83 protein-coding genes (1 of these 83 running past the window's edge) are annotated in these 81,412 nt (G+C 66.8%); 52 read left to right on the forward strand and 31 right to left on the reverse strand.

Annotation, left to right across the window (positions count from 1 at the left end; all coding sequences use genetic code 11):
* The 10 genes from H0X95_RS21315 to H0X95_RS21360 form a co-directional block, all read left to right on the forward strand.
* Positions 1-412 carry the 3' end of a baseplate J/gp47 family protein gene (locus H0X95_RS21315; protein WP_196446201.1) on the forward strand. Its footprint begins 770 nt before the window's first position, so the window shows 412 of its 1,182 coding nt (coding positions 771-1,182); its start codon lies beyond the left edge, outside the window; its stop codon occupies positions 410-412.
* Entirely contained in the window at positions 412-1,074 is a 663-nt protein-coding gene (locus H0X95_RS21320) for a DUF2612 domain-containing protein (protein ID WP_196446202.1), read from the forward strand. Before H0X95_RS21315 ends, H0X95_RS21320 begins: the two co-directional genes overlap by 1 nt.
* A 62-nt stretch (positions 1,075-1,136) precedes the next feature.
* Complete coding sequence (locus H0X95_RS21325) at positions 1,137-2,810, forward strand: hypothetical protein (protein WP_196446203.1); 1,674 nt, start codon at positions 1,137-1,139, stop codon at positions 2,808-2,810.
* A 51-nt stretch (positions 2,811-2,861) separates the two neighbouring features.
* On the forward strand, positions 2,862-3,866 hold the full coding sequence (locus H0X95_RS21330) for a class I SAM-dependent methyltransferase (protein ID WP_196446204.1): 1,005 nt from the start codon (positions 2,862-2,864) through the stop codon (positions 3,864-3,866).
* 71 nt (positions 3,867-3,937) lie between these two features.
* Positions 3,938-4,336: a tail fiber assembly protein gene (locus H0X95_RS21335; RefSeq protein ID WP_196446205.1), complete on the forward strand. Its 399-nt coding sequence runs from the start codon at positions 3,938-3,940 to the stop codon at positions 4,334-4,336.
* A gap of 63 nt (positions 4,337-4,399) precedes the next feature.
* A complete protein-coding gene (locus H0X95_RS21340) occupies positions 4,400-4,582 on the forward strand; it encodes a hypothetical protein (RefSeq protein WP_006495243.1) in 183 nt (60 codons plus the stop codon).
* Positions 4,575-5,072, forward strand: coding sequence for a lysozyme (locus H0X95_RS21345; RefSeq protein WP_196446206.1), 498 nt, complete (start codon positions 4,575-4,577; stop codon positions 5,070-5,072). The genes H0X95_RS21340 and H0X95_RS21345 overlap by 8 nt, the downstream gene beginning before the upstream one ends.
* Positions 5,069-5,617 carry a hypothetical protein gene (locus tag H0X95_RS21350; RefSeq protein ID WP_196446207.1) on the forward strand — a complete coding sequence of 183 codons (549 nt, stop codon included), beginning with the start codon at positions 5,069-5,071 and terminating at the stop codon, positions 5,615-5,617. The genes H0X95_RS21345 and H0X95_RS21350 overlap by 4 nt, the downstream gene beginning before the upstream one ends.
* Positions 5,614-6,090 (forward strand): DUF2514 family protein, encoded by a 477-nt coding sequence (locus H0X95_RS21355; RefSeq protein WP_196446208.1) that lies wholly within the window; start codon positions 5,614-5,616, stop codon positions 6,088-6,090. Before H0X95_RS21350 ends, H0X95_RS21355 begins: the two co-directional genes overlap by 4 nt.
* A gap of 38 nt (positions 6,091-6,128) precedes the next feature.
* Entirely contained in the window at positions 6,129-6,329 is a 201-nt protein-coding gene (locus H0X95_RS21360) for a hypothetical protein (protein WP_196446209.1), read from the forward strand.
* 28 nt (positions 6,330-6,357) lie between these two features.
* Here the strand turns inward: H0X95_RS21360 and H0X95_RS21365 are convergent, their stop codons facing one another.
* Positions 6,358-6,747, reverse strand: coding sequence for a hypothetical protein (locus H0X95_RS21365; protein WP_196446210.1), 390 nt, complete (start codon positions 6,745-6,747; stop codon positions 6,358-6,360).
* A 124-nt stretch (positions 6,748-6,871) separates the two neighbouring features.
* Here H0X95_RS21365 and H0X95_RS21370 point away from each other — a divergent pair, with 124 nt between their 5' ends.
* Positions 6,872-7,087 (forward strand): hypothetical protein, encoded by a 216-nt coding sequence (locus tag H0X95_RS21370; RefSeq protein WP_034174105.1) that lies wholly within the window; start codon positions 6,872-6,874, stop codon positions 7,085-7,087.
* A 14-nt stretch (positions 7,088-7,101) separates the two neighbouring features.
* Here the strand turns inward: H0X95_RS21370 and H0X95_RS21375 are convergent, their stop codons facing one another.
* On the reverse strand, positions 7,102-7,593 hold the full coding sequence (locus tag H0X95_RS21375) for a hypothetical protein (RefSeq protein WP_196446211.1): 492 nt from the start codon (positions 7,591-7,593) through the stop codon (positions 7,102-7,104).
* 52 nt (positions 7,594-7,645) lie between these two features.
* Here H0X95_RS21375 and H0X95_RS21380 point away from each other — a divergent pair, with 52 nt between their 5' ends.
* Positions 7,646-8,341, forward strand: coding sequence for an SOS response-associated peptidase family protein (locus H0X95_RS21380; protein WP_196446212.1), 696 nt, complete (start codon positions 7,646-7,648; stop codon positions 8,339-8,341).
* Here H0X95_RS21380 and H0X95_RS21385 read toward each other — a convergent pair.
* Positions 8,318-9,616, reverse strand: a complete 1,299-nt coding sequence (locus H0X95_RS21385; RefSeq protein ID WP_196446213.1) for a PIN domain-containing protein — start codon at positions 9,614-9,616, stop codon at positions 8,318-8,320. The genes H0X95_RS21380 and H0X95_RS21385 overlap by 24 nt on opposite strands.
* Before the next feature lie 53 nt (positions 9,617-9,669).
* Complete coding sequence (locus H0X95_RS21390) at positions 9,670-11,301, reverse strand: recombinase family protein (protein WP_196446214.1); 1,632 nt, start codon at positions 11,299-11,301, stop codon at positions 9,670-9,672.
* Positions 11,302-11,315: 14 nt separating this feature from the next.
* On the opposite strand from H0X95_RS21390, the gene rimO reads away from it, so the two are divergent.
* The 4 genes from rimO (at position 11,316) to H0X95_RS21410 (ending at position 15,584) form a co-directional block, all read left to right on the forward strand.
* Positions 11,316-12,701 carry a 30S ribosomal protein S12 methylthiotransferase RimO gene (rimO, locus tag H0X95_RS21395; RefSeq protein WP_196446215.1) on the forward strand — a complete coding sequence of 462 codons (1,386 nt, stop codon included), beginning with the start codon at positions 11,316-11,318 and terminating at the stop codon, positions 12,699-12,701.
* A gap of 3 nt (positions 12,702-12,704) precedes the next feature.
* Positions 12,705-13,631 (forward strand): sugar kinase, encoded by a 927-nt coding sequence (locus H0X95_RS21400; RefSeq protein WP_006485268.1) that lies wholly within the window; start codon positions 12,705-12,707, stop codon positions 13,629-13,631.
* 118 nt (positions 13,632-13,749) lie between these two features.
* Positions 13,750-14,289 (forward strand): hypothetical protein, encoded by a 540-nt coding sequence (locus H0X95_RS21405; protein ID WP_048986474.1) that lies wholly within the window; start codon positions 13,750-13,752, stop codon positions 14,287-14,289.
* Between the two features lie 113 nt (positions 14,290-14,402).
* On the forward strand, positions 14,403-15,584 hold the full coding sequence (locus H0X95_RS21410) for a cystathionine beta-lyase (RefSeq protein ID WP_006497182.1): 1,182 nt from the start codon (positions 14,403-14,405) through the stop codon (positions 15,582-15,584).
* Between the two features lie 87 nt (positions 15,585-15,671).
* Here the strand turns inward: H0X95_RS21410 and serB are convergent, their stop codons facing one another.
* On the reverse strand, positions 15,672-16,517 hold the full coding sequence (gene serB, locus H0X95_RS21415) for a phosphoserine phosphatase SerB (protein WP_012492650.1): 846 nt from the start codon (positions 16,515-16,517) through the stop codon (positions 15,672-15,674).
* A 166-nt stretch (positions 16,518-16,683) separates the two neighbouring features.
* A complete protein-coding gene (locus H0X95_RS21420) occupies positions 16,684-17,622 on the reverse strand; it encodes a LysR family transcriptional regulator (RefSeq protein WP_006485262.1) in 939 nt (312 codons plus the stop codon).
* A 124-nt stretch (positions 17,623-17,746) separates the two neighbouring features.
* Between H0X95_RS21420 and H0X95_RS21425 the strand changes: the two genes are divergently transcribed.
* The 3 genes from H0X95_RS21425 (at position 17,747) to H0X95_RS21435 (ending at position 20,165) form a co-directional block, all read left to right on the forward strand.
* A complete protein-coding gene (locus H0X95_RS21425) occupies positions 17,747-18,763 on the forward strand; it encodes a zinc-binding alcohol dehydrogenase family protein (RefSeq protein WP_034201719.1) in 1,017 nt (338 codons plus the stop codon).
* 158 nt (positions 18,764-18,921) lie between these two features.
* Entirely contained in the window at positions 18,922-19,473 is a 552-nt protein-coding gene (locus tag H0X95_RS21430; protein WP_034178470.1) for a DUF6013 family protein, read from the forward strand.
* A gap of 218 nt (positions 19,474-19,691) precedes the next feature.
* Positions 19,692-20,165 carry a PliI family lysozyme inhibitor of I-type lysozyme gene (locus H0X95_RS21435; RefSeq protein ID WP_034201720.1) on the forward strand — a complete coding sequence of 158 codons (474 nt, stop codon included), beginning with the start codon at positions 19,692-19,694 and terminating at the stop codon, positions 20,163-20,165.
* Between the two features lie 36 nt (positions 20,166-20,201).
* On the opposite strand, the gene H0X95_RS21440 is transcribed toward H0X95_RS21435, so the two are convergent.
* Both H0X95_RS21440 and H0X95_RS21445 read right to left on the reverse strand, forming a co-directional pair.
* The gene (locus H0X95_RS21440; protein WP_006485250.1) at positions 20,202-21,005 is read right to left on the reverse strand and encodes an ABC transporter permease; all 804 of its coding nucleotides are present in this window, start codon (positions 21,003-21,005) and stop codon (positions 20,202-20,204) included.
* Entirely contained in the window at positions 21,002-21,703 is a 702-nt protein-coding gene (locus H0X95_RS21445; protein ID WP_059723812.1) for an ABC transporter ATP-binding protein, read from the reverse strand. The genes H0X95_RS21440 and H0X95_RS21445 overlap by 4 nt, the downstream gene beginning before the upstream one ends.
* Positions 21,704-21,855: 152 nt before the next feature.
* On the opposite strand from H0X95_RS21445, the gene H0X95_RS21450 reads away from it, so the two are divergent.
* Positions 21,856-24,180: an AsmA family protein gene (locus H0X95_RS21450; RefSeq protein ID WP_059723811.1), complete on the forward strand. Its 2,325-nt coding sequence runs from the start codon at positions 21,856-21,858 to the stop codon at positions 24,178-24,180.
* A 93-nt stretch (positions 24,181-24,273) separates the two neighbouring features.
* Here the strand turns inward: H0X95_RS21450 and H0X95_RS21455 are convergent, their stop codons facing one another.
* Entirely contained in the window at positions 24,274-24,726 is a 453-nt protein-coding gene (locus H0X95_RS21455) for a lipocalin-like domain-containing protein (protein WP_034201722.1), read from the reverse strand.
* Positions 24,727-24,894: 168 nt separating this feature from the next.
* Here H0X95_RS21455 and H0X95_RS21460 point away from each other — a divergent pair, with 168 nt between their 5' ends.
* The 6 genes from H0X95_RS21460 (at position 24,895) to H0X95_RS21485 (ending at position 31,628) form a co-directional block, all read left to right on the forward strand.
* A complete protein-coding gene (locus H0X95_RS21460; RefSeq protein ID WP_006485248.1) occupies positions 24,895-26,487 on the forward strand; it encodes an ABC-F family ATPase in 1,593 nt (530 codons plus the stop codon).
* Between the two features lie 232 nt (positions 26,488-26,719).
* The gene (locus H0X95_RS21465; RefSeq protein WP_059723809.1) at positions 26,720-27,469 is read left to right on the forward strand and encodes an FkbM family methyltransferase; all 750 of its coding nucleotides are present in this window, start codon (positions 26,720-26,722) and stop codon (positions 27,467-27,469) included.
* Positions 27,470-28,468, forward strand: a complete 999-nt coding sequence (locus H0X95_RS21470) for a phosphotransferase enzyme family protein (protein ID WP_058901505.1) — start codon at positions 27,470-27,472, stop codon at positions 28,466-28,468.
* Position 28,469: 1 nt separating this feature from the next.
* The gene (locus H0X95_RS21475; RefSeq protein ID WP_058901504.1) at positions 28,470-29,348 is read left to right on the forward strand and encodes a 4Fe-4S cluster-binding domain-containing protein; all 879 of its coding nucleotides are present in this window, start codon (positions 28,470-28,472) and stop codon (positions 29,346-29,348) included.
* Positions 29,345-30,412: an asparagine synthase-related protein gene (locus H0X95_RS21480; protein WP_059723807.1), complete on the forward strand. Its 1,068-nt coding sequence runs from the start codon at positions 29,345-29,347 to the stop codon at positions 30,410-30,412. Before H0X95_RS21475 ends, H0X95_RS21480 begins: the two co-directional genes overlap by 4 nt.
* 7 nt (positions 30,413-30,419) lie before the next feature.
* Positions 30,420-31,628 (forward strand): glycosyltransferase, encoded by a 1,209-nt coding sequence (locus H0X95_RS21485; protein ID WP_059723805.1) that lies wholly within the window; start codon positions 30,420-30,422, stop codon positions 31,626-31,628.
* Here the strand turns inward: H0X95_RS21485 and H0X95_RS21490 are convergent.
* A complete protein-coding gene (locus H0X95_RS21490; RefSeq protein WP_043205648.1) occupies positions 31,585-32,274 on the reverse strand; it encodes a cephalosporin hydroxylase family protein in 690 nt (229 codons plus the stop codon). The genes H0X95_RS21485 and H0X95_RS21490 overlap by 44 nt on opposite strands.
* 25 nt (positions 32,275-32,299) lie before the next feature.
* Between H0X95_RS21490 and H0X95_RS21495 the strand changes: the two genes are divergently transcribed.
* On the forward strand, positions 32,300-33,277 hold the full coding sequence (locus tag H0X95_RS21495) for a phosphotransferase (protein ID WP_059723803.1): 978 nt from the start codon (positions 32,300-32,302) through the stop codon (positions 33,275-33,277).
* Here the strand turns inward: H0X95_RS21495 and H0X95_RS21500 are convergent.
* Positions 33,274-33,870 carry a polysaccharide deacetylase family protein gene (locus tag H0X95_RS21500; protein ID WP_006485231.1) on the reverse strand — a complete coding sequence of 199 codons (597 nt, stop codon included), beginning with the start codon at positions 33,868-33,870 and terminating at the stop codon, positions 33,274-33,276. The genes H0X95_RS21495 and H0X95_RS21500 overlap by 4 nt on opposite strands.
* A gap of 16 nt (positions 33,871-33,886) precedes the next feature.
* Positions 33,887-34,450, reverse strand: a complete 564-nt coding sequence (locus tag H0X95_RS21505) for a hypothetical protein (protein ID WP_006485230.1) — start codon at positions 34,448-34,450, stop codon at positions 33,887-33,889.
* A 239-nt stretch (positions 34,451-34,689) separates the two neighbouring features.
* Between H0X95_RS21505 and H0X95_RS21510 the strand changes: the two genes are divergently transcribed.
* Positions 34,690-35,178, forward strand: coding sequence for a DUF2501 domain-containing protein (locus H0X95_RS21510; RefSeq protein ID WP_006493163.1), 489 nt, complete (start codon positions 34,690-34,692; stop codon positions 35,176-35,178).
* 151 nt (positions 35,179-35,329) lie between these two features.
* Here H0X95_RS21510 and H0X95_RS21515 read toward each other — a convergent pair whose 3' ends face one another.
* Positions 35,330-35,695, reverse strand: a complete 366-nt coding sequence (locus H0X95_RS21515) for a hypothetical protein (RefSeq protein ID WP_006488152.1) — start codon at positions 35,693-35,695, stop codon at positions 35,330-35,332.
* A gap of 284 nt (positions 35,696-35,979) precedes the next feature.
* On the opposite strand from H0X95_RS21515, the gene H0X95_RS21520 reads away from it, so the two are divergent.
* The 3 genes from H0X95_RS21520 to H0X95_RS21530 all read left to right on the forward strand — a co-directional run bounded on the left by H0X95_RS21520 (position 35,980) and on the right by H0X95_RS21530 (position 39,434).
* Positions 35,980-37,416 carry an aldehyde dehydrogenase family protein gene (locus H0X95_RS21520; RefSeq protein WP_059723802.1) on the forward strand — a complete coding sequence of 479 codons (1,437 nt, stop codon included), beginning with the start codon at positions 35,980-35,982 and terminating at the stop codon, positions 37,414-37,416.
* Positions 37,417-37,539: 123 nt separating this feature from the next.
* Entirely contained in the window at positions 37,540-38,730 is a 1,191-nt protein-coding gene (locus H0X95_RS21525) for an NAD(P)H-dependent flavin oxidoreductase (RefSeq protein ID WP_006488150.1), read from the forward strand.
* Positions 38,731-38,795: 65 nt separating this feature from the next.
* Positions 38,796-39,434, forward strand: a complete 639-nt coding sequence (locus H0X95_RS21530) for an OmpW/AlkL family protein (RefSeq protein WP_006488120.1) — start codon at positions 38,796-38,798, stop codon at positions 39,432-39,434.
* 60 nt (positions 39,435-39,494) lie between these two features.
* Here the strand turns inward: H0X95_RS21530 and H0X95_RS21535 are convergent, their stop codons facing one another.
* The 4 genes from H0X95_RS21535 to H0X95_RS21550 all read right to left on the reverse strand — a co-directional run bounded on the left by H0X95_RS21535 (position 39,495) and on the right by H0X95_RS21550 (position 44,285).
* On the reverse strand, positions 39,495-41,939 hold the full coding sequence (locus tag H0X95_RS21535; protein WP_125333290.1) for a fimbria/pilus outer membrane usher protein: 2,445 nt from the start codon (positions 41,937-41,939) through the stop codon (positions 39,495-39,497).
* A gap of 28 nt (positions 41,940-41,967) precedes the next feature.
* Positions 41,968-42,705, reverse strand: coding sequence for a fimbria/pilus chaperone family protein (locus H0X95_RS21540; protein ID WP_006488154.1), 738 nt, complete (start codon positions 42,703-42,705; stop codon positions 41,968-41,970).
* A gap of 114 nt (positions 42,706-42,819) precedes the next feature.
* Positions 42,820-43,461, reverse strand: a complete 642-nt coding sequence (locus H0X95_RS21545; protein WP_227746350.1) for a DUF1120 domain-containing protein — start codon at positions 43,459-43,461, stop codon at positions 42,820-42,822.
* A 620-nt stretch (positions 43,462-44,081) separates the two neighbouring features.
* Positions 44,082-44,285, reverse strand: coding sequence for a DUF1289 domain-containing protein (locus tag H0X95_RS21550; protein ID WP_006493160.1), 204 nt, complete (start codon positions 44,283-44,285; stop codon positions 44,082-44,084).
* Positions 44,286-44,704: 419 nt separating this feature from the next.
* On the opposite strand from H0X95_RS21550, the gene H0X95_RS21555 reads away from it, so the two are divergent.
* The 4 genes from H0X95_RS21555 (at position 44,705) to H0X95_RS21570 (ending at position 48,787) form a co-directional block, all read left to right on the forward strand.
* Positions 44,705-45,799 carry a polyamine ABC transporter substrate-binding protein gene (locus H0X95_RS21555; protein WP_006497200.1) on the forward strand — a complete coding sequence of 365 codons (1,095 nt, stop codon included), beginning with the start codon at positions 44,705-44,707 and terminating at the stop codon, positions 45,797-45,799.
* An 86-nt stretch (positions 45,800-45,885) separates the two neighbouring features.
* Positions 45,886-47,046 (forward strand): ABC transporter ATP-binding protein, encoded by a 1,161-nt coding sequence (locus H0X95_RS21560; protein WP_006488129.1) that lies wholly within the window; start codon positions 45,886-45,888, stop codon positions 47,044-47,046.
* Entirely contained in the window at positions 47,043-47,969 is a 927-nt protein-coding gene (locus tag H0X95_RS21565) for an ABC transporter permease subunit (protein ID WP_059723800.1), read from the forward strand. Before H0X95_RS21560 ends, H0X95_RS21565 begins: the two co-directional genes overlap by 4 nt.
* Positions 47,966-48,787, forward strand: a complete 822-nt coding sequence (locus tag H0X95_RS21570; RefSeq protein ID WP_006497202.1) for an ABC transporter permease subunit — start codon at positions 47,966-47,968, stop codon at positions 48,785-48,787. The genes H0X95_RS21565 and H0X95_RS21570 overlap by 4 nt, the downstream gene beginning before the upstream one ends.
* 92 nt (positions 48,788-48,879) lie before the next feature.
* Here the strand turns inward: H0X95_RS21570 and H0X95_RS21575 are convergent, their stop codons facing one another.
* The 3 genes from H0X95_RS21575 to H0X95_RS21585 are packed head-to-tail and all read right to left on the reverse strand — an operon-like array spanning position 48,880 to position 52,288.
* The gene (locus H0X95_RS21575; protein WP_059723798.1) at positions 48,880-49,686 is read right to left on the reverse strand and encodes a sulfite exporter TauE/SafE family protein; all 807 of its coding nucleotides are present in this window, start codon (positions 49,684-49,686) and stop codon (positions 48,880-48,882) included.
* A gap of 18 nt (positions 49,687-49,704) precedes the next feature.
* Positions 49,705-51,375: a bifunctional protein tyrosine phosphatase family protein/NAD(P)/FAD-dependent oxidoreductase gene (locus tag H0X95_RS21580; RefSeq protein ID WP_058901495.1), complete on the reverse strand. Its 1,671-nt coding sequence runs from the start codon at positions 51,373-51,375 to the stop codon at positions 49,705-49,707.
* Positions 51,376-51,403: 28 nt separating this feature from the next.
* Positions 51,404-52,288 (reverse strand): MBL fold metallo-hydrolase, encoded by an 885-nt coding sequence (locus tag H0X95_RS21585; RefSeq protein ID WP_006497205.1) that lies wholly within the window; start codon positions 52,286-52,288, stop codon positions 51,404-51,406.
* Positions 52,289-52,541: 253 nt separating this feature from the next.
* Here H0X95_RS21585 and H0X95_RS21590 point away from each other — a divergent pair, with 253 nt between their 5' ends.
* The 4 genes from H0X95_RS21590 to H0X95_RS21605 all read left to right on the forward strand — a co-directional run bounded on the left by H0X95_RS21590 (position 52,542) and on the right by H0X95_RS21605 (position 55,621).
* Positions 52,542-53,924: a sigma-54 interaction domain-containing protein gene (locus H0X95_RS21590; RefSeq protein ID WP_059723797.1), complete on the forward strand. Its 1,383-nt coding sequence runs from the start codon at positions 52,542-52,544 to the stop codon at positions 53,922-53,924.
* Positions 53,925-54,154: 230 nt separating this feature from the next.
* Positions 54,155-54,715 (forward strand): DUF2975 domain-containing protein, encoded by a 561-nt coding sequence (locus H0X95_RS21595; RefSeq protein ID WP_006488126.1) that lies wholly within the window; start codon positions 54,155-54,157, stop codon positions 54,713-54,715.
* A gap of 8 nt (positions 54,716-54,723) precedes the next feature.
* Positions 54,724-54,948, forward strand: coding sequence for a helix-turn-helix domain-containing protein (locus H0X95_RS21600; RefSeq protein WP_006488139.1), 225 nt, complete (start codon positions 54,724-54,726; stop codon positions 54,946-54,948).
* Positions 54,949-55,018: 70 nt separating this feature from the next.
* Positions 55,019-55,621: a hypothetical protein gene (locus tag H0X95_RS21605; protein ID WP_227746351.1), complete on the forward strand. Its 603-nt coding sequence runs from the start codon at positions 55,019-55,021 to the stop codon at positions 55,619-55,621.
* Between the two features lie 48 nt (positions 55,622-55,669).
* Here the strand turns inward: H0X95_RS21605 and H0X95_RS21610 are convergent, their stop codons facing one another.
* The 4 genes from H0X95_RS21610 to H0X95_RS21625 all read right to left on the reverse strand — a co-directional run bounded on the left by H0X95_RS21610 (position 55,670) and on the right by H0X95_RS21625 (position 62,643).
* Positions 55,670-56,698: a MerR family transcriptional regulator gene (locus H0X95_RS21610; RefSeq protein WP_006497208.1), complete on the reverse strand. Its 1,029-nt coding sequence runs from the start codon at positions 56,696-56,698 to the stop codon at positions 55,670-55,672.
* Between the two features lie 124 nt (positions 56,699-56,822).
* On the reverse strand, positions 56,823-58,388 hold the full coding sequence (locus H0X95_RS21615) for an efflux transporter outer membrane subunit (protein ID WP_059723793.1): 1,566 nt from the start codon (positions 58,386-58,388) through the stop codon (positions 56,823-56,825).
* Between the two features lie 2 nt (positions 58,389-58,390).
* A complete protein-coding gene (locus H0X95_RS21620) occupies positions 58,391-61,537 on the reverse strand; it encodes an efflux RND transporter permease subunit (RefSeq protein ID WP_059723791.1) in 3,147 nt (1,048 codons plus the stop codon).
* A complete protein-coding gene (locus H0X95_RS21625; RefSeq protein ID WP_059723789.1) occupies positions 61,534-62,643 on the reverse strand; it encodes an efflux RND transporter periplasmic adaptor subunit in 1,110 nt (369 codons plus the stop codon). Before H0X95_RS21625 ends, H0X95_RS21620 begins: the two co-directional genes overlap by 4 nt.
* Before the next feature lie 189 nt (positions 62,644-62,832).
* On the opposite strand from H0X95_RS21625, the gene H0X95_RS21630 reads away from it, so the two are divergent.
* Complete coding sequence (locus tag H0X95_RS21630; protein ID WP_006491184.1) at positions 62,833-63,453, forward strand: TetR/AcrR family transcriptional regulator; 621 nt, start codon at positions 62,833-62,835, stop codon at positions 63,451-63,453.
* A 36-nt stretch (positions 63,454-63,489) separates the two neighbouring features.
* Here the strand turns inward: H0X95_RS21630 and H0X95_RS21635 are convergent, their stop codons facing one another.
* Complete coding sequence (locus H0X95_RS21635) at positions 63,490-65,223, reverse strand: ClcB-like voltage-gated chloride channel protein (protein WP_006491181.1); 1,734 nt, start codon at positions 65,221-65,223, stop codon at positions 63,490-63,492.
* A 103-nt stretch (positions 65,224-65,326) separates the two neighbouring features.
* A complete protein-coding gene (locus H0X95_RS21640) occupies positions 65,327-66,403 on the reverse strand; it encodes a YeiH family protein (protein WP_034201738.1) in 1,077 nt (358 codons plus the stop codon).
* A gap of 112 nt (positions 66,404-66,515) precedes the next feature.
* Here H0X95_RS21640 and H0X95_RS21645 point away from each other — a divergent pair, with 112 nt between their 5' ends.
* The 8 genes from H0X95_RS21645 (at position 66,516) to H0X95_RS21680 (ending at position 74,319) form a co-directional block, all read left to right on the forward strand.
* The gene (locus tag H0X95_RS21645; protein ID WP_059723788.1) at positions 66,516-67,409 is read left to right on the forward strand and encodes a LysR family transcriptional regulator; all 894 of its coding nucleotides are present in this window, start codon (positions 66,516-66,518) and stop codon (positions 67,407-67,409) included.
* Positions 67,410-67,570: 161 nt separating this feature from the next.
* Positions 67,571-68,335 carry a sugar phosphate isomerase/epimerase family protein gene (locus H0X95_RS21650; protein ID WP_006491175.1) on the forward strand — a complete coding sequence of 255 codons (765 nt, stop codon included), beginning with the start codon at positions 67,571-67,573 and terminating at the stop codon, positions 68,333-68,335.
* Positions 68,336-68,363: 28 nt separating this feature from the next.
* A complete protein-coding gene (locus H0X95_RS21655) occupies positions 68,364-69,356 on the forward strand; it encodes a sugar kinase (RefSeq protein ID WP_006491178.1) in 993 nt (330 codons plus the stop codon).
* A gap of 115 nt (positions 69,357-69,471) precedes the next feature.
* Positions 69,472-70,752 (forward strand): MFS transporter, encoded by a 1,281-nt coding sequence (locus H0X95_RS21660; protein ID WP_059723786.1) that lies wholly within the window; start codon positions 69,472-69,474, stop codon positions 70,750-70,752.
* Between the two features lie 4 nt (positions 70,753-70,756).
* Complete coding sequence (locus H0X95_RS21665; protein ID WP_006497216.1) at positions 70,757-71,722, forward strand: bifunctional glyoxylate/hydroxypyruvate reductase B; 966 nt, start codon at positions 70,757-70,759, stop codon at positions 71,720-71,722.
* Between the two features lie 332 nt (positions 71,723-72,054).
* Positions 72,055-73,098, forward strand: coding sequence for a LacI family DNA-binding transcriptional regulator (locus H0X95_RS21670; protein ID WP_006491185.1), 1,044 nt, complete (start codon positions 72,055-72,057; stop codon positions 73,096-73,098).
* Positions 73,099-73,153: 55 nt separating this feature from the next.
* A complete protein-coding gene (locus H0X95_RS21675) occupies positions 73,154-73,942 on the forward strand; it encodes a YhfC family intramembrane metalloprotease (protein ID WP_059723784.1) in 789 nt (262 codons plus the stop codon).
* A 14-nt stretch (positions 73,943-73,956) separates the two neighbouring features.
* Complete coding sequence (locus H0X95_RS21680; protein WP_006491177.1) at positions 73,957-74,319, forward strand: DUF3022 domain-containing protein; 363 nt, start codon at positions 73,957-73,959, stop codon at positions 74,317-74,319.
* A gap of 33 nt (positions 74,320-74,352) precedes the next feature.
* On the opposite strand, the gene H0X95_RS21685 is transcribed toward H0X95_RS21680, so the two are convergent.
* Positions 74,353-74,784, reverse strand: coding sequence for a PGDYG domain-containing protein (locus tag H0X95_RS21685; protein WP_034201742.1), 432 nt, complete (start codon positions 74,782-74,784; stop codon positions 74,353-74,355).
* 135 nt (positions 74,785-74,919) lie between these two features.
* On the reverse strand, positions 74,920-75,483 hold the full coding sequence (locus H0X95_RS21690; protein ID WP_006493179.1) for a Spy/CpxP family protein refolding chaperone: 564 nt from the start codon (positions 75,481-75,483) through the stop codon (positions 74,920-74,922).
* Between the two features lie 250 nt (positions 75,484-75,733).
* Between H0X95_RS21690 and H0X95_RS21695 the strand changes: the two genes are divergently transcribed.
* Together H0X95_RS21695 and H0X95_RS21700 are read left to right on the forward strand one after the other, a co-directional pair.
* Entirely contained in the window at positions 75,734-76,198 is a 465-nt protein-coding gene (locus H0X95_RS21695; protein WP_006481526.1) for an Lrp/AsnC family transcriptional regulator, read from the forward strand.
* 497 nt (positions 76,199-76,695) lie between these two features.
* Positions 76,696-77,796 (forward strand): saccharopine dehydrogenase family protein, encoded by a 1,101-nt coding sequence (locus tag H0X95_RS21700; RefSeq protein ID WP_034181371.1) that lies wholly within the window; start codon positions 76,696-76,698, stop codon positions 77,794-77,796.
* Positions 77,797-77,912: 116 nt separating this feature from the next.
* Here the strand turns inward: H0X95_RS21700 and H0X95_RS21705 are convergent, their stop codons facing one another.
* Complete coding sequence (locus tag H0X95_RS21705; RefSeq protein ID WP_027807097.1) at positions 77,913-78,530, reverse strand: AAA family ATPase; 618 nt, start codon at positions 78,528-78,530, stop codon at positions 77,913-77,915.
* Complete coding sequence (cydX, locus tag H0X95_RS21710) at positions 78,527-78,673, reverse strand: cytochrome bd-I oxidase subunit CydX (RefSeq protein WP_006481521.1); 147 nt, start codon at positions 78,671-78,673, stop codon at positions 78,527-78,529. Before cydX ends, H0X95_RS21705 begins: the two co-directional genes overlap by 4 nt.
* A gap of 200 nt (positions 78,674-78,873) precedes the next feature.
* Here cydX and corA point away from each other — a divergent pair, with 200 nt between their 5' ends.
* Complete coding sequence (gene corA / locus H0X95_RS21715) at positions 78,874-79,851, forward strand: magnesium/cobalt transporter CorA (RefSeq protein ID WP_006475972.1); 978 nt, start codon at positions 78,874-78,876, stop codon at positions 79,849-79,851.
* Positions 79,852-79,858: 7 nt separating this feature from the next.
* Here corA and H0X95_RS21720 read toward each other — a convergent pair whose 3' ends face one another.
* Positions 79,859-80,152, reverse strand: coding sequence for a YciI-like protein (locus H0X95_RS21720; RefSeq protein ID WP_006481522.1), 294 nt, complete (start codon positions 80,150-80,152; stop codon positions 79,859-79,861).
* 460 nt (positions 80,153-80,612) lie between these two features.
* Here H0X95_RS21720 and H0X95_RS21725 point away from each other — a divergent pair, with 460 nt between their 5' ends.
* Complete coding sequence (locus tag H0X95_RS21725; protein ID WP_059723782.1) at positions 80,613-81,101, forward strand: aminoacyl-tRNA deacylase; 489 nt, start codon at positions 80,613-80,615, stop codon at positions 81,099-81,101.
* The last annotated feature ends 311 nt before the right edge of the window (positions 81,102-81,412 follow it).

Genomic DNA, 81,412 nt, shown 5'->3' on the forward strand with positions numbered 1-81,412 from the left:
GATCGCAGCGAAGAAGACGCCAGGCGCTGGAACGTTCGGCACGACGTCGATCGTCGTCACGGACATCTACGGCCGACCGATCACGATCAACTTCTTCCGGCCGGTTGGTGCGCCGACTGGCGCCACCGTCACGATCAAAGCGCTCACCGGCTACACCAGCCAGGCGGGCCAGCAGATTCAGCGGGCTGTGTCGGACTACATCAACGGCGTGCAGATCGGCGGCGGCCTATCTGGCAGCGTCGAATGGGGGGACGCCCTGACCGCAGCGAACAGCGTCGGCGGTGGGGTGACGTTCAAGCTGTCTGGCCTGACGCTCACTGGGCCGCGTGGCGCCGGCACGCCGGATGTCGCGCTGCTGTTCAATGAGGCGGCGTCGTGCACGCCGGCGAACGTGACGCTGGTGGTGACCTGATGGCTGACCAGACCGAATACACCGCGCTGATCACGTCCGAGCACAGCGACAAACCGCGGTTCATGGCGGTGGTGTCGACACTGGTGCAGCCGCTCGTCGACCAGATGAACCTGATCGATAGCATGCCCGGGAAATTCGACTTGGACGTCGCAGTGGGTGACCAGCTCGACACGATCGGCGTGTGGGTCGGCGTGTCGCGGAAGATCCGCACGCCGCTGACGGGCATCTATTTCTCGTTCGACATCGCGGGCCTTGGCTTCGACCAAGGCACGTGGAAGGGGCCGTTCGATCCGGATACGGGGCTCACGGTGCTCGACGACGACACGTACCGGCTCGTCATCCGCGCGAAGATCGGCGCGAACCACTGGGACGGGACGCTCGAACAGAGCGCGGCGATCCTGAACAGCATCTTCGACACGGACACGCACGTGTTCATCGAGGACCACCAGGACATGTCGATGACGATCGGCATTGCGGGAAAGGTTCCGCCGGCGACGTTCCTTGCACTGCTTTCCGGCGGATACATCCCGCTGAAACCTGAGGGTGTTCGGGTCAATTACACGATCGTCACGACCATCGACGGATCCCCCCTGTTCGGATTCGACATGAGCAATCAGCTCGTGGCCGGGTTCGACGTCGGAGCCTGGAGCAGGCCCGTCTAACCGCCAATCACATTTGTCTGCAAGCCACCTTCGGGTGGCTTTTTTTTATGCTCGGAGCATTGATGGCAACGAACGACTTTCTCGTGTTTGGTGGGGGCAGCTCGCCGAACGTCATCGACCAGGCGACTTACGCAGCGCTCGCGGCGCGCCTGTCGGGATTTCAGTCTGGCACTGCGCTGTCGGCGCAGCTCAACAAGGTGTGGCGTCAGAGCTCGATCATGGCCGCCGTGCTTGCGCAGTTCACTGCGAACTTTTCCGGTCAAAACGCCGTCGACGACGGCACCACGGCGACGCTGTTGGCGAACCTTCAGGCAGCGATCAACGCGGCGGGGATCACGGCCCCGCAGTTCGATAACAGCACCTCAATCGCGACGACGGCGTGGTATTGGAACCAGATTGCGGCAGGAGTCAGTTCGGCAGGAAAGGTCAACGGCGTCAACAATCCTAACCTGCTGTTCAACGGGTCGGGAGAATTCGGTACCGCCGGTTGGGCGATGGCACCCGGGCCGGCGTTTTCGCAGCAGGTAGATCAGACGGGGGGCATCGGGACATTCTTTGCAAACACGGCCGCCATGACTAACGCAGGTGGTTACATCGGCTCGCCACTGGCGCAGGTTGGTCCGAACGTCGCCGTCACGTACTCGGTCGATGTGGCGAATTTCGCAACAGCTGGGAGTTTGGTTCTGACGCTTGCGGCGTACAACGCGAGCGGTGGATTTATCTCCAACGTAGCAAGTCAGACGGTGGCAAACGGAACACCGTTGCAACGCTATGCATTGACTGGAACTACCCCGGCAGGTACGTCGAATGTGCAAGCCTACTGGACGTATGTGGGCATTTCCGCTTCTGCGTTCGGCATCGTGATTCGTCGGATCAAGATCGAGCAAGGTTCACTGCCTTCCTTATACTCGCAAGAGGCGAGCGTCGCAGCGATCGGAACTTCGGCGCTCGCGCCGGCCCGCGTTCGCCTCACGCAGAACACGAACTTTTACGTCAACGCTTCGACGGGGAGCGATAGCAACAACGGCACGACGTCGACGAGCGCATGGGCGACGCTTCAGAAAGCCTGGAACACCATCCAGAGCAATTACGACGTCGCGGGATTCGTCGCGACTGTGAACGTCGCTGCTGGAAGCTACGCGCCAGTGGCAGGGATCGGGGCTGTTGTCGGGAGCATTTCAGCATCCTCGGTGCAGTTCGTTGCCACTGGCGCGGCGACCATTACCAATACGAGCGGTGTAGCCTGCTTCTATGCGACGGGAGGTGCGCAATTCACGTACTCGGGACCGTGGACGCTGATCAACAACAATTCTGGTGCGTCGACCGCTCAGTCGAGCGGCGCTGGCTCTATCTTGATCCAAGGTGCTGGTGTAACGCACGGTGCGTCCGCAGGCTCTCACATGCTTGCTAATGCATACGGCCAAATTCAGGCGACCGGCAATTACACGGTGTCAGGTTCGAGCGGCTCACATCTTAACGCAGCGAACGCGGGGGCTCTCGGTATCAATTCCGGAGTCACCGTCACGCTGTCTGGGACGCCCGCATTTAGTACGGCCTTCGCTCAGGCGAACGGTTTGTCTCAGATCAACGCCGGTTCCGTCACCTTCAGCGGCTCAGCAACTGGTAGCCGCTACATCTCGCAATCGAACAGCATGGTGAACTCGAACAGCGGAGGTGCGAGCTACTTTCCAGGAAATGCTGCAGGCTCCACAAACACGGGCGGCATTTACATCTGATGATTTATACTCCCACGGATCAAACCGGGATAGATTCGGGGGAGAACGAAGATGCAAACGAGGGTAGTGTTTCTTGATGGCGCGTCGCGCTATCTCGAACAGGGCATGGCGGAGGTTCAAGGATGGCTCACGCCATGCTCAGCTTCAATCATCGCACATCTGTCCGCGCATCAACTGCGCATGGGGCTGAGCGGAAATGTCGCCGAGATCGGTGTGCATCATGGGAAGCTATTCATCCTGTTAGCAAATCTGATCGCCCCAGACGAAGCCGCATATGCTGTCGACATCTTCGACGACCAACACAAGAACGTTGATCGGTCGGGGAAGGGTGACCGAGTAATTTTCGAAGAGAATGTCCGCAAGTTCGCGACGCATGCGAAGGTCATCGTCATCCAGGAATCCAGTCTGGATCTCGAAGGGACGGACTTCACGTCGACATCGTTTCGCATGATCTCAGTTGATGGAGGTCATACCGGGCCCATCACTTGCAGCGACCTGCACTTGTCTGAGAAGCGGCTCGTCGATGGCGGAATCGTCGTGCTCGATGATATTCTGAACCCTGATTGGACTGGCGTTATTACCGGCCTCGTGAAGTACTTCAGCGAGGGCGGGAAGCTTGTTCCGTTCGCACTGTCTGCGAACAAACTCTATCTTGCTACGGGCAAGAGAGAAGCGGCCGCATATGCGTCTAACCTACGCGCGTCATTCCCGATGGCGCTGTCGAAACGCTCCGTCGAATTCTTCGGGTTTACTGTCGACGTATTCAATGAACATCCGTACTACGACCGCAGCGGTCAAGCTGGGCTGCGGAAGCGCGTAGACGATATGCATCGTGAGGTCGTCGCAATCCAACGGATGAATTTGCAGGCCGCTGACGAGGTGTCTAAGGCCCATGCTCTCGTTGGCGCAGCCGGCCGAGAGCTCGAATCCATGAGGAGCGAGAATCAACGTCTGAAGGAAGAAATTGCCAGGCTTCAACATCAGGGCATAAACGGTGCATTTCCTGCTTTGACTACGGGATCCCACGATAACGGCGGCGCATTCGGGCCGCAATAGCAGGACTCTATATTTTTGAAAAAGCCGCGCTAGCGGCTTTTTTTTATTGCTGGAAGGTTAAGGGGGAGGCTATGTTTTTCGACGTCACGAATTGGTATTGGACTGTCGGGGGCGATGACACGCAGGTATGGTCAAGCCGAAACGCACGGTTCCTGGATGCCAACGACTCTGAATTTGTCGATTGGCTCGCGTTGGGCGGTGTTCCGACGAAAATCGATACGATCGACAGTCTCGGCGAGACGCTTTTCGCGCAGTACCCGGAAGGGGCACCACAGACGGCTACAGTTGTGCGGGCGAAACGAAATGCCGCGCTTTCCGCGTGTGACTGGGTCGCCGTCCGGCAAGCCGACGCTGGCACGCTCGGCGATACGCAGTGGGGCGCGTGGAAAACCTATCGTCAGTCGCTCCGTGACATCCCGGCCCAGAAAGGCTTCCCGGCCGACGTCGTTTGGCCGGCAGTTCCGAATTAACTGTTCGAGAGACAAAAACACTTCGCCGCCGCCTTCGGGCGGCTTTTTCATTTCGGGGACTCCATGAAGAACGATCTCGCGGTGAGCGCTGCCAAGGCGGCGCCGGCGGTGGGAAGCAACTTCTGGCTGTGGCTGACCGGCCACGACATCAACTGGTGGGTAGCCGTCGCGACGATCGCGTACATCGGGCTGCAGGCGTACTACCTGGTCAAGAACAAAGGGAAGAGGGCATTGCTCGATGGCTAACGTACCGAAGAAGACACTGGCGGGCGTTGTGGGGGCTGCTACGGCAGCCCTTCTTTTTTCCATCGTTCCGAAGTTCGAGGGACTCGAGCTCGTCGCTCGGCCGGACCCGATCGGGATCATCACGGCCTGCTACGGTGACACGAAGAACGTGCGCGCCGGCCAGCGCTTCACCCCCGCCGAGTGCCGCGCGCGCCTCGAGCAACTGCTGATCGAGCACGCCGAGCCGGTGCTGAAGTGCACGCCCGGTCTGAAGGGGCACAAGTTCCAGCTCGCCGCCGCGATCAGCTTCGCCTACAACGTCGGCGCGGGCGCCTACTGCGGCAGCACGACGGCGAAGCGGTTCAACGCCGGCGAATGGAAGGGCGCGTGCCGCGCGATGAATGAATCGGACAGCGGCAAGCAGCAGTGGGTGACGGCCGGCGGCCGCGTGCTGCCCGGCCTGGTGGAGCGGCGCGCCGAAGAGCGTGCACTTTGCGAGCGCGACCTATGACGACCACGAAAACCCACGAAACGCGGCGCACGCTCGCCGAGGACGTCTTCTACCCCGATCACGAGCCGCGCACCGAATCGCCGACGTTCCGCGCGAGCAAGCGCGTGATGAAGGCGGCCGGCGGCTACGTCTGCGCCGTCTGCGGCGACGACCAGGCCGTCGAGTCTCATCACCGGTTCTTCGAGTGGGCGTTCTCACATGCGATCGACTGGAAGTGGATCCGCGGCGTCGCGCTGAATCAGGTCGACACGATGTTCAGCCACAAGCTGCGGCGCATCGTGCCGATCCCGCTTCAGCATCCGATCTGGGACGTGATCAAGCTGACGCAGGGATTTGACTGGGAGGCGTTCGATCCAGCCCGGCCGGAGGCGTTCGTCGACTCAACCTACAACCAACTGCTGCTGTGCGCGCTCCATCACCGGGGCAAGGATCACGGCCGGCACGAAGAAAGCGATCCGGTCTGGAGCGTGCAGGCGTTCCTGCTGCCGGGCTTCGTCTACTCGCCGGACGAGCTGAAGCAGCTGCATGCGAAGGAGCGGAAATGACCTGGTTCGATCCTCGTGTCTGGCTCGCCGTCATCGTGGCGGCCATCGTCGGCCTGGCCGGCGGTTACTTCAAGGGGCACGCAGACGGCGTGCGTACGACGACCGCCGCGGCGCAGAAGGCGCAGCTCGACGCCGTCGCGGCCGCGCGCACGGAAGAACAACGCCGCACCGCGGCGCAATCGGAGATCGCAAACGATGCGAACCAACAACGCACTGCCGCGCTTGCGGATGCTTTTGCTGCTCGTGCTGCCGCTGGCAGCTTGCAGCAGCGCGTCGACCAACTCGTCGCCGCCGCCCGCCATCCCGCCGCTACCGCCGGAGGCCCGGCAACCGGCGACGCCCTCGATCTGCTTGCCGACGTGCTCGGCCGCGCTGACCAGCGCGCGGGCGAGCTGGCAGAGTACGCTGACCGTGCCCGCATCGCCGGCCAGCAGTGCGAGCGCGACTACGACGCGCTGACGCCGATACGTTGATCTACTAGACTTCCGTCGTCTGGGTGACGGAGGCTGTCATGGGCAAACCTGAGATCGACTGGAAAGTGGCCCCGAAGACCGCTCGCTGGTGGGCCATGGATGCCGACGGACGTGCGCACTGGTATTGCATGCCGGACATCAAGCCGTTCACGAACTTCTGGGGTGTCGATATGGTTGAGGCCCCGATGTTCGAATTCGGCGGGGACTGGCGGATGAGCTTAGTCGAGCGGCCAACGTGACCGCCGGCGGTGCCGGGAGCGGTAGGGGCTAGTTGATCGGCTCGAGGTAGAACCCGCGCGCGGTCAGGTCCATCGTGACGTCGCTGAACGAGTCGAAAATGTCGTATCCGCATTCGACGTACGTGGTCTTGGAATCGAATTTGAGTTCCTCGACGTTGCGCTTCCATGTGAGCGGCAAGTCAGTCGAGTGCCCCGGATCGAAGTGGGTGACGATCAGGTACGGAGGGCGGACGCCGCGAGGCGGATGCTGCGTGCGTAGCACGAGTTCGACGTTCACGACGACATGGTGTTCCGGGATGCGGTCTGCGTAGCGCAGCAGGTACGCCCGCAGCGAATGGCCGTCCTTCCGGTCTTGCGCCGAGGCGAAGCCGAACCAGTCGTCGTCGGAATCGCTGAATTCTTCCGCAATTGTGTGCATGTCGATCTCCACGTCCGACGAACGCCCAGAATGCCACAGGTGCGTCGGTAGGTCCCGAGCGGGGCTTTTCACGTCTGACGAAACGAGCGATGATGCATCGATGCCATTCCGAAAGGAGGGTCTTATGCCAGTCACCTCGTTTCGCATCCCGTTTCTCGAGGTCTATGACTTCGTCAACGAGGTCAACGGATGGTCGGCGTCGGTGCATATCGATGCCAGCCCCACGATCGCTGATCGTGAGATCTCGGAGACAGACTCATCCGTTTTGCCGTTTTTCGCGTTCGTCGACGACCGTTTCTTCGAGCAGCATCCGCGATGGCGCAAGTTCCGGCGGCCGTGATCGCCCACTAGGCATTACCGCATCCCGGCCCGCCTCATCTCCTCGCGCAGCAGATGCATCAGCCGATACAACTGACCCTGCGCGCCAGCGAGGTCGCCTTTGTTCGCGACGTTCTTGTCGGTGTAGAGGTACCAATCCTCGATGCGCTCGAGCGACTTCCGTAGCGCACGGATTTCGAGGATCAGCCACCGCACCTGAAGGTCGGTGTACTCCCGCCATAGCGCGCGCAGCTCGGCGTCGGTTGGCGCGTCAAATTCAGGCACCTCCGGCCGCAGTTTGAACCGTGGATCCGTCAGAGGAACGCGGTTGCGATCGATCCTGGTCGCCTCGATCGGTGCGGATGTACCGAGGAACACCGACCGCGGGTCCTTGTCGATCCAGAACTCAAATTCGCGTTTCGTGAGCTCGATCGGGGTCCTCAGGCGCGTCTTCTCGCCTTGGAATCCGTACTCCCAGATGTAGGCCCACTGTGGCTTGATCACGGCAGAAACACTGTATAAAAACACAGTGTATCCCGGAGTAAGATAGGGCCGTCAAGATCGAAAATTGGGGACGGCGATGTGCACGAACTACGTCGCGCCTGGCGAGGATCCGGGCCTGAGCGAGCTCAAGATCGACAGCTTCCGCGACCTGTACCGCTGGACGCCGTGGAAGCCCGAAATCTATCAAGACTATGACGCACCAATCGTCGGCTATGTAGACGGGCAGTTCAAGCCGCTGATCGCCAACTTCGGCTTCTGGCCGCGCGCACTCCAGAAGGCCAACGTCGAGAAGGCGAAGGAGCAGGGCAAGAAGCCGCCGATCATCCGCAGCACGATGAACGTGCGCGACGACAACCTCGGGAAGTCGCCACTGTACGGGCCGGCGTGGCGCGCCGGGCGCCGCTGCCTGATTCCGGCGAAATGGATCTACGAGCCGAACTGGGAGACGGGGAAGCACATCCGATACCGGATTGGGCTGGCCGGCTGGCGGCCGTTGTGTGTCGCCGGCATCTGGCGCACGCTGCAGCGGCCGGACGGCACCGAGCAGCACACCATGGCGATGATCACGGTGAACGGAGATGACCACCCCATTATGAAGCACATGCACCGGCCCGGTGACGAGAAGCGGTCGGTCGTCATCCTTCGGCCCGACGACTGGGAGGAATGGTTGACGACGTCGAACGTCGAGGCGGCCCGTGCCATGTTGCAGCTCTATCCGGCTAACGAAATGGTAGTCGCGCCTATGCCTTTACGAAAAATAATCAATGAATGAGTAAAATCCTTTGAGTCGTTCGATCCAAACGGGCGATCCGGATTCGAGCATTAGGTTAAGTTCACTTTCAGTTACATCGATTTGTGTCTCGTCGCTCAGCGGATAGAGCTCGTCCTCAGCTTCGTAATACTCTTGGGCAATAATTGGATTGACGCGCCATTTCGATATTGAGGAAGTTCTTTGTGTTTGAGCTGTTCGCAAATTTCTTGTGGCCTCGTTTATAGCGATTTCTATATTTGATAGCCTAGATCTTAGGTCTTTGGAAAGATTTTTTGTGATATTTTTGGATTTTATGACATTTTGAATTGCTTGCTGCTCTTCCATGAGCGACCTGTAGTGCTCATGAAGGTTGATGGTGTTGATGTGATGGTTTCCGTTGTCAATTAATTTCGGGGTGTGCGATTCTTTCGTTAACTCTCGAACAAATGCAGCTTCATCTAATATTTCGTCGGCAACTCTAAGTTGAAAGTGCTCGCTACCGTATTTAATAAACTGCTCGGTCCGATACATATGGAAGCGCTGTTTGGCTATCAAATAGAATTCCTGACGAAGCTCCGGTAGTGGCCCGATTGTTCTTCCATTGATGCGTAACCACCAATCATCTTTGACGTCATCTGTCACAAACACTATAGGTCGAGAAGTCTCCTTGGCAAGATCGAGAATCTCGCGCCAAATTAGGCCGTCGCCCAAATTTTTGTCGCCAGTTTTATTTTTATCGGCAGTGCCTGGTGGAATGCCTTTGTTAAATCTTTCTTCTGCCCACTTCTCATTGGTTTTCTGGTCTGCCTCACTCGCAGGCGCGCGCAACTTATCGGAAAGAATCGAAGTTAGTTTGTCCAGGACGCTGTCAAACTGCGTAAGGTCTGGGTGTTTTTCTTCGAGAGTTTTTATTTCGCCTTGTAGTGAGGAAAAAGCTGAATCGACTTTTCGTTGGACCTCATCTTTATCTAAAGTGGGGTGTCTTCTCAGCTTTTGAACTGATTTTCTTAGTTGTTCTTCGGCGGCACTTATCTCTTTGTGGAGATCTTTGTATGCGCTAACTTGCTCAAATATAACATTAAATCTGTTTGCAAAAAATTCTTTTGCAACTTGGTGTGGAATTGAGACATTTTCATTTAATTTATGGATCAAATTTAAGAAATTGTCCCGCGTCGAGTCTGAGTACCGGTAAAGATTTAGTAGTGTATTTGTATCAAATACAAAAATTGCAGTGCCCCAAAGGTCTTGCAGCTCTTCGCTCGTTGGGTCGTAGTACCCATGAAATAGTTCTTTCATTATTTCTAATGGTCTCTGGCGGAATGGTCTCGATGCCTGAGTTTAGCGTATTCCTAAGACAGAGTGTGATCGTGCTCTTCCGCTGAGCGCCATTCACCGGTCTTCCGATCGATATGCAACATCCTTGTTGAGCCACGCTTAGCAATAAGCAGTAATCCGATGCTTCCGTCATTTTCGTCCGGGCGAAAGCCTGACTGGTAGATGACTATTCTTGAGAATGTATCGGCAACCAGTTGGCGGGCCAACATCCGAGCGTCGTAGTCGAGCTGCTCAACACCGTTCACCAGTTCGCGCCATGCTTCGGCAGCCGCCGGCACAGCGTTGGATGCGGACGCGGTGAGTTGATGCTCAAACGAATCGACGTCGCGGCGCTCGTTCGCGAGCTGACTCTCGAGCTCGCGAACGCGGCGCAACACGGCGGCCGGTGCCTCGCCGTCGTCAAGCAGTAGCGCGTCAGTGACGCGCTGGACTTGTGCCTCGAGCTCGGCAACGCGTTGCCGCGCGCTCGCCAGTCGCGCGGCCATCGACGCGGTTCCAGTATCGCCCTCTAATAGTCGCGTCAGATTTATCTGGTCTGAGCAATACAGCATCAGGGCGCGTTCGACCGGTACGACGCTGCAACTTCCGCTGACCTTGCACCCGGCGCTCTGGCTGTACGTGACGCAGTGCAGCCGGCGGTGGCCGGGGTATGGGCGTCCGTCGGCGGCCCGCCGGCGGCCCATGATGTTCTGCGCGACGATCGCGGCGCCGCAGTAGCCGCAGTAGGTGATGCCAAGTCCCGTTACGACCCCAGGGATTTCTCCCTTGCCCTTGCGCCGGCCGCGCTGCTCGGCCAGGTATCGCAGGTCCGCGAATTCGGCCGGCGTCAGCAGGGCCGGGTAGTAACCCTCAAGCCGAAACGTTTCCCCATCCAGCTCGACGGACTTCTCGCCGATCAGCATCCGGTTTGCCAGCAGCCGGTAGATATGGCTCGACGCCGCGCGGCCGCTGTCCGTTATCTTGAGCCCGCGGTCGGCGAGCTCCCGCACGATCCTGACTGCGCCGTGACCCTGCTTGAACATTTCGATGACGACGCGAACAGCGGCCGCTCGGTCGTCGGCTAGTTCGAACCCTCCAGCTTCCGTTTCCCGCACCCAATGCGGATCCTTTCCGACGCGGATCGGCGCCCGCCAGGTGCCCGCGATCCAGCCCTGGCACTGCCGGCGGATCGCGGCCTTCACGCGCTTGCTCTTCGTGTCGGATTCCTCGTGTGCCCGGATCATGACCAGCAGGCTGTATACGAGGTCCATCGGCTGCGCCTTGAGGCGCTCGCGGTTGTACTCGCGGCCATCGCTGGCCGTCACAACGGTGATGCCGGCGTTCACGATCTGAGCGAGCTGCGCCTGCGCCTGCAGCGGTTCGGCGCGGCTCAAGCGATCAAGACCCTCAACGATCAGCACCGAGCCGGCCGGCACCTGGCCGTCTTCGACAGCACGTAGGAATACGCCGAGCGCGCCTTGCCGCACGTGGCGCTGGTGGTACGCCGACAGCCCTTCGTCCCGAAGTGATAGGGACGCATCAAGCTCCATCTCGTTGTCGGCCGCCCAGCGGGCGGCGTACTCGAGCTGCCGATCGACGCTGCCTCCGGCCGCTTGTTTTGGGTCGCTGAACCGTAAATAGCTGTAAACTCTCGCTTTTGCTGCCACGCCCCACACTCCAGATGTCTCAACAGAAATCACCGGCTCATTCCCCGGCGCCGCGTATAGGTATGGTATCCCTCGGGTGCCCGAAAGCGCTCGTCGATTCCGAACAAATCATCACGCAACTGCGCGCCGAAGGTTATGAAATCTCCGGCACCTACGACGGCGCCGACCTCGTCGTCGTGAACACCTGCGGCTTCATCGACGAAGCCGTGCAGGAAAGCCTCGACGCGATCGGCGAGGCGCTGACCGAGAACGGCAAGGTGATCGTCACCGGCTGCCTCGGCGCGAAGTCGAGCGCGAGCGGCTCGAACCTGATCGAGGAAGTCCACCCGAAGGTGCTCGCGGTCACCGGCCCGCACGCGGTGGGCGAAGTGATGCAGGCCGTGCATTCGCACCTGCCGAAGCCGCACGATCCGTTCGTCGACCTCGTCCCTGCGGCCGGCATCAAGCTCACGCCGCGTCACTACGCATACCTGAAGATCTCCGAAGGCTGCAATCACCGTTGCACGTTCTGCATCATCCCGTCGATGCGCGGCGACCTCGTGTCGCGCCCGGTCGCCGAAGTGATGCTGGAAGCCGAGAACCTGTTCAAGTCGGGCGTGAAGGAACTGCTCGTGATCTCGCAGGACACGAGCGCGTACGGCGTCGACGTGAAGTACCGCACGGGCTTCTGGAACGGCAAGCCGATCAAGACGCGCATGACCGACCTGGTCGCCGCGCTCGGCGAACTCGCCGCGCAGTACGGTGCGTGGGTGCGTCTGCACTACGTGTATCCGTATCCGAGCGTCGACGAAGTGATTCCGCTGATGGCGGAAGGTCCGTTCAAGGGCCACGTACTGCCGTATCTCGACGTGCCGTTCCAGCACGCGCACCCCGAAGTGCTGAAGCGCATGAAGCGTCCCGCGAACGCGGAGAAGGTGCTCGAGCGCGTGCAGAAATGGCGCGAGATCTGCCCGGACCTGACGATCCGCAGCACGTTCATCGCGGGTTTCCCCGGCGAGACGGAAGAGCAGTTCGAAACGCTGCTCGACTTCGTCCGCGAAGCGGAACTCGATCGCGTCGGCTGTTTCGCGTATTCGCCGGTCGAAGGCGCGACCGCGAACGACCTGGACGGCGCGCTGCCGGACGAGGTTCGCGAGGAACGCCGTGCACGCTTCATGGAAGTCGCCGAGGAAGTGTCGGCGAACCGCATGCAGCGCAAGGTCGGCAAGACGCTCAAGGTGCTGATCGACGAAGTCGGCGAGGAAGGCGGCATCGGCCGTACGGCAGCCGATGCGCCGGAGATCGACGGTGTCGTCTACGTCGAACCGGCGGCGAAGGCATCGAAGCGCTACAAGGTCGGCGATTTCGTGTCCGTGAAGATCACGGGCGCCGACGGCCACGATCTGTGGGGCGAGGTGTAAGCGATGGCCGCGGTATTTCCGGAGATCCTCGCGCTCGGCGAGGCGATGATCGAATTCAACCAGTCGCAGCCGGGACGCCCTGAATTCCTGCAGGGCTTCGGCGGCGACACGTCGAACTTCTGCATCGCGGCGGCGCGCCAGGGCGCATCGACGGGCTTCGTGTCGGCGATCGGCGACGATCCGTTCGGCCGCCTGCTCGCCGACATGTGGGCGTCGGAGCAGGTCGACACGACGTACGTGCGAATCGACCGCGCGGCGCCGACCGGCGTGTATTTCGTCACGCACGGCGCCGACGGCCATCAGTTCGACTATCTGCGCGCGGGGTCGGCTGCGAGCCGCTATGCGACAGGCGACTTGCCGCTCGACGCGCTGGCGGCCGCGAAGGCCGTGCACCTGTCGGGGATCAGTCTTGCGATCAGCACGGCCGCGTGCGATGCGGCGTTCGCGGCGATCGACCATGCGCGTCGCCACGGCGCGAAGGTCAGCTTCGACACGAACCTGCGCCTGAAGCTGTGGCCGCTGCCGCGCGCTCGCGCGGTGATGCGCGAGGCGCTGCGCCAGACCGACATCTGCCTGCCGAGTTGGGACGACGTCACGGCGCTCACGGGCGCGAACGATCGCGACGCGATCGTCGACGCGATGCTCGAACACGGGCCGCAGGTCGTCGCGCTGAAACTCGGCAAGGAAGGCGCGTATGTCGCGACGCCGAACGAGCGGCGCGTCGTGCCGGGCTTCGCGGTCGAGGCCGTCGACGCGACCGGTGCGGGCGACTGCTTCGGCGGCGCATTCGTCGCGCGGATCGTCGCGGGCGACGATCCGTTCGCGGCCGCGCGTTATGCGAACGCGGCGGCGGCGCTGTCGACGACCGGTTACGGCGCGGTCGCGCCGATTCCGCGTCGCGATGCGGTGGAACGCCTGATGCAGGGCTGACGCGACACGCGCAGGCCGGCGCATTCGCCGCGCAGGCTTGCGCGGTCACGCAGGAACCGGGTCTCGACCCGGTGCCGTCCGCGATGTCGGGCGAATCTGAAGCAAGGAGCAACACAACGTGGGTCGATATTGGGAATGGCAACGGGCGCTCGTCGCCGGCGCGCTGGTCGCAGGTATCGCGATGCCGGGGAGCGTCGCCGCGCAGGCAGTCGCGCCGGGCGTGCAGCAGGATGAACCGGCGCCGGCGCGGCCGCTGAAACCGAATCCCGAGTTCGCCCGCCTGCCGCGCTATGAAGGCACGCTCGGCGACCGGCCGATCGTCGTGCATCTCGGCCCGAAGACGGACGAGGAAGGCGTGCACGGCGAATATCAGTTCGCCGACACGGGCGAGGTCGTGCTGCTCGCGGGCGACCGCGACGGCGATACGCTGGAGATCGAGGAATCGAACGACGGCACCAACATCACCGGCGTGTGGATCGGCCGCTTCGACGCGACGGGCGACCTGAAGGCCGACCGGATGAACTCGGACGAATCGGACCCGCAGCCGGTCGTGCTGCGCCTGGCGCCGGGCAAGCGCGCGGCGCTGCAGGTGCGCGACGGTCGCGTGCACGAAATCGAGACGGTAGGCGGCGTCGTCAACCTGCGTACCGACGACTGAGCACGCGCTGGCTCGGTGTGCGCGGCGCGCATTGTACCGGGCCAAGCGCGCCGATTTTGGCTACTCTAACGACATATTCCGCAACCGAACGGCCTCGTGCCCGGCTCCCCGTCATGACTGCATCCACTCCCAAGCGCGCGCTGCAAACCCGCATCGTTCAACCCGACGACGTCATTCCGGAAGGCTTCCGTTCGTTCGTGCCGCCGGTTGCGCGCGCGTCGACGGTCGTGTTCCCCGATCTCGCGACGATGCGCGCGCTGGTCTGGCACAACGACAACCAGTGGCGCTACGGGCTGCACGCGACGCCGACGTCGCTCGCGCTCGCGCAGCGGCTCGCCGAGATCGAGGGCGGCACGCACGCGCTGCTGCAGCCGTCGGGCCTCGCGGCGATCATGAACGTCTACTTCGGGATCGTGAAAGCGGGCGACGACGTGCTGATTCCGCATAACGTGTACGGCCCGAACGCCGATTTCGGCAACTGGCTCGCGAAGGACTTCGGCATCACCGCGCGCTTCTACGATCCGCTGATCGGCGCCGGCATTGCCGAGCTGATCCAGCCGAACACGCGGCTGATCTGGATCGAGGCGCCCGGCTCGGTGACGATGGAAGTGCCCGACGTGCAGGCGATCACGGCGGCCGCGCAGGCGCGCGGCATCGTCACCGCGATCGACAACACCTTTTCGGCGGGCCTCGCGTTCAAGCCGTTCGAGCACGGCGTGGACATTTCGGTGCAGGCGCTGACCAAGTACCAGTCGGGCGGCAGCGACGTGCTGATGGGGGCGACGATCACCGCGAACGCGGAGCTGCATGCGAAGCTGAAGCTCGCACGGATGCGCTGCGGGATCGGCGTGTCGGTCGACGATTGCTCGCTCGTGCTGCGCAGCCTGCCGAGCATGCAGGTGCGCTTCGACGCGCACAGCAAGAGCGCGCTCGCGCTCGCGCAATGGCTGAAGGCGCGGCCGGAGATTGCGACGGTGCTGCATCCGCAGATCGCCGACTGCCCGGGGCACGCGTCGTTCATGCGCGATTTCACGGGCGCGGGCGGGCTGTTCTCGGTGGTGTTCGACGAACGCTACAGCGCGGAGCAGGTCGACCGTTTCGTCGAGTCGCTCGAGCTGTTCGCGATCGGCTGGAGCTGGGGCGGCGCGTGCAGCCTCGCGATGCCTTACGACGTCGCGTCGATGCGTCCGGACTGGCCGCATCGCGGCACGCTGGTGCGTTTCTACGTCGGTCTGGAAGACGAAGGCGATCTGCGCGCGGACATCGAGCGTGCGATGCAGGCCGCACTGGGTTGATCGCAGGGCGGCCACGTCCGGCACAAAAACGAAACGCCGGCGCGATGCTCTGTCGCGCCGGCGTTTTTCATTGACGGTGCCGCGAAATCAGAACAGTCGCAGCAGCCCGTCGAGGCCGACATGGTCGAACGCGACCGTCGCCGCATCGCGCACGACGGGCTTCGCGTGGAACGCGACCGACAGCCCGGCTTCGGCCATCATCTTCAGGTCGTTCGAGCCGTCGCCCATCGCGATCGCGCGGTGCGGTTCGAGGCCGAGCGACGCGCACGTCTCGCGCAGCAGGCGGGCTTTCACGTCGGCGTTGACGATCTCGCCGAGCACCTTGCCGGTGAGCTTGCCGTCGACGATCTCGAGCGTGTTCGCATGTGCGTAGTCGAGGCCGAGGCGGGCCTTCAGCCGCTCGGTGAAGAACGTGAAGCCGCCCGACACGAGCAGCGTCTTCATGCCGGCGGCCTTCACGCCGGCCAGCATCGTCTCGGCGCCCGGCGACAGTTGCAGCCGTTCTTCGTACACGCGCTCGAGCGCGTGCGCGTCGAGTCCGGCCAGCAGCGCGACGCGGCGCGTGAGGCTTTCGTTGAAGTCGCGGATCTCGCCGCGCATCGACGCTTCGGTGATCTCCGCGACCTGCGTTTTCAGCCCGCAGAAATCGGCGATTTCGTCGATGCATTCGATCGTGATCAGCGTCGAATCCATGTCCATCACGGCGAGCCCGAAATCGCCGAGCGTGCGGCCGGCCTCGACGAAGCCGAAGTCGAGCGCATGCGTGCCGCAGTACGCGTCGATGTCGAGGCGCTGCGCCGGGCTCGCGTTTTCGATGCGCAGCGCGTGATCGTCGGTCTGCACGATGCGGGTGCCGCGCGACAGCGCGAGCAGCGGTTTGTGATGGGCGTCCGACAGCGGCGCAAGACTCTGGATGACGAGATTGTGGGTCATGACGAGTGGTTGGGAGACGAATGAATGACGTGCGCGGCCCACGGGCGGCCGCCTGCGAGCGCGGGCCCGGTGCGGCGGCGGGCCATTGCGTCGCGAACGCGCCATTGTAGCCGGTTGGCCGCGCATGGCGGCCGGGGCCGGCACGAAACCGTGCGCGGCAGCGGGGTCACCCGTTCGCGCGATCCCAGTACGGCGGATCGCCGAAATGCTCGGCCAGGAACGCGATGAACGCGAGCGTTTTCAGCGGCACGTGCGCGCGGCTCGGATAGACGGCCCAGATCGCGACGTCTTCCGCGAACGGATAGTCGTCGAGCACGCTGACGAGCGCGCCGCTCGCGAGCAGCGGGCCGACGTCCCAGGTCGACTTGATCGCGATCCCGAAGCCGTCGACGAGCGCTTCACGGATCGCCTCGCCGTTGCTCGCCACCAGCCGGCCGCCGACCCGCACCGTGAGCGGCCCCTGCGGCGTCGCGAACGACCAGTCGCGCTGGTCGCCGAGGATCACGCACTCGTGCTGCGTCAGGTCGGCCGGATGGCGCGGCGTGCCGCGTTCGGCGAGATAGGCGGGCGAGCAGCACAGCACGCGGCGGTTCGTGGCGAGCTTGCGCGCGACGAGCGTCGAATCCTTCAGCGCGCCGAGGCGGATCGCGACGTCGTAGCCGTCGTCGACCAGGTCGACGATCTCGTCGGACAGCCGCAGATCGAGCGACACGGACGGGTAGCGGCGCAGGAACGCCGGAATCACCGGCGCGACGTGCTGGCGGCCGAACGACGACGACATCGACACCTTCAAGCGCCCGTACGGCTCGCTGCGGCCGCGGCCCACCGACGCGCGTGCGGCGTCGGCGGCCGCCAGCAGCGCGTCGGCGCGCGCCATGAAGACTTCGCCGTCCTGCGTGAGGCTGATGCGGCGCGTGGTGCGGTGCAGCAGCCGGGCGCCGAGCTGGCGTTCGAGCTGCGCGATGCGTGCGCTGGCAACGGCGGCCGACACGCCGAATTCGCGCCCGGCCGCGCTGACGTTCGACAGCAGCGCCGCGCGGACGAACAGCGCGACATCGAGCAGGTCGAGCGGCTTGTCGGGCGCTGGAATCGGATCGGACGTCATTATTCTGAAATTCCTGAAAATGTTTCAGGAAATATAGCGGTTTTCTCGAAGGATCGGGTTGCCTACGATGGCACGCATGGAGGTTGCGCCGCAGCCTGCCGGATTCCCTGAAAGGAGTATCGAGATGAAAGCCGTTGGACTCACCCGTTATCTGCCGATCGACGACCCGCAAGCGTTGCTCGACGTCGAACTGCCACAACCCGTGCCGGGCCCGCGCGATCTGCTCGTGAAGGTCGAGGCGATTTCCGTGAACCCGGTCGACACCAAGGTGCGGGCGCCGAAGCCGCAGGTCGAGGAGACGCCGCGCGTGCTCGGCTGGGACGCGGCCGGCACGGTCGTCGCGGTCGGCGCCGACGTCACGCTGTTCCGGCCCGGCGACGAAGTGTTCTACGCGGGCAGCATCACGCGGCCCGGCGCGAACAGCGAATTCCACGCGGTCGACGAACGGATCGCCGCGCTGAAGCCGCGCACGCTCGATTTCGCGGCGGCGGCCGCGCTGCCGCTCACCGCGCTCACCGCGTGGGAAGCGCTGTTCGACCGGTTGCGCGTGTCGCCGCAGGGCGCGGACGCCGGCAAGTCGGTGCTGATCATCGGCGGCGCGGGCGGCGTGGGCTCGATCGCGATCCAGCTCGCGAAGACGCTCGGCAAGCTGCACGTGATCGCGACCGCGTCGCGGCCGGCGTCGGCCGACTGGGTGCGCTCGCTCGGTGCGGATGCGGTGGTCGACCATTTCGGCGACCTGCCGGCGCAGTTGCGCGAGGCCGGCCATCCGAGCGTCGACTACGTGCTGATCTTCAACGATACCGACCATCATTTCCCGGCCGCGGCGGAAGTCATTCGGCCGCAGGGCGGCATCTGCACGATCGTCGAGAACGGGAAGCCCGTGCCGGTCGAATTGCTGAAGGCGAAGAGCGCCGCGTTTCACTGGGAATTCATGTTCACGCGGGCGATGTTCGAGACGCCGGACATGATCGAGCAGCACCGGATCCTCGGCGAAGTCGCGCGGCTCGTCGATGGCGGCACGCTGCGTACGACGCTCGGCGAACAGCTCGGCACGATCAATGCCGAGAACGTGCGGCGCGCGCACCGGATGCTCGAGGCCGGACGCGCGATCGGCAAGCTCGTGCTGAGCGGCTTCTGAGCGGCAGCGCGCGTAAGGTTGCGGCGCCGCGAACGCAAGCGGGGTAACACCCGATGCGTTTGCGGCGCATTGCAACGCGCTTGGCGGTAGACTGGCAACGCATCATGCATCGAAAACCGCGCGGCACGCGCGTGCCGCCGCATTACAAGGAGGTCAGCATGAGCCAACGCAGCTTGTCAGTCGCCGCATCGTGGTCGGTCGTGTTCGCGGCGGCGTGCGTCAGCGCGAGCGTATTCGCGGCGCCGCCGGTCAAGGGCAGCCTGAAGGGCGGCGGTACGGGACAGCTCGAATACACCGTCAAGGTCGACTCGAAGACCTTCGGCAATACGCAGGAGACCCGCAAGATCCGTTCGGGCGAGACGGACGACTTCAACTGGAAGTCGGTGCCGCCGAGCGGCGCGGTCGCGATGCCGGACGGCTGCCCGAACGCCGACAACCTGCCGCGCGACGCGAACGGCGCGATGGTGCGGCAGACCCAGGTGCGGCTCGCGCCGTCGGTCGATGCGAAGGGCGTCGCCAACGTGCAGTTGAGCTTCCAGGCGGCCGCGCCGAAGGGCACGCGCAGCGTGACGGCCGGCGGCAAGTCGCTGCAGTGCCCCGATGTCGTGTCGGTGAGCCAGGTGAAGTGGGTGTCGATCTCGACCAACGGCGGGTCGAAGTCCGTGACGATGAGCGACGGTACCAAGGTGACGGTGTCGATCAAGCATTGAGCGGGCACGCGCGGGCCGGCATTTCTGTCGGTGCGCGCGCAACCGGTTCGATGGCGGAGCGAGCAGGGCCGCACGCGAGCGGGTCGTGCCGTCGTCGCCATGCGTTTGGCCGCCTGCTTCGCGGAACGGTGCCGCGATCGTGCAATGGCGAGGCGTGACGTCATGTGGATGTCACGTTATGCTCGCCCGCATCCTCTCCTTCCGGTCACTATTTCCCGATGAAACTTCGAATGCACGCGCTGCTGTCTGCCATTGCGTTCGTTGTCGCGCACGCTCACGCGGCCGACGAATGCGGTTTCGTGAAGAAGGTCGAGCTGCCGTCGCGGCAGCAGGTGGCGGTGATATCGAGCGGCGCACTCGAACCGTGCTCGACCGGCAGCTACGCGGTGCGCGTGTATTCGACCGCGCATGCCGCCCCGGGCTTCGATACCGACGATTACGTGACGGGCACGCTGCATGCGCGCGACGGCACGATCGTCGATGCGTACACGGCCGACCTCGGCGCCCGCGCGCCGCAGGCGCTCGTCGTGACCACGCGCTCGGCCGGCAGCGGCGGCTATGTCGGCGCGCAGGCGTATGTGACGACGTCGCGCGCGGTGCGACTGATCGCTTCGGTCGACGGGCTCGCGCCCGATGCGGATATCTCGGCCGCACTCCGGCAGGCGATCGGCAAGCGACGCAGCGCGCATTGACCGCGCTGGCCGCGCCTCGCGCGCTGCAGCGACGCGTCAATGCGTGCGCTCTTCGAGTCGCGATGCGAGAAAGCGGTGATCGGCCGAGAACAGCCGGCGATAGGTCATCAGCACCGCGCCGACCGTGCCGAGCGCGGACGCCGCGGCGATCAGGAACATGATCACGATCTGGTAGCGCACGGCCTGCAGCGGCGACTGGCCGGCCAGCACCTGGCCCGTCATCATCCCCGGCAGGCTCACGACGCCGACCACCGCCATCTGGTTCAGCGTCGGCAGCATGCCCGCGCGCACGGCCTGGCGCGCGGCGTCCTGCGCGGCTTCCCAGCGCGTCGCACCGAGCGCGAGCGCGGTTTCGACGCGATCGCGGCGCGCGGTGAGCTCTTCCATCATTCGCTCGACGCCGAGCGATACGCCCGTCAGCGTATTGCCGAGGATCATCCCGAGGATCGGGATCGCGTATTGCGGCGCGAACCACGGATGGATGCGGATCACGACGAACAGCCCGACCGCCGCGACGAACCAGCTGCTGAACCAGATCGATGCGATGCTGTCGAGGCGCTGGCCGCGGTACGTGCGCTTGCCGCGCCCCGCACCGGCGAAACCGGCGATCAGCGTCATCAGCGCGGTGAGCGGCAGCACGACGTACCAGTGCGGATGGCCGAACACCCAGCCGAGCACGTAGCCGATCGCGAGCAACTGCACGACGGTGCGCACGGCCGCGAGCGCGAGCTTGCGACCGAGGCCGAGCGACAGCGCCGCCGAGATCGCGCCGTTGACCGCGACGAGCGCGGCCGCGATGCCGACGTCGACGAGGCTCAGGTCCTGCAGTGCCGGGCTCATTGCGCAGCCTCCGTCGGGTTGGCCGCGTGCAGCACGCCGGCCTGCATCACGAGCTGCATCGTGCCGATCCGCGCGGCCTGCGCGGGATCGTGCGAGATCCACATGTAGGCCCGTGCATCGGGCGCCGCGTCGAACCACGCGCCGACGAGCGCTTCGATCGCGCGTGCCGACTCGGGGTCGAGCGCGGAGGTCGGCTCGTCGAGCAGCAGCACGTCGGGATCGAGCTGCAGCACGCGCAGCAGCGCGGTAATCTGCGCTTCGCCGCCGGACAGGTCGCTCGCGCGTTTGTCGAGAAAGTCGGCGCCGCGACCGGCCTGCGCGGCGAGCGCTTCGACGCGCGCGCGATCGAACGCGACGTCGCGATAGATCGCGAGCGAATACGGATAGCGCAATTGCGACTCGACGGTGCCGTCCATCTGCGCGGGGCGCTGGCGGACATAGGCGACGCTGCGCCGGTAGCGCGGAATCGCACCGCGCCGGATCCGGCGGCCACGCCACAGGAGCTGGCCGCCATCGAGCGGATCGAGCAGCGCGAGCGCGCGCAGCAGCACGCTCTTGCCCGACCCGGACGGTCCCGTGATAGCAATTCGCGATCCCGCGGCGAGACTGAAATCGGTCGGGGCCAGCAAGGTCTTGCCGCTGCTGGCGTCGCGCCGCGTGATGTGCCGCGCATCGATGAGGCCGGTGGGGGAGGTCATGTCACAAATGAAAAAAAGCGTTAATGGCGCCGAAAGGCCGCCACGTCGTGCGTCATAATACCGATTGAAAAGCCGCAGTTGTCGTGCGCCGTTCGTCCACGCAAGCGGCCCGGCATCGTGCGGCAACGCTTCAGAACAACAACGGAACCGCCATGACGCTAACCCGAGCCATCGGCAAATCGGCTGCATGGATCGTCGGTATCGTCGCGGTGCTCATCGCGGCGGCCGGCGTCTTTCTCTTCACGTTCGACTGGAACCGGGCGAAACCGTGGGTCAACGAACAGGTGAGTGCCGCACTCGGCCGCCCGTTCGCGATCAACGGCGACCTCAAGGTCGGCTGGCGTCGCCCCGATGGCGAGACCGGCTGGCGCGCATGGGTGCCCTGGCCGAGCTTCTCGGCCACCCAGCTCGAGATCGGCAATCCCGACTGGGCGAAGGCGCCCAAGTTCGTCACGCTCGATGCCGCACACTTCGATCTCGCGATCCTGCCGCTGCTGGCACATGAAATCGTCATCCCGTCGATCGACGTCGTGAATCCTGCCGTCGATCTCGAGCGGCGCGCGGACGGCACCAATACGTGGACCTTCCAGTTCAAGCAATCGTCGCAGCCTTCGCGGTGGAAGGTGCGGCTCGACAGCTTCGGGTTCGCGAAGGGCACCGTCACGTATCGCGACGCGATCACGAAGGCCGACCTGACCATCGCGATCGATACGCTCGGCCAGCCGATCCCGCTCGGCGACGTGCTGAAGGAGCAGGAGCAGACGTCGCGTGCGGCGTCGGCGCAGCGCGTCGGCAAGCACGGCGCCGCGCAACTGGGTGCGAAGGCCGATGCGCAGGCCGCGTCGAGCGCGTCGGCTCCGAGCGCGGCTGCGTCGTCGGGGGCATCGGGTGCGCGTGCGGTTGCTTCGGCTGCTGCCGGTTCGGCGGGTTCATCGGCTGCGTCGGGTGCGTCGGGTGCGTCCGCCGCGTCCGTGCGTTCCGCATCGACGGCGACTGCCGCGTCCGGCGCGAGCGGGGCCGCGGCGCCCGCGAAACCGTCCGGTCCGACCTATGCATTCGGGCTGAAGGTCGACGGCCGCTACAAGAACGTGCCGATCAACGGTACCGGCAAGGTCGGCGGCGTGCTCGCGATCCAGGATACGTCGCGGCCGTTCCCGCTGCAGGCCGACGTGAAGGCCGGCGATACGCGGCTCGCGATCGTCGGCACGCTGACCGACCCGATGCATCTCGCCGCGCTCGACTTGCGGCTGTGGCTGCAGGGCACGTCGATGTCGCACCTTTACCAGCTCACCGGCATCACGCTGCCCGATACGCCGCCGTACGCGACCGAAGGGCGCTTGATCGGCAACTTCAAGCCGCATGCGAGCACCTTCCGCTACGAGAACTTCAACGGTCGCGTCGGCGGCAGCGATCTCGGCGGCACGCTCACCTGGGCGCAGCGCGAACCGCGTCCGAAGCTGTCGGGCGAACTCGTGTCGAACCTGCTGCAGTTCTCCGATCTCGCACCGGTGATCGGCGCCGATACGGCCGCGAGCAAGGCCAAGCGCGGCGACACGACGCGTCAGCCGCCCGACCGCGTGCTGCCGGTGGCGACGTTCCGTACCGAACGCTGGAGCGCGATCGACGCGGACGTGAAGTTCACCGGCCGCAAGCTGATCAAGAGCCCGCAGTTGCCGATCACCAACCTGTACACGCACATCCTGCTGCAGGACGGCGTGCTGTCGCTCGAGCCGCTGCAGTTCGGCGTCGCGGGCGGCACGCTCGCGACCAACGCGCATCTCGACGGCAGCCGCACGCCGCTCAAGGGCCGCTTCACGCTGGCCGCGCGGCATCTGAAGCTCAAGCAGCTGTTCCCGACGCAGAAGGTGATGCAGACGGCGCTCGGCGAAATCAACGGCGACGCGTCGCTGTCGGCAACGGGCAATTCGCCGGCCGCGCTCGCGGCGACGTCGACCGGCGAAGTGAAGGCGCTCATCACCAACGGCCGGATCAGCCGCTTGCTGATGGAGGCCGCGGGGTTGAACGTTGCGAACGTGGTCTACGAGAAGCTGTTCGGCAACCGCGACGTCAACATCAACTGCGCGGCGATCGATTTCGCGGCGACCGACGGCATGCTCGACCCGAAGGTGTTCGCGCTCGATACCGACGATGCGCTCATCAACGTCGACGGCCCGATCAACCTGCGCGACGAATCGCTCGACCTGAAGATCCATCCGCACACGAAGGGCTTCCGGATCTTCTCGCTGCGCTCGCCGTTGTATGCGAAGGGCACGTTCAAGAACCCGAAGGTCGGCGTCGATGCGGGCGCGCTTGCCCTGCGCGCCGGCGCGATGGTCGGCCTCGGGCTGATCAACCCGTTCGCGGCGCTGATCCCGCTGATCGCGCCGAGCAACAACCGCGACGTGCCGTGCTCCGAACTGTTCGGGCAGATGAAGGCGAAGGCGGCGCAGCAAGCGGCCAAGAAGGCCGGCAAGTGACGCGCAGCCGCGGGAGCGGCATGCGCGATGGTGCGGCATCGGTATCATGGCCGCGGCCGGCCGCGCGACGGCCGTGCTGCGCCCCAGGCACGCTCAGCGGCCGGCGCGTGCCCAGACGATCACCGGCTCGACCTCCCGGCCGTCGATCCGAACCGGTCCGGCCGTGCTGAGCTGCAGCCGGTTGCCGTCCAGGCTGACGACACGCTGCTGGACGTTACCGATCCAGTTCGGATACAGGCTGACGTCCATTTCATGGGTCAACATGCCGTCGTCGTCGACATTAAAGGGGCCTGAATACGCGATGTAGCCGCGCGCCGCGGCCGCGCGCTCCTCGACGCTGCCGCCCTGCAGGTCGCCGTCCGCGTAGGGCGGGCGGCCGGCCGCCATCAGCTGCGCGGACATGTAGCCGTCGGGCGTGTACAGGATCCAGCCGCGCGCGTCGCGGCCGAGCGGATAGGTGACGGTGCTGCCGTCGCGTGGGCGGATTTCGTAGGACACGAGGCGCCATGCGCCGACGAGTTGTTCGCGAAGCTGGCTGGCGAGCATGCGGGATTCCGGTGAGACGGCGGTGCAGCGCGTGCCGTCGTATTGACGGGCCGCCGGCGCCGGGCCTGAGGCCGGGAATACGCCGCCGGGACGGTGCGGTCGGCAGTTTCTCCGACACCTGCTAAAATACACGGTTTTCCGTCGATTTCTCTCTTAACGGGACCTGCCGTGCTTTCTACTGCCAACATCACGATGCAATTCGGGCCGAAGCCCTTGTTCGAGAATATCTCGGTCAAATTCGGCGAGGGCAACCGCTACGGTCTGATCGGCGCGAACGGCTGTGGCAAGTCGACCTTCATGAAGATCCTCGGCGGCGACCTCGAGCCGAGCGCCGGCAACGTCGCGCTGGAGCCGAACGTCCGCCTGGGCAAGCTGCGCCAGGACCAGTTTGCGTACGAAGACGTGCGCGTGCTCGACGTCGTGATGATGGGCCACACCGAGATGTGGGCCGCGATGACCGAGCGTGACGCGATCTACGCGAACCCGGAAGCCACCGACGACGACTACATGCACGCGGCCGAGCTCGAGGGCAAGTTCGCCGAATACGGCGGCTACGACGCCGAAGCGCGCGCGGGCGCGCTGCTGCTCGGCATCGGCATCGAGGAGAAGTTCCACAACGGCACGATGGCCGACGTCGCGCCGGGCTGGAAGCTGCGCGTGCTGCTCGCGCAGGCGCTGTTCTCGAAGCCGGACGTGCTGCTGCTCGACGAACCGACCAACAACCTCGACATCAACTCGATCCGTTGGCTCGAGCACACGCTCAACGAGTACAACTCGACGATGATCATCATCTCGCACGATCGTCACTTCCTGAACTCGGTGTGCACGCACATGGCCGACATGGATTTCGGCACGCTGAAGGTCTGGCCGGGCAACTACGACGACTACATGCTCGCGTCGGCCCAGGCGCGCGAGCGCCAGGCTGCGGCGAACGCGCGTGCGAAGGAGCGCGTGGCCGAACTGCAGGACTTCGTGCGCCGCTTCTCGGCGAACAAGTCGAAGGCGCGCCAGGCCACCAGCCGCGCGAAGCAGATCGACAAGATCAAGATCGAGGAATTCAAGCCGTCGTCGCGCCAGAACCCGTTCATCCGCTTCGAGTTCGAGAAGAAGCTGCACAACGTCGCGGTGGTCGCCGAAGAGATCACGAAGAAGTACGAGCGCACGATCTTCCAGAACTTCAACCTGTCGGTGCAGCCGGGCGAGCGCATCGCGATCATCGGCGAGAACGGCGCGGGCAAGACGACGCTGCTGCGCTCGCTGCTCGGCGCGCTGCCGCTCGATCACGGCACGGTGAAGTGGTCGGAGAACGCGAACGTCGGCTACATGCCGCAGGACACGTACGAGGAGTTCCCGAACGACATCACGCTGATGGACTGGATCGACCAGTACCGCAAGGACGGCGACGACGAAACGATGGTGCGCGGCACGCTGGGCCGCCTGCTGTTCTCGTCGGACGACATCAAGAAGTCGGTGAAGGTGCTGTCGGGCGGCGAGAAGGGCCGCATGATCTGGGGCAAGCTGATGCTCGGCCGCCACAACGTGCTGCTGATGGACGAGCCGACCAACCACATGGACATGGAATCGATCGAGTCGCTGCAGATCGCGCTCGAGCAGTTCGAAGGCACGCTGATTTTCGTGTCGCACGACCGTGAGTTCGTGAGCGGGCTGGCGAACCGGATCATCGAAGTGAAGACGGATGGCACGCTGTTCGACTTCGGCGGGAATTACGAGGAGTTCCTGACGAGTCAGGGGCAGGAGTAAGTGTCCTGAGGTTTTCTCCGGTCGTGGGTGCACGGTAGGCATACCGGACGGAGCGAATCATCAGAACCGCTACAAGCCCGCATCGACAGTAATGTCGATGCGGGCTTTTTCATATCCACTGCGGTAAAACGCGACCGCATCGCGCATCCGAGTTTCCTCCGCGTAATCGACTTCAGGTAAATTACCCACCCAACGCCCCATCATTCCCCATTTCACCCCGGAGCCGCCCTCGATGCAGGACCATCCTCGACCGCTCGACCTGTCCGGCCTTGCGCCCAGCCTGTACGCGCAGGGCACCGAGGAGGCCATCCTGTCGCGCCTGATGGAGCGGATCGTGCCCACCAACCGCTTCTGCGTCGATATCGGCGCGAGCGACGGCCTGCGCAACAGCAACACGGCGCGGTTGCTGCGTGAACACGATTGGGCCGGCGTACTCGTGGAAGGCAGCGCATACCGGTTCGGCAAGCTCACCGCCCACTACGCGGGCGTGGAGCGCGTCCGCCTGCATCACGATCGCGTCCAGCCCGACACGGTCGACCGACTGCTCACCGACGCGAACGTACCGGCCGACTTCGACCTGCTGTCGATCGACATCGACGGCAACGATTACTGGGTGTGGCGTGGGCTGCAAGCGTTTGAGCCGCGCATCGTCGTGATCGAATACAACCCGTACTACACGCCGCCCGAGCGGTGGGTCATGTGCTTCAATCCGGACCACGAATGGGACGGCTCGACCTATTACGGCGCGAGCCTCGAATCGCTCGTGCATCTCGGCCGCGATAAAGGCTATGAACTCGTCTGTTGCGACGACATGGGCAACAACGCATTCTTCGTGCGACACGACCTGTACCCGCTGCTCGGCATCGCGAACAACGATCCGTCGGTGTTGTTCCGGCCGGCGATGTACAAGCTGCGCTACGTCGGACACAACACGTTTCTGACGGGCCATCCGTATCGGCACGGGCCGGCCGAGCACATCTGAATGGATTCGCTCGCCGTCACCTTCGACGAGATTCGCGGCGCGTACGACCTCGGTCGCGGCGGGCCGCCGACGCAAGTGAGCGAACGGGTGTGGCATCTGCCGACCAGCGGCGGCGCGGGCGTGGCAGTGAAACTCTATGCGCTCGAACACCATGCGCGCGCAGTCAAGGAAACCGCCGTGCTCGCGCATCTGGAAACGCATGACGACCTCCGTTTTCATGTGCAGACGCTCGAGCGCACGACGTCCGGCGCATCGCTGTGGTCAGGGCAACATGCGCACGCGATGCTGACGCGCTGGGAAGCCGGGCAATTCAAGACCTACGATACGTTCTCGCCAGCCGAATGGGATGCGCTCGGCGCGAGTCTGGCCGCGTTGCACGTGAGCCTCGAACGACTGCATCTGCCGTCGCTCGATACGATCCGTGCGCGACTGACGTCGATCGACGCGGATGCGGTACGCCGGAACCTGCTGGATGCACTCGATCGAGCCGATGCGAACGCCGCCGACGCGACGAACCTGCGCCGCTACGTCGATCTCGCGCTGCGCATGCTCGACCGCTACTATCCGGGCAGCATCGAAGCGTTTCCGGCCGACGATCCGCAGCACCCGATCCACAACGATTACAACCAGTTCAACTATCTGTTCATGGGCACGCTGCCGCCGCTGATCGTCGACTGGGAAGCGTCGATCGGCGCGCCTCGAGAATACGAGCTGGTGCGCTGCCTGAATCATTTGCCGCTGGAAGCGCCGCACCTCGCGCAAGCATTCGTGCGTGCTTACCAGCGGGTGCGGCCGGTGAACCCCGCGCACATCGCGTGGGCGGTCGATGCCGCGTGCGTGCAGCACGCGCTCAAGCTGTGGATCGTGCAAGGCTGGCTTCACGATCCGTCGTGCTTCGCGTCGCACCTGAACGGCGCGGTGACGATGGCGTCCGCGATGGTGGACGCGCGTGGCCATCTGATCGATTTCTTTTCCCGTTGCGTGGAAGCAGGAAGCTGATGTGAGTGCGAATCCGAACCAGATCCCGAATCCGCCGCGCTCCGGCGAGCGGCAACACGTGTTTCCGCCGCCGCTGGATCGCGATTACCGCGTCGAGGACGGGCGCGTGCAGACGCGCTCGCTGGAAGCGCATATCGTCGATCACTGCAACCTGACCTGCGCGGAATGCTGCTCGCTGTCGCCGCTGTTGCCCGAGTGGTACGCGAGCCCCGCATCGATCGAAGCCGATCTGCGCAAGGCCGCGAAGGTGTTGCGCCCGCGCATGTTCAAGCTGGTCGGCGGCGAGCCGTTGCTGCATCCGGCGCTCGTCGAAATGATCGAGCGCGTACGCGCGACCGGCATCGCGCCCGTGATCTCGGTCACGACCAACGGCCTGAAACTCGGCGAGATGCCCGACGCGTTCTGGCAAGCGGTGGATGCGCTGACGATCTCGCGCTATCCGAAGCCCGCGCTTTCCGCCGACCTGGTCGCGCATGTCGAGCGCCAGGCCGCGCGCTTCGACGTGCGCCTGAACTGGAAGGTGCAGGACGTGTTCACGACGATGAACCGCGCCCAGCCGGGCACGGATCGCGACGAAGCCCGACGCCTTTACCACGATTGCTGGATTCGCGAGCGCTGCCATATGATTCGCGACGGCATGTTCTACACGTGCACGCGCCCCGCGCATTTCCATACGCTGTACCAGGGCGAGAAGGATTTTCAGGCCGATGGCCTGCCGTTGCGCGACGATGCGGGCATGCTCGACGCGATGCTCGCCTATCTGCAACGCGAGGCGCCGCTCGAAGCGTGCCTGCATTGTCAGGGCGGCAGCGCGCCGGTGGCGCCGCATCGCATCCTCAAACGCATTGAAGTGGACACCTTGAAGGCTCGTTATCCATGATCGTCGGCACGCGCGACCCGTTCGGTTTCGATCGTCTGCACTACCATCCGCGCAGCGGCGTGTCGGCGTCGGGTATCCGCGCCGTATTGCGGGCGTCGGGGCAACCGGCCGGCGCGCCGGACGCGGCCGCCATCGCGGGCTACCTGAGCGGCGAGCGCCTCGTCGGCCGCACCGTGCTGCGCGACGTGCTCGCGGTGCCGCCCGGCCATGCACTGATCCGATCGCCGCAGGGGCTGACGGTGCAGCCGGCGCCCGGGCGGCCGCAGCCCGCCGATCTGGGCACCGCGCTGCGCGCGTCGCTGCAGCGCGCGCTCGACAGCGGCAAACGGGTCGCGCTGGCGCTGAGCGGCGGGCTCGATTCGGCGCTGCTGCTCGCGTTGCTGCGCGAGCTCGGCGCATTGCGGCACGTGACGGCCTACATCCTCGTGACCGACATGCCCGATTACTGCGAACGCGACGCGGCGCTCGAATTCGCCACGCAGATGCAGGCGAACGTGAAGATCGTGCGCGCGACCGAGGCCGATTTCATCGCGGCGCTGCCGAGAACGACCCATGCGGTCGAGGAGCCGATGTTCAACCTGCATCCGGTCGCGAAGCTGCTGCTGGCCGAGGCGATGGCGGCGGACGGCGTCGAGGTCGCGATAACCGGCGACGGTGCGGATCAGGTATTGCGCCGCGACCGGTCGGCCAACTATCTGCCGCTGTGTCACGCATTGTTCGACGCCGCGTCGGTGGATCTGCATCCGCCGTTCGTCGATGCCGCCGTCGTCGCGCATCTGACGAGCATCGCGCCCGATCCGAACAAGCAGTGCCTGCGCGATCTCGGGGCGCGCCTGAACCTGCCGGACCGCCTCGTGCACGGTCCCAAGCGCGGGCGGCTCGCGCCGGCGATGGATCTCGCGACGCTGCTCGATCGCGACCGCACGCATGCGCTGGCCGACACGCTCGGCGTGGCCGCGCCCGCTTTGCAGACGGATACCGAACGCGTGCTGTGGACGACGCTGACCCTGATCCTCGATCATCTCGATCGCCTTCATCCCGATGCCGTGCATCGCCCCACCTGAGCCGTTCATGAAACGCATCCTGTTCTGCGTGGTGCCCGAGAAGGGCCACGTCAATCCGTGCATCGGCCCGGCCCAGCATCTGCGCGCCGCCGGTTGCGACGTCGCGTTCTATGCGCCGGCCGACATCAGCGACCAGCTCGACGGCGCCGGCGGTTTCGCGTTCGTCGGGCCGCGCGAGACGCCCGCGCGCCACGACCTGTCGCGCGGCGCAAGCTTCGCCGCGAACATTCGCGACGCCGACTGGCTGCGGCACTGGATCCGCACGCTGCTGATCGACCTCGCGCCCGCGCAGGTGGACGGCATCCGCGCGGTGCTGCGCGAATGGCAGCCTGACGTGGTCGTGATCGATCCGCTGCTCTATGCGGCGGCGATTGCCGCGGAGCTGGAAGGGCTGCCGTGGGTGTCGATGTCGAATTCGCTGAATCCGGTGCTGCCGGACGATCTCGATTCGGAGCTGCTGCGCACGGTGCGATGGCTCGCACCGGAACGCACGCGCCTGTTCGCGCGCTACGGCCTCGACGCACGCTTCCGCGGTTGCGACGTGCTGTCGCCGCACCTGACGCTCGCGTTCGCGACCGACGCGCTGGTCGGTGCGCCGCCCGCGGGTGTCGAACTGGTCGGCCCTGCGATGCCGTCGGGCCCGCGCGGCGACGAGACGGCGTTCCCGTGGGAGCGCCTCGACGCGGATCGGCCGCTCGTCTACATGTCGCTCGGCAGCCAGCTTTACTACCATCCGGACCTGTTCGCGAAGGTGATCGACGCGACGCGCGCGACGTCCGCGCAACTGGTGCTGTCGGTGGGTGAACTGGTCGATTCGGATCTGCTGCCGGCCGGTGACGCACGCGTGATCGCGGTACGTTACGCGCCGCAACTGGCGCTGCTGCGGCGCACGCACGCGTTCGTCAGCCACGGCGGCGCGAATTCGGTGATGGAGTCGCTCGCGTGCGGCGTGCCGATGCTGCTGTCGCCGTTCTGCAACGACCAGTTTCATTCGGCGCACTTCGTCGAGCGGGCCGGTGCGGGCTGCGTGCTCGATCTGCAGCAGGCGGGTGTCGCGGACATTACCGATGCGCTCGAACGCCTGTTACGCGCCGGACCGTTGCGCGAACACGCGGCGCGGATCCGCGACAACTATGCGGCGCGCGACGGCTCCGCGCAAGCCGCGCGCCTGATCAGCGCACTCGCTTCAGGAACCCGCCTGGCGACAGCGTCATGAGCACGCGGTCCTCGATGTCGTGGTCGACTTCGAAGCGATCGTCGCGGGCGAGGAATTCGCGTGTGGCCGTGGCCGGGTTGTTGCCGCGGCCGTACGGCTTGCCGTCGAACATCGACTCGGGCAGATACTCCATGATGGTGTCCATCACGATCGCGTAGCTGCCGCGCGTCACGAATGGCGCATAGCATTCGAGTTCGCGCAGCACGTGCGCGTGCGTATGCGTGAGATCGAGGATCGCCATCACGCGCGCGCCGTCGTCGATTTGCGTACGTACCGATGCAAGCGTGTCGGGCGCGCACGATTCGCCTTCGATCAGCACCATGCGATCGGCGAGGCGGTGCGATTGCAGGCGCTGGCGGACCTCGTCGCGCAGGCGCGGCTCGATTGCGACGACGCGGCCGTGATTGCCCGCGAGTTCCAGCATCGACGCGGTGAACACCACGCCGCCGCCCGCCGCGATGCCGGTCTGAACGATGCAGTCGGGGCGCTCGCGCCAGATCAGTTCCTGCAGCGCGAGCATGTCGCCGGGCAGATGGAAGAAGCGCTCGCCGAGCCAGCGGGTCTGGAACAGGTGGCCGAATTCGGCGGCGCGCGTCAGCCATTCGATGTTGATGTCCCGCATGCGGGCCGAAGGACGCTCTGACATGGTCAATGCAACGAGTAGGAGTGACGTGAAAACGCTGGAACCGTGGCTTCACCGGTACTGGAACATCGGGCCGGCGCGCCTGCAGGCGCTGGCGTCGGGCCATACTAACAAAACGTATCTCGTCGAGGGCGATGCGGGGCGCGCGGTGCTGCGCGTGTCGTGGGCCGGCAAGCCGCTCGGGCAGATGCAGCGCGAGGCGTCGATCCTCGGCCGTCTCGGCGCGGCACGCACGACGGCGCCGCGGCTGCCCGCGCTGCCGCGGCTGCGGCCGACCGTCGACGCGCGAACCGGCGTGCGGCTGCCCGACGGACGCTGGCTGCATCTGTTCGAGCATATCGACGGCCGTCCCGGCCTGCCGGACGACCCGCACGCGGGGGCGACCGATGCGATGCGCACGCTCGCGCATCTGCATACGGCACTGGCCGCGATACCCGCGATACCCGCGAGCGAAGCGGCGCCGCTGGCGTGGCTGTCCGCGCGGCATGCGCGCGTCGCGGCGCGCGCGATGCCGTCGCTGCCGGGCGATTTGAACGATGCCTACGACACGGTGATCCGCCGGATCGGCGCGCATCTCGACGCGGCGGCGGCGTGGCTGACGGGGCCGGCGCATTGGCTGCACGGCGACTATCACGCGGGCAACCTGCTGTACGTCGGCAACGCGGTGAACGGCGTGCTGGATTTTGACGACGTGGGCCAGGGCGCGCCATGGCTCGAGGCGGCCTTTGCGTCGTTCGCGCTGTCGCGCGATGCGGACCGGGACGATGGCTTGGTGTTCGACCGCGGGCGATGGGTGGCCAGTCTCGACGCTTATGCGGCGACGCGCCCGGATGCGGCGCCGGCTTGGCTGCGCGACCACTACGACGCGCTGACGACGCTGTTCTGCGCGGACCAGACGCTGATCCATCTCGAAGCCGCGCAGCGCGGGTTGTGGATGCCCGGGCCCGGCATCGGATTTCTCGGCGGCTGGCGGCAGTTGCTGGATGGGGCGGTGCCCGCGGGCTAACGGGGCGTGGCGGCAGCGCGCTGCCGGTTCAGGAACAGCCGCACCGCTTCGACCGTGTGGGGCCGCGCGTCGCCGTGCCGCGATCCGTCGTGCAGGCAGAACAGCACGTCGCGATGCTGCGCCGCGCAGGCATCGGCATGCGCGCACATCGCGTCGAACAGCGCGTGCGGCGACGGCGCCGGCCGTTGCCAGTCGTCCAGTATCGCGGTCCAGCCCGTGTGTTCGCGTTGCGCGCGCGCGAGCACGGCCGCGCGACCGTCCTGCGGCATCAACCCGTATGGAAGGCGCAGCGGGATCGTGTCCGGCGCGGCAAGGCCGGCGCGACGGTACACGTCGCGAATCAGCGCGTCGGTCGTGTCGATCTCGTCGATCAGCGCGGCGTCGGCGAGCGCGCCCGGTTTCGCGTGCGAATACGTATGGTTACCGAGCCGGTGGCCGTCGCGCGCGATTCTCGTTGCGACGTCGAGCGCGCCCGCGAGATGCTTGCCGAGCACGAAGAAGGTCGCCGTGCACGATGCGTCGTGCAGCACGTCGAGCAGCGCAGGCGTCGAGGGGCCGGGGCCGTCGTCGAAACTGAGGTGAATGGTCGTCATGGCTGGCCCGGGCCGCTTATTGAACCGGCTCGATGGCCAGCGGACACCGGCCGACCGGACGCAGCCGCGAGCCGGTCCATTCGTAGAAGAACCGGGCCGCTTTCGCGTAGCCGTCGTCGCACGCATCGTTGAAGCAGCCGGCGACGATCAGCAGCGTGCTGCCGGCACGGAAGTCGACACGTTCGTCGTCATTGCCCATCACGCCCGAGATGGATTTCACGCCGGGCATCGTGTACGTCGCGCCCGTGTCCTTGTCGACGATCGCGAAATTTCGGCAATCCGTTCCGCAACCCCAGATCGCGACGCGGTAGTGACCGGCAAAATTGGCCGGTTGCGCGAATTCGTCGCGAATGACGGTGCGGTACAGGCGCGCTTCCTTGCTGGTGAGCCGAGGCGTGGCAGCCGGCTTGCGCGGCGCACGGGCGGCGGCCGGTGCCGGATAACGGTCGAACGAAGGCGACGTGCAGGCCGAAGCCGTCGTGGCTACGGGCGCCGCAGCGGCGACATCGGTGGCACCGGCGCCGGCCATGAGTGCGGCCGATGCGCCGGCGATCAGCAAAAATCGATGGGCAAGCGCCACGCGAGGGTCATTCATGTTCGAGGTGGATGTCGGATCGCAGCGGTCAGGCGGCCGACGACGATTCTATGACGCTTCGCGCGGGCCTGCGACACGGAAACGCCCGTCAAGCATTGTCAAATCGCCGCGATATCACGATGCCTGACGTTTCACGCGGCGTCGAAGGCTGTCATGCCACGGTCGATTGAGTATCCTTGGATGCGATTCGCGGTACTCACGCAATCACAACCGGGAGGCTTTACATGAATGCACGTCTTTACCGCGCGACCGTTGCCGGCGCGCTGATCGGATTGCTCGCGCCGTTTTCGGTCGCCCACGCGCAACTGGGCGACGTCCTGAAACAGGTCGGCGGGGGCGGTGATTCCGGCGGCAGCGCGGGCGGGGCGCTCGGCAACCTCGGCGGCCTCGGCGGCGCGCTGACGGGCGGCGGCGGTGCGTCGCTGATGCCGGGCAGCACGGGCAACGTCGCGGGCCTGCTGCAGTTCTGCATCCAGAACAACTATCTCGGCGGCGCGACCGGCGGCGGCGCGGCGTCGGTGAAGGACGCGCTGATCGGCAAGCTCGGCGGCAACGCGTCCGCGTCGTCCGACAGTGGCTATACGAGCGGTGCGAGCGGGATTCTCGACGCAGGCAACGGCAGCAAGCTCGACCTGAGCGGCGGCGGCCTGAAGCAGCAGGTGACCAAGCAGATCTGCGACAAGGTGCTCACGCAGGCCAAGTCGCTGCTGTAAACGCATCGGCACGCGTTGCGCGTGCCGGCGCCGGGGCGGCGCACATGCGCCGTGCCCCGGCAGTCATTCAGGCCGTGACGTTCGTCACGGCGAACAGCGCGTATCCCGTCAGGCGATGCCGCGGCCCGCGCGCGGGCACGGTCCGCGCGGCTCAATCCGCCAGCCGCTTGTCCGCGAGCGCCTTGCAGCAGTCTTCGTACACCCATTGCACGAGTTTGGCCCGATAGTCGAGATCGTCGGTATCGACGATTTCCTCGACCGCGTCGCGCGCCCACGACGCGTCGACGAACCCCGCATGCCGCTTCGCGATGTCCTGCGCGAGCGCCGCGAGCCTGGCGACCGACAGCCAGTCGGCCTGGCGGTGATGGCGGTCGAGCCAGCGGTGCGCGGCCTGCACCTGGAACGCGGCGTCCGGCCATGATTCGTTGAGGTAAAACGCGCCGAGGTTGCCGCAGGTGAGCCAGCAAAGCAGCTCCAGGCGGTCTTGCGAGCCGAGGGTATGGGATGCGTCGGACATGGCAGCGCTCACGAAGTGCGTCGATTCCGGGCGGCGCCGGCCGCAACGGGCCGATGCCGATATTAAAAACATAGCACGATGCGGGCCCGGCCGCGCACCCGGGCGGATGCTGACGTGGCGGCGACCCGACGGATGCCGCGCCGGCCGTGTGCGGCGGGCGGCGGAGCACCGGCGCGACGGGGCGACGGGGCGACGGGGCGCCGGTCCTTTCGAATCGCTGTCATTCGTCACACCCGTCACCGAAACGCTCGCTAGAATGGCGGCTTCCCTGGAGGCGGAACACGATGAAAATCTACGACCAGTTCTACATCGACGGCGCATGGCGCAAACCGGCCGGCACCGGCACGATCGACGTGATCGACTCGGGCACCGAAGCCGTGATCGGCCGGATTCCCGAGGGCGTCGCGTCCGACGCACAGGACGCGATCCGCGCGGCGCGCGCGGCCTTCGACGCGTGGGCGGCCACGCCGGCCGCGACGCGCGCGGGTTATCTGCGCAAGATCGTCGAGCATCTGCAGGCGCGCAGCGAGGAACTCGCGCAGTCGATCACCGGCGAAGTCGGCATGCCGATCAAGCTGTCGCGCGCGATCCAGGTCGGCGGCCCGATCTACAACTGGAAGGCGTACGCGAAGCTCGCCGAATCGTTCGAATTCGAGGCCCGGGTCGGCAATTCGCTGGTGGTGCGCGAGCCGGTCGGCGTCGTCGCGGCGATCACGCCGTGGAACTACCCGCTCAACCAGATCACGCTGAAGGTCGCGCCGGCGCTCGCGGCCGGCTGCACGGTGGTGCTGAAGCCGTCCGAAGTCGCGCCGCTCAACGCGTTCATGCTCGCCGAAGCGATCCACGAGGCCGGGCTGCCGGCCGGCGTGTTCAACCTCGTGTGCGGGTATGGCCCGGTCGTCGGCGAGGTGTTGGCGACCGACCCGGACGTCGACATGGTGTCGTTCACCGGCTCGACGCGCGCGGGCAAGCGCGTGGCCGAACTGGCGGCCGCGGGCGTCAAGCGCGTCGCGCTGGAGCTCGGCGGCAAGTCGGCATCGGTGATCCTCGACGACGCCGATTTCGCGACGGCGGTGAAGGGCACCGTCAACGCGTGCTACCTGAACGCCGGCCAGACCTGCTCCGCGCATACGCGGATGCTGGTGCCGGAAGCTCGCTACGACGAAGCGCGCGAGATCGCGAAGGCCGTGGCCGAAACGTACGTCGCGGGCGACCCGCGGCAGGAGGCGACGCGCCTCGGCGCGCTGGCGTCGGCCGTGCAGCAGCAGCGCGTGCAGGCCTACATCCAGCGCGGGATCGACGAAGGCGCGGAACTCGTGACGGGCGGCACCGGGTTGCCGGAAGGGCTCGCGAAGGGCTTCTTCGTGAAGCCGACCGTGTTCGGCCGCGTCGATCCGAAATCGATGATCGCGCAGGAAGAGATCTTCGGGCCGGTGCTATCGATCATCACGTATCGCGATGAAGACGAAGCCGTGCGGATCGCGAACGATTCGCCGTACGGGCTCGGCGGCGCGGTGTGGGCCGGCAGCGACGAACGCGCGATGCGCGTTGCGCGCCGCATCCGCACCGGGCAGGTCGACATCAACGGCGGCACGTGGAACGGCGCCGCGCCGTTCGGCGGCTTCAAGCAGTCCGGGCACGGCCGCGAGAACGGCGTGTACGGGCTCGAAGAGTATCTCGAATACAAGTCGATGCAGTTGAAGCCGGCCAAGCCGGCCTGAGCGCCGCGCGCGGCCCGAACCGGAGACGGCACGTTCGCGTGCCGTTTTTTTATTGACGGCCGTCAAGGTGCGCGGCGGTGGATCGTCGATCATCGCGGTTCCGATGTTCCGACGAGGTTTCAGATGACCGTACGCACTTCCTTTCCGCCGCTGACGATTCGCGGCCGCACCTTGCTGCCCGTCGTGCAGGGCGGCATGGGCGTCGGCATCTCCGCGCACCGGCTGGCGGGCAGCGTCGCGCGCGAAGGCGCGGTCGGCACGATCGCGAGCATCGACCTGCGCCACCATCACGCGGATTTGCTCGAGCGTTGCCGCGCGCAACCCGATCGCGCGACGCTCGAAGCGGCGAACCTCGACGCGCTCGCGCGCGAGATCCGTCTCGCGAAAACGTACAGCGAAGGGCGCGGGATGATCGCGGTCAACGTGATGAAGGCGGTGAGCGCGCATGCGGACTACGTGCGGGTCGCGTGCGACGAGGGCGCCGACGCGATCGTGATGGGCGCGGGTCTGCCGCTCGACTTGCCCGACCTCACGCACGGGCACGACATCGCGCTGATCCCGATCCTGTCGGACAGCCGCGGGATCGCGCTGGTGCTGAAGAAGTGGATGAAGAAGGGGCGCCTGCCCGACGCGATCGTGATCGAGCATCCGGCGCACGCGGGCGGCCACCTCGGCGTCACGCAGATCGACGACATGCACGACGCTCGTTTCGATTTCGCGCGCGTGCTCGACGAGACCGCGCAGGTGATGGCGTCGCTCGGCATCGCCCGCGACACGATCCCGCTGATCGTGGCCGGCGGGATCAACAGTCACGATACGGTGCGCGCGGCGTTCGCGGCGGGCGCGGACGGCGTGCAGGTCGGGACGCCGTTCGCGGTGACCGAGGAAGGCGATGCGCATCCGCATTTCAAGCGCGTGCTCGCCGATGCGACGCCCGACGACATCGTCGAATTCGTCAGCGTGACGGGGCTGCCGGCACGCGCGGTGAAGACGCCGTGGCTCGATCGTTACCTGCGCAACGAGACACGCATTCGCACCAAGCTCGGCGCGCTGAAGCAGCGCTGCCCGACCGCGCTCGAATGCCTGAGCGTATGCGGCTTGCGCGACGGCATCGAGAAATTCGGCCACTTCTGCATCGATACGCGGCTCGCGGCCGCGCTGCGCGGCGATGTCGCGAACGGGCTGTTCTTCCGCGGCCGGGAGGCGTTGCCGTTCGGCCGCGCGATCCGCAGTGTGCGCGATCTGCTCGACCTGCTGCTGACGGGCAGTGCGACCGAGCCTGCGGCAAACCGTCCCACGTTTACGCTGGCTTGACCAATATCAAGATGACGAAAAGACCCTACAGGGAGAATGGAAACCATTCTTTGGGGGTCCGTACCATGCATAAAACGATTCGAACTTGTGTCACCGCTGCCGCCGTCGCGGCCACCATCGCGATGCCGTCGCTGTCGCACGCGGCGTCGCCGGGCGACGGCATCCATCAGGGTGACGTACTGGTTCGGCTTCGCGCGATCAGCATCCAGCCGAACGAGCGCGCGAGCGACACGCTCGGCGCGATCAACACGGGCGTGAACAACGCGATCGTGCCCGAGCTCGACTTCACGTACATGATCCGCGACTACCTCGGCGTCGAGCTGATCCTCGGCACGTCGCGGCATCAGTTGACGTCGAGTCTCGGCAATCTCGGCGGCGTGGGCGTGCTGCCGCCGACACTGCTGCTGCAGTATCACTTCAACCATGCGGGCAAGGTGCGCCCGTACGTCGGCGCCGGGTTGAACTACACGTATTTCTACAACAACGGGCTCAACGTCGGCGGTGAGGGCGTGTCGATCAACAAGAGCAGCTTCGGCCCCGCGCTGCAGTTCGGCGTGGACGTGCAGCTGACGAAGAAGGTGTTCATGAACGTCGACGTGAAGAAGATCTGGATGAGCACCGATGCGACGCTGGGCGACAAGGGCATCGGCACGCTGCACATCGATCCGCTGATCGTCGGCGTGGGCGTCGGGATGAAGTTCTAGACGCGACGGAACAAGAACAGAGTTGGGGTTGGCGGCATGGCGGTCGGCATGCCGCTTTTTTTATGTGCGGGCGTCGCGGGCGGTATCGGGTTCCGGCTCGCAGCGCGCGTCGGCCCGCTCGTAGTAGCGCGTCGTGACGGGCGGCCGGTCCGGCAGTGCGATCGTCAGCCGACAGTGCTGGCCGTCCGGCAGCACGACGCGCAGCGGCATGCTCAACTGCGCGCCCGCGAGCAGCAGCTTGCCCGCGCTCGCGGATACGGTCACGAACCGGTCGTCGTCGTCGATGACGGTCGACAGCACCGGCAACGCCGCGCCGTTCGCTTGCGTCACGGTCAGCAACACGCGCCGCGTCGTCTCGACGGCGAATTCGACACGGCTCACCGAGCCGCGACCTGCTTCGACGGTCTGCATGCCGTTCTTCAGATCGATATTGCGCGGCAGGTCTTTCGTCCTGATCCGGATGAAGGTTTGCGCGTATGCGGGCAGCGACGCGATGACGGCCCGGCCGCGCCGATCGGTCCAGACCGGGCCGGACGGCGTCGCGAGTTCGATGCCCGGCTGTTCGCGGACGCGCGCGAGCGCGAACGTGTCGCGAATCGCATACGGCGACAGCATGCCGGCGCCATCGATCCACGCGAGCGCGCCGCGCAGGTTGACGCTGAGCATCGAGCGGCCGGCGCCGAACACGCCCGCGTTGACGGTGGCGCGCGCATGGTTCGGCGTCGCGCTGACGCTCGCACGGATCGACGGCGACCGGCTCGCGGTGTCGTAGTCGGCCGCGACGCTGTAGTGGCCGGTACGGCCGAACGTGTCGGCGTAGCGTGCGCCGGAACGCACCGCATGGCCGTCGAGGTTCGCATAGGTGCCGACGTTGCGACGGCCGATCGGCACGCTCATGTTCACGTAGACCTGGGTGCCGCCCGCGCCGCGGCTGCCGAGCGTGCGGTTCACGTTCAGCGCGACCGATGCGCGTCCGAACGGACGCGTCCACGTGCCGGACACGCGCTGCAGCGCGGGGCCGTCGAACAGCCCGACGCGCGTGTAATCGAACGACAGCGCGCCGAGTGCGCGATCGTGCCAGCCGAGTGTGGTCGCGAACTGGGTATGCGAGGGTGGCGTGAAGGCGTCCAGCGACCGGACGGCGTCGGTCAGCTCCCGGTATCCGGGCGTGCGCCGCACGAACGACAGACTGGCGCGCAGCGCCGTGTCGAGCGTGTTCGCCAATGCGATGCGGGCCTGGGTGCCGCGTCGGGCGGCGGTGCGGCTGACGTCGATGCCGACGGCCGCACCGAGCCCGGCAAGCGGCGCGAATTCGACGCGCGCGGCGCCCGACTGCAACGGCGACGACGCGAGGATGCCGGCGCTCAGCCGCGCACGCTGCCGGATCTGCCAGCCGCGCGTGGCGGTCGCGAGCCACGGCGCTTGCGCGTATCCGTCGTTCTGCAGGCGGCCGACGGCGATCGCCAGCCCTTGCGCCGCCGCGAGCCCGGCGCCGGGCAGCGACGCGCCCGGCACGACGAAGTGCTGAACGCCGCCGGTTGCCTCGACCACCGTCACGTCGAGATCCGCGGCGCCGCTGACGAGCGGCAGGTCGCCCAGCGAAAACGGTCCGGGCGGCACCTGCGACGCGTGGATCAGCACGCCGAGCTGGCGCACCTCCACGCGTGCCTGCGTCCGGGCGATCCCGGTCACCCGGGCAGCGGCGCCGGGCGCGGCGGCCAGCGCTTCGTCGGGAAACGCCTGCACGCCGAACATCCGGCCCACCGTGAACAACGTCGATTGTGGAACGATCTGCCCGGCCTGCAGCGTCGTGCCGCGCGCGGCGAAGGTGCGCTGCGCGTATGCCGCCTGATGCTCGACGCCCATGCGGCCGTCCACCGACGTGACGATCTGGCTGCTGCGCACGATCCAGTCCGATGCGTTGAATCCGGCCTCGGTCGCGGCCTGCCAGTACTGCGACGTGCCGGCCGGATTGCGTGTCGTCATCGCAAGCACGTCGTAGTTGACCAGGCCGGCGAGACCGCCGCGTGCGAACGTATCCGGCGTGCGCGGGCGCGTATCGAGGGCGTCGGCCGGTACGACGAAATCGATCGCGCCGTCGGCCGGGCGCAACGTGACGATCGCCTGCGGATACGCGCGCCGGTAATCGTGGCAGGCGGTCGCGTCGCGGAACGTGTCGGGCGCGACAAGGCCGGCCGCACGCAACAGCTCGGGCGTGACGCACAGGTTGCCGTCGGTGTCGAAACGCGCATCGGCACGGCCGGCGCGCCGGCCGTTGACCGTCAGCCGGACGGCCGAGAGACCCGGCATGAAGCGCGGTGCGTGCGCGAAATAGCGGCTGGTCGTGGCGTCGATACCGTGCTCGCGCAACGCGCCTGCGTCGAATTCGAGCGCGTCGGTCGACGGGTGTGCGGGGCCGGCCGGCGCGGCGCACGGCGCGCTGCCCGCGCCGACGTACAGCCCGAGCGCGAGCAGTGCGTTTCGGCGATGAGCGGTGCGCGACATGGACGGTCCGAAAACGATGCCGTGCGGTCTACCGGTGCGAGGCCGCATCGGCCGCACGGGGCGCGAGCGCCGCGTCGTAGTGATCGACCGAGTAGCCGTAGACGGTGGCCGGGAAGATTCGTACCTGTTCGAGCGTTGCGGGACGCTCGGCGAGCGCGATCCGGCGGGTTTGCCCGGCCAGCACGTACGGCGCCGGCAGCGACACGATCTGCCGGGTCGGAAGCAGCTGCACTTTCTGTTCGAGGCGTACCACGTAGCGACTGTCGTTGCGCACGACCAGTTCGCCGCCTTCGACCGACCACTTCAACAACGTCCACGGTGCGTCGTTGCGCGCGAGATCGCGCGGCTGGATCAGCACGGGCAGGTTCTGGCGGATGATCGTCCGGATCTCGTTGCGGCCCGGACGCTGCGGCGGAATGCCCGAGAACGACGCGCGGGCGAGGCGCTGTGTGGCGAGCGGTGCGTCGCTGGCGAGGACGAACCGGACGAGCTGCACCGCACCGCCTTCGACTCGCGCGATCGGCGGGGTCACGACCACGAGCACGGCGTCGTCTTCGGGAATCGGTTCGATCGTCGTATGCAGCAGCGTCGGGTGATCGTCGGTGTTCTTGACCGAGATCGTGCCTTCGCCGTCGGCTTCGTCGACGATCACGACCGACGTTTCGGGCACGACGCCCATCGCGTGAACGGCGGCCGGGCCGAGCAGGCAACCGGCGAGCAGGGCGAGCGGGAAAAACCGCGGGAAATGGAGGGCTGGGAGGGTCATGGAACCGGCTGGCAGTTGGCGCAAGCGTGTGTCGCGCCGCCGCTTCGCGAAGCGGCGGCGCGGTCGACGCCTGTCAGGCGATCGAGTCAATCAATGGCACGACGCGTACCGGCATTACAGGTACACGAGGGACACGGTGGCGAGGCCGTCGAGATTGATTTCCTGGCTGAGGTCGAGATTCGACGTCTTGTCGATCGCGGCCTGCACGTCGAGCGTGCCGGAGAACACCTTCGCCGCGACCGGCACGGTCTGGCCTTTCTTGGCCCACGACTCGTAGCCGCCGGTGTTGTCGACCACGCCGTCGGAAGCCGTCCAGGTGGTGCCCTTGGTGCTCGAATAAATCGAATCGACGGCCGCGCCGTCGGCCTGGAACGAATTCTTCCGGAAACGGAATGCAAAGCCGCCGATATTCTTGCCGCTGGCCGTGCCGAGGCCGAATTGAACATTATCCGATTTCGACATGCCGAAGAAATTGATATTGCCGGAAAGGGCGCCGGTGCCGGCGCGATTATCCTGCGCCGTCAATGCGACGCGCGCGGCGGCGTCGCAGGTGATCGTGATCGAATCCGACAGGATCGCGAGCAGCGTGGGCGCGGTCGGGCTGAGTTGGGCCGAGCCGATCAGCCCGTAATCGAACGTGCCGCCGCCGGCCAGCGTCGGCGTGCACGCGCCGGGCTTCACCGTGCCGGTGACCTTGACGTCGAACGTGTCGGCGAAAGCCGCGGTGGTGCCCCATGCGAGCAGGCCTGCAATCACGAGGCGCGAGGCCTAGTTCGTCATCTTAACGAATTTCATCTGGACGTGTTCCTGGTGGCAATCCGGAATGCCGAAAATGGATTCGGCGATCCGGGTTTGTCTGGATTAATGAAATGAAACTTGCTCGCGGTTATTTCCGATGAGCGGAGGAAATTTATCAACTCGATTTCCGAAAAGAAATCGGACTTGTACAAATTTTTGAGGATATTTTTTATGAGATTTCTGGTTTTGGTCGGGAAGGGAATTCGATTCTCGTGCGGAAAACCGGTGTTTTAATTGTTAAGAATGTCAGATCAGATATTTTTAAACTTCGGCGACGATGAAGCGATATGGAATCGACGTGCGCCGACGATGTTGACGAACGAAGTGCCCAACGGTTCGCACCGAGCGGTCGGCATTGGCGGCTCGGGACGGCGGACGCGTGCCGTCATTGCGGCCGTCGCGTACGTCGGCAGCGGGGAGAGAGGGAAGGTGTCGCGTCGGTGCGCGGCGGTGTAACAGCGAAGGCGGGCAGGGAGGCTGGCCGGATGAAGTCGGCCGGGGGGCGAGCGAGCGGCGTGTGAGCGGACGGCGCTGCCCGATCGTTCGCATCGCGTCGGCCTGCGCCGACGCGGGACGCTTTAGAGCTTGTCGTACTGGAAGCGCATCGCGGTGCCTTCGCGCGTGATGCGTTCCCACACCGCGCGCTTTTCGTCGTCGCTCAGGAACACCCAGTTCGACACTTCGGCGGCCGTGCGGCCGCAGCCCTTACAGACTTCGTCGAAGAGCGTCGAGCACACGCCGATGCAAGGGCTGTCGGGGAGGTCGTGAAGATTGGAGGCCATCGGGAGGGTTCGCGCAGTTGAATCGTCAGCCGCCATTTTAATGCATCGCGGCGGCCCGGCCGGACGCTCGCGCCGGCATGCTGTCCCGGCGCGGCAGCGGGACAGTACGGCCGGGCGTTGCCTGCGGGCGCCGGGCGGGCACGCCGGGCATGCGAACGCCGGTTCGCCGCTGTCCGTTTTTCCGGGTGGACAGCCGTCGATTACCCGATAGAATTCCCCCGGAACGCCCCGCCGCGCGGGCGGCCCGACGGGCCGGCGGCGGTAATCTGTTCCGTTTGCGCGACACCGGCATGATTTTTTTGTGACGGGGCGCGAATGATGGTAGTTTTCGGGGTTTTCGAGGGGCGGCGCGCCCGAATGCGCCGCCATGACGAGGCAGACGGCAGCCGGGCAGTGCGTCCGGCCGGAGGGAGAACGGGATGAAAGCAAAGGTAGTGGGCCGGTTCGCAGCGCTCGCGCTGTGCGTGGGTGCATCGGCGGCAGCGGCGAAGGATACGCAGCTCAATGTCTATAACTGGTCGGACTACATTGCGAAGGACACGATCCCGAACTTCGAGAAGCAGACGGGCGTCAAGGTCCGCTACGACAACTACGACAGCGACGACACGCTGCAGGCGAAGCTGCTGACGGGCAGCTCGGGCTACGACATCGTCGTGCCGACCAGCAACTACGCGGGCAAGCAGATCGCCGCCGGCATCTTCGCGCCGCTCGACAAGTCGAAGCTGCCGAACCTCAAGTACCTCGATCCGCAACTGATGGCGCTCGTCGCCGGCGCGGACCCGGGCAACAAGTACTCGGTGCCCTGGGCGTACGGTACGACCGGCCTCGCATACAACCTGACGAAGGCGCAGCAGGCGCTCGGCAAGGTGCCGCTCGACAACTGGGACATCCTGTTCAAGCCGGAAAACCTCGCGAAGCTGAAGACCTGCGGCGTGTCGGTGCTCGACGCGCCCGACCAGATGTTCGCGGCGACGCTGCACTACATCGGCAAGGATCCGATGAGCACGAACCCGGCCGACTACAAGGCCGCGATGGACGTGCTGAAGAAGATCCGTCCGTACATCACGCAATTCAACTCGTCGGGCTACATCAATGACCTGGTCGGCGGCGACATCTGCTTCGCGTTCGGCTGGTCGGGCGACGTCGTGATCGCGAAGCATCGCGCGATCGAGGCGAAGAAGCCGTACAAGGTCGAGTACTACATTCCGAAGGGCGGCGCGCCGGTGTGGTTCGACGTGATGGCGATCCCGAAGGATGCGAAGAACAAGGAAGCCGCGCTGCAGTGGATCAACTACATCGAGGATCCGAAGGTGCACGCGGCGATCACCAACGCGGTGTACTACCCGAGCGCCAATGCCGAGGCACGCAAGTACGTGCGGCCCGACGTCGCGAACGACCCGGCCGTCTACCCGCCGGCCGACGTCGTGAAGACGCTGTTCCTGCTCAAGCCGCTGCCGCCTGAAATCCAGCGTCTGCAGACGCGTCTGTGGACCGAGCTGAAGTCGGGCCGCTGACGCGAGCCGAAGTGAATCAGCAGTCATGAAGCCCCTGGTGCCCCCGGGGGCTTTGTTCGTCTAACGCAGGAGAGAAGCAGCACATCATGAATAGCCAGTCGGGCGCGCCGGTCGCGGGCGCGCCGTTCTCCGTTTCCTCCTCCGGCGCCGATGCGCGCGCCGAGAACTTTGTCCAGATCGTCGACGTCGTCAAGAAATTCGGCGACACCGAAGCCGTGCGCAGCGTCAACCTGACCGTGCGCCAGGGCGAACTGTTCGCGCTGCTCGGCAGCTCGGGCTGCGGCAAGTCGACGTTGCTGCGGATGCTCGCGGGCCTCGAGACGGTCACGTCGGGCAAGATCCTGATCGACGGCGAGGACCTCGCGCAGATGCCGCCGTACAAGCGGCCCGTGAACATGATGTTCCAGTCGTATGCGCTGTTCCCGCACATGTCGGTCGAGTCGAACGTCGCGTTCGGGCTGAAGCAGGAAGGCACGCCGAAGGCCGAGCTGAAGGCGCGCGTCGCGTCCGCGCTCGAACTCGTGCAGATGGGCAAGTATGCGAAGCGCAAGCCGCATCAACTCTCCGGCGGCCAGCAGCAGCGCGTCGCGCTCGCGCGTTCGCTGGTCAAGCGCCCGAAGCTGCTGCTGCTCGACGAGCCGATGTCCGCGCTCGACAAGCAAATCCGCCAGCGCACGCAGATCGAGCTCGTCAACATCCTGAACAAGGTCGGCGTCACCTGCATCATGGTCACGCACGATCAGGAAGAGGCGATGACGATGGCGAACCGCCTCGCGGTGATGAGCGAAGGCCAGATCGTGCAGATCGGCTCGCCGAACGAAGTGTACGAATACCCGAACAGCCGCTTCTCGGCCGAATTCATCGGCTCGACGAACCTGTTCGACGGCGTGACGGTCGAGGACGAACCCGATCACGTGTACATCGAATCGCCGGAACTGCCGAGCCGGCTGTACGTGAGCCATGGCATCTCCGGCCCGCTCGGGATGCCGGTCACGGTGTCGGTGCGCCCCGAGCGGATCGCGCTCACGCGCAAGCCGCCCGAAGGCGCGTTCAACTGGGCGCGCGGCCGGATCAGCAACGTCGCGTACATGGGCGGCTATTCGCTGTATCACGTGAAGCTCGATGGCGGCAAGACGGTGATCGCGAACGTGTCGAGCCTCGCGATTTCGGAACTCGACACGCCGGCGCTCGGCGACGAGATCTACGTGCGCTGGAGCGCGACCGCCGGCGTGGTGCTGACGTCATGAACGCGTTCAAGTCCCTGCTCGAGTGGCCGGTGCGGCGCTTCAACCTGACGGGCGCGACGGCGGTCGTCGCCGGGCCGTTCACGTGGCTCGTGCTGTTCTTCCTCGTGCCGTTCGTGCTGGTCGTGAAGATCAGCTTCGCGGAGCTGCAGCTCGGCATCCCGCCGTATACGGAGCTTGCGTCGTACGCGGACGGCGTCGTGCACATCGCGCTGAACCTGTCGCACTACGCGTTCCTGTTCACGGACAGCCTGTATTTCGCGACCTACGTGAACTCGGTGTGGGTCGCCGCGATCACGACGCTGCTGTGCCTGCTGCTCGGCTATCCGATGGCGTACTACATCGCGCGCTCGAACCCGGCCACCCGCAACCTGCTGATGATGGGCGTGATGCTGCCGTTCTGGACGTCGTTCCTGATCCGCGTGTATGCGTGGATCGGCATCCTGAAGAACAACGGCCTGCTGAACAACTTCCTGATGTGGATCGGGGTCACGCATACGCCGATCGAGCTGTACCGCACCAACTACGCCGTATACATCGGGATGGTGTATTCGTACCTGCCGTTCCTCGTGATGCCGCTCTACGCGCACCTCGTGAAGATGGACCTGCGCCTGCTCGAAGCCGCGTACGACCTCGGCGCGAAACCGTGGAAGGCGTTCGTGCAGATCACGCTGCCGCTGTCGAAGAACGGGATCATCGCGGGCTGCCTGCTGGTGTTCATCCCGGCGGTCGGCGAGTACGTGATTCCGGAGCTGCTTGGCGGCGCGAATACGCTGATGATCGGCCGCGTGATGTGGAACGAGTTCTTCAACAACGCGGACTGGCCGATGGCGTCGGCCGTGACCTGTGCGATGGTGTTGCTGCTGCTCGTGCCGATGGCGATGTTCCAGCACTTTCAGGCGAAGGAACAGGGGGGGCGTCGATGAAGCCGAATCGCTACCTGCAGTTCGCGGCGCTGTTCGTCGGCTTTGCGTTCCTGTACGTCCCGATCATCAGCCTGATCGTCTATTCGTTCAACGAGTCGAAGCTCGTCACCGTGTGGTCGGGCTTCTCGTTCCGCTGGTACGCGGCGCTCGCCGAGGACGACGAGCTGCTGACGGCCGCGTGGCTGTCGCTGAAGATCGGCGTGCTGACCGCGTTCGCGTCGGTGTTCATCGGCACGTGGGCCGGCTTCGTGCTCGCGCGGATGGGGCGCTTTCGCGGCTTCGCGCTGTTCAGCGGGATGATCAACGCGCCGCTCGTGATTCCCGAGGTGATCCAGGGGATCTCGCTGCTGCTGCTGTTCATCGAGCTCGCGAAGTGGATCGGCTGGCCGGCCGAGCGCGGCGTGTTCACGATCTGGCTCGGCCACGTGATGCTGTGCATCTCGTACGTCGCGATCATCGTGCAGTCGCGCGTGCGCGAGCTGAACCCGTCGCTGGAAGAGGCCGCGCTCGATCTCGGCGCGACGCCGCTGAAGGTGTTCTTCACGATCACGCTGCCGCTGATCTCGCAGGCGCTGATCGCCGGCTGGCTGCTGTCGTTCACGCTGTCGATCGACGACCTCGTGCTGTCGGCGTTCCTGTCGGGCCCCGGCTCGACGACGTTGCCGCTCGTCGTGTTCTCGCGCGTGCGCCTCGGGCTGAACCCGGAGATGAACGCGCTCGCGACGCTGTTCATCATCGCGGTGACGGCCGGCGTCGTGATCGCGAACTTCGTGATGCTGCGTCAGGAACGCAAGCGGATGGCGGGGTTCGCGGCCTGACGCGCCGATTGCGGCCGTCATGAAAAACGCCCGGTGCCGACGACGAGTCGGCCCGGGCGTTTCGTTTTGGCGGCGCGTGACGTCGCCTGGGTTTATCCGCCGAACGCAGCCTTGGCCAGCAGCCCGAGCGCGACGCACACAAGCACGGCCGCGAAACCGGCCTGCACGTGCCGCGCGGCGAGGTGGCGCGACGCGCCGCGGCCGGCGGCCATGCCGAGCGCGGTCGCGACGGTGAACCACAGCGTCACGTCGAGCGGCGCGCGCGTGCCGGACACGAGCGTCGCAAGCACGCCGCCGGTGCCGACCAGCGCGATCACCATCAGCGACGTCGCGACCACCCCGTGCATCGACACGTTCGTGAACTTGCGCAGCATCGGCACGATCACGAAGCCGCCGCCGACGCCGAGCAACCCCGTCATCAGGCCGGTGACCGCGCCGGTCGATGCCAGCGCGACGCCCACGGGCCACGACCACACGAGCCGGCCGGTGTCGGGATTGATGCGGCCGACGCACAGCGGTGACGCGTCGGCATCCGCCGCGACCCGCCGCAGCGCCTGTCGCAGCAGGCGGCCGGCGACGACCAGCATCGTCAGCGCGAACAGCGTGAGCAGCAGGCGCTGCGGCAGCACGTGCGCGAGCCGCACGCCGAGGGTGGTCAGCGGCACGCCGGCCACGGCCATCAGCAACGCCGCGCGGTAGCGCACGAGCCCGCGGCGAAAGCCTTCGAGCGCGCCGAGCGCGGCGCTGCCGGCCACCGCGACGAGCGCGACGGGCGTGGCCTGCTGCATCGGCCAGCTCATCCCGACGACGAGCGCGGGCACCGCGAGAATGCCGCCGCCGGCGCCGGTCAGGCCGAGCACGGCGCCCACGAAGCCGCCGAGTACGAGGGAAATCAGCATGACGTCATCGCGCTCCGGTCAACCTGCGATCGCGGGCTTCGCGAGCCATTCGCGGCCCTTGAGCATCGCCTTCCAGTAGAGCGGCGGCAGCACGCGCTCCTTGAGCAGCCACGCGAGCCGCGACGGGCGCTTGCCGTCGATCAGCCAGGCGGGGAAGGTCGGCGCGACCTTGCCGCCGTACAGGAATTCAGCGAGCACGATCTTGCCGCGCTCGACGGTGAGCGGGCACGAGCCGTAGCCGTCGTAGGCGGCGTCGCCGTGCGCGCGGCCGAGCGACGCGAGCAGATTGTGCGCGACGACGGGCGCCTGCTTGCGGGCGGCCGCGGCGGTTTTCGCATTGGTCGTGTTGGTGACGTCGCCGAGCGCATAGATGTCGGCAAACTGCTTGTGCCGCAGCGTCGCCGGATCGACGTCGATCCAGCCGGCCGCGTCGGCGAGCGGGCTCGCACGCACGAAGTCGGGCGCCTTCTGCGGCGGCACCACGTGGATCATGTCGAACGACCGCTCGACGGTTTCCTTGCCGCCGTCCGGCAGCGCGCGCGAGAACGTCGCGCGGCGCGCGGGCCCGTCGATCGCGACGAGGTTGTGGCCGAACGACAGCGCGATGTCGTAGCTTTTCACGTACTCCATCAGCGCGGGTACGTAGTCGGCGACGCCGAACAGCGCGCCGCCCGCATTCAGGAATTCGACGTTCGCGGCGTCGAGGCGCCCCGTGCGCCGCCAGTGATCGCACGACAGGTACATCGCCTTTTGCGGCGCGCCCGCGCACTTGATCGGCATCGGCGGCTGCGTGAACAGCGCATTGCCGCCGCGGAACGCGCGCACGAGTTCCCACGTGTACGGCGCGAGATCGTAGCGGTAGTTCGACGTGACGCCGTTGCGGCCGAGCGTGTCGGCGAGGCCGTCGATCGCGTGCCAGTCGAGCTTGAGCCCCGGGCACACGACGAGCTTGCGATAGCCGATGCGCCGGCAGCCGTCGAGCACGACCGCGTGAGCGTCGGGCTCGAAGCCCGCGACCGCGGCGCGGATGCGCTGCACGCTGCGCGGCAGCACGTCGGTCATCGGCCGCGCGGTGGTCCCGGGCTGGAACACGCCCGCGCCGACCATCGTCCAGCCGGGCTGGTAATAGTGGACGTCGGCGGGATCGATCACCGCGATGTCGAGCGACGCGTCGCGCGCGAGCAGGCTCGACGCGACCGCGATGCCGGCGGCACCCGCGCCGACGATCACGATGTCGTGCCGTGCGTCCACGGCGGGCGTGCTCTGGCGGCTGTCCTGCGCGATACGCGATGCAAGCGCGCTCAGGTCGTAGCCGGCCGCGCCGGCGGTGGCGACGAGGTCGTCCAGCGGACGCAGCCCCGCCTGCGACAGCGCCCACAGCGTGGCCGAGCGCGTGCCGCTGCGGCAGTACGCGAGCACGGGCCCGTCGAGCGACGCGACCAGCGCGCCGAATTGCGCGGCCTGGTCGTCGGTCACCTTGCCGGTATCGACCGGCAGGTAATGCACGTCGATGCCGAGCGGCGCGGCGGCCGCGCGGATCTCGGTGACGGTCGGCTGGTCGGCGCCTTCGCCGTCGGGCCGGTTGCAGATGATCGCGCGGATGCCCGCCGCGTGAAGCGCGGGCAGGTCGGCCGCCGCGATCTGCGGCGAGACCGACAGCGCGTCGGTCAGCTTGCGGATGTTGGTCATGTCGGAGTTCTCGGTGGGGTGCGGGCGCTCAGATCGCGTCGAGCGGAATCTTCAGATAGCGCACGCCGTTGTTCTCGGGCTCGGGCAGGTGGCCGGCGCGCATGTTGACCTGCACCGACGGCAGCATCAGCACGGGCATGTCGAGCGTCGCGTCGCGCGCGGTGCGCATCGCGACGAAATCGTCCTCGCTCACGCCGTCCTTCACGTGCACGTTCGCGCGGCGCTGCTCGGCGACGGTCGTCACGAACTGCACGTCGCGCCCGCCCGGCTGGTAGTCGTGGCACAGATACAGGCGCGTGTCGGGCGGCAGCGCGAGCACGCGTGCGATCGAGCGGTACAGCGTGCGCGCGTCGCCGCCGGGGAAGTCGCAGCGCGCGGTGCCGTAGTCGGGCATGAACAGCGTGTCGCCGACGAACGCCGCGCGTTGCGTCGCGTCGTCGACGCAGTAGGTCATGCACGCGGGCGTGTGGCCCGGCGTGTGCAGCGCGCGGATCGTCAGGGCGCCGAGCGCGAGCGTGTCGCCGTCGTCGACGAGCCGGTCGAACTGGCGACCGTCTTCCGCGAAGCCCGGCCCCGCGTTGAACAGCGTGCCGAACACGTGCTGCACGCGGCGCACGTGCGAACCGATCGCGATCTGGCCGCCGACCCGTGCTTTCAGGTACGGCGCGGCCGACAGGTGGTCGGCGTGCACGTGCGTCTCCAGCAGCCAGTGCACGGTCGCGCCGAGTTCGGCGACGCGCGCGATCAGCCGGTCGGCGCTGGCGGTGCGCGTGCGGCCGGATTTCGGATCGTAGTCGAGCACGCTGTCGATCAGCGCGCACGCGCGGCTCGCCGTATCGAGCAGGAGATAGCTGACGGTGTGGGTGGCCGGGTCGAAAAAGCCTTCGACCGACAGGGCGGGGGCGTTGCTCACGAGGTGTCCTCGATCGGGTTCTGCATCTGCAATCGCGATCTTTACCTCAAGAAGCGTGCCAGCCGGCCGCGCGGCGCCGGCCGATGTGGCAGGGACTTGATTCGGCTCGGTTTTTCGGCGCGGTGGCGGCCCGGTGGACGAAACGGCGGCATCCGCTGGCAGACCAGGACTGCCATAACTGGCAGTGTCGTGGCAGAATTGGCAGTCAGCCTGGCAGTCCGTCCGGGCATCCCTTCGCCGAGCGAGCTTCCGCATGCCTCCGCACGACACCATTCCGATCGTTCCCGCACCGCGCCGCGACGCGATGCCGGACGTCCGCGCGCTCGTCGCGTATCTCGAGCAGGACCCGCAGCCGATGATCGTGGTCGATCCCGACTACCGCATCCTCGCGGCGAACGATGCGTACCGGCGCCAGTTCGGTGTAGCCGGCGTCGAGCACGTCGGCCGGCATTGCTTCCAGGTGTCGCATCACTATGACGTGCCGTGCGACCAGGCCGGCGAGCATTGCCCGATGAAGCAGGCGCTCGAGTCGCGCGGGCTGAACCGCGTGCTGCACATCCATCACACGCCGCGCGGCCCCGAACACGTCGACGTCGAGCTGCGGCCGATCTTCGACGCGGACGGCAACGTGATCGCGTACGTGGAGCGGCTGACGACGGTGCGCAGCGCGTCCGCGCAGCCGAGCGCGGAAGGGCTCGTCGGCGGCGCGGACGCGTTCAACGCGGCGCTCGGCGCGCTGCAGCGCGTCGCGCCGTCGACGCTGCCGGTGCTGCTGCTCGGCGAATCGGGCACCGGCAAGGAGTTGTTCGCCCGCGCGCTGCACGAGGCGAGCGATCGCGCGATGGGGCCGTTCGTCGTCGTCGATTGCTCCGGGATCGCCGAGACGCTGTTCGAGAGCGAGCTGTTCGGCTACGAGAAGGGCGCGTTCACGGGCGCGAACCAGCGCAAGCCGGGCCTCGTCGAAACCGCGCAGGGCGGCACGCTGTTTCTCGACGAGATCGGCGACGTGCCGTTGCCGATGCAGGTGAAGCTGCTGCGGCTGATCGAATCGGGCACGTTCCGGCGCGTCGGCGGGGTCGAGGCGCTGCGCGCCGATTTCCGGCTCGTCGCGGCCACGCACAAGCCGCTGCGCGAGATGATCGACGACGGCCGGTTCCGGCAGGACCTCTATTACCGGATCAACGCGTTTCCGATTCCGCTGCCGGCACTGCGCGAACGGCGGGGCGACGTCGCGCTGCTGGCCGAATCGATCCTGCGGCGGATCGCGAACGCGCGCGGCAACGCGGGCGACGCACATGCGCGGCCGTTCGTGCTGACCGAGCGCGCCCGTGCGTGCCTCGACGCATATGCATGGCCCGGCAACATCCGCGAGCTGCGCAACGTGCTGGAACGTGCGTGCCTGTTCGCCGATGACGGGACGATCCGCGTCGAGCATCTGCCGGCCGAGCTCGTCGCGGCAGCGGCGGCGCCGCAGGCGCAGGCGGCGGACGCGCGCGGCGTGTCGGATGCGGAGCTGGTCCGTATTGCGCGCACGTTCGCCGGCACGCGCAAGGCGCTGGCCGAGCGGCTCGGATTGAGCGAACGGACGCTGTACCGGCGGATGAAGGCGCTCGGCCTCGGCACGCGCGAGCGCTGAACGGGCAGGTCGCGCGCGGCGGGCAGCGGCACGCGGCCTTGCCCCACCCCGACTGGACGGTGCGCTACGACCGGGCCGACGCTCGGTCCGTTGCGCGCGATACGGGCGGGGCGGTACGAGTCAAACACGCTTCGCGATAAAAAATCACAACGGAACAACAATTAATTATCGTTTTACGATAATTATCGACGTACAATCGACGCTCGTTCATTCGTCGTCGAGGAGACGTCATGCATTCCGATCGCATCGCCCGTATCAGCCAGCGGATGGCCACCGTCACGCTGGGATTCATCTTCTGCATGCTGGTGCTCAACGCCGCGTGCTGGCTGTTTCCGTCGCTGAGCGCGGCCTCGGGACCCGGCTTCGTCTTCGGCCTCACGGATTCGGTGCTCTCCAACCTGCATGTGGATGTCGCCGCGTTCCCGTGGTGGCAGAAGGCGGTCGGCATCGTGCTGTCGAGCGTGCCGCTCGTCGCGCTTGCAAACGGCCTGCGGCATCTGCGCGCGCTGTTCCGCACCTATGCGCGGCGCGACTATTTCTCCGCACAGGCGGCTGGTCACCTCGGCAAGACGGGGCGGGCGATCGGCCTGTGGGTGGTGCTGAGCCTGCTGTGCGAGCCGCTGCTGAGCGTGTGGGCGACGCTGCGCGAACCGGTCGGCCATCGGGTGGTCAGCGTCGGTTTCACCCTGCCGTACGTGGTCGCGTTGTTCACCGCCGCGTGCATTGCGGTCATCGCGCACATTCTCCGGCAGGCGAGCGAGCTCGACGCCGAGCATCGGCAATTCGTCTGAGGCGCGCGATGACGATCGTAGTCAAGCTCGACGTGATGCTCGCGACGCGCAAGGTCCGCTCGAAGGATCTGGCGGCAGCCGTCGGCATCACCGAACAGAATCTGTCGCTGCTCAAGCAGGGGAAGGTCAAGGGCATCCGCTTCGCGACGCTCGAGGCGATCTGCCGTTATCTCGACTGCCAGCCGGGCGACCTGCTCGCGTTCAGCGATGACGGTGGCGGCGAGCCCGACTGACGCAGCGCGCACGCGGCGTGTCGATGCGGGCGGGCGCCGTCGGTCGCGCGTGGTTGCGCTGGCCGTCGCGGTGTCCGTATCGATCCACGTGGCCGGATGGTTCGTGCTGCAATGGGCGCCGCGGCCGGCCGGCCCGAACACCGGCGAGAAGCCGCGGATCGCGCTGCGTGTCGAGTGGATTCCCGCGCGACCGGCGCCCGCGGTGATCGCACGCGAGACCGGGCGGGCCGGCCCGAGCCCGGGCAGGCGCGGCACCGGACAATCGGCGAAACGTTCCGCGGCGGTGGCGGATGCGCGTAGGGCGGCGCGTTCGTCTCCGGATGCGCCGGGTACGTCGCGCAGGCCAAGCGAAACCCGCGCCGGCCCAAGCGCGGCCGCACACGATGGCCGTCCGGCCCCCGCTGCAAGCGCCGATCTCGACTGGCGTCGCGATCTGGACGCGATCGGTGCACGGCAACGCGCGGCGCGCAGTCCGGCGCAGGCGGCGGTCGGCGCGTTGGGCGCATCGTCGGGCGGCGCGGCGCCGCGTCGTCGCACCGTCGATGCACAGCTGGCCGACGGGATATCGGGCGCGCGTCGTGCCGATTGCCGGCATGCGTACGCGGGTGCAGGCCTGCTCGCGTTGCCGATGCTCGCGCTGGACGCGGTTCGCGATACCGGCTGCCAATGGTGAAACGGGCGGCACACGGGAATCCATGTGCCGCCCGCGCGAACCATGCGATCAGCGCGCCGGCGCCAGCTGCGCCATCGCTTCGCGCACGAAACCGAGCAGCGTGTCGTCGGTCCACGAATCCTTCGTCAGCGCCGGCTCGTTCATCAGCGCGTGGCGGAATTTCGCATGCGTGGCCGGATCGTGGCCCGCGTAGCTGCAGAACAGCTCGAGCCAGCGCTGCGCGAGCGCGCGGCCGTGCGGCGAATCGGGCCGCGTGCCCGCATCGATCGCGTCGCGCACGTCGGCCATCAGCTGTGGCCATTCCATCGCGCGTTCGGCGTAGTGCGCGCGCATGAAGCGGATCTCGTCCGGCGTGAGGTATTTCTCGAAGAGCCGCATCTTCGTTTCCGACGAAGCCCGCAGCACATAGTCGCGCAACGCGGTCGAAATGCCGATCTTCGACTGCATCGACGGTTCGTGCTCGTGCATCAGGTTCAGCTTCGCGAGCAAGCGCGGATCGTTGTTCGTGTCGCGCACCAGCAGCGCCATCCAGCGCGCGGCGAGCGCACGGACGCGCTCGTCCTCGGCGGGCACGCCCGCATCGTGCAGCGCACGCACGTCGGCAACGAGCGCGATCCATTCCGCGTCGCCCGCCTGGCTCTTCTGGTACATCGGCAGGCGCGCGAGTTCTTCCTCGGAAAAATATTTGTCGTACACGGTCATCAACTCCAGTGTGGTGAGCCAATCGGCCAGCTCCGGCTCGGTGCCCGCCGTGAGCTGCGCATGCAGGCTCACGAGCCGTTCGCGCAGCTGCGCGGTTTGCGCGAGCTGGCGGTCGAGCGACGCGATCTGTTTCGCGACGACATCGACGAGCGGGGTGCCGGGCCGGTTCAGGTAGTCGCCGATTTCGGCGAGCGACAGTCCGAAGCGACGCAGGGCCTGGATCTGGTGGAGCCGGGCGATGTCGTCGCGGTCGTACAGCCGGTAGCCGTTGTCGGCGCGCGCCGAAGGCGTCAGCAGGCCGATTGCGTGATAGTGATGAAGCGTGCGGACGGTCAGCCCGCTGCGTTTCGCCAGTTCTCCCACTTTCAGCCGCATTCGTTCCTCCGTTCGGTGCGCACACTGGAGTCTCGAACGTTACGCTACGTGAGGGTCAAGCGGAAGATCGGCGATCGGACGCGCGTGTCGGGAATCCGTACGCGCGTCCGATCGAAGGGGCCGGTTATTGCGCCGAAGGGGCGGCCGCGGGCGTGGCGGCGCGTGCCTGCGTGCCGGCCGTGCCGTCGCCGGCCGCGTGGCCGGTTTCAGCGGACTTGTCGCCGGTGTCGGCCGGCGGCGTGCCCATCGCCTGGTACAGCCGCGCGGTATCCGCGAACCGGGCGCCGGTCGCCCGAATCTCGTCGAGCCGCGCATTGCGGTACTGCAACTCGCTCGCGCGCGCGGCCGACGGCGGCAGCGCGCCGAGCCGCACGCGAGCCGCCGCGTCGTCGTACGCGCCCCGCGCGGACAGCGCGGCGCGCGACGACGCCTCGAGCGCCTCCGCGTCGTGCTCGAGCGCCGCAAGCGAATCGGCGACGTTCTGGAACGCGCCGAGCACCGCCTGCTTGTACTGGTCGACCGCGGCCTCGTAGGTCGCCTTCGCCGCGCGGCGCTGGGCGAGCAGCGCGCCGCCGTGAAAGATCGGCTGGCTCAGCGACGCGCCGACGTTCCAGATCGCGCCGGCGCCCGACAGCATCGCCGGCCAGCTGAAGCCGCCTTTGCCCATCGCCGCCGACAGCGACAGTTGCGGAAACATCTGTGCGGTCGCGAGGCCCACTTCGGCGGCGGCGGCCTTCAGCCCCGCGTCGGCGGCCTGGATGTCCGGGCGGCTTCGCAGCAGGTCCGACGGCACGACGACGGGCACCTGCTCGGGCAGGTGCAGATCGGTGAGCGCGAGATCGGCCGGCGGCCGGTCGGGCGTGCGGCCGACCAGCACCGCGAGCGCATGGCGGGCCGAGTCGCGCTGCTGGCGCAGCGCGGGCAGGCTCGCCGCGAACGTGTCGGCGCTTTGCCGGGCGTTCAGCGCGTCGCCGCGCGAGGCCGAACCGAGCGCGTGGCGGCGCTCGGCGTCGTGCGCCTGGTCGTTCGCGAGCGCGACGAGCCGCTCGGTCGTGTCGATCTGCGCATTGAGCACCGACACGGTGATCGACGCGGTGACGATGTTCGCGGCCAGCGCGCGCCGCGCGGATTCGAGCTGGAACGCGCTGACGTCGACGCGTTTCGCGAGCGCGCGGTTCGCGAAGCGCGACACGCCGAACAGGTCGACCGTATAGCTCGCCTGCAATTGCCCGACGAACGTGTCGTACAGCAGCGTCGGCGCGCCGAGCGCGGGAATCGGCACGCCGAGCGCGCGCTGGCGCGTGGCCTGGCCGCCCGCGTCGATCGACGGCAGCATCGAGCTGCCGATCTGTCCGCGCAACTGTTCGCGCGCGGCATCCAGCGAATGCGACGCCGCGCTCAGCGTCGGGCTGTTGCGCAGCCCTTCGTCGACGAGCGCGTTCAGCGCATCGGAACGGTACTGTTTCCACCAGTCCGGCACCGGCTGCGCGCCGACCTCGAACTGCTGCGCAACGCCGTGCGCGGACACGGTCTGCTGGACTTGCGGCGCGGCGCCGTAGTGCGCGGGCGCCAGCATCGCGGGCGGCTCGCCGCTCGGCGCGAACCATGCGCAGCCCGCGAGCGGGGCGGCGATGCTCGCCAGCGCGAGCGCGCGCGCGGCTTTCGTTTTCAGGGTCATCGATCGATCCATGGTCAGGCTCCCGACGGCGCGGCAGGCGTGCCGCCTGGCGGCGGGCCGTCCTGCGGGTCGCGTTCGTCGCGCTTCACGCGGAACCACGTCGCGTACAGCGCGGGCAGGTAGAACAGTGTCAGCACGGTCGCGCTCGTGATGCCGCCCATCAGCGCGGTCGCCATCGGCCCGAAGAAGTTCGAGCGCAGCAGCGGGATCAGCGCGAGCACCGCGGCCGCGGCCGTGAGCGTGATCGGCCGGAAGCGCCGCACGGTCGCGCCGATGATCGCGTCGACGCGACCGTGGCCGACCGCGATGTCCTGCTCGATCTGGTCGACCAGGATCACCGAGTTGCGCATGATGATCCCGAACATCGCGATCACGCCGAGCATCGCGACGAAGCCGAACGGCTGGCCGAACAGCAGCAGCGTCGCGACCACGCCGATCAGCCCGAGCGGCGCGGTCAGCACGACCATCAGCACGCGCGAGAAGCTCTGCAGCTGGATCATCAGCAGCGTGAACACGGCGATCGCCATCAGCGGCATCTGCGCGTTGATCGACTTCTGCGCCTTCGCGCTTTCCTCGACCGAGCCGCCGATGTTGATCTGATAGCCGACCGGCAGCTGCGCGCGCAGCGCATTCAGCTTCGCGTCGACCGCATGCGTGACGTCGATGCCCTGCGCGCCGGCGCGCACGTCCGACTGCACGGTGATGGTCGGCTGGCGGTCGCGCTCCCACACGACGCCGTATTCGAGCGTCGGCGTGAAGCGGCCGAGCGAGCCGAGCGGCACGGGGCCGTTCGGCGTCGGCAGCGCGAGGCCCGCGAGTTTCGCCGGATCGACGCGGTCGGCCCGCGGCGCGCGCAGGTCGACGGCGATCAGCTTGTCGCGCTCGCGATACTGCGTGACCGTCGTGCCGGACAGCGTCATCGCGAGGAAGCTCGACACGTCCTGCGACGTGACGTTCAGCTCGCGCGCCTTCTTCTGGTCGAGCGCGAAGCGCACCGAGCGTTCGGCCGGTTCGTCCCAGTCGAACTGCACGTTGACCGTGCGCGCATCGCCGCGCATCGTCGCCGCGACCTTCTCGGCGATCGAGCGGACCGTCGCGATGCTGTCGCCGCTCACGCGGAACTGCACCGGATAGCCGACCGGCGGGCCGTTCTCGAGCCGCGACAGGCGCCAGCGCACGGCCGGGAACGTGTCGCGCAGCGTGGTTTCGAGCCAGGTCGCGAGCTTCTCGCGATCCTCGACCGATTTCGCGGTGATCACGAACTGCGCGAAGTTCGGCAGTTGCAACTGCTGGTCGAGCGGCAGGTAGAAGCGCGGCGCGCCGCTGCCGACGAAGTTCACCGCATGGTCGATCTCGGGACGCTTGTCGATCGCTTTTTCCAGGCGCTCCGTCTCGCGCAGCGTCGCCGCGAACGACGCACCTTCGGGCAGCCGCAGGTCGACCAGCAGCTCGGGCCGGTCGGAGCTCGGGAAGAACTGCTGCGGCACCAGCGAGAAGCCCATCAGCGCGGCGACGAACAGCGCGCCCGTGATCAGCAGCACGACGAAGCGCCGCTCGATGCACCAGTCGATCCAGCCGCGCAGCCGCCGGTAGAAGCGGGTGTCGTAGATGTCGTGCTCGTGATCGTCGGGCAGGTGCGCCTCGTGCGCGTGGCGCTTGCGCTCGGGCAGCATGTGATAGCCCAGCAGCGGGATCAGCACGACGGCCGCGAACCACGATGCGATCAGTGCGATCGCCGACACCTCGAAGATCGAGCGCGTGTATTCGCCGGTGCTCGATTTCGCGAGCGCGATCGGCAGGAAGCCCGACACCGTGACGAGCGTGCCCGTCAGCATCGGGAACGCGGTGCTGGTGTACGCGAACGCGGCGGCGCGCGCGCGGCTGTAGCCCTGTTCGAGCTTCACGGCCATCATCTCGACCGCGATGATCGCGTCGTCGACGAGCAGCCCGAGCGCCAGCACGAGCGTGCCGAGCGACACCTTGTGCAACCCGATGTCGAACAGGTACATGAACAGCGCGGTGACCGCGAGCACGACCGGAATCGAGATCACGACGACCATCCCGGTACGCAGCCCGAGCGACACGAGGCTCACCACCAGCACGATCGCGACCGCTTCGGCGACGGCTTCGAGGAAGTCGTCGACCGAATGCGCGACCGCGTGCGGCATGCTCGACACCAGCGTCAGCTTCAGGCCGGCCGGCAGTTGCGCCTGCAGATCCTTCGATTCGGCGTCGAGCGCCTTGCCGAGCCGGATCACGTCGCCGCCCGGCTGCATCGTCACGCCGATGCCGAGCACGGCATGGCCGTTGGTTCGCATCTGTGTAACCTGCGGATCGTCGTAGCCGCGTTTCACGGTCGCGAGATCGCCGAGCCGGAACGTGCGGCCGTTGATGCGGATCAGCGTGTCGGCGATCGCGGCGACGTTGTCGAACTGGCCGCTCGGCCGCACGAACACGCGATCGTCGGCGGTCGTCAGCACGCCGGTCGACGAGATGTCGTTCTGCGCGTTGATCGCCTGCCCGAGCTGCTGCGGCGAGATGCCGAGGCGCGTGAGCTGCGCGTTGTTGACCTCGATGAAGATCCGCTGGTCGGGGTCGCCGAAATAGTCGACCTTGCCGACGCCCGGCACGCGCAGCAGCACGGTGCGCAACTGGTCCGCGTAGTCGTGCAGTTGCGCGGGCGTGAAGCCGTCGCCCTCGAGCGTCCAGATGTTGGTGTAGACGTCGCCGAATTCGTCGTTGAAGAACGGGCCCTGCACGCCGGGCGGCAGCGTGTAGCCGATGTCGCCCACCTTCTTGCGGATCTGGTACCAGGTGTCGGGCACGTCCTTCACGGGCGCCGAATCCTTCATCGTGAAGAAAATCAGCGATTCGCCGGGGCGCGAATAGCTGCGCAGGAAGTCGATGGCCGGCGTTTCCTGCAGCTTGCGGCCGATCCGGTCGGTCACCTGTTCCTGCACCTGCCGCGCGCTCGCGCCGGGCCAGAAGGTCCGGATCACCATCACGCGGAACGTGAACGGCGGGTCTTCGGATTGCGCGAGCCGCGTATAGGCGAGGATGCCCGCGAGCGTCGCGAGCGCGATCAGGTAGACGACCAGCGCCTGGTGGCGCAGCGCCCATGCGGACAGGTTGAAGCGGCCTTCTTCGTGGGAGACGCTCACGATGCGAAGTCCTCCGGATGCAGCGGCGCGATCGCGCGCACCTTCTCGCCCGCGCTGACCGTATGCACGCCCTGCAGCACGACGCGCTCGCCCGGCTGCAGCCCATGCGACACGGTAACGGTGCGCTCGTTGAAGCGCGCGACGTCGACGCGGCGCAACTCGAGCGTGTCGTCCTTCGTGCGTACGACCCACACGGCCGGTTGCGCGCCGTCGTGGAACAGCGCGGTCGCGGGCAGCGTGATCGGCTGCGCGTCGCCGGCGACCGGTGCGCCGTCGAACGCGACGTCCGCGGTCATCCCGAGCCGGATCGCCGGATCGGTCGCGGCGAGCGTGAGCTTCACGCGGTAGGTGCGGCTTTGCGGATCGGCGGCCGGCGCGATTTCGCGCACCTTCGCGGCGAACTGGCGGCCCGGCAGCGACGGCAGCGTGACGCTGGCCGTGTGGCCGGGTGCGAGCGACGCGAGCGCGGCTTCGGGCACGTCGCTGACCACATCGACGTCGCCCGACCACGCGAGCTGGTAGACCGGCTGGCCGGCCGACACGTTCTGGCCGGTATCGGCCTGTTCGGCGGTGATGGTGCCCGCATGGTCGGCGACGAGCGTCGCGTAGCGGAGCTGGTTCTTCGCGAGCGCGAGCTGCTGCTGCGCCTGGTCGCGCTGCGCGAGCGCCGACGTGTAGCTGTTCTGCGTCTGTTCGAGCTGCGCGGTCGCGATCAGGTTTTCGCGGGCTTGCGCGCGATCGCGGTCGAGCTGCTGCTTCGCGAACGCGAGGCTGTGCGTCGCGGCATCGAGTTGCGCCTGCGCACTCGCGGCGTTTTTCTCGACGTCGGACGGGTCGAGCAGCGCGACGACCTGGCCGACTTTCACCGTATCGCCGAGCCGCACCCGGCGCTCGATGATCTTGCCGGCGATGCGGAACGACAGCGGAGTCGCATAGCGCGGCTGGATGTCGCCGGGCAACGTGCGCGCGGCCGCGGCGGTGTCGGCCCGCGCGGGCAGCGCGACGACGGGGCGCGGGGCGGGCGGCGCGGATTCTTTTGGATGACAGGCGGCAAGGACGAGCGCGGCGCCGATCAGCAGCGCGGCGCGGGAACCGGAGCGATTCACGAAACCCCCAGGTGAGGTGGAGCGGAACGAGGCCGGCAAGCGCGGCGGGCGCTTGCCCCAGAACGGCGCCGGCATCGGCGCACGCGGACAGACGGACAACATTTTGAGAAACTGTGGCGGATTCTAATACATACCTGTATCCGAATGCAAAAATGAATCCGAAAGGGAAAGGATGCTAGACTGCGCGCCATGAAACCACAGCGCTTAACTCGTGAGCAGAGCAGGGACCAGACGCGCGAACGTCTGCTGAAAGCCGCGCATCGCATCTTTATGAAGAAAGGCTATGTGGCCGCGAGCGTCGAGGACATCGCCGCGGCGGCCGGCTATACGCGGGGCGCGTTCTACTCGAACTTCCGCAGCAAGTCCGATTTGTTGCTGGAGCTGCTGGAGCGCGATCACGCGGCGGTGCGGGCCGACTTCGAGGTGATTTTCGAAGGCGGCGGCACGCGCGAGCAGATGGAATCGATGGCGCTCGCGTATTACCGGACGCTGTTTCGCGACGACGAGTACTCGCTGCTGTGGGGCGAGGCGAAGCTGCAGGCGGCGCGCGACGCGAAGTTCCGCGTGCGCTTCAACCAGTTCCTGCACGGCAAGCGCGTGCAGATGGCCGAATTCATCCAGCGCTTCGCCGAGCGCGCGGGTACGCCGCTGCTGTTGCCGGCCGACACGCTCGCGTTCGGGTTGATGTGCCTGTGCGACGGCGTGCAGTCGTATTACACGGCCGATCCGCAACACGTGTCGGCCGACGTGGCCGAATCGGTGCTCGCGGGGTTCTTCGCACGGGTCGTGCTGGGGCGTGCGCCGGACTGACCGGCGCGGGCGGGGCGGGCGGTTTGGCGGCGCGCGTCAGCGTTCGCCGGTCATCCGCCGGTACGCGTCGAGCAGCGACGTCTTGTAGACGACGCCCGCGAGCGTCGGCTCGGCTTCGCTTTCGATCACCGGCAGGCGTTCGCCCTGGAACGCCATGAAGCGTTCGAGCGCGGTCGCGAGCGGCATGTCCGGCGTGAGCAGCGGAAACGGCGTGTGCGCGTAGTGCGCGGCCGTCTTGTCGGTCGTGTCGCGCTTGTCGAGCAGGTCCGACGTGATGTCCTTCAGCGCGACCGCGCCGCGGAAGCGCCCGGCGTCGTCGGTCACGTACAGGTACTTCACCGGATATTCGAGAAACACGCGGGTCATGTCGGCGACGCTCGCGGTGAGCGGCACGACCGTCTGCGCGGGCTGGATCAGCTCGCGCATCTGCGTGGTGCGCAGCCGTTGCCGCTCCTGCGCGTCCTGGTAGTGGTGCTGCGTGATTTCGTACATCGACGTCGTGCCGGTCGCGCGCGCGACGAAATACGCGAACACGCACGACACCAGCAGCGGCAGCACGACCTGATAGCTCAGCGTCATCTCGAAGATCATCAGGATCGCCATCAGCGGCGCCTGCGTGGCGCCCGCCATGAACGCGCCCATCCCGACGATCGCGTACGCGAAATACGCGGACGTATGGCCGGGCCACAGCGCGTCCATCGCGAGCCCGAACAGCGAGCCGAACACGGCGCCGACGAACAGCGTCGGCGTGAACACGCCGCCGATCGCGCCGGAGCCGGCGGTCGCGGCGGTCGCGATCACCTTGAACACGAGGACCGCGACGAGCGCTTGCCAGGTCCACGGCGCATGGAGGATGTGGTTCACGACGCTGTAGCCGTTGCCCCACACGTCCGGAATCCACACCGAGATCACCCCGACGACGAGGCCGCCGAGCGCGAGCCGCACGGGCAACGGCACCGGCAGCCGCTTGAACTGCGTCTTCGACGCGTCGAGCAGGTGCAGGAACTGCGGCGCGAGCACCCCGCACAGCGCGCCGAGCACGACGAACAGCAGCACCTCGGGGCCGGTCACGGCCGGAAACACCGGCATTTCGTACGGCGGCCGGTAGCCGGCGAATTCGCGCATCACGATGTTCGCGACGACCGACGCGACCACCATCGGCCCGAAGCTTTCCATCGCGATCGTGCCGAGCACGATCTCCGACACGAAAAAGGCGCCGGCGATCGGTGCGTTGTACGCGGACGTGATACCGGCCGCCGCGCCGCACGCGACCAGCAGGCGCAGGCGCGGCGGGTCGAAGTGCGCGAAGCGGCCGACGAGCGACGCGGCGAGCGCCGCGAGCTGCACCATCGGGCCTTCGCGGCCGATCGAGCCGCCGCTGCCGATCGTCAGCAGCGACGACACGCTGCGCCACAGGCTCTGCCGCACCGGCACGACGCCGTTGCCGAGCGCGACCGATTCCATGTAGTCGGTCTTGGCGGCCTGCTTGTCGCCGCGCGTCGCAAGCAGCAGCACGCAGCCGGCGAGGAAACCGCCCGCGGCCGGCATCCAGAACCGCACGTACCACGGCAGGCTCTTCGCCATCTGCACGAAGCTGCCGCTGTGCCCCGAGATCAGGCGCTGCATCAGGTCGATGCCTTCGCGGAACGCCATCGTGGCAAAGGCGCCGCCGACGCCGACGATGGCCGACCAGATCAGCATCGTATGGGCGTCCGACAGGCGGAACAGCGTTTGGGCGCGAGTGCGCAGCTTCAGCAGGAACGAGAGCACGGCTGAAAGGGGGCGATGGAAAACGACGCGAAGCATAGCACTGCGCCGCGCCCGCGGGACCTCCCCGGCGGGCGCGGCGCGCGAACCGTCACGGACATGCGGCTCAGCCAAGCCAGTGCTGCACGGCCCAGGTGATCCCGTAGCCGCCGGCGATCAGCCACACGTACAGGATCAGGCCGGTCATCAGCGCCCGCGGGCCGGCCGCGCGGATCTGCGCGACGCGGGTCTCGATACCGAGCGCGGTCATGGCCATCGTGAGCGCGAAGGTGTCGAGCACGTTCAGCGTATGCGTGACGTCCGTGGGAAGCACGTTCAGCGAATTGACGATCACGAAGCCGAGGAAGCCGAGCGCGAACCACGGCACCGCCACCTTGCGCTTGCCTTGCGCGCCGCCGGCCGCGTCGTGACCCGCGCGGGCCGAGCGGGCGAGCCACCAGCCGAGCGCGAGCAGCACCGGGACCAGCAGCATCACGCGCGTCATCTTCACGATCGTCGCGACGTGCGCGACCTCCGGGCTGATGTCGCTCGCCGCGCCGACCACCTGCGCGACTTCGTGGATCGTGCCGCCGAAGAACAGGCCGAGGCCGGCCGGATCGAGGTTCAGCAGCCCGGCGTGATAGGCGAGCGGATACAGGAACATCGACAGCGTGCCGAACAGCACGACGCTGCCCACGGCCATCGCGCTCTGGTGCGGCTTCGACTGCAGCGTCGACTCGAACGCGAGCACGGCGGCCGCGCCGCAGATCGCGCTGCCGGCGGCGGTCAGCAGCGCGGCGTCGCGGTCGAGCTTCATCAGCTTCATGCCGGCCCAGGTGCCGATCACGAGCGTGCTGACGACGACCAGCACCGAGACCGTGAGGCCCGGCAGCCCGACCTGCGCGATTTCCTGCAGGCTCACGCGCAAGCCGAAGAACGCGACCGCGATGCGCAGCAGCTTGCGTGCGGAGAAATTGACGCCGGCCGCCCAACTGGCCGGCATGCCGTCGCGCAGGCCGTTGCCGTACAGCGCACCGGCGACGATGCCGACGATCAGCGGCGACAGGCCGAGCCCCGCGATCGCGGGAAGCTGGGACAGGCTCGTGACGGCGGCGGCGAACAGCGCGACGAACAGCACGCCGTTCAACTGGCCGCGCATCGACGGCGCGGCATGGCTGAGATGGGGAGTCGGAGCAGTGGACATGGAAGCACCGTGATGGAGCGTGTTGCGATGCTGTAATCCTAATTTTGTTATATCGATATGAAAAATTGTGATTTGTGACGTAAACTATCCGGAAAGCCGATAATTTATCCCCATGACCCCGGATCAACTGATAACGTTCGCCGTCGTCGCCGAGCATCTGAACATCAGCCACGCCGCCGTGGCGCTGCACCTGTCGCAGCCGGCCGTGTCGGGCCAGTTGCGGCTGCTGCAGGACGAATTCGGCGAGCCGCTGTACCAGCGCGACGGCCGCGGCATCCGCCTGACGCCGGTCGGCGAGCAACTCGCGCAGTACGCGAAGGCGCAGCGCGACACGTTCGCGCAGGCGCGTGCGTTTCGCGATGCGGTACGCGGACTGGAAGCCGGCACGCTGCGGATCGGCGCGAGCACGACGCCCGCGAGCTATCTGCTGCCGTACCTGATCGCGGCGTTCCAGCCGCGCGCGCCGCGCGTGTCGATCCAGACGATGAGCGGCAATACGGCCGACGTGGTCGCGGCGCTGCCGTCGCTCGACATCGCGCTGATCGAAGGGCCGCCCGGCGAGGCGCTGCCGCCGGGCACCGCCGTGCACGCGTGGCACGAGGACGAGATCGTCGCGATCGTGCCGGCTGGCCATCCGCTCGCGGCGTCCGGCTACGACGCGGGCGTGACGCTCGACGCGCTGGCCGCGCATCCGCTTGTGCTGCGCGAGGCGGGCTCCGCGGTGCGGCAACTCGTCGAGCGCGCGTTCGCGCATGGCGGCGCGCCGATGCGCGTCGCGTTCGAGATCGCCGGGGTCGAGGCCGTGAAGGAGGCCGTGCGCGCGGGGATGGGCGTCGGCTTCGTGTCCGCGATGTCGCTGCGTCACCAGGATGCGGCGCTCGTGCTGCGCTCGCTCGCGCCCGCGCCGCTCACGCGGCATTTCTCCATTCTCGTGCCGCATGGCGGCGCCCCGTCGCGGGTCGCCGCGCAATTCCTCGAAATGAGTCTCGCGCAGGATCTCGCGTAGACGGCCGACGCCGCGCCGGGAACGGGCGTTGCGCGCCGTGCGGCGCGGATTCGCGCGGTGCGCGGTCTTAGGGATTTCCTCTATGGCGTGGGCCTGACGCGAAGCGCACCATCCGTCTCAAGCAAATGGAACCGGTTCCATTCCGGTTTAAAAAGGGCAAAATGGCAGACATCGTGATCGTGGCGAGCGCATTCGGGATGGACCGGGTGCGCCAGGAGAGCCACAGTGCATTCATCGCGACCGTGGCGGCATCCGGTGCGACCGGTTTCGAGGTGCGGCGCGAACTGTTCGCGTCGGACGACGACACGGCGCCCGGCGCGCTGGCCGCGCTCGGCGCGCTGATCAGCGGCCACGGGCTGTGGTCGGTCTATTCGACACCGGACTCGCTGTATACGGACACCGGTGCGCTCGACGCAGACGCATTGCGCGACGCGCTCGCGCAAGCCGACGCGCTCGGCGCGCGCTTCGTCAAATTCCAGCTCGGCGGCTTCGCCGGCGACGCGCACGCGGCCGAAATCGTCGCGCTGTCGCGCGGCGCGCGGGCCCGCGTGGTGGTCGAGAACGGCCAGCTCGAGGTCGGCGGCGCGTTCGCGCAGTTCCGCGGGCTGTTCGACGCGCTGGCCGACGCCGGCATGCCCGACGCGCTCGGCATGACGTTCGACATCGGCAACTGGCAGTGGCGCGGCGAAGCGCCGCTCGACTGCGCGCAGGTGCTCGCGCCGCATGTGGAATACATTCATTGCAAGGCCATCGAAGGCGAGGGCGCGCGTCGTTTCGCCGCCGCGCCGGCGCCGAACGATCCGCTCGTGACCGGCGTGCTCGCGGCGCTGCCGCAGCATGCGCCGCGCGGCATCGAGTTTCCGTTCGACGCGGCCGACCTGGCCGGCGATGCCTGCCGGCGCGTCGCATGGCTCGCGACCGCGTGACGGCAGCAGGATCCTGAGGAGTTCAGTCATGAAAGCAGCACTCGATGTCGTGACCTACGGCGAAGCGATGGCGATGTTCGTCGCGACGGAGCCGGGCCACCTCGCGCACGCCGGGCAATTCGCGAAGCGGATCGCCGGCGCCGACCTGAATGTCGCGATCGGCCTGTCGCGGCTCGGCTTCCGGGTCGGCTGGATGAGCCGGGTCGGTCGCGATTCGTTCGGCCGCTACGTGCTCGACACGTTGGCGCGCGAGGGCATCGACGCGTCGTGCGTGACCGTCGACCCGCGTTACCCGACCGGTTTCCAGCTGAAGTCGCGCAACGACGACGGCAGCGACCCGACCGTCGAATACTTCCGCAAGGGCTCGGCGGCGAGCCACCTGTCGTGCGACGACTACGTGGCGGACTACGTGCTCGGCGCGCGCCACCTGCATCTGACGGGCGTCGCGCCGGCGATCTCCGCGACCTCGTGCGAACTCGCGTTCCAGCTCGCGCGCGAGATGCGGGCGGCCGGCAAGACGATTTCGTTCGACCCGAACCTGCGCCCGACGCTGTGGCCGTCCGCCGACGTGATGGCGAAGACGCTGAACGCGCTCGCGACGCTCGCCGACTGGGTGCTGCCGGGCCTCGCCGAAGGGCGGCAACTCACCGGCCACGACACGCCGGCCGACATCGCGGGCTTCTATCTCGCGCAGGGCGCGCGCGGCGTCGTGATCAAGCTCGGCGAGCAGGGCGCGTATTTCCGCACGGCCGACGGCCGCGAGGGCACGGTCGCCGGCGAGCGCGTCGAGCGGGTCGTCGATACGGTCGGCGCCGGCGACGGCTTCGCGGTCGGCGTGGTCAGCGCGCTGCTCGAAGGGCGCGGCATCGAGCAGGCGGTCGCGCGGGGCAACCGGATCGGCGCGCTCGCGATCCAGGTGATCGGCGATTCGGAAGGATTGCCGACGCGCGACGCGCTCGACCGGCTCGAAAACGTCAGCAATCGCGCCGATCGCTTAGAGGAAACCGTCACCGCGCAATGAGAGGCCGGACACGGCACAATCCGCGGATCCATTTCGTGCGCGACGCACAGTCATTTTGTTCGAGGCCGGGCCGGCGCCAGTGCGCCCACTCCGGTCCATATACGGAGACACTCTCATGGCAGCCAATCTCGCAGCGCGCCGGTGGTGGACGATCATGCCGATCGTCTTCATCACGTACAGCCTCGCTTACCTCGACCGCGCGAACTACGGGTTCGCGGCGGCGGCCGGCATCAACCAGGATCTCGGGATCAGCAAGGGCCTGTCGTCGCTGATCGGCGCGCTGTTCTTCCTCGGCTACTTCTTCTTCCAGATTCCCGGCGCGATCTACGCGGAACGCCGCAGCGTGAAGAAGCTCGTGTTCGTCAGCCTCGTGCTGTGGGGCGCGTGCGCGGCCCTGACCGGTGTGGTCAGCAACATCCCGTCGCTGATGGCGATCCGCTTCGTGCTCGGCGTCGTCGAGGCGGCCGTGATGCCGGCGATGCTGATCTACATCAGCAACTGGTTCACGAAGAACGAGCGCTCGCGGGCGAACACGTTCCTGATCCTCGGTAACCCGGTCACCGTGCTGTGGATGTCGATCGTGTCGGGTTATCTCGTGCACGAGTTCGGCTGGCGTCACATGTTCATCGCCGAAGGCGTGCCGGCCGTCATCTGGGCCGTGTGCTGGTGGTGCCTCGTGCAGGACAAGCCGGCCGATTCGCCGTGGCTCAGCGCGCAGGAAAAGCGCGACCTCGACGCCGCGCTCGCGGCCGAGCAGGCGGCGATCAAGCCGGTGCGCAACTATGACGAGGCGTTCCGTTCGCCGGCCGTGATCAAGCTGTGCGCGCAATATTTCTGCTGGAGCATCGGCGTGTACGGCTTCGTGCTGTGGCTGCCGTCGATCGTGAAGAACGGTTCCGACCTCGGGATGGTCGCGACCGGCTGGCTGTCCGCGCTGCCGTACCTCGCGGCGACGATCGCGATGCTCGCCGCGTCGTGGGCGTCCGACAAGGTCGGCTCGCGCCGCGGTTTCGTGTGGCCGTTCCTGCTGGTCGGCGCGGCCGCGTTCGCCGCGTCGTACGCGCTCGGCTCGTCGCATTTCTGGATCTCGTATGCGCTGCTGGTCGTCGCGGGCGCCGCGATGTATGCGCCGTACGGCCCGTTCTTCGCGATCGTGCCGGAACTGCTGCCGAAGAACGTCGCCGGCGGCGCGATGGCGCTGATCAACAGCATGGGTGCGCTCGGCTCGTTCGTCGGCTCGTACTTCGTCGGCTACCTGAACGGTGCGACCGGGTCGCCCGTCGCGTCGTACGCATTCATGAGCGCCGCGCTCGTCGCCGCGGTGATCCTCACGCTGTCCGTCAAACCCCAGGCGCGCGATGCGCATCCGCTCGCCGCGCCGCTGCAAGGAAAATGAAACGATGAAGCCCCGTATCGTCGCGTACAAGCCGCTGCCCGATGACGTTCTCGCGTACCTGCGCGAGCATGCGGACGTCGTGCAGGCCGACGGCGCCGACGCGCTCGCCGCCGCGCTCGGCGACGCGGACGGCGCGATCGGCGCGAGCCTGAAGGTCACGCCGCAGATGCTCGATCGCGCGCCGCGGCTGAAGGCGTGGTCGACCATCTCGGTCGGCTACGACAACTTCGACGTCGCCGATTTCACACGTCGCGGCATCGTGCTCGCGCATACGCCGGACGTGCTGACCGAATCCACGGCCGATACGGTGTTCTCGCTGATCCTCGCCTCCGCCCGCCGCGTGGTCGAGCTGGCCGAGTGGGTGAAGGCCGGCCACTGGCACCGCAGCATCGGCCCGGACCTGTACGGCACCGACGTGCAGGGCAAGACGCTCGGCATCGTCGGGCTCGGGCGGATCGGCGGCGCGGTCGCACGGCGCGCGGCGCTCGGCTTCCGGATGCAGGTGCTGTACGCGAACCGGTCCGCGCATGCCGAGGCCGAGACGCAGTACGGCGCACGGCGCGTGACGCTCGACGCGCTGCTCGCGCAGTCGGATTTCGTGTGCCTGCAGGTGCCGCTGTCGCCCGATACGCGCCACCTGATCGGCGCACCCGAATTCGCGAAGATGAAGCGCAGCGCGATCCTGATCAACGCGTCGCGCGGGCCCGTCGTCGACGAAGCCGCGCTGGTCGACGCGCTGCGCGCGGGGACGATCCGCGCCGCGGGGCTCGACGTGTTCGAGAAGGAGCCGCTGCCGGCCGATTCGCCGTTGCTGCAGATGAAGAACGTCGTCGCGCTGCCGCATATCGGCTCGGCGACGCACGAGACGCGCCATGCGATGGCGCGCTGCGCCGCGGAAAACCTGGTCGGCGCGCTGGCCGGCACGCTGCGCACGAATCTCGTCAATCCGGATGCGCTGGCGCACGCCTGAACCGCGTCCGGCAACGGGCCGGCAGGGGGCCGGCGCCGTTAGAGTCGATGATCTTGGTGCCGGAGGGCTGGCTGCGTTATGATCGCCCGCTCTCGTCGCATCGACGACCGGCCACGCGGCCGGCGGCGTCGCGCGGCGGGCATCCGCGCCAGGTCCGGTGCGGCCGACTGCTGTAGCACGCGATGGGCGGGCGCTGATCGACCGCGCAGCACCGGGCCAGCGCAGGCGCCGACGCGCCGGGACAGGGAAGGCCGCCGGTTGGCTTACGTTTCCAACAACAAAGGTCCGTCTGCTCACGAAGCGGCGCGGATCGTACGTCGCGAGGCACGACAGTGACCGATTCGCAACCTTCCACGACGCGTCCGGCGACGATCAGCGACGTCGCGCGCGAGGCCGGCACGGGCAAGACCAGCGTTTCGCGCTACCTGAACGGCGAGACGCATGTGCTGTCCGTCGATCTGCGCCAGCGGATCGAGGCGGCCATCGCGCGGCTCAACTACCGGCCGAACCAGATGGCGCGCGGGCTCAAGCGCGGCCGCAACCGGCTGCTCGGCATGCTCGCGGCCGACCTGACCAATCCTTACACCGTCGAAGTGCTGCAGGGCGTCGAGGCCGCGTGCCATGCGCTCGGCTACATGCCGCTCATCTGTCACGCGGCGAACGAAGTCGAGATGGAGCGCCGCTTCCTGCAGTTGCTCACGACTTACCGCGTCGAAGGGCTGATCGTCAACGCGCTCGGCGCCGAGGAAGACGTGCTGCGGCCGCTGCGCGGCGCGGGCATTCCGGCCGTGCTCGTCGACCGCACGGTCGAGGGCTTCGAGGCCGACCTGATCGGTCTCGACAACACCGACGCGATCGAGACGGCGCTCGCGCACCTGGTCGAGCGCGGTTTCGACGCGATCCACTTCGTCGTGCAACCGTTCGAGCAGGTCAGCTCGCGGCGCGTGCGCGAGGCCGCGTTCCGCGCGGCGCTGGCCGCGCGCGGGCTGGCGGTGCCGCCGACGGTCGTGCTCGACCTGAACGAACCCGACGCGGCCGCGGCGGCCCTCGCCGACGTCGATGCCCGCGTCGACGACGCGGCCCGGCGCGGCGTGCGCGCGGCGCTGTTCGCCGCGAATGCGCCGGTCGCGCTGGCGATCGCGCGCCACCTGCGCGCGCGCTTCGGCGCCGCGTGGCAACAGAAGGCGGCGCTGCTGTCGATCGACGACCCGGAATGGGCCGAGCTGATCGGCATCACGACGATCCGTCAGCCGACCTACGAAATCGGCTACAAGGCCGTCGAATTCGTGCACGAGCGGATCGACGGCGCGGCGGGCGACGTGCGCGTCGCGATGCTGCCCGGCGAGCTGATTGCACGCGCGTCGACCGCAAGCTGAGTATCATTCGGGGCACGCGGCGCTTCAGGCGCGCTGCTTCGAACCAAGGAACTCCATGACTGTCGCTCCCGTCACGCTGGCGGCGCTGATCGCCGCCACGCTGATCATCGCGCTGCTGCCGCTCGCCCTCTACCGCATCCTGCGCAAGCCGCTTGCGCTCCACCGCCGCGACACGATCGTCGGTGTCGCCGTCTTCACGCTGTTCGCGATGATTCTCGAGCGCGCGTTCCACGGGCTCGTGCTGAGCCGCACGCCCGAGGACGGCTGGCTGACGCAGCCGCTCGCGTTCGTCGCGTACAGCGCGCTCGCGACCGCCGTATTCGAGGAAGTCGGCCGCTATCTCGGGATGCGCGTCCTGAACCGTCGCTATGGCGCATCGGCCGGCGATGGCCGCGGGATCGGCTACGGAATCGGCCATGGCGGCGCCGAAGCGTGGTTCGTCGGCGTGCTCGTGTGGGGCCAGTGGTCGTATCTCGCGTGGCTCGCGAGCCGCGGCCAGCTCGAGACGCAGTTGTCGGACCTGCCGGTCGACACCGTGGTGCGGCTGCACATGATGCTCGCGACGCTGTCGGCCCAGTCGATCCTGCTGTTGCTGCTCGAACGCTGCGCGGCGTTCGCGGTGCAACTGGCGTTGTCGGTGCTGGTGTGGCGCGGCCTGCGTGCCGGCCGACTGGCCGTGTTGCCGCTCGCGATCGTGCTGCATGCGCTCGCGGCGACGCCGACGCTGCTGTACCAGGTGCGCGTGCTGCCGGCCGCGTGGGTCGAGGCCGCGTATTTCGTGCTGGCCGCGATCCTGGTGATCGTGCTGGTGAAGACGTGCCGGCCGTCGCGCGCGGCGGCATGACGGGGGAAGACGCGATGGACGACTATCTGATCGAATGCCAGAGCGCGGAATTCGACGCGCTCGCGCGCGTGATCTGCGATCTCTTTCCGGAGCAGACGCGCTTTGTCGAAAACAGCGACGCGCGCGGGCGATTCCTGTCCGTGCAGTGGCTGGCGATGCGGTTCGGCGCGACGCCGAAGCGGATGACGCTCGACATCCGGATCGTGCCGGCCGCGCTCGCGCGCTACCTGGCGCTCAAGCCGATGCAGCGCGCGCGCAGCCATGCGGTGCTGCATGCGTATACGGAAGCGATGCTGGGTTCGCTCGAGGAGCGGCACGCGGCCGGCGAGGCCGTCGAGCGCGACGCGGAACTCGAACTCGACGAAGACTTTGCGTGAGCGACCGCGCCGGCCTCGTGCCGGCGCAGTGCATTACGCGTCGCGGTAGACCTGCGCGAAGCGCTGCGCCTGCACGACGCCGTAGTCGCCGGGCGCGTATTGCATGACCCAGTCGCCGGCGACGCCGCGCAGCGTGTCGCCGTTTTCCGAGCGGGCGATCGCAAACGGTTCGTCCATCCGCCGCGCGAGCACGACGGCCGGCCGGTTGCGATAGGCGCCCGGCGTGCCGTGCGCGAGCGCCGGATCGGCGGGCAGGTATTTGGCGTCGAAGCGCGCGCGCGATACGACCCAGCGGTCGCCGGTCGAGCCGGTGATCAACGCGTCGCCCGCGACATAACGGTTCGGGCCTTCGAGGCTCATCAGTTCGCCGTCGGCGTCCGCGAAGGACACGGCGACGGTTTCGTCCTTGACGACGCGACGGGCCTGCGGATCGGTACGCAGATCGAGTTGCTTGAGTTCGAGCATGGCGGGGAAGGGCGGGAAAGCGGGAAAGCCGGGAGCTTATCCCGAATTCGGCGCGCCGTGTGGCGCACCGGTCGCCGATCGCGACGCGGCGCCGTTCGGCCCGGGCGGGCCGGCACGGCGCCGGTGGGGAGGGCGTCAGGGCTGCGCGGGTGCGCTCGCGGCCGGCGCGGCGGCGGCCTTGCCTTCCTTGCCCTTCGTCTTGCCCTTGCCGCGGTGCTCGCCGCCGTGGTGCAGCCAGCTGCGGAACGTCGTGTCGGCCAGCGCCTTCTGCTCGGCCGGGAAGCTCTCGTAGAGCGGCGCGAACGCGTCGGCGAGCTTCTTCGCGCCGTCGGCGTTCGCCTGCGACAGTTCCGCGTACTGTTTCATGTCGTCGAGCGCGGACACGTCGTGCTTGGCCATCCGCTCGCTGTAGAGGCGGCCCATCGTTGCGCCGTTGTCGCGCATCGTGTCGGCGAACGTCTTCCATTGCGGCTCCTGCGCCGACGTGATCTTCAATTGATCGTGCAGGTACTTGATGCGCTGCTCGATGCGCGCTTCGTGGCGTGCCGCGCGCTGCTCGGCACTCGGGGCCGACGCCGCGGCGGGCGTGGCGGCCGTCGTGGCCGGCGCCTGGGCGCTTGCTTGCGGCTGCGCCGGGGTTTGCGCGAATGCGCTGGCTGCAACGACGAGCGTAGCGAGGGTGAGCGAGATTTTCTTCATGGTGGGCTCTCCGGGGTGGTGTCTGGCGAGCGGGCGCGGCGGCCATTGCCGCCAGCGCGCCGCTCGCGTCGCCCGCTATTAGTAGCACGTTGCATGCAGCGCGGCAGGGAATGCGACACTTGCTTACATCCGATACGAATCGAAATTGAAAGGTTCGCCGCCGGGCGATGCCGGTTGGGTGCGCCGGCGTTCGGCGCTATCATCGCGTCACTTTCCACTCCGCCGGCGCATCGCGTGCCGGCCCAGCGTCATGCGTCCACCCCGCCTCGACCAACTCGACGATCTCGACCGGCAACTCGTCGCGCTGCTGCAAGCCGATGCGCGCGCCAGCGTCGCCGATCTCGCACGCCAGCTCGACGTGGCGCGCACGACGGTCGTCGCACGCATCGCGCGGCTCGAACGCACCAACGTGATCGCCGGATACAGCGTGCGACTCGGGCAGGACGTGCTCGACGCGAGCATCTATGCGTACGTCGGCATCATCCTCACGCCGAAGTTCGGCAAGGACGTCTTGCGCAAGCTCGACCGGATGCCGGAAGTCCAGTTGCTGTGCGCGGTGAGCGGCGAGTACGACTACGTTGCGTGGCTGCGCGCCGACTCGCCGGAGCGGCTCAACGACCTGCTCGACCAGATCGGCACGCTCGAAGGCGTCGAGCGCACGACGACGTCGATCATCCTGTCGCGCAAGATCGATCGCGGAACGATCGGCGGCTGACCTGTTGCGCGCGTCGCCGCGCATGACGGCGCAAGTCCCTGCATCGCGCGGGGCGCGTTGCGTCACGGATGCGCGGCTTGAAGTCGGGTACCTGTCCGCTCGCATGCGTATTGGCCTTTGCTGTACTTCATGATCGGCACGGGCGACCGTGGTCGACCCTTCGCGCATCGCGCGCGTCTCTCCCGAATCTCCGTTCGTATTCCGCTTCGACCGACGCGCCGCATCGGACGCACGGGCCGTTCGTGCGCCCGATGTCACGCGGTGTGTCCGCGTCTTCGTCCTTGCAATATGCAACCGCCAACGGCCGGTTTGCGATCGCGTCGCTACACGATTTTTAGATGATTTGGTCGTTTCGACCAAATATGTCGTCATAACGTCGAAGCTATCGGTCGTTTCGCATCATTCTTCGTCTTGGAACTGATTTTGAGCGTCCCTAAACTGTGTTCATGGCTCGACGCCGTACACCAACACGAAACCCATCATCAGGAGATAAGCGCATGAAAATCGCCATCGTCGGCGCAGGTCTGATCGGCCACACCATTGCTCACATGCTGCGCGAAACGGGCGACTACGAAGTCGTCGCGTTCGACCGCGATGCGGATGCGCTCGCGAAGCTGTCGCGCGAAGGCATCGCGACGCAACGGGTCGATTCGGCTGACGCGAATGCGATTCGCGAAGCAGTGAAGGGCTTCGATGCGCTCGTCAATGCGCTGCCTTACTACCTCGCGGTCAATGTCGCCGCGGCCGCGAAGGCGGCCGGCGTTCACTACTTCGACCTGACCGAAGACGTGCGCGCCACCCACGCGATCCGCGAACTGGCCGACGGCTCCGACCGCGCGTTCATGCCGCAGTGCGGCCTCGCGCCGGGCTTCATCGGCATCGCCGCGCACGAACTCGTGAACGGCTTCAGCGAAGTGCGCGACGTGAAGATGCGCGTCGGCGCGCTGCCCGAATATCCGACCAACGCGCTGAAGTACAACCTGACGTGGAGCGTCGACGGCCTGATCAACGAATACTGCCAACCGTGCGAAGCGATCCGCGATGGCCGCAAGCAATGGGTGCAGCCGCTCGAAGGCCTCGAGCACTTCTCGCTCGACGGCACCGAATACGAAGCGTTCAACACGTCGGGCGGCCTGGGCACGCTGTGCGAGACGCTGTCGGGCAAGGTCGAGACGCTCGACTACAAGTCGGTGCGCTATCCGGGCCACCGCGAGCTCGTCCAGTTCCTGCTGGAAGACCTGCGCCTGTCGACCGATCGCGACACGCTGAAGTCGATCATGCGCCGCGCGGTGCCGTCGACGAAGCAGGACGTCGTGCTCGTGTTCGTCACGGTGACGGGCGTGAAGGACGGCCAGCTGGTGCAGGACGTGTTCACCCGCAAGATCTTCGCGAAGGACGTGTGCGGGATGCACATGAGCGCGATCCAGATCACGACGGCCGGCGCGATGTGCGCGGTGCTGGATCTGTTCCGCGAAAAGAAGCTGCCGCAGAGCGGTTTCATCCCGCAAGAGAAGGTGTCGCTGAAGGCGTTCCTGTCGAACCGCTTCGGCAAGCTGTACGAAGGCGGCACGATGGAGCGCGTGCACGCGGTCGCCTGACCGTCATTGCAAGACCATTCGCCAGCCACTGGCACGAGGGCCGTACGACGCCGGGAGCGCAGCAGCGCTTCCGGCGTTGTTTTTTGCGGGAAGGGAAAGGGCGCCGGACGGCGCGATCAGGCCGGCAGCGGCGGGACGATCGTTGCCGGTTGCGGCGGCGGCACGATGCGGGACAGCAGCGCGTCGAGGTCCGCGTCGGACGGCGCGGTGTTGTCGAACATCACGATGCCGTCGCATTCGTGGCCGGTCGGCACGAAGCGGCGCTGCCGGTATTCGTCCCAGTGCGCGAGCTTGTACGCGTCGTTCGGGTTGGCGCGCGCGACGATCCGCTGGTGCGCGACGTCTTCCGATGTGTGGACCCAGACGACCGTCAGCGTGACGTCCGGCGCGATGCCGAGCCACGCGCGATCGAGGATGCGCCGGTCGCGCACTTCACGCGACAGCGGGCCGACGACGAGCGCACCGATGCCGAGCGAGAGATTGTCGCGGGCCGTGTCGAGCAGCCCCTGGTATTCGGGATCGCGAAGATGTTTCAGATAGAGCGGGCTGTCGCGATCGTTCGGATCGTCCGTGAGCGCGCCCATCGCGGCCGCGCTGTAGCGGCCGTACAGCGTGTCCTTGTCGAGCAGGCAGAACGCCTCGCCGGTCGCGCGCATCAGCGGCCCGATGAGCCGCTTCGCGAGCGTGGTCTTGCCGGTGCCGGCGTGACCGCAGAAGAACACCAGATGCGTCACGAATACCGGCTCCCCGACCGCTGGCCCGACGTATCGCTGCGCTTGTCGCCGCGCGAGAATACTTCCGCTTCCAGCCACATCGCGTTGATGATGCCGAAGCCGAGCGCCACGCCGATGCCGAGTATCCACGAGAAATACCACATAGGTCTGTCTCCTTGACGATTGGGCCGCACGGCCGTTGTGCATCGCGCAACGCAGACCCGGCGGGCCTGTGGAAGCGCGTCGACGCGCATGCTGCGGCGCACGCAGCCCGATCATGACCAATATCGGCGTGCCGCGCAAGCCGGGCCGTCCGTGCAGCAAACCGGTAAACTGATGCGCAAACCGCAACGTCACGAATACCATGCTGATCAACTGTGCTGCTTACCAGGACGGCCGCAAGCTGGCCGATATCGACATCGACGCCATCAGCGATTACGTGTCGAAGCCCGAATGCTTCGTGTGGGTCGCGCTGAAGGACCCGACGCCCGAGGAAATCGACCTGATGGGCGAGGAGTTCGGCTTGCACGAACTGGCGCTCGAGGATGCCCGCAAGGGCCATCAGCGGCCGAAGATCGAGGAATACGGCGATTCGCTGTTCGCGGTGCTTCACACGGTCGAACTCGACGAGGACGACGAATTCAAGGTCGGCGAATTGAACGTATTCGTCGGCCCGAATTACGTGCTGTCGATCCGCAACCATACCGAGCACGATTTCCGCGACGTGCGCAAGCGTTGCGAGCGCGAGCCGCACTTGTTGCGGGAGGGTTCGGCGTTCGTGTTCTACGCGTTGATGGACCAGGTCGTCGACCGGTATTTCCCGATCCTCGAAACGCTCGGAGCGGAACTCGAGGAACTCGAGGACCGCATCTTCGCGAAGGCGACGCCGGCGTCGTCGCGCGCGATCATCGAGGATCTCTATTCGCTGAAGCGCCGGCTCGTGCTGCTGTACCAGCACACGGCGCCGCTGATGGAGCCGCTCGCGAAGCTCACCGGCGGGCGCGTGCCGCAGGTCTGCAGCGGGATGGCGGCTTACTTCCGCGACGTGTACGACCATCTGCAGCGGATCGTGAAGACGATCGAAGGGCGTCGCGAGATGGTTGTCACGGCGATCCAGGTCAACCTCGGGATGATTTCGCTCGCGGAAAACGAGGTGACCAAGCGGCTTGGCTCGTTCGCCGCGCTGTTCGCGATACCGACGATGATCGCTGGCATCTACGGGATGAACTTCGCGAACATGCCCGAGTTGCACCTGAAATACGGGTTCTACGGCTGCATCGCGGTGATGGCCATCGCCGACCTCGCGCTGTGGTGGCGTTTCAAACGGGCAGGGTGGCTGTAGTCCGGCTTCAGGCCGGACGCGGCGCGTGCTTGCCGATCACGACGCGCCATGGTCGCACGCGCCACGATTTCACGAGGCCGTTCTGCACGTACGGATCGGCGCGCGCAAACGATTCGGCCGCTTCCGGCGAATCGCCTTCGAACACGAGCACGGCCTGGTCGGCCGGGTCCGCCAGCGCACCGGCGAGCACCAGTTCGCCGCGCTCGGTCGCCGCTTGCGCGAGCGCGAGATGCTGGGCGCGGAACGGTTCGCGCCGCGACAGGTAATCGTCGACGAGTTCGTAGATCAACTGGTAATGCATGATCGCTCCAGGAGTCGGTTTCTGCCGCGGGAAGGTGTGCGGCGGGATCAGTATAGGGCAGCGGGAAAGCCGTGGGCGGCGTGGGTTTGCCGGTTGTGACGACGGGCATTCGCGGGTTCGTTTTTTGAACGGCGCATCCCGGGCGGTATCGTGTTACTTTCCAGAAATGCAACTAACGGTCTAGTTTTCCCACGTCGAGAAATTGCCGGACTCATTCGCGCTTGCAACGCCCACGCCCGATTTGTCTACAGGAAATGAGGGTCTGCCAAGCGTATTCGGGGTCGGGATTTCGCATGCCGGCGAGGGCTGATGAACGGGGCGAAAAAGCGACCAGAGCCGGCTGCCGGGCCGGCTGGACGGGCGCCCGTGCGAGGCTGTTTCCATTGGGCCGGAATGCGACCTATGCTGAACGAACCCGGAGCGAACGCCGTTCGCCCGATTCGTCCAGACGAGGTGTGCCATGCCGGTCTCAGCCACCCTGCAGGATTGCCTGCGCCAGAAGTCATCGCGGTACGAAGTCGTGTACCACCCCTATAGTCATACGAGCATGGAGACGGCCGCCGCCGCGCATATTCCCGGCGATCGCCTCGCGAAAACCGTGCTCCTGGAGGACGCCGAAGGCTACGTCGCCGCCGTATTGCCGACGACGCACGCCGTGCGCCTGTCGGATCTCTGGGTGAAGACGGGACGCCATCTCGTGCTCGCCCGGGAGGTCGAGTTGCGCGAGCTGTTCAAGGATTGCGACATGGGCGCGCTGCCGCCGGTCTGCATGGCGTACGGGATGAAGACGTTTCTCGAGGAACGCCTCGCGCAGCAGCCGGAAGTCTATTTCGAGGCCGGCGACCATGAAGCGCTGATTCACATGATGCAGGACGAATTCCTGATGCTGATGGAGACGGCCGAGCGCGCGCATTTTTCGCACCGAATGCAGGGAATGATGTTGTCCTGATGCGGGCAGGTTGTGGCGGTCGATTCGGGGCGGTCCGGAGATCGCCCGGGATGGTTGTGTGTCCGGGGAAATGGGTGCTGTGGGCGGCCGGTGAGGTGCGATTCGGGGCTTTGTCTGGCGGCGATGTTAGATGGGTTGCCGAGTAAATTTCTTATTTGACATAATCATAATTATCGACAGTTTATGTGTAAGAGCAAAGTTGTAATGTCGCATCTGAGCAAAGTTGAAATGTCGTAGTTCGAGGGTTTCGGCGCATGCTGGCGGCGGTTTGAACTGCCGGAGCGCATCGTGGGCCAACCTGGACTGATCAC

Origin of the sequence: Burkholderia sp. 9779_493, assembly GCF_015712215.1 — a bacterium.
Classification (GTDB): Bacteria; Pseudomonadota; Gammaproteobacteria; order Burkholderiales; family Burkholderiaceae; genus Burkholderia; species Burkholderia cenocepacia.

What these genes read in the sequence shown, in the direction of transcription:
- H0X95_RS21590 (WP_059723797.1), top strand. Translation starts at nt 52,542, where the DNA reads ATGCCTCCGCACGACACCATTCCGATCGTTCCCGCACCGCGCCGCGAC.
- H0X95_RS21725 (WP_059723782.1), top strand. Translation starts at nt 80,613, where the DNA reads ATGCCGGTCTCAGCCACCCTGCAGGATTGCCTGCGCCAGAAGTCATCG.
- H0X95_RS21690 (WP_006493179.1), bottom strand. Translation starts at nt 75,483, where the DNA reads ATGAAGAAAATCTCGCTCACCCTCGCTACGCTCGTCGTTGCAGCCAGC.
- H0X95_RS21325 (WP_196446203.1), top strand. Translation starts at nt 1,137, where the DNA reads ATGGCAACGAACGACTTTCTCGTGTTTGGTGGGGGCAGCTCGCCGAAC.
- H0X95_RS21410 (WP_006497182.1), top strand. Translation starts at nt 14,403, where the DNA reads ATGACTGCATCCACTCCCAAGCGCGCGCTGCAAACCCGCATCGTTCAA.
- H0X95_RS21680 (WP_006491177.1), top strand. Translation starts at nt 73,957, where the DNA reads ATGGACGACTATCTGATCGAATGCCAGAGCGCGGAATTCGACGCGCTC.
- H0X95_RS21560 (WP_006488129.1), top strand. Translation starts at nt 45,886, where the DNA reads ATGAATAGCCAGTCGGGCGCGCCGGTCGCGGGCGCGCCGTTCTCCGTT.
- rimO (WP_196446215.1), top strand. Translation starts at nt 11,316, where the DNA reads ATGTCTCAACAGAAATCACCGGCTCATTCCCCGGCGCCGCGTATAGGT.
- H0X95_RS21420 (WP_006485262.1), bottom strand. Translation starts at nt 17,622, where the DNA reads ATGACGTCCGATCCGATTCCAGCGCCCGACAAGCCGCTCGACCTGCTC.
- H0X95_RS21435 (WP_034201720.1), top strand. Translation starts at nt 19,692, where the DNA reads ATGAAACTTCGAATGCACGCGCTGCTGTCTGCCATTGCGTTCGTTGTC.
- H0X95_RS21540 (WP_006488154.1), bottom strand. Translation starts at nt 42,705, where the DNA reads ATGACCCTCCCAGCCCTCCATTTCCCGCGGTTTTTCCCGCTCGCCCTG.
- H0X95_RS21455 (WP_034201722.1), bottom strand. Translation starts at nt 24,726, where the DNA reads ATGCTCGCCAGCCAGCTTCGCGAACAACTCGTCGGCGCATGGCGCCTC.
- H0X95_RS21525 (WP_006488150.1), top strand. Translation starts at nt 37,540, where the DNA reads ATGACCGTACGCACTTCCTTTCCGCCGCTGACGATTCGCGGCCGCACC.
- H0X95_RS21695 (WP_006481526.1), top strand. Translation starts at nt 75,734, where the DNA reads ATGCGTCCACCCCGCCTCGACCAACTCGACGATCTCGACCGGCAACTC.
- H0X95_RS21380 (WP_196446212.1), top strand. Translation starts at nt 7,646, where the DNA reads ATGTGCACGAACTACGTCGCGCCTGGCGAGGATCCGGGCCTGAGCGAG.
- H0X95_RS21340 (WP_006495243.1), top strand. Translation starts at nt 4,400, where the DNA reads ATGAAGAACGATCTCGCGGTGAGCGCTGCCAAGGCGGCGCCGGCGGTG.
- H0X95_RS21365 (WP_196446210.1), bottom strand. Translation starts at nt 6,747, where the DNA reads ATGCACACAATTGCGGAAGAATTCAGCGATTCCGACGACGACTGGTTC.
- H0X95_RS21655 (WP_006491178.1), top strand. Translation starts at nt 68,364, where the DNA reads ATGAAAGCAGCACTCGATGTCGTGACCTACGGCGAAGCGATGGCGATG.
- H0X95_RS21685 (WP_034201742.1), bottom strand. Translation starts at nt 74,784, where the DNA reads ATGCTCGAACTCAAGCAACTCGATCTGCGTACCGATCCGCAGGCCCGT.
- H0X95_RS21650 (WP_006491175.1), top strand. Translation starts at nt 67,571, where the DNA reads ATGGCAGACATCGTGATCGTGGCGAGCGCATTCGGGATGGACCGGGTG.
- H0X95_RS21675 (WP_059723784.1), top strand. Translation starts at nt 73,154, where the DNA reads ATGACTGTCGCTCCCGTCACGCTGGCGGCGCTGATCGCCGCCACGCTG.
- H0X95_RS21550 (WP_006493160.1), bottom strand. Translation starts at nt 44,285, where the DNA reads ATGGCCTCCAATCTTCACGACCTCCCCGACAGCCCTTGCATCGGCGTG.
- H0X95_RS21535 (WP_125333290.1), bottom strand. Translation starts at nt 41,939, where the DNA reads ATGTCGCGCACCGCTCATCGCCGAAACGCACTGCTCGCGCTCGGGCTG.
- H0X95_RS21565 (WP_059723800.1), top strand. Translation starts at nt 47,043, where the DNA reads ATGAACGCGTTCAAGTCCCTGCTCGAGTGGCCGGTGCGGCGCTTCAAC.
- H0X95_RS21570 (WP_006497202.1), top strand. Translation starts at nt 47,966, where the DNA reads ATGAAGCCGAATCGCTACCTGCAGTTCGCGGCGCTGTTCGTCGGCTTT.
- serB (WP_012492650.1), bottom strand. Translation starts at nt 16,517, where the DNA reads ATGACCCACAATCTCGTCATCCAGAGTCTTGCGCCGCTGTCGGACGCC.
- H0X95_RS21370 (WP_034174105.1), top strand. Translation starts at nt 6,872, where the DNA reads ATGCCAGTCACCTCGTTTCGCATCCCGTTTCTCGAGGTCTATGACTTC.
- H0X95_RS21470 (WP_058901505.1), top strand. Translation starts at nt 27,470, where the DNA reads ATGGATTCGCTCGCCGTCACCTTCGACGAGATTCGCGGCGCGTACGAC.
- H0X95_RS21600 (WP_006488139.1), top strand. Translation starts at nt 54,724, where the DNA reads ATGACGATCGTAGTCAAGCTCGACGTGATGCTCGCGACGCGCAAGGTC.
- H0X95_RS21400 (WP_006485268.1), top strand. Translation starts at nt 12,705, where the DNA reads ATGGCCGCGGTATTTCCGGAGATCCTCGCGCTCGGCGAGGCGATGATC.
- H0X95_RS21465 (WP_059723809.1), top strand. Translation starts at nt 26,720, where the DNA reads ATGCAGGACCATCCTCGACCGCTCGACCTGTCCGGCCTTGCGCCCAGC.
- H0X95_RS21445 (WP_059723812.1), bottom strand. Translation starts at nt 21,703, where the DNA reads ATGACCTCCCCCACCGGCCTCATCGATGCGCGGCACATCACGCGGCGC.
- H0X95_RS21645 (WP_059723788.1), top strand. Translation starts at nt 66,516, where the DNA reads ATGACCCCGGATCAACTGATAACGTTCGCCGTCGTCGCCGAGCATCTG.
- H0X95_RS21425 (WP_034201719.1), top strand. Translation starts at nt 17,747, where the DNA reads ATGAAAGCCGTTGGACTCACCCGTTATCTGCCGATCGACGACCCGCAA.
- H0X95_RS21595 (WP_006488126.1), top strand. Translation starts at nt 54,155, where the DNA reads ATGCATTCCGATCGCATCGCCCGTATCAGCCAGCGGATGGCCACCGTC.
- H0X95_RS21330 (WP_196446204.1), top strand. Translation starts at nt 2,862, where the DNA reads ATGCAAACGAGGGTAGTGTTTCTTGATGGCGCGTCGCGCTATCTCGAA.
- H0X95_RS21530 (WP_006488120.1), top strand. Translation starts at nt 38,796, where the DNA reads ATGCATAAAACGATTCGAACTTGTGTCACCGCTGCCGCCGTCGCGGCC.
- H0X95_RS21665 (WP_006497216.1), top strand. Translation starts at nt 70,757, where the DNA reads ATGAAGCCCCGTATCGTCGCGTACAAGCCGCTGCCCGATGACGTTCTC.
- H0X95_RS21520 (WP_059723802.1), top strand. Translation starts at nt 35,980, where the DNA reads ATGAAAATCTACGACCAGTTCTACATCGACGGCGCATGGCGCAAACCG.
- H0X95_RS21360 (WP_196446209.1), top strand. Translation starts at nt 6,129, where the DNA reads ATGGGCAAACCTGAGATCGACTGGAAAGTGGCCCCGAAGACCGCTCGC.
- H0X95_RS21640 (WP_034201738.1), bottom strand. Translation starts at nt 66,403, where the DNA reads ATGTCCACTGCTCCGACTCCCCATCTCAGCCATGCCGCGCCGTCGATG.
- H0X95_RS21430 (WP_034178470.1), top strand. Translation starts at nt 18,922, where the DNA reads ATGAGCCAACGCAGCTTGTCAGTCGCCGCATCGTGGTCGGTCGTGTTC.
- H0X95_RS21320 (WP_196446202.1), top strand. Translation starts at nt 412, where the DNA reads ATGGCTGACCAGACCGAATACACCGCGCTGATCACGTCCGAGCACAGC.
- H0X95_RS21485 (WP_059723805.1), top strand. Translation starts at nt 30,420, where the DNA reads ATGAAACGCATCCTGTTCTGCGTGGTGCCCGAGAAGGGCCACGTCAAT.
- H0X95_RS21720 (WP_006481522.1), bottom strand. Translation starts at nt 80,152, where the DNA reads ATGCATTACCAGTTGATCTACGAACTCGTCGACGATTACCTGTCGCGG.
- H0X95_RS21385 (WP_196446213.1), bottom strand. Translation starts at nt 9,616, where the DNA reads ATGAAAGAACTATTTCATGGGTACTACGACCCAACGAGCGAAGAGCTG.
- H0X95_RS21490 (WP_043205648.1), bottom strand. Translation starts at nt 32,274, where the DNA reads ATGTCAGAGCGTCCTTCGGCCCGCATGCGGGACATCAACATCGAATGG.
- H0X95_RS21660 (WP_059723786.1), top strand. Translation starts at nt 69,472, where the DNA reads ATGGCAGCCAATCTCGCAGCGCGCCGGTGGTGGACGATCATGCCGATC.
- H0X95_RS21440 (WP_006485250.1), bottom strand. Translation starts at nt 21,005, where the DNA reads ATGAGCCCGGCACTGCAGGACCTGAGCCTCGTCGACGTCGGCATCGCG.
- H0X95_RS21510 (WP_006493163.1), top strand. Translation starts at nt 34,690, where the DNA reads ATGAATGCACGTCTTTACCGCGCGACCGTTGCCGGCGCGCTGATCGGA.
- H0X95_RS21335 (WP_196446205.1), top strand. Translation starts at nt 3,938, where the DNA reads ATGTTTTTCGACGTCACGAATTGGTATTGGACTGTCGGGGGCGATGAC.
- cydX (WP_006481521.1), bottom strand. Translation starts at nt 78,673, where the DNA reads ATGTGGTATTTCTCGTGGATACTCGGCATCGGCGTGGCGCTCGGCTTC.
- H0X95_RS21700 (WP_034181371.1), top strand. Translation starts at nt 76,696, where the DNA reads ATGAAAATCGCCATCGTCGGCGCAGGTCTGATCGGCCACACCATTGCT.
- H0X95_RS21345 (WP_196446206.1), top strand. Translation starts at nt 4,575, where the DNA reads ATGGCTAACGTACCGAAGAAGACACTGGCGGGCGTTGTGGGGGCTGCT.
- H0X95_RS21555 (WP_006497200.1), top strand. Translation starts at nt 44,705, where the DNA reads ATGAAAGCAAAGGTAGTGGGCCGGTTCGCAGCGCTCGCGCTGTGCGTG.
- H0X95_RS21350 (WP_196446207.1), top strand. Translation starts at nt 5,069, where the DNA reads ATGACGACCACGAAAACCCACGAAACGCGGCGCACGCTCGCCGAGGAC.
- H0X95_RS21500 (WP_006485231.1), bottom strand. Translation starts at nt 33,870, where the DNA reads ATGACGACCATTCACCTCAGTTTCGACGACGGCCCCGGCCCCTCGACG.
- H0X95_RS21450 (WP_059723811.1), top strand. Translation starts at nt 21,856, where the DNA reads ATGACGCTAACCCGAGCCATCGGCAAATCGGCTGCATGGATCGTCGGT.
- corA (WP_006475972.1), top strand. Translation starts at nt 78,874, where the DNA reads ATGCTGATCAACTGTGCTGCTTACCAGGACGGCCGCAAGCTGGCCGAT.
- H0X95_RS21355 (WP_196446208.1), top strand. Translation starts at nt 5,614, where the DNA reads ATGACCTGGTTCGATCCTCGTGTCTGGCTCGCCGTCATCGTGGCGGCC.
- H0X95_RS21575 (WP_059723798.1), bottom strand. Translation starts at nt 49,686, where the DNA reads ATGCTGATTTCCCTCGTACTCGGCGGCTTCGTGGGCGCCGTGCTCGGC.
- H0X95_RS21615 (WP_059723793.1), bottom strand. Translation starts at nt 58,388, where the DNA reads ATGGATCGATCGATGACCCTGAAAACGAAAGCCGCGCGCGCGCTCGCG.
- H0X95_RS21610 (WP_006497208.1), bottom strand. Translation starts at nt 56,698, where the DNA reads ATGCGGCTGAAAGTGGGAGAACTGGCGAAACGCAGCGGGCTGACCGTC.
- H0X95_RS21515 (WP_006488152.1), bottom strand. Translation starts at nt 35,695, where the DNA reads ATGTCCGACGCATCCCATACCCTCGGCTCGCAAGACCGCCTGGAGCTG.
- H0X95_RS21480 (WP_059723807.1), top strand. Translation starts at nt 29,345, where the DNA reads ATGATCGTCGGCACGCGCGACCCGTTCGGTTTCGATCGTCTGCACTAC.
- H0X95_RS21580 (WP_058901495.1), bottom strand. Translation starts at nt 51,375, where the DNA reads ATGACCAACATCCGCAAGCTGACCGACGCGCTGTCGGTCTCGCCGCAG.
- H0X95_RS21630 (WP_006491184.1), top strand. Translation starts at nt 62,833, where the DNA reads ATGAAACCACAGCGCTTAACTCGTGAGCAGAGCAGGGACCAGACGCGC.